At 64.4% G+C, this 110,261-nt stretch carries 116 protein-coding genes, 1 tRNA gene and 1 pseudogene (1 of these 118 running past the window's edge); 57 read left to right on the plus strand and 61 right to left on the minus strand.

Features of this window, described 5'->3' with window-relative positions:
* Positions 1–119 (plus strand): integrase core domain-containing protein (locus EYW42_RS08115; RefSeq protein WP_161972926.1); only part of this gene is annotated, 119 nt, incomplete at its 5' end.
* A 20-nt stretch (positions 120–139) separates the two neighbouring features.
* Positions 140–916: a Cdc6/Cdc18 family protein gene (locus EYW42_RS08120; protein WP_237561309.1), complete on the plus strand. Its 777-nt coding sequence runs from the start codon at positions 140–142 to the stop codon at positions 914–916.
* Positions 917–1,524: 608 nt separating this feature from the next.
* Here EYW42_RS08120 and EYW42_RS08125 read toward each other — a convergent pair.
* Positions 1,525–2,241, minus strand: a complete 717-nt coding sequence (locus EYW42_RS08125; RefSeq protein WP_135534772.1) for an Nmad3 family putative nucleotide modification protein — start codon at positions 2,239–2,241, stop codon at positions 1,525–1,527.
* Between the two features lie 68 nt (positions 2,242–2,309).
* On the minus strand, positions 2,310–2,627 hold the full coding sequence (locus tag EYW42_RS08130) for a DUF7577 domain-containing protein (RefSeq protein ID WP_135534773.1): 318 nt from the start codon (positions 2,625–2,627) through the stop codon (positions 2,310–2,312).
* 81 nt (positions 2,628–2,708) lie between these two features.
* Here EYW42_RS08130 and EYW42_RS08135 point away from each other — a divergent pair, with 81 nt between their 5' ends.
* A complete protein-coding gene (locus EYW42_RS08135) occupies positions 2,709–4,040 on the plus strand; it encodes an aryl-sulfate sulfotransferase (protein ID WP_135534774.1) in 1,332 nt (443 codons plus the stop codon).
* A gap of 152 nt (positions 4,041–4,192) precedes the next feature.
* Here the strand turns inward: EYW42_RS08135 and EYW42_RS08140 are convergent, their stop codons facing one another.
* Complete coding sequence (locus EYW42_RS08140; protein WP_135534775.1) at positions 4,193–5,083, minus strand: acyltransferase; 891 nt, start codon at positions 5,081–5,083, stop codon at positions 4,193–4,195.
* Positions 5,084–5,229: 146 nt separating this feature from the next.
* Between EYW42_RS08140 and EYW42_RS08145 the strand changes: the two genes are divergently transcribed.
* The 3 genes from EYW42_RS08145 (at position 5,230) to EYW42_RS20520 (ending at position 7,661) form a co-directional block, all read left to right on the plus strand.
* Positions 5,230–5,649 (plus strand): hypothetical protein, encoded by a 420-nt coding sequence (locus tag EYW42_RS08145; protein WP_135534776.1) that lies wholly within the window; start codon positions 5,230–5,232, stop codon positions 5,647–5,649.
* 49 nt (positions 5,650–5,698) lie between these two features.
* Positions 5,699–6,757, plus strand: coding sequence for an aldo/keto reductase (locus EYW42_RS08150; RefSeq protein WP_135534777.1), 1,059 nt, complete (start codon positions 5,699–5,701; stop codon positions 6,755–6,757).
* 352 nt (positions 6,758–7,109) lie between these two features.
* On the plus strand, positions 7,110–7,661 hold the full coding sequence (locus tag EYW42_RS20520) for an HVO_2922 family protein (RefSeq protein ID WP_375137125.1): 552 nt from the start codon (positions 7,110–7,112) through the stop codon (positions 7,659–7,661).
* A 62-nt stretch (positions 7,662–7,723) separates the two neighbouring features.
* On the opposite strand, the gene EYW42_RS08160 is transcribed toward EYW42_RS20520, so the two are convergent.
* Positions 7,724–9,505 (minus strand): heme-binding protein, encoded by a 1,782-nt coding sequence (locus EYW42_RS08160; protein ID WP_135534778.1) that lies wholly within the window; start codon positions 9,503–9,505, stop codon positions 7,724–7,726.
* Between the two features lie 152 nt (positions 9,506–9,657).
* Here EYW42_RS08160 and EYW42_RS08165 point away from each other — a divergent pair, with 152 nt between their 5' ends.
* Together EYW42_RS08165 and EYW42_RS08170 are read left to right on the plus strand one after the other, a co-directional pair.
* On the plus strand, positions 9,658–9,939 hold the full coding sequence (locus EYW42_RS08165) for a hypothetical protein (protein WP_135534779.1): 282 nt from the start codon (positions 9,658–9,660) through the stop codon (positions 9,937–9,939).
* Positions 9,940–10,066: 127 nt separating this feature from the next.
* Entirely contained in the window at positions 10,067–10,585 is a 519-nt protein-coding gene (locus EYW42_RS08170) for a PadR family transcriptional regulator (protein WP_135534780.1), read from the plus strand.
* 135 nt (positions 10,586–10,720) lie between these two features.
* Here EYW42_RS08170 and EYW42_RS08175 read toward each other — a convergent pair whose 3' ends face one another.
* Genes EYW42_RS08175 through pyrH form a run of 3 tightly spaced genes read right to left on the minus strand, consistent with a single transcriptional unit; the run spans position 10,721 to position 14,925 of the window.
* Positions 10,721–12,508, minus strand: coding sequence for a site-2 protease family protein (locus EYW42_RS08175; RefSeq protein WP_135534781.1), 1,788 nt, complete (start codon positions 12,506–12,508; stop codon positions 10,721–10,723).
* 54 nt (positions 12,509–12,562) lie between these two features.
* Entirely contained in the window at positions 12,563–14,209 is a 1,647-nt protein-coding gene (gene lysS / locus EYW42_RS08180; protein WP_135534782.1) for a lysine--tRNA ligase, read from the minus strand.
* A complete protein-coding gene (gene pyrH, locus EYW42_RS08185) occupies positions 14,206–14,925 on the minus strand; it encodes a UMP kinase (RefSeq protein ID WP_135534783.1) in 720 nt (239 codons plus the stop codon). The genes lysS and pyrH overlap by 4 nt, the downstream gene beginning before the upstream one ends.
* Before the next feature lie 195 nt (positions 14,926–15,120).
* Here pyrH and EYW42_RS08190 point away from each other — a divergent pair, with 195 nt between their 5' ends.
* From EYW42_RS08190 to EYW42_RS08205, 4 genes are all read left to right on the plus strand, one after another.
* Positions 15,121–16,278, plus strand: coding sequence for a hypothetical protein (locus EYW42_RS08190; protein ID WP_135534784.1), 1,158 nt, complete (start codon positions 15,121–15,123; stop codon positions 16,276–16,278).
* 48 nt (positions 16,279–16,326) lie between these two features.
* Positions 16,327–17,154, plus strand: a complete 828-nt coding sequence (locus EYW42_RS08195; RefSeq protein WP_135534785.1) for a molybdopterin synthase — start codon at positions 16,327–16,329, stop codon at positions 17,152–17,154.
* A gap of 236 nt (positions 17,155–17,390) precedes the next feature.
* Positions 17,391–17,645 carry a DUF7123 family protein gene (locus tag EYW42_RS08200; RefSeq protein ID WP_135534786.1) on the plus strand — a complete coding sequence of 85 codons (255 nt, stop codon included), beginning with the start codon at positions 17,391–17,393 and terminating at the stop codon, positions 17,643–17,645.
* A 73-nt stretch (positions 17,646–17,718) separates the two neighbouring features.
* Positions 17,719–18,819 carry a site-2 protease family protein gene (locus tag EYW42_RS08205; RefSeq protein ID WP_135534787.1) on the plus strand — a complete coding sequence of 367 codons (1,101 nt, stop codon included), beginning with the start codon at positions 17,719–17,721 and terminating at the stop codon, positions 18,817–18,819.
* A 29-nt stretch (positions 18,820–18,848) separates the two neighbouring features.
* Here the strand turns inward: EYW42_RS08205 and thiL are convergent, their stop codons facing one another.
* A complete protein-coding gene (thiL, locus tag EYW42_RS08210; RefSeq protein WP_135534788.1) occupies positions 18,849–19,724 on the minus strand; it encodes a thiamine-phosphate kinase in 876 nt (291 codons plus the stop codon).
* Positions 19,725–19,831: 107 nt separating this feature from the next.
* On the opposite strand from thiL, the gene EYW42_RS08215 reads away from it, so the two are divergent.
* The 3 genes from EYW42_RS08215 (at position 19,832) to EYW42_RS08225 (ending at position 22,169) form a co-directional block, all read left to right on the plus strand.
* The gene (locus EYW42_RS08215) at positions 19,832–20,854 is read left to right on the plus strand and encodes a flippase-like domain-containing protein (protein WP_135534789.1); all 1,023 of its coding nucleotides are present in this window, start codon (positions 19,832–19,834) and stop codon (positions 20,852–20,854) included.
* 65 nt (positions 20,855–20,919) lie between these two features.
* Positions 20,920–21,375 carry a 30S ribosomal protein S19e gene (locus EYW42_RS08220; protein WP_135534790.1) on the plus strand — a complete coding sequence of 152 codons (456 nt, stop codon included), beginning with the start codon at positions 20,920–20,922 and terminating at the stop codon, positions 21,373–21,375.
* 41 nt (positions 21,376–21,416) lie between these two features.
* Positions 21,417–22,169, plus strand: coding sequence for an ABC transporter ATP-binding protein (locus EYW42_RS08225; RefSeq protein ID WP_135534791.1), 753 nt, complete (start codon positions 21,417–21,419; stop codon positions 22,167–22,169).
* 55 nt (positions 22,170–22,224) lie between these two features.
* Here the strand turns inward: EYW42_RS08225 and EYW42_RS08230 are convergent, their stop codons facing one another.
* The 4 genes from EYW42_RS08230 to EYW42_RS08245 all read right to left on the minus strand — a co-directional run bounded on the left by EYW42_RS08230 (position 22,225) and on the right by EYW42_RS08245 (position 28,121).
* Positions 22,225–24,138, minus strand: a complete 1,914-nt coding sequence (locus EYW42_RS08230) for a cation:proton antiporter domain-containing protein (RefSeq protein ID WP_375137126.1) — start codon at positions 24,136–24,138, stop codon at positions 22,225–22,227.
* A gap of 240 nt (positions 24,139–24,378) precedes the next feature.
* Entirely contained in the window at positions 24,379–26,391 is a 2,013-nt protein-coding gene (locus EYW42_RS08235) for an AMP-dependent synthetase/ligase (RefSeq protein ID WP_135534793.1), read from the minus strand.
* An 83-nt stretch (positions 26,392–26,474) separates the two neighbouring features.
* On the minus strand, positions 26,475–27,383 hold the full coding sequence (locus EYW42_RS08240; protein ID WP_135534794.1) for an MBL fold metallo-hydrolase: 909 nt from the start codon (positions 27,381–27,383) through the stop codon (positions 26,475–26,477).
* A 60-nt stretch (positions 27,384–27,443) separates the two neighbouring features.
* Entirely contained in the window at positions 27,444–28,121 is a 678-nt protein-coding gene (locus EYW42_RS08245) for a cupredoxin domain-containing protein (RefSeq protein ID WP_135534795.1), read from the minus strand.
* Positions 28,122–28,234: 113 nt separating this feature from the next.
* Here EYW42_RS08245 and serS point away from each other — a divergent pair, with 113 nt between their 5' ends.
* Positions 28,235–29,617, plus strand: a complete 1,383-nt coding sequence (gene serS, locus EYW42_RS08250) for a serine--tRNA ligase (protein ID WP_135534796.1) — start codon at positions 28,235–28,237, stop codon at positions 29,615–29,617.
* A 197-nt stretch (positions 29,618–29,814) separates the two neighbouring features.
* Complete coding sequence (locus tag EYW42_RS08255) at positions 29,815–30,015, plus strand: hypothetical protein (RefSeq protein ID WP_135534797.1); 201 nt, start codon at positions 29,815–29,817, stop codon at positions 30,013–30,015.
* A gap of 180 nt (positions 30,016–30,195) precedes the next feature.
* On the opposite strand, the gene EYW42_RS08260 is transcribed toward EYW42_RS08255, so the two are convergent.
* From EYW42_RS08260 to EYW42_RS19780, 3 genes are all read right to left on the minus strand, one after another.
* Positions 30,196–30,582 (minus strand): nuclear transport factor 2 family protein, encoded by a 387-nt coding sequence (locus EYW42_RS08260; RefSeq protein WP_135534798.1) that lies wholly within the window; start codon positions 30,580–30,582, stop codon positions 30,196–30,198.
* 61 nt (positions 30,583–30,643) lie between these two features.
* A complete protein-coding gene (locus EYW42_RS08265) occupies positions 30,644–31,537 on the minus strand; it encodes a redoxin domain-containing protein (protein ID WP_237561297.1) in 894 nt (297 codons plus the stop codon).
* Between the two features lie 131 nt (positions 31,538–31,668).
* Positions 31,669–31,815 (minus strand): hypothetical protein, encoded by a 147-nt coding sequence (locus EYW42_RS19780; RefSeq protein WP_202613847.1) that lies wholly within the window; start codon positions 31,813–31,815, stop codon positions 31,669–31,671.
* A gap of 191 nt (positions 31,816–32,006) precedes the next feature.
* Between EYW42_RS19780 and EYW42_RS19475 the strand changes: the two genes are divergently transcribed.
* The 3 genes from EYW42_RS19475 (at position 32,007) to EYW42_RS08275 (ending at position 33,003) form a co-directional block, all read left to right on the plus strand.
* Entirely contained in the window at positions 32,007–32,147 is a 141-nt protein-coding gene (locus EYW42_RS19475) for a hypothetical protein (RefSeq protein WP_161972928.1), read from the plus strand.
* Between the two features lie 81 nt (positions 32,148–32,228).
* Positions 32,229–32,723, plus strand: coding sequence for a DUF367 family protein (locus EYW42_RS08270; protein ID WP_135534800.1), 495 nt, complete (start codon positions 32,229–32,231; stop codon positions 32,721–32,723).
* 130 nt (positions 32,724–32,853) lie between these two features.
* Entirely contained in the window at positions 32,854–33,003 is a 150-nt protein-coding gene (locus tag EYW42_RS08275) for a 50S ribosomal protein L40e (protein WP_135534801.1), read from the plus strand.
* A 30-nt stretch (positions 33,004–33,033) separates the two neighbouring features.
* Here EYW42_RS08275 and EYW42_RS08280 read toward each other — a convergent pair whose 3' ends face one another.
* Positions 33,034–33,645, minus strand: a complete 612-nt coding sequence (locus EYW42_RS08280; protein WP_135534802.1) for an MBL fold metallo-hydrolase — start codon at positions 33,643–33,645, stop codon at positions 33,034–33,036.
* Positions 33,646–33,853: 208 nt separating this feature from the next.
* On the opposite strand from EYW42_RS08280, the gene EYW42_RS08285 reads away from it, so the two are divergent.
* From EYW42_RS08285 to hisH, 5 genes are all read left to right on the plus strand, one after another.
* Positions 33,854–34,039, plus strand: coding sequence for a DUF5786 family protein (locus EYW42_RS08285; RefSeq protein ID WP_135534803.1), 186 nt, complete (start codon positions 33,854–33,856; stop codon positions 34,037–34,039).
* Positions 34,039–34,593, plus strand: coding sequence for an endonuclease dU (locus EYW42_RS08290; protein WP_135534804.1), 555 nt, complete (start codon positions 34,039–34,041; stop codon positions 34,591–34,593). The genes EYW42_RS08285 and EYW42_RS08290 overlap by 1 nt, the downstream gene beginning before the upstream one ends.
* A 23-nt stretch (positions 34,594–34,616) precedes the next feature.
* The gene (locus EYW42_RS08295) at positions 34,617–35,213 is read left to right on the plus strand and encodes a uracil-DNA glycosylase (RefSeq protein WP_135534805.1); all 597 of its coding nucleotides are present in this window, start codon (positions 34,617–34,619) and stop codon (positions 35,211–35,213) included.
* A gap of 357 nt (positions 35,214–35,570) precedes the next feature.
* Entirely contained in the window at positions 35,571–36,254 is a 684-nt protein-coding gene (locus EYW42_RS08300; RefSeq protein WP_135534806.1) for an HAD family hydrolase, read from the plus strand.
* Between the two features lie 35 nt (positions 36,255–36,289).
* The gene (gene hisH / locus EYW42_RS08305) at positions 36,290–37,018 is read left to right on the plus strand and encodes an imidazole glycerol phosphate synthase subunit HisH (protein WP_135534807.1); all 729 of its coding nucleotides are present in this window, start codon (positions 36,290–36,292) and stop codon (positions 37,016–37,018) included.
* 184 nt (positions 37,019–37,202) lie between these two features.
* On the opposite strand, the gene EYW42_RS08310 is transcribed toward hisH, so the two are convergent.
* A complete protein-coding gene (locus EYW42_RS08310; RefSeq protein WP_135534808.1) occupies positions 37,203–37,550 on the minus strand; it encodes a hypothetical protein in 348 nt (115 codons plus the stop codon).
* Between the two features lie 242 nt (positions 37,551–37,792).
* Here EYW42_RS08310 and EYW42_RS08315 point away from each other — a divergent pair, with 242 nt between their 5' ends.
* The 4 genes from EYW42_RS08315 (at position 37,793) to EYW42_RS08330 (ending at position 41,507) form a co-directional block, all read left to right on the plus strand.
* Positions 37,793–38,902, plus strand: coding sequence for a tRNA (guanine(26)-N(2))-dimethyltransferase (locus EYW42_RS08315; protein WP_135534809.1), 1,110 nt, complete (start codon positions 37,793–37,795; stop codon positions 38,900–38,902).
* Positions 38,903–38,943: 41 nt separating this feature from the next.
* Positions 38,944–40,281 (plus strand): YihY/virulence factor BrkB family protein, encoded by a 1,338-nt coding sequence (locus EYW42_RS08320; RefSeq protein ID WP_135534810.1) that lies wholly within the window; start codon positions 38,944–38,946, stop codon positions 40,279–40,281.
* The gene (locus EYW42_RS08325; RefSeq protein WP_135534811.1) at positions 40,278–41,174 is read left to right on the plus strand and encodes a phosphatase PAP2 family protein; all 897 of its coding nucleotides are present in this window, start codon (positions 40,278–40,280) and stop codon (positions 41,172–41,174) included. The genes EYW42_RS08320 and EYW42_RS08325 overlap by 4 nt, the downstream gene beginning before the upstream one ends.
* Positions 41,175–41,285: 111 nt before the next feature.
* The gene (locus EYW42_RS08330; RefSeq protein ID WP_135534812.1) at positions 41,286–41,507 is read left to right on the plus strand and encodes a hypothetical protein; all 222 of its coding nucleotides are present in this window, start codon (positions 41,286–41,288) and stop codon (positions 41,505–41,507) included.
* A 109-nt stretch (positions 41,508–41,616) separates the two neighbouring features.
* On the opposite strand, the gene glnA is transcribed toward EYW42_RS08330, so the two are convergent.
* Positions 41,617–42,984 carry a type I glutamate--ammonia ligase gene (gene glnA, locus EYW42_RS08335; RefSeq protein ID WP_135534813.1) on the minus strand — a complete coding sequence of 456 codons (1,368 nt, stop codon included), beginning with the start codon at positions 42,982–42,984 and terminating at the stop codon, positions 41,617–41,619.
* 126 nt (positions 42,985–43,110) lie between these two features.
* On the opposite strand from glnA, the gene lrp reads away from it, so the two are divergent.
* Positions 43,111–43,569 carry an HTH-type transcriptional regulator Lrp gene (gene lrp / locus EYW42_RS08340; protein WP_135534814.1) on the plus strand — a complete coding sequence of 153 codons (459 nt, stop codon included), beginning with the start codon at positions 43,111–43,113 and terminating at the stop codon, positions 43,567–43,569.
* A 36-nt stretch (positions 43,570–43,605) separates the two neighbouring features.
* Positions 43,606–44,070, plus strand: a complete 465-nt coding sequence (locus tag EYW42_RS08345; protein WP_135534815.1) for a GNAT family N-acetyltransferase — start codon at positions 43,606–43,608, stop codon at positions 44,068–44,070.
* Positions 44,071–44,241: 171 nt separating this feature from the next.
* Here EYW42_RS08345 and thsB read toward each other — a convergent pair whose 3' ends face one another.
* From thsB to EYW42_RS08390, 9 genes are all read right to left on the minus strand, one after another.
* Positions 44,242–45,891 carry a thermosome subunit beta gene (gene thsB / locus EYW42_RS08350; RefSeq protein ID WP_375137127.1) on the minus strand — a complete coding sequence of 550 codons (1,650 nt, stop codon included), beginning with the start codon at positions 45,889–45,891 and terminating at the stop codon, positions 44,242–44,244.
* Between the two features lie 271 nt (positions 45,892–46,162).
* Positions 46,163–46,894: an SOS response-associated peptidase gene (locus EYW42_RS08355; RefSeq protein ID WP_135534816.1), complete on the minus strand. Its 732-nt coding sequence runs from the start codon at positions 46,892–46,894 to the stop codon at positions 46,163–46,165.
* A gap of 534 nt (positions 46,895–47,428) precedes the next feature.
* Positions 47,429–47,510 (minus strand) — tRNA-Ser (locus EYW42_RS08360).
* A 27-nt stretch (positions 47,511–47,537) separates the two neighbouring features.
* Complete coding sequence (locus EYW42_RS08365; protein ID WP_135534817.1) at positions 47,538–47,744, minus strand: hypothetical protein; 207 nt, start codon at positions 47,742–47,744, stop codon at positions 47,538–47,540.
* Positions 47,741–48,121, minus strand: a complete 381-nt coding sequence (locus EYW42_RS08370; protein WP_135534818.1) for a RidA family protein — start codon at positions 48,119–48,121, stop codon at positions 47,741–47,743. The genes EYW42_RS08365 and EYW42_RS08370 overlap by 4 nt, the downstream gene beginning before the upstream one ends.
* Before the next feature lie 32 nt (positions 48,122–48,153).
* Entirely contained in the window at positions 48,154–49,155 is a 1,002-nt protein-coding gene (locus tag EYW42_RS08375; protein ID WP_135534819.1) for a cytochrome d ubiquinol oxidase subunit II, read from the minus strand.
* Entirely contained in the window at positions 49,148–50,545 is a 1,398-nt protein-coding gene (locus EYW42_RS08380; protein WP_135534820.1) for a cytochrome ubiquinol oxidase subunit I, read from the minus strand. Before EYW42_RS08380 ends, EYW42_RS08375 begins: the two co-directional genes overlap by 8 nt.
* Before the next feature lie 116 nt (positions 50,546–50,661).
* Entirely contained in the window at positions 50,662–51,873 is a 1,212-nt protein-coding gene (gene ilvA, locus EYW42_RS08385) for a threonine ammonia-lyase (RefSeq protein ID WP_135534821.1), read from the minus strand.
* A 244-nt stretch (positions 51,874–52,117) separates the two neighbouring features.
* Positions 52,118–52,507: a gamma-glutamylcyclotransferase family protein gene (locus tag EYW42_RS08390; RefSeq protein ID WP_135534822.1), complete on the minus strand. Its 390-nt coding sequence runs from the start codon at positions 52,505–52,507 to the stop codon at positions 52,118–52,120.
* A gap of 97 nt (positions 52,508–52,604) precedes the next feature.
* On the opposite strand from EYW42_RS08390, the gene EYW42_RS08395 reads away from it, so the two are divergent.
* Both EYW42_RS08395 and EYW42_RS08400 read left to right on the plus strand, forming a co-directional pair.
* Complete coding sequence (locus EYW42_RS08395; RefSeq protein WP_135534823.1) at positions 52,605–53,621, plus strand: DUF7490 domain-containing protein; 1,017 nt, start codon at positions 52,605–52,607, stop codon at positions 53,619–53,621.
* On the plus strand, positions 53,618–53,881 hold the full coding sequence (locus EYW42_RS08400) for a hypothetical protein (protein WP_135534824.1): 264 nt from the start codon (positions 53,618–53,620) through the stop codon (positions 53,879–53,881). Before EYW42_RS08395 ends, EYW42_RS08400 begins: the two co-directional genes overlap by 4 nt.
* A gap of 27 nt (positions 53,882–53,908) precedes the next feature.
* Here EYW42_RS08400 and EYW42_RS08405 read toward each other — a convergent pair whose 3' ends face one another.
* The 3 genes from EYW42_RS08405 to EYW42_RS08415 all read right to left on the minus strand — a co-directional run bounded on the left by EYW42_RS08405 (position 53,909) and on the right by EYW42_RS08415 (position 55,871).
* Positions 53,909–54,133, minus strand: coding sequence for a DUF7511 domain-containing protein (locus EYW42_RS08405; protein ID WP_202613848.1), 225 nt, complete (start codon positions 54,131–54,133; stop codon positions 53,909–53,911).
* Between the two features lie 328 nt (positions 54,134–54,461).
* Positions 54,462–55,601, minus strand: a complete 1,140-nt coding sequence (gene citZ, locus EYW42_RS08410; RefSeq protein WP_135534825.1) for a citrate synthase — start codon at positions 55,599–55,601, stop codon at positions 54,462–54,464.
* Positions 55,602–55,676: 75 nt separating this feature from the next.
* Positions 55,677–55,871 (minus strand): hypothetical protein, encoded by a 195-nt coding sequence (locus EYW42_RS08415; protein WP_135534826.1) that lies wholly within the window; start codon positions 55,869–55,871, stop codon positions 55,677–55,679.
* 146 nt (positions 55,872–56,017) lie between these two features.
* Between EYW42_RS08415 and EYW42_RS08420 the strand changes: the two genes are divergently transcribed.
* Positions 56,018–57,217: a potassium channel family protein gene (locus tag EYW42_RS08420; RefSeq protein ID WP_135534827.1), complete on the plus strand. Its 1,200-nt coding sequence runs from the start codon at positions 56,018–56,020 to the stop codon at positions 57,215–57,217.
* A 20-nt stretch (positions 57,218–57,237) separates the two neighbouring features.
* Here EYW42_RS08420 and EYW42_RS08425 read toward each other — a convergent pair whose 3' ends face one another.
* A complete protein-coding gene (locus EYW42_RS08425) occupies positions 57,238–57,519 on the minus strand; it encodes a DUF7536 family protein (protein WP_135534828.1) in 282 nt (93 codons plus the stop codon).
* A 125-nt stretch (positions 57,520–57,644) separates the two neighbouring features.
* On the opposite strand from EYW42_RS08425, the gene EYW42_RS08430 reads away from it, so the two are divergent.
* The 5 genes from EYW42_RS08430 (at position 57,645) to phnE (ending at position 62,924) form a co-directional block, all read left to right on the plus strand.
* Complete coding sequence (locus EYW42_RS08430; RefSeq protein ID WP_135534829.1) at positions 57,645–58,601, plus strand: succinylglutamate desuccinylase/aspartoacylase family protein; 957 nt, start codon at positions 57,645–57,647, stop codon at positions 58,599–58,601.
* Positions 58,602–58,632: 31 nt separating this feature from the next.
* Positions 58,633–59,784: a pyridoxal-phosphate dependent enzyme gene (locus EYW42_RS08435; RefSeq protein WP_135534830.1), complete on the plus strand. Its 1,152-nt coding sequence runs from the start codon at positions 58,633–58,635 to the stop codon at positions 59,782–59,784.
* 337 nt (positions 59,785–60,121) lie between these two features.
* Entirely contained in the window at positions 60,122–61,078 is a 957-nt protein-coding gene (locus EYW42_RS08440) for a substrate-binding domain-containing protein (RefSeq protein ID WP_135534831.1), read from the plus strand.
* A gap of 41 nt (positions 61,079–61,119) precedes the next feature.
* On the plus strand, positions 61,120–61,872 hold the full coding sequence (phnC, locus tag EYW42_RS08445; RefSeq protein WP_135534832.1) for a phosphonate ABC transporter ATP-binding protein: 753 nt from the start codon (positions 61,120–61,122) through the stop codon (positions 61,870–61,872).
* The gene (phnE, locus tag EYW42_RS08450) at positions 61,869–62,924 is read left to right on the plus strand and encodes a phosphonate ABC transporter, permease protein PhnE (RefSeq protein ID WP_135534833.1); all 1,056 of its coding nucleotides are present in this window, start codon (positions 61,869–61,871) and stop codon (positions 62,922–62,924) included. The genes phnC and phnE overlap by 4 nt, the downstream gene beginning before the upstream one ends.
* A 59-nt stretch (positions 62,925–62,983) precedes the next feature.
* On the opposite strand, the gene EYW42_RS08455 is transcribed toward phnE, so the two are convergent.
* Positions 62,984–63,790, minus strand: a complete 807-nt coding sequence (locus EYW42_RS08455) for an inositol monophosphatase family protein (protein WP_135534834.1) — start codon at positions 63,788–63,790, stop codon at positions 62,984–62,986.
* A 146-nt stretch (positions 63,791–63,936) separates the two neighbouring features.
* Here EYW42_RS08455 and EYW42_RS08460 point away from each other — a divergent pair, with 146 nt between their 5' ends.
* Positions 63,937–64,470, plus strand: coding sequence for an NUDIX domain-containing protein (locus EYW42_RS08460; protein ID WP_135534835.1), 534 nt, complete (start codon positions 63,937–63,939; stop codon positions 64,468–64,470).
* Positions 64,471–64,718: 248 nt separating this feature from the next.
* Here the strand turns inward: EYW42_RS08460 and EYW42_RS08465 are convergent, their stop codons facing one another.
* Both EYW42_RS08465 and EYW42_RS08470 read right to left on the minus strand, forming a co-directional pair.
* On the minus strand, positions 64,719–64,988 hold the full coding sequence (locus EYW42_RS08465) for a hypothetical protein (protein WP_135534836.1): 270 nt from the start codon (positions 64,986–64,988) through the stop codon (positions 64,719–64,721).
* Between the two features lie 237 nt (positions 64,989–65,225).
* Positions 65,226–66,497 (minus strand): TiaS agmantine-binding domain-containing protein, encoded by a 1,272-nt coding sequence (locus EYW42_RS08470; RefSeq protein WP_135534837.1) that lies wholly within the window; start codon positions 66,495–66,497, stop codon positions 65,226–65,228.
* Positions 66,498–66,647: 150 nt separating this feature from the next.
* Here EYW42_RS08470 and EYW42_RS08475 point away from each other — a divergent pair, with 150 nt between their 5' ends.
* Positions 66,648–67,613: a transcriptional regulator gene (locus tag EYW42_RS08475; protein WP_135534838.1), complete on the plus strand. Its 966-nt coding sequence runs from the start codon at positions 66,648–66,650 to the stop codon at positions 67,611–67,613.
* 88 nt (positions 67,614–67,701) lie between these two features.
* The gene (locus tag EYW42_RS08480; protein ID WP_135534839.1) at positions 67,702–68,064 is read left to right on the plus strand and encodes a hypothetical protein; all 363 of its coding nucleotides are present in this window, start codon (positions 67,702–67,704) and stop codon (positions 68,062–68,064) included.
* A gap of 91 nt (positions 68,065–68,155) precedes the next feature.
* Here EYW42_RS08480 and EYW42_RS08485 read toward each other — a convergent pair whose 3' ends face one another.
* Positions 68,156–68,413, minus strand: coding sequence for a glutathione S-transferase N-terminal domain-containing protein (locus tag EYW42_RS08485; protein WP_135534840.1), 258 nt, complete (start codon positions 68,411–68,413; stop codon positions 68,156–68,158).
* A gap of 87 nt (positions 68,414–68,500) precedes the next feature.
* Complete coding sequence (locus EYW42_RS08490; RefSeq protein WP_135534841.1) at positions 68,501–69,928, minus strand: NCS2 family permease; 1,428 nt, start codon at positions 69,926–69,928, stop codon at positions 68,501–68,503.
* A 136-nt stretch (positions 69,929–70,064) separates the two neighbouring features.
* Between EYW42_RS08490 and EYW42_RS08495 the strand changes: the two genes are divergently transcribed.
* Positions 70,065–72,071: a DEAD/DEAH box helicase gene (locus EYW42_RS08495; RefSeq protein WP_135534842.1), complete on the plus strand. Its 2,007-nt coding sequence runs from the start codon at positions 70,065–70,067 to the stop codon at positions 72,069–72,071.
* 29 nt (positions 72,072–72,100) lie between these two features.
* Here EYW42_RS08495 and EYW42_RS08500 read toward each other — a convergent pair whose 3' ends face one another.
* Together EYW42_RS08500 and thrS are read right to left on the minus strand one after the other, a co-directional pair.
* Complete coding sequence (locus tag EYW42_RS08500) at positions 72,101–72,811, minus strand: phosphoribosyltransferase family protein (protein ID WP_135534843.1); 711 nt, start codon at positions 72,809–72,811, stop codon at positions 72,101–72,103.
* Positions 72,812–73,011: 200 nt separating this feature from the next.
* Entirely contained in the window at positions 73,012–74,961 is a 1,950-nt protein-coding gene (gene thrS / locus EYW42_RS08505; RefSeq protein WP_135534844.1) for a threonine--tRNA ligase, read from the minus strand.
* A gap of 199 nt (positions 74,962–75,160) precedes the next feature.
* Between thrS and EYW42_RS08510 the strand changes: the two genes are divergently transcribed.
* From EYW42_RS08510 to EYW42_RS08520, 3 genes are all read left to right on the plus strand, one after another.
* Complete coding sequence (locus EYW42_RS08510; RefSeq protein WP_202613849.1) at positions 75,161–75,556, plus strand: plastocyanin/azurin family copper-binding protein; 396 nt, start codon at positions 75,161–75,163, stop codon at positions 75,554–75,556.
* Positions 75,557–75,620: 64 nt separating this feature from the next.
* A complete protein-coding gene (locus EYW42_RS08515; RefSeq protein WP_135534846.1) occupies positions 75,621–75,809 on the plus strand; it encodes a hypothetical protein in 189 nt (62 codons plus the stop codon).
* A gap of 149 nt (positions 75,810–75,958) precedes the next feature.
* A complete protein-coding gene (locus tag EYW42_RS08520) occupies positions 75,959–76,147 on the plus strand; it encodes a hypothetical protein (protein ID WP_135534847.1) in 189 nt (62 codons plus the stop codon).
* Here EYW42_RS08520 and pyrE read toward each other — a convergent pair.
* Together pyrE and EYW42_RS08530 are read right to left on the minus strand one after the other, a co-directional pair.
* Positions 76,144–76,668, minus strand: a complete 525-nt coding sequence (gene pyrE, locus EYW42_RS08525; RefSeq protein WP_135534848.1) for an orotate phosphoribosyltransferase — start codon at positions 76,666–76,668, stop codon at positions 76,144–76,146. The two genes, EYW42_RS08520 and pyrE, sit on opposite strands and share 4 nt — an antisense overlap.
* A 153-nt stretch (positions 76,669–76,821) precedes the next feature.
* The gene (locus EYW42_RS08530; protein WP_135534849.1) at positions 76,822–77,367 is read right to left on the minus strand and encodes a CDP-2,3-bis-(O-geranylgeranyl)-sn-glycerol synthase; all 546 of its coding nucleotides are present in this window, start codon (positions 77,365–77,367) and stop codon (positions 76,822–76,824) included.
* 202 nt (positions 77,368–77,569) lie between these two features.
* Here EYW42_RS08530 and EYW42_RS08535 point away from each other — a divergent pair, with 202 nt between their 5' ends.
* Positions 77,570–78,406 (plus strand): proline dehydrogenase family protein, encoded by an 837-nt coding sequence (locus EYW42_RS08535; protein WP_135534850.1) that lies wholly within the window; start codon positions 77,570–77,572, stop codon positions 78,404–78,406.
* A gap of 117 nt (positions 78,407–78,523) precedes the next feature.
* Complete coding sequence (locus tag EYW42_RS08540; protein ID WP_135534851.1) at positions 78,524–79,174, plus strand: DUF502 domain-containing protein; 651 nt, start codon at positions 78,524–78,526, stop codon at positions 79,172–79,174.
* A gap of 89 nt (positions 79,175–79,263) precedes the next feature.
* Here the strand turns inward: EYW42_RS08540 and EYW42_RS08545 are convergent, their stop codons facing one another.
* The 5 genes from EYW42_RS08545 to twy1 form a co-directional block, all read right to left on the minus strand.
* Complete coding sequence (locus tag EYW42_RS08545) at positions 79,264–80,193, minus strand: branched-chain amino acid transaminase (protein WP_135534852.1); 930 nt, start codon at positions 80,191–80,193, stop codon at positions 79,264–79,266.
* A gap of 382 nt (positions 80,194–80,575) precedes the next feature.
* Complete coding sequence (ribB, locus tag EYW42_RS08550; protein ID WP_135534853.1) at positions 80,576–81,244, minus strand: 3,4-dihydroxy-2-butanone-4-phosphate synthase; 669 nt, start codon at positions 81,242–81,244, stop codon at positions 80,576–80,578.
* Entirely contained in the window at positions 81,241–81,945 is a 705-nt protein-coding gene (locus EYW42_RS08555; RefSeq protein WP_135534854.1) for a DUF120 domain-containing protein, read from the minus strand. The genes ribB and EYW42_RS08555 overlap by 4 nt, the downstream gene beginning before the upstream one ends.
* A gap of 206 nt (positions 81,946–82,151) precedes the next feature.
* A complete protein-coding gene (locus EYW42_RS08560) occupies positions 82,152–82,691 on the minus strand; it encodes an iron transporter (protein WP_135534855.1) in 540 nt (179 codons plus the stop codon).
* A gap of 123 nt (positions 82,692–82,814) precedes the next feature.
* Positions 82,815–83,792, minus strand: a complete 978-nt coding sequence (gene twy1, locus EYW42_RS08565) for a 4-demethylwyosine synthase TYW1 (protein WP_135534856.1) — start codon at positions 83,790–83,792, stop codon at positions 82,815–82,817.
* Between the two features lie 161 nt (positions 83,793–83,953).
* Here twy1 and arcD point away from each other — a divergent pair, with 161 nt between their 5' ends.
* Positions 83,954–85,411, plus strand: coding sequence for an arginine/ornithine antiporter ArcD (arcD, locus tag EYW42_RS08570; protein WP_135534857.1), 1,458 nt, complete (start codon positions 83,954–83,956; stop codon positions 85,409–85,411).
* A gap of 369 nt (positions 85,412–85,780) precedes the next feature.
* On the opposite strand, the gene EYW42_RS08575 is transcribed toward arcD, so the two are convergent.
* Positions 85,781–85,975, minus strand: a complete 195-nt coding sequence (locus tag EYW42_RS08575) for a cold-shock protein (RefSeq protein WP_135534858.1) — start codon at positions 85,973–85,975, stop codon at positions 85,781–85,783.
* 168 nt (positions 85,976–86,143) lie between these two features.
* Between EYW42_RS08575 and argS the strand changes: the two genes are divergently transcribed.
* Entirely contained in the window at positions 86,144–87,913 is a 1,770-nt protein-coding gene (argS, locus tag EYW42_RS08580; protein ID WP_135534859.1) for an arginine--tRNA ligase, read from the plus strand.
* 666 nt (positions 87,914–88,579) lie between these two features.
* Here the strand turns inward: argS and EYW42_RS20525 are convergent.
* Positions 88,580–89,455, minus strand: a pseudogene (locus EYW42_RS20525) (MinD/ParA family ATP-binding protein); the annotation flags it as partial.
* A 296-nt stretch (positions 89,456–89,751) separates the two neighbouring features.
* Between EYW42_RS20525 and prf1 the strand changes: the two are divergent.
* The 3 genes from prf1 to EYW42_RS08605 all read left to right on the plus strand — a co-directional run bounded on the left by prf1 (position 89,752) and on the right by EYW42_RS08605 (position 92,785).
* Positions 89,752–91,005: a peptide chain release factor aRF-1 gene (gene prf1, locus EYW42_RS08595; RefSeq protein WP_135534860.1), complete on the plus strand. Its 1,254-nt coding sequence runs from the start codon at positions 89,752–89,754 to the stop codon at positions 91,003–91,005.
* Positions 91,006–91,151: 146 nt separating this feature from the next.
* A complete protein-coding gene (locus tag EYW42_RS08600) occupies positions 91,152–91,970 on the plus strand; it encodes a helix-turn-helix transcriptional regulator (protein WP_135534861.1) in 819 nt (272 codons plus the stop codon).
* 29 nt (positions 91,971–91,999) lie between these two features.
* A complete protein-coding gene (locus EYW42_RS08605; protein ID WP_135534862.1) occupies positions 92,000–92,785 on the plus strand; it encodes a helix-turn-helix transcriptional regulator in 786 nt (261 codons plus the stop codon).
* On the opposite strand, the gene EYW42_RS08610 is transcribed toward EYW42_RS08605, so the two are convergent.
* From EYW42_RS08610 to ahaH, 10 genes are all read right to left on the minus strand, one after another.
* Positions 92,780–93,166, minus strand: a complete 387-nt coding sequence (locus EYW42_RS08610; RefSeq protein WP_135534863.1) for a DUF6276 family protein — start codon at positions 93,164–93,166, stop codon at positions 92,780–92,782. The genes EYW42_RS08605 and EYW42_RS08610 overlap by 6 nt on opposite strands.
* Positions 93,167–93,206: 40 nt before the next feature.
* Positions 93,207–93,899: a V-type ATP synthase subunit D gene (locus EYW42_RS08615; RefSeq protein ID WP_135534864.1), complete on the minus strand. Its 693-nt coding sequence runs from the start codon at positions 93,897–93,899 to the stop codon at positions 93,207–93,209.
* A gap of 135 nt (positions 93,900–94,034) precedes the next feature.
* Complete coding sequence (locus EYW42_RS08620) at positions 94,035–95,462, minus strand: ATP synthase subunit B (RefSeq protein ID WP_135534865.1); 1,428 nt, start codon at positions 95,460–95,462, stop codon at positions 94,035–94,037.
* Positions 95,462–97,219, minus strand: a complete 1,758-nt coding sequence (locus EYW42_RS08625; protein WP_135534866.1) for an ATP synthase subunit A — start codon at positions 97,217–97,219, stop codon at positions 95,462–95,464. Before EYW42_RS08625 ends, EYW42_RS08620 begins: the two co-directional genes overlap by 1 nt.
* A gap of 7 nt (positions 97,220–97,226) precedes the next feature.
* Positions 97,227–97,550, minus strand: coding sequence for a V-type ATP synthase subunit F (locus EYW42_RS08630; protein WP_135534867.1), 324 nt, complete (start codon positions 97,548–97,550; stop codon positions 97,227–97,229).
* Positions 97,547–98,593: a V-type ATP synthase subunit C gene (locus EYW42_RS08635; RefSeq protein ID WP_135534868.1), complete on the minus strand. Its 1,047-nt coding sequence runs from the start codon at positions 98,591–98,593 to the stop codon at positions 97,547–97,549. Before EYW42_RS08635 ends, EYW42_RS08630 begins: the two co-directional genes overlap by 4 nt.
* Before the next feature lie 55 nt (positions 98,594–98,648).
* The gene (locus EYW42_RS08640) at positions 98,649–99,233 is read right to left on the minus strand and encodes a V-type ATP synthase subunit E (protein ID WP_135534869.1); all 585 of its coding nucleotides are present in this window, start codon (positions 99,231–99,233) and stop codon (positions 98,649–98,651) included.
* 21 nt (positions 99,234–99,254) lie between these two features.
* Positions 99,255–99,542, minus strand: coding sequence for a hypothetical protein (locus EYW42_RS08645; protein WP_135534870.1), 288 nt, complete (start codon positions 99,540–99,542; stop codon positions 99,255–99,257).
* A gap of 267 nt (positions 99,543–99,809) precedes the next feature.
* Positions 99,810–102,032, minus strand: coding sequence for a V-type ATP synthase subunit I (locus tag EYW42_RS08650; RefSeq protein WP_135534871.1), 2,223 nt, complete (start codon positions 102,030–102,032; stop codon positions 99,810–99,812).
* On the minus strand, positions 102,019–102,351 hold the full coding sequence (ahaH, locus tag EYW42_RS08655) for an ATP synthase archaeal subunit H (protein WP_135534872.1): 333 nt from the start codon (positions 102,349–102,351) through the stop codon (positions 102,019–102,021). Before ahaH ends, EYW42_RS08650 begins: the two co-directional genes overlap by 14 nt.
* Positions 102,352–102,471: 120 nt before the next feature.
* Between ahaH and EYW42_RS08660 the strand changes: the two genes are divergently transcribed.
* Complete coding sequence (locus EYW42_RS08660; protein WP_135534873.1) at positions 102,472–103,095, plus strand: methyltransferase domain-containing protein; 624 nt, start codon at positions 102,472–102,474, stop codon at positions 103,093–103,095.
* A gap of 40 nt (positions 103,096–103,135) precedes the next feature.
* Here EYW42_RS08660 and EYW42_RS08665 read toward each other — a convergent pair whose 3' ends face one another.
* Together EYW42_RS08665 and EYW42_RS08670 are read right to left on the minus strand one after the other, a co-directional pair.
* Entirely contained in the window at positions 103,136–103,594 is a 459-nt protein-coding gene (locus EYW42_RS08665) for a type IV pilin N-terminal domain-containing protein (protein WP_202613851.1), read from the minus strand.
* A 33-nt stretch (positions 103,595–103,627) separates the two neighbouring features.
* Positions 103,628–104,860, minus strand: coding sequence for a DUF7096 domain-containing protein (locus tag EYW42_RS08670; RefSeq protein WP_135534874.1), 1,233 nt, complete (start codon positions 104,858–104,860; stop codon positions 103,628–103,630).
* A 191-nt stretch (positions 104,861–105,051) separates the two neighbouring features.
* Between EYW42_RS08670 and EYW42_RS08675 the strand changes: the two genes are divergently transcribed.
* The 3 genes from EYW42_RS08675 to EYW42_RS08685 all read left to right on the plus strand — a co-directional run bounded on the left by EYW42_RS08675 (position 105,052) and on the right by EYW42_RS08685 (position 108,063).
* Complete coding sequence (locus EYW42_RS08675; RefSeq protein WP_202613852.1) at positions 105,052–106,206, plus strand: helix-turn-helix transcriptional regulator; 1,155 nt, start codon at positions 105,052–105,054, stop codon at positions 106,204–106,206.
* Positions 106,207–106,315: 109 nt separating this feature from the next.
* Complete coding sequence (locus tag EYW42_RS08680; protein WP_135534875.1) at positions 106,316–107,107, plus strand: electron transfer flavoprotein subunit beta/FixA family protein; 792 nt, start codon at positions 106,316–106,318, stop codon at positions 107,105–107,107.
* Positions 107,104–108,063, plus strand: a complete 960-nt coding sequence (locus EYW42_RS08685) for an electron transfer flavoprotein subunit alpha/FixB family protein (protein WP_135534876.1) — start codon at positions 107,104–107,106, stop codon at positions 108,061–108,063. The genes EYW42_RS08680 and EYW42_RS08685 overlap by 4 nt, the downstream gene beginning before the upstream one ends.
* Positions 108,064–108,489: 426 nt before the next feature.
* Here the strand turns inward: EYW42_RS08685 and EYW42_RS08690 are convergent, their stop codons facing one another.
* Positions 108,490–109,425, minus strand: coding sequence for a hypothetical protein (locus tag EYW42_RS08690; RefSeq protein WP_135534877.1), 936 nt, complete (start codon positions 109,423–109,425; stop codon positions 108,490–108,492).
* 105 nt (positions 109,426–109,530) lie between these two features.
* A protein-coding gene (locus tag EYW42_RS08695; protein WP_135534878.1) for an FAD-dependent oxidoreductase crosses the window boundary here: on the minus strand, positions 109,531–110,261 show its 3' portion. Its footprint extends 505 nt past the window's final position; the window shows 731 of its 1,236 coding nt (coding positions 506–1,236); the start codon falls outside the window, past its right edge; its stop codon occupies positions 109,531–109,533.

Consider the following 110,261-nt stretch of genomic DNA (forward strand, 5'->3'; position numbering starts at 1 on the left):
CGTGGGTCGGCAGTCGGGCGAGCGTCAGAGAGTGGCTTGAACAGTTCGTACACTATTATAACACGCAGCGACCGCACCAGTCACTCAACGGACAGACGCCAGCAGAGGTGCTAAACTAGACAGTGCCGGTGGTAGCATTATACGCTCAGAGCAACTTCTCAAGGCAGAATCCTCACCTCCAGACGTAGTCGGTCGTGAGGCCGAGATCCACGCTATCCGAGATGCAGTCGATCCGCTCACGGAAAGGAAGTCACCGGAGAACCTGCTAGTGTACGGCCCGCCAGGCAGCGGGAAAACCGTGTGTGTAGGCCACGTCTTCGACACACTGGGAAACAAGAATGGTGTGAAAACCGTCCGGATCAACTGCTGGCAGTACCGAACTCGGTCTTCCCTACTAACGGAGATGCTGATCCAGTTAGGCTATCCTGCTCCCAGAAAGGGGAAACCCGTTGATGAACTTCTCCAGATAATCGGGAACTGGCTCGACAAGAACCGGTGTGTCGCGGTCTTTCTCGACGAATTCGACCGGTTCGAAGACAAAGACGAAATCATCTACGACCTCCATATGTTAAACCAGCAGTCCGAGAACAAACTCGGTCTGGTACTAGTTTCGAACCTGCCACCAGGGGAGTTCTTCCTTGATTCACGGAGCACAAGCAGGTTCAACTGTCGAACAGTCGAATTCAAACCCTATACGGCGGAGGAGCTGAAGCAGATCCTTGAAGACCGGGTCGAGAAAGCGTTCCAGCCAGGAGTCGTGCAACCTGAAGTTGTAGAGAGAATTGCTGAGGGGGTGGCCCAATCGAGTGGTGACTGTCGGGACGCGTTAGAACAGCTTCTGCAAGCAGGCCGCCAAGCATCCAAACAGGGGGTCGACAAGATCACACCCCAGTTTCTGGAAAAGGTCGAAGGGTGATACGATATCGACTGGCCATCGAATGATCCGGTTGAGGAGATTGAGAAATACCTACTTGTCTGTGGTCTTGAAAAAGACCAGGTCGGAATTGTGCTTGAACCTTGTATAAATAAGGAAACATTAGAGCCCTGTTTAGAGGTGAACGTCCGCGTTCTCGAAGGTGAGAAAGAAGGAGAATACGCGATTGACGGAGTCTACCCATACAGCCAGGTCTCACCTGAAAAGTACCTTGAACAGATCTATCCGGACCAAATCACCCGGTTTGAGGAAACGTTCGCGGACGCAGAGCTCCAATATTACCAGCCGGATCGTTTGTAACAGGGGTTAAGCGGTACATTCTATGCGGTTAAGCATCAAGCTCACAGACCGGGTCTTTATAAAATACCGGATAGTAGTACGAGTCGAGGAACTCCGGACCGCCAGCGGGAGAGAATGCAAGACGGAGCGGCGATCTGTCGGTGGTCACGTGTGAAAAGATGCTGGAAGTATGATGATTCACCGGGTGGGTGACATGATTTTTCGCACGTGTGACACGATGGCCTTCCCAAGCTCATAGCCCGGGTTCAATTCCCGGCCGGCGCATCCTTCGACGAACGAACCTGAGAGGGTCAGTTCTCGAAGCACCGCTCTATCTCGCCGGTTTCGACGATATCAACGAGCGCCGAGGTCGCCGGTTCGTCGAACCGGAGCGGTCGCCGCCACCACGGACCCTTACCGGAATCCGCCGAGAGGTCGATCACGATTCGGTTCGGGTCCGCACCGGCGGTCCGACTCGACAGCGGGATCGCGCGGTCGAACAGTCGCGATTCGGCGGGGTCGCCCAACAGCAAGACTTCGGCATCGACCGTCTCGCGCTTGACGTGGGCGTTGTTCGCGAACCGCTCTCGGTCGGCCGGGTCGAGTGACTCGTACGCCGTGACGGGGTCGCGGTCAAGGCGGAACGCGCCAATCAGGTACGCGCCCCACTCCGGTGCCGCCCACGTCGGCGGGTCGCCGGCGGTCGAGAGCGTCGCGTAGAAGAAGGCGTAGTCGCCCGCCGCGAGGTCGGAAAGCGGGCCGGCCTTGACAGCGTAGTCGTCCCCGTAGGTGTAGGCCTCGCACTGGGGATACTCGGCGAACTCGGGATCCAGATGGACCTCGGTGTCGCGGACGTCCGGCGGGACATCCATCTCGACGTTCAGGTCGGCGTACGTCGGGAGAGACACCGCCGCGGGTTCGCGTTCCGGGATCGGAACGTACTCGAAGCGTCCGTCGGGGTGAACCGGCGCGCGGAACCCGGGAAGCGTCGTGTTCGCACCGACGTTGACCGCTACACTCCGTGGCATACTGCGAGCTACGGACGCTCGCCGGAAATATGGTTCGCAGGGACGGGTCCGCGGACCGGAGAGCGAGGTTACATTCCCAGGCGCTTGACGCACTCGTAGCAGTAGGTGTACGTCGGATTGCTCTCGTTTATCGTCCCGCAGTGCGGACACCGGCGTCCGTCCATGTCGTCCTGTTCGGACCACCCGGCGTCGTGGAGGTCCTGTGGCGCGTCGCGCCGGTCGCGCGGAACCGGTTTTCTCGGCGAGTAATCGCCGCCGTTCTCGCCGGAAAAGGAGGGGTTCGCCGAGTCGTCCCTCTGTTCACCCCGGAGATAGTAGTAGTAGATAGCCAGGTGTAGGAGAGCGAACGAGACGACGTAGATCAGAGCCCACTGTGGGATGTCCACGTGTACCACTACGTACTGCAAACACTTGTGTATTCGTGGCGGACCGTCAGAGTTAGGCGACAGCCGTTACCACTCGCCAGTATGGACCGTCGGACGCGCGTCGTTGCCCTCTCTGCTGTCGTACTCGTCCTCACCGCGGTGTTCGGCCTGCAGGTCGTACTCACGGATACGACCCAGCAGGGAACGGCCGTGGCCTCGGGGGCCGGCGAACCGTATCCCGGAAACACGCTCATCAGCGTCCAGAGCTACGGCGACGACTTCGACGGAAAGGCGATGGAAGTGACGCCGGACGGCGATCGAGTGTGGGTGTACGACCCGCCGAACTCGCGCGTCTTCGACTCGGAGATGCTCGACAACGGAAACCTGCTCGTCGCCGTTGCGACGAAAGTAAAGCGGGACAACTGTCCGACCGCCCAGATACTCTATCACTCCCAAGAGTGCGTCCACAATCGGATTCTGGAGATAGACGGCGACACGCTGGCGGGTGACGACGAAGAGATAGTCTGGCGCTACACCTGGTACGACGAGTACGTCCTCAACCACGAAGTGCACGACGTCGACCGCCTCGACAGCGGCGAGACGGCCATTGCGGACATGGGCAACGACCGTGCGTTCACCGTCGCCCGAAACGGAACGGTTACGTGGCAGTGGAACGCGACCGACCATCTCGGCGATGGGACGGAGTTCCACGAGGAGTACGGCGGTCCGGAGGGCGAGGGTTCTGAACGCGACTGGACGCACATGAACGACATCGACCACCTCGACAACGGGAACTTCCAGTTATCCGTCCGGAACTTCGACACGGTTATCGAGGTTGACCCCGAGACGAACGAGATCGTCGGTATGGTCGGCGAACCCGGGGATCACGAGACTATGTACGAACAGCACAACCCCCAGCGCCTCGACGAGTGGGGGACGCTACTCGTCTCGGACAGCGAGAACAACCGAGTCATCGAGTACAGCGTCGACAACGGGACGAGCGTGTGGGCGTACGGTGGGAGCGACCTCCTGTTCTGGCCGCGAGACGCCGACCGCCTCCCGAACGGGAACACGCTGATAGTCGACACGTACAACGACCGCGTGGTGGAGGTCGACAGCAACGGAGCCGTCGTCTGGGAGTACCGCGGCGTCGCGATGCCGTACTCCGCGGACCGACTCTCGGTTCCCGAAGAGGGCGGCGAGACGGTGCCTGGATGGCGACTCGGTAGCCGGACGGCGGAGCAGTCCATGGTCGCGGAAACCGCCGCAAAGGCCGAAGCCTGGGCTCGGTTCGTCTTTCCGAACTGGATCCGGCTGTCCCACCTGCTGACGATCTCTGCAGGTGCGCTCGCGTCGCTGCTTATCGTCCTCGATTTCGCCGTTCTCGGGACACGCCGCCTCTGGACAGTGCTTCGGAACGATAGGAGCCGGTGACACATTGCACACTCGACCGCCTGCTATCGGGCTATCACTGTATGAACCGTTTCACTGGCTACTATCGCTAGACGGTGAGAGACTGTCGTACGTCAGTTCGGTAGTTCGCCGACCTCGCGTCGGCGAAGACCGGAATACAGTTACGACGACTCCTATGAGAGGTCCCGGTCGAACTCGTCGAAGACGTCGAGACCGTCGTCGAGTTCGAACTCGATCCGGCGTTGTTCCTGGCGGTTCTCGTTCGCCTGGTCGATAGCGACGGCGACGTCCTCCCATCCGGGTTTGATCTTCACGCTCTCGGCCGGCATCCCGACGGCGATGTGGTGGTCCGGAATGTCGTTCTGGACGACGCCACGGGCACCGACCAGTGCGTTTCGCCCGACTTTGGTACCGGCACGGACCATCGCGTCGTAGGTGACGCGGGCGTCGTCCTCGATGATAGTGTGATAGTTCTGGACCGCGGTCTGGTCGACTACGTCGTGGTCGTGGCTGTACACGTGGACGCCGTCGCTGATCGAGACGCGGTCGCCGACAGTGATCCGTCCGCGGTCGTCTAGGTGCACGTCGTCGTGGACGACTGCGTTGTCGCCGACAGTGATGTTGTGGCCGTACGTGAACGAGATTCCCTTGAAAAAGCGGCAGTTGTCGCCGCACTCGTCGAACAGGTGTTTGGCGAGCATCCGCCGAAAGCGGAGCGCGAACTCGACGTTGTCGGCCATCGGCGTGGCGTCGAACTGACGCCAGAGCCACTGGAGATGCTTCGAGCGCTGAAACCGTTCCTCGTCTTTTTCGGCGTAGTACTCCGATTCGACTGTCGCGTTGCAGGGGTCGTACCCCTGGAGTCGAACTCGCGTCGCGTTGGAAACGGGCTTGCCGGCCTGCCACCGTTCGAACGCCTCTCGGTCCCCGTACAGGTCGACGAGAACGTCCTGAACGACGGAACAGGTGTCCTCGTCGCCGGACAGCCGACTATCCACCTCCTCGATGAACGCCGTCACACCGTCGTCCGCCTCTTCGGGGAGTGAGACGTGTCGCTTCGTCATTGTCACCCGTAACGCGGGCCGCGTTGAAATGGATTCGGATGACCGAAGATAGCGTTAGAGCGGTGGGTTCGGGGCGCTACGACCGTGCTACTGGCCTCTGTGAAAAGATCCACAATACACATATATTTGTTATATCATGTAGATGTATGGAACTGAAGAGACGGGCTGTACTCGGTACTGCTGGACTAACGCTCGTAGGCTCCGCTGGCTGTATCAGTACGGCTCTGGACGCCGTCTCCGGAACTTCGTTCGACACGCTGACGGTGACCGTCTCCACGACGGCCGCCTTCAGCGGCCAGATCGAGTTCGACGACGGAAACACGACGAACAAGATCCCGGTCTCCGGCCTCGGAGAACAGGAGTTCGTCATCCCGGACGACATGAAAGAGAGCGACCAAGAAGCGGTCGACAACATCGAACCGCCGATTTCGGCGTCCGTGTTTCCGCGGGGCGGAGGGCCTGACGAGGCGGTATCGCTGGATCTGACCGTCGAAGCGGACAGCGAAGAACTCGGCACCGACACGGCGACGGGCGACGAGACGGCGACGGTCAAACACGACCCCTGACGTCGAGCGAACCGGACCCGATAAGTGCGTTGCATCCCAACGCGCACCCATGCAGCACCGCGAACTCGGAAGCTCCGGCGTCGAGGTCAGCGAAGTGGGGTTCGGCGCGTGGGTAGTCGGCACTGACTGGTGGGGCGACCGCGCCGAAAGCCAGGCGGTCGACATGATCCAGCACGCGCTCGACCGGGGAATCACCTTCTTCGACACCGGCGACGTGTACGGCCACGGCGACAGCGAAGAACTGGTCGGCCGCGCCCTCGCTGATGTCCGCGACGAGGTGACGGTGAGTACGAAAGTCGGCTACGACTTCTACAACAACCCACAGGCCGGCCACGGCGAACTGCCAAAGCGGATCGACGGCGAGTGGATCGAGACGGCGGTCGACCGCAGTCTCGACCGACTGGACATGGACTACGTCGACGTGCTGATGCTCCACAACGCGAACGTCGACGAGGTCGACCGCGACGTACTGGAGACGCTCGACGACCTTCGCGAGGCCGGCACCGTCGATGCCGTCGGATGGGCGCTCGGACCCTCCATCGGGTGGCTCGCCGAGGGCGACCGCGCCATCGAGGAAGGGTTCGACGCCGTCCAGGTCGTGTTTAACGTCCTCGAACAGGCACCCGGCGGGCATTTCCTCGACACTATCGAAGAACTCGACGCCGACACTAGCCTCCTTCCCCGAGTCCCACACTCCTCGGGCCTGCTGAACGAACAGGTCACTCCCGACACTGAACTCGACGAGGGCGACCATCGCGCGTACCGCCCCGACGAGTGGTACGAGACGGGGTGGGAGAAGGTCGACGCGCTTCGGTTCCTAGAGCAGGATGGGGAGCGCACAATGGGACAGGCGGCCATCCAGTGGCTGCTCGCCCACGACGCCGTCGCCTCCGTGACGCCGACGTTCCGCACCGCAGCGGACATCGACGAGTGGGCCGTCGCTCCCGACACGCCGCCGCTCAGCGACGAGGAGGTCGACCGCGTTGCGGAGCTTCACGCTGACAACTTCGGCATCGACCGCGACGACGGCATGGACAGCCTCCGCTCGTCGGTCGACGGCGAAGACATCGAATCGGCCGGAATCGAGAAGATGAGTGCGGGAGATTAACCGGGCGAGCGTTTTACCGCGAGTCAGTGATCTCGCGCGCTTTTGTGCGGGCGACTGATCGGGTGAGAACCTCGGCGCGAGATAGCAGTCACCCGCGTTTTTGTGCCGCGGGCCGAGCGGTCGAGCGTTTCACCGGAGACTGCGCTCGGCGGCACGTTTGATCCGGGTCCGAACCCCCTCGCTTCCGCTCGAAACCACTAGACTGCACGGCGGGAGACAGCGGTATTTTTACTTTCACCCTACAGTGGAGGCGACCGGTCGTTGCGCTGTCGGTCGAAGCGTCCGCCGACCAGTAGCGGATACAGTCCGTTCGGGGCCAACCGTTAACCCCTCGCTGGTGGTACGTCGTTCCATGGCAGACGACACCGTCAAGATCACGGCGACGCTGGAGATCGAAGTCGACGAGGACGAACTCGAACTGACCGCCGAGGGGGACGGTCTGATGACGGCGGACCTCGTCGCACCGGGTGTTGACGGTGTCTTGCGGGCAGACGCCATCACGTTCGCGTCCAGCCAGGGCACCGAAATGGATACACAGACGCCGCCGAGTCGCCCGGGAGAGCCGCCCGCGGAGTTAGACGAGGCTGTCGAGCACGCCGACATGGCGGGACACGTCGAACCCGCCGAAACCGGCGAGTCGGTGAGCGAGGCGGAGATCGCCGAGGCGCTCCCGGACGACCCCCTCGGCGACGAACAGCCGACGTTCGAGACGGCTAAGGCGCGGTTCCAGCTGTTCCGCGACAAGGCGGGCGACTGGCGCTGGCGGCTCCGCCACGACAACGGGAACATCATCGCCGACAGCGGCGAGGGCTACTCCTCGAAGCAGAAGGCCGAGCAGGGCCTCCAGAGCGTGAAGGCGAACGCGCCGGGGGCGGAGGTGGAGTTAGCGCCCGGGAAAGAGTAGGAACGGGAGTGCGGTGAGAAGCGGACGCGACAAAGTTCCGAACGACAGCGCGAGAGGTCGCGTTAGGCGAGGAAGACGTGTCGCGGCCGGTCCGCAAGGACCTCCCGCCCGAAGTCGACCGTGTCGGCGAAGGCGTCGCTGCGGAAGAACTCCATGCAGTCGTCCTTCGAGTCCCAGCGGCTAGTGATGAACATGTCCGTGTCGTCTTCGACGTTGGCGTAGAGGTGCGTCTCGCGGTGACCGTCCATGTCCGCGAGGAGGCCGCCGACGGTGTCGAACCGCTCGACGAACTCCTCGCGCGAGTCGGGCTTGACGGTGTAGAACATACCCATCGTGCCGAACGCTGAGGTGCCGTCGTCACCTTCCTGTCGGACGATATCGGGCAGGTCCGAGAGGTAGTCGCTGGCGGTGTCGGCGGCGTCCGCCGTCTCCCAGATGGAGACCACAGCGGGGTTGGAGCCGTCAGCCTCGTAGACGGCCGTCTTGACGTGAGTGTCGTAACGGTCGAACCCGTCGCTCAGGTCGTCGACCTCGTCTCGAAGGACGTCGACGTCCGCTTCGGAGTAAAGCACCAGCGAGAACACGTCCTCGCCGTGTGGCTGGCCGGCGTAGATGCCGAGGTCGTCGAGTTCATCGCGGATGTGCGTCGCGTCGCCGCCGTCGCCGGTATGGTCACCGTCGTCGCCCACAACTGTCGTCTCCCCGCCGCCGAGCGCCCCGGCGTGTGTCTCCGTCACGCCCGGCAGGCCTTCGAGAAAGCCCTGTGCGGTGTCGGCCGCGCTCTCGGTTTCCCAAACGGAGACGATAGCCGTGCCGTCGTCGGTTTCGTGTACCTCCGTCAACACGTGCGTGTCGTAGTGTTCGAAGTTGCCGCGGAGGCCGTCGACCTCCTCGCGGACGGTCTCGACGTCAGCGTCCGAACGGAGAACGAGGCCGTGAGACCCCTCCGGGGCGTCGACATCGACGCCGACCGCGGCGAGTTCGTCGCCGATGTCGGCCGCGTCCGCGGCGGTAGGATCGCTCTCGCCGTCGCCGGCGAGCGCCTCGGCACCCGCGTCAGTCGGCACCTCGTCGCCGGCGAGCAGTGCGTCCAGGTCCTCGGGCGGGAACCGCCGGCCGACGTAGAACTGGCCGAACTCGGCGAACTTCGACGACGAGGGGTCGAAGCGCATCTCGTACAGCAGGTCCTTGATGTCCGTCGGGTCGTCGGCGAACAGCGTGACTCCCCACTCCCAGTCGTCGAAGCCGACGCTGCCGCTGATTATCTGGGACACCTTCCCGGCGTAGTCGCGGCCGATGTCGCCGTGACTCGCCATGTGTTCGGTGCGTTCCTCCATCGGGAGGTCGTACCAGTTGTACTCCGGATCACGGCGCTTGCTCATCGGGTAGAAGCTGACGTACCCGTCGTCGGGTATCTCCGGGTGGAGGCGAGACCGGATGTACTGTGCGAGTCCCGAGTCGTCGGCAACCTCGTCCTCGAAGTACTCGCGGGCCCGCTCGCTGTAGCCCGACGCTTCGGTGACGGAGACGTAGGAACTCGACCGCTCCGTGAACTCGGCGAGGGCGGTCCCCTCGAACTGCCGCTGGAGGGCGTCGAGAGCCGCCATCGTCGGGCGCAGGTGGACGATCATGATGTCGGCCTTGTGACCGACGACGCTGTAGACGGCGGACCCGCCGTCGTCGGGGTCGACGCTCTCGACGTCGCGGAGGTACTCGACGCCGGCCTCGATAGCGTGTTCGCGGTCCCGTTCGGCCGCCGCCCGCCAGGCGTCCCAGTCGACGGTTCGGAGGTCGTGGAGCGCGTACCAGCCTTCTTCCGTCGGCGGGGGATCTCGTCTGTCCATACTCCAACGTTAGGACGGATCGAGTAAGGGCCTTACCGTTTCGTTCGGGGTCGCCGCGGAACTATCGTCTGGCTGTCGGACGCAAAGAACCGACCAGTCGCGAAACGTGGGAGTAATAAGACTGATATCTATCGGCTCTGATCAGTCGCTCGATGCCGCCCTCTCCACCCTTCATCGACTCGGCCACCGGCGAGTTAGACACGGACCGCCTCCTGTACGAGGCGATACCGATCGCGAAGCTGATCGCCGCGGTCGGTGCGATAGCAGTGGTCCCGTTCGGAATCGCGTTCCTGTTCGGCTTCTCGATTTTCGCTGGGCTCCTCGTCCTCGTCGGCCAGTTCGTCGTCGCAGTCGGGACCGGTCTCGTCCTCCTGTACGTCGCTCTCCGGGCGCTGCAACTCGCGAACGCGGACGACGGACAGATCGACGAATAATTACGCACGCCCACGAGGAGCCGCGAACTTCCAGCGGACGCCGGGAACCGGCGGGCGCTCGGCCGGAGTATCACCCGACCGGAGACGACCGAAACCCTTTCACAGTCACCACGGAAAGTGCCTCCCAATGCGGAAGAGCGGCCCACCGAAAGGCCTGATCTCGTACGTCGTGCTCGAACTACTCGACGAGAAACCCCGGTACGGATACGAGATACTCAAGGAGATAGAGGACATCAGTGGCGGTCACTGGGAGCCGTCGTACGGGTCCGTCTACCCCATTCTCTACAAGTTCGAGGAGAAAGGCTGGGCGGAGCGGATCGAACGCGAGGACGAGCCCGACCGGAAGTACTTCGAACTCACCGACGACGGCCGCGACGAACTGGCCGAAAAGCGCGAGGAGAGCGCGGAAAAAGCGAAGGAGTTCGCGGACGTCATCCTCGGGTTCTATCACGTCTACGTCGGCTTCACCACCGACGACCGCTTCGAGTTCCCGACGGTCGAGAACTCCTGGCGGTTTGACGAGGAGTTCAGCGCCTGGATCGTCGAACAGATGATCCGCCACCACGAACACTACTTCGACGAGTTCGACCGGATCGAGGAGACGCCCGAGGAGTTCAACGAGCGCCACGGACTCGACGAGAACTGACTCCAGGCCCCGGGTCGGACCCTGATACTGTCGGACGGAAGCCCGCGAAGACTGTCGACACGCCGGGACGTCGAATCTCGTCACGGCGGTCCGTCCGACGGTATGAACTCCGCCCGGCGACGAACCTGTTTCTCGCTACCCGAGGAGTTGCGGTCCGAACACCAGCAACAGGAAACTCACGAACATCGTCAGGCCGACCGTCGTCGTCACCGTCCGGGTGAGTTCGTGCGTGGTGTCGATCGGGAGCCGCGAAACGACCGCTTCCGTGCTCGTCCGGAGGATCCGTCCGCCGTCGAGCGGGAACGCCGGGATACAGTTGAAGAAGCCGAACTGGACGTTGATCCACCCCGTCCAGAACAGCACGTTCGCGAGGGTGAACACGCCGCCGCCGAGGAACGCGAGCGGGCCGTCGACGACGTAGAAGTTCGTCATCGGGCCGGTGAATCCGGCGAAGGGGAACGCGAATCCCGCGAGCGCTCCGAGCGGGAGAAACAGCGTGATCAGTATCTTGCCGAAGAAAGAGCCGACCGGACCGGGCAGGTCCGGACCGCTTCCCGCGCCGCCGTCTCCGCCGAGCAGCGTGAGATACTGATCGGAGGGGTACGTCTGAATACCGAAGTCGCTGACCGTGAGTCCGGACATCCCCTCCGCCTGCCGCGTGACGCCGATGAAGCCGATGTCGTCCCGCGGATGCTCCCCGAGAGTGACGTTGTACGTCACCCGTTGGCCGTCTTTATAGGCGACCATCGACACGTCGTCGCCGGGCGAGGAGTTGTCGGCCCAGTCGTGGAGGTCCGACAGCGATGTGACCCGACGGTCGTTCATCCGGACGATCACGACGCCGTCGCCCGCGGACGCCTCGGAATCGGAGAGCGGGCCGTCGTCAGCGACGTGGACGTACGCGCCCACTGGGAACGTCGCCTCTCCGGTCGACCCGTTCTTCTGGACGGTCGCCGCTATCACTTCGCGGTCCTCGACGGCGTTTTTGAACGCCTGTTCGGTGTACACTTCAGTACCGTTGACCGCCCTGATAGTAGATCCGCGCTCGACGTTTACCGGACCGTCCGGCGTCACGCCGGTGACGAGTAGCGAGCGGTTGACCGTTTCAGTGTTCTCCCCGTTTATCTCCACTTCCACCTCCCGGTCGTCCTCGCTCTCGAGCAGAGCCGTGAGGTCGTCGTTCGTCTCGACCTCTTGTCCGTTGACCGCGGTGATGCGGTCACCGTAGCCGATCCCGGACTCGTTGGCGGGTGACCCCGGGAGACTCCCGCCGACGGCAGCGCCGGAGGCGAGGCCGATAGAGCCCGCGACGGGGCCGAACAGCAACGCGAACGCGACGACCGTAATCGCGAAGTTGTTGGTGACGCCGGCCGCGAGCATCCGCGTCTTCGCGCCGCGGTCGGCCGCCGCTTGACTCTCCTCGTCGGGTTCGACGAACGCGCCGACCGGGATGATCGTGAAAAAGGCTAGTCCCATCGAATCGATGTCGATCCCCTCGACGCGGGAGAGCAGGCCGTGCCCGCCCTCGTGGACGATGAGGCCGAGCGCGAGGCCGGTAATTATCTCGGGCGCGACCGAAAGCGGGAGGAAATCGTTGACGCCGGGGATGACGAGGACGTTTCGCGGCTGATTGACTGCCGTCGACTCAGTCTGCTGGAGCGCGGCGAACGCGCCGAACAGGAGGAAGACGAACGAGCCGACCATCAGGACGATGGAGATGCCGATGCCGAAGTTCGCCCAGGCGCGCCAGAGGCGTTTCGGGGCCGAGAGCCAGTCCAGGAACTCGCGGCCGCGCTTCGTGTGGAGGGTCATGATCGGCCCCTGGGTGCCGATGTAGTCGGGTAGCAGGCCCTGCCGCCGCAACAGCAAGACTACGAACCAGTAGACGACGATGCCGGCAAGCACCCACATCAGCGTACTCATTGTTTCACCGTGGGGGCGGGCAGGTCAAATGGGTTTGGTTCCGCGGACCGTCTGTCAACGCTCGCGCCGGAGTCGCGCTACGACGAACGTCTCGTCCAGTTTCGCCAAGAACGGACCGAGTTTCGGTCCCTGCTCCTCGTCGAAAAAGAGGCGGTAGCCGACCGAGAAGAAGTCACCGACGGGGATATCGTGGCGCTTCGCCGTCTCGTATATCTCTCCCTGGATAGCCTCGGGATCGTCCTCGCGTTCGACGAAGTCGGCGAGTTCGTCGAGCGCCGCTTCGGTGTTTTCGTCGAGTTCCACGCCGGGCATCTCTCGGCGCTTGAGTTCGTAGTTGAACTCGTTGTCCGTGCGGCGCGCCCACTCGCGGGCGCGTTCGACGCGGGCGAGCGCCTCCTCGACGGCCCAGTCGGGCGCGTCGGCCGGGATGTGGCCCTCGCGCCGGGCGATCTCCTCGCGCAGGTCCTCGTCCTCAGTCATCCCGAGAACGGCGGCGAACGTGTACGGCAGGCGGACGCGCTCCTCGCGGGCCTCCCGTACTGCGATCGGATACGCGCGCTCAGCGAGTTCGCGCTCTCGCTCGTCACCCTCGCGTTCGCCGAAGTACACCGCTTCGAAGTTGTCGAACTCGTCGACTAGCTGGTCTAGCCGGGAGATGTCGAAGTCCCGCGCCCTGCTGGGGTCTTTCGTGAAGAAGTACCGGAGCACCTCGGGTTCGAGCATCTCCAGTACGTCCGAGACGAGAACGACGTTCCCCTCGGAGGACGAAAAGGGCTCGCCGTTCAGCGTGAACCACTCGTACACCATCGGCACCGGCGGGTCGAACTCGAACACGTTGCGCGCGATGTCCTCGCCGCTCGGCCAGGAACCCTCGGCGTGGTCCTTGCCGAACGGCTCGAAGTCGACGCCGAGCGAGCGCCACTGCGCGGGCCACTCGAAGCGCCAGGGGAGTTTGCCCTCGCGCAGAGTAGCGGTGCCCTCGTGGCCGCAGCCTTCGATGGTGCGGTCGCCGGCCTCCATATCGGTACAGACGTAGTCGACGGTGCCGGCCTCGACATCGACGGCTGTCACCGTCTCCGTGATCTTGCCGCAGCTCTCACAGACCGGATTGAACGGGACGTACTCCGCGTCGATCTTGTCCTGGTATTCGGCGAGCACCTCTCGGGCGCGGTCGGCGTTGGTAAGCAGATAGCGGGTCGCGTCCTCGAACTCGCCGCTCTCGTACATCTCGGTGTTCGAGACCACGTCGAGAGAAACGTCCAGTAGGGCCGCGCTCTCGGCGATGAGACTGGAGAAATGTTCGCCGTAAGAGTCACAGCAGCCGAACGGGTCCGGGATGTCGGTGTACGGCTTGCCGAGGTTTCGCCCGAGCGCGCCGGCGTCGACGTCGCCGAGGTCCACGAGGTTCCCGTCGAGGTCCGCGAGTTTCCGCGGGAGTTTTCGGAGCGGGTCGCGGTCGTCAGTGGTGAACACCTGTCGGACTTCGTGACCGCGGTCGCGGAGGCGCTCCGCGACCACGTACCCCCGCATGATCTCGTTGACGTTTCCCAGATGCGGGACGCCGGACGGCGAGATACCGCCCTTGACGACTATCGGCTCGTCGGGGTCCCGGTCGAGGACTCGGTCGGCGACTTCGTCGGCCCAGAAGGCACGGTGTTCGTCGTCCTCTCGCAGCGTGTACGGGTCGCTCTCGGCGGTCATCTCTCGGCCCAGTAGGTCGGTTCGTCACCCGCGGTTTCCGGGATGACGTCGGTTCCGTCGTGTTCGCCGTCGCGAACGGCGTCGGCGATCCGCTGCGGGTTCGTGCCGTCGAGAACGATGGTTCGCACGCCCGAGCGTTCGATGATCTTCGCCGCGAGCAGGTCGACCGGGGCGGAGCTACCGGCGGTCATATCGATGTCGGCGATCACGTCGACGAGTTCGCCCGCGGAGAGGCGGTCGAACGGTTCGGCACCGTCGTCCTCGTTGGGGTCCGCGTTGAACACGCCGGGGACGCTCGTCGCGTAGACGAGCAGGTCGGCGTTGACGTACTCCGCGACCGCCGCGCTGACCGCGTCGGTCGTCTGCGCAGGCGTGACGCCGCCCATCACACAGATGTCGCCGCGGCGCATCGCTTCCCCCGCCTCCTCGTAGTCTTCGGCAGGTGCCGGGACGGCGTCTTCGCCGAGCGCCGCGATGAGCAGGCGCGCGTTCAGGCGCGTCACGTCGATGCCGATCTGGTCCAACTCGATCTCGTTCGCGCCGAGGTCTCGCGCTGTCCCGATGTACTCCCGGGCGACGCCGCCGCCGCCGACAACTGCCCCGACGGAACAGCCGTCGTCAGCGAGTGCCTCGATGACGGCCGCGTGCTCGCTGACCCGCTCCGACCCGAGGTCGGGCGCGAGAACGCTCCCGCCGATAGAAACGACCACTTTCATGCTACCGCCGAGTAACCCTGTCGCGCTCTTAAGGGTTGCCAACTCTCTACCGTTTCGACTGTCGCGCCCGAACGGCCGCGCCGAACGCCGCGGACATCCAATCTCGCGGAGAGGTAAAGGCGCGGTTTCTCCCGCGTAGCTGGGCTTGGGCCCGTCATTACAAACCCCTCAGGGGTGGTCGTTTCCCGTCACCCTATGCGCCGCCCTATCGTACTCGTCTGCCTGTGCGTTCTGCTCGTCTGCGTCGCCGCGGGCAACGCGGCGGCCGCAGGCGCTACCGGCGACGCGGCGACCGTTGTCGACGGCCTCGAGAACGTGCAGGAGGACGACGCGGATCCTGACGACGCCCACGGCGACGACCAAAACGATGCGGATGACGCGGACGACGGCGACGACCGAAACGATGCGGATGACGCGGACGACGGCGACGAGGCGACCGATTCGGACTCCGACGACGACAGCTCTAACGGGGAGGGACGCGCGGTCGAGGTAGCAACAGACGACGGCGACAGAGAAGTCGGGATAGAGTTCGAAACCGACGAGCGCGACGTGGAGATAGCGTTCGAGGGCGAGGAGGGGGTTGTGACGGTCGAAACCGAGGACGGAGAGCGCGAGGTTCCAGTCGAAGACGGGCGGCGGGAGACGCTGTTCGAAGACGGCGAGCGCGAAATCGTGCTCGATACCGAGGGCAGCGAACACGAGATAGTGATCGAAGGCGATGACCCCCGCGAGATACCGCTCGGCACCGCGGACGCCGAACAGCGAGAGAGCAACGCGTCGGGACCGGGTATCGACAGCGACGAGGACAATTCGGATGCGGCTGACGACGGGGCGACAGGCAACGAGAGCGAACGAACTGGAGACACCCTCGCGGCCGGGCAGGAAAACGGCTCACAAGGGAACGAGACGGTGTCGGACGACGGAGCGGAAGACGGAGCGGAAGACGACGGAGCGGAAGACGACGGTCCCCGGACAGTCGGCGTGACGAACGTAACCGCGAACCGCACCGAGGTTTCGACGGGAGAGTCGGTAGCCATCCGGGCGGTAGTCGTCAACGAGGGCGACACCGAGACGACGACGAACGTCACGCTTCGTCTCTTCGACGAGCGGGTCGGAACTGAGACCGTCACCCTGGAACCCGGCGAAACGCAGACCGTCGAATTCGTCCGCGAGATCGAAACAGCGGGAACGTATCAGGCGTCAGTGAACGGCCAGACGGTGACGATCAGGGTCATCGACGGCGAAACCACGATGGCCGAGGAGGAAACGAACGGCGGGGGACTCGACGGGTTCGGGATACCGGCAGCCGTCGCCGCGCTTGCGGTCGGAGCGCTTCGGTGGCAGCGACAGTGACGACACCGCGGGCGAAGGCTACAAGCCCCGGCGAATCGAAGTGGTGATATGAAAGTACTCGGCGTCGTGGGACCGTCGGACAGCGGAAAGACTACCCTCGTCGAGCGGTTCGCCGAGCGGTTCGACGGCCACGGGACCGTGGCGACGGTGAAGCATCTCACGCACGCACCGGCGGTCGATACGGACGGGAAAGACACCGCGCGACACAGGGCCGCAGGCGCGGACCGGACGTACGGTATCACCGACGACGGCGAGTGGTTCGGAACCGGCGACTCCCGAACGCTCTCGGAGACGCTGGACGATCTCTCACCGCAGTACGACTATGCGGTCGTCGAGGGGTTCAGCGGCGCTGACATGCCACAGGTCGTCCTCGGCAACCGTGACCACCGAGGCGAGGCCATCGCGACCGGCGAAACGGCAACGGACATAGACGTGGGCGACGTGGTCGACTCCCTACGAGAGACGGAACCGTACGAAACGCTCGGGTCCCTCGTCGCCCGCGCGAAACGCTCTCCGGCGGCGGAGAAAGCGGGCGCGGTAGCCACGTTCACTGGACGGGTCCGTGCGAAAGACCACGACGATGACGAGGCGACCGAGTTCCTGGAGTTCGAGAAGTACGAAGGCGTCGCCGAGGACCGACTCGACGCCCTTCGTGCGGAACTGGCAGACCGTGACGGTGTGTACGAGGTACTGCTGCACCACCGAACGGGCGTTGTCGAGTACGGCGAGGATATCGTCTTCGTCGTCGTCCTCGCAGGACACAGGAAGGAGGCGTTTCGTACGGTCGAAGACGGGATCGACCGTCTCAAAGAAGACGTGCCGATTTTCAAGAAGGAAGTGACGGTCGAGGACGAGTTCTGGGTTCACGAGCAGTGACGAGATGTAGAAGTTGGAAAACCAACACATACCCGGGATAATAATAAATATCCCGAATACAGAGTTAGATGCGATTATAAAACGTCTCGTCCCCTCTAGTCCGTTTATTAAGGGTAAACTAAATAACATGAAACGGAGTAAAAACCGTAGATTGGGCTAAAAGCGCTCGAAACTGGCCGAAGCATCCTTCCTTTATAACATATCCCCGGTATTACGGGAGAACGAGGCGACAACAAATGAGCGCAACCTCGCAGCCCTCCACTGAAGACCCGACTACAGAGAACAAGGAAGATCGACTCAAGCAGTTCCTCCGGCAGAAAGCGACGGACGGGGAACTGTACTTCAAGAGTAAGTTCATCGCGGACGAAGTCGACCTCTCCCCCAAGGAGATCGGCGCACTGATGGTGAAACTGAGCGATTCCGCGAGCGAGCTAGAAGTCGAGAAGTGGTCGTACACGAGCGCGACGACGTGGCGCGTCGAACCGGCCTGATCCCCCGCAGTCCCCCGCCCCACAACCCCGCTGTCAGTGGGTTTATCACGCTACGCCCGCTAAAAACGCCACGATGGCGAACAGAGATGGCCCCGACGTGGGCCCCCCCGCCGATTCGTTCGCTTCTTCATTTCGAGTGTACGAGGTGCGGACCGACGGTGACCAGTTACTGTACTACGGCGACCCGCTCGTCCCGCCGGAGCAGCTGATGGAACACATCTGGCCGCGCTTTCGTGCCGACGGGTACGAAGTCCGATTGACTCGCCGGACTGGCGAGTACGTCCTCGTCGCAGAACCCGTCGACGTCGGCGTCGACGGGATCCCGTGGACGAACGTTATCCTCGCGGTGGCGACAGTGTTTTCGACGCTGTTTGCCGGGACGGTGTGGTACGGCTACGACCCGATAGCGAATCCGGAGACACTCCTTGGCGCGTGGCCGTTCACCGTCGCGATCATGGGCGTTCTCGGGGTGCACGAACTCGGACACTACGTCATGAGCCGATACCACGGCGTCGACGCCACGCTCCCGTACTTCCTCCCGCTTCCGACGCTGATCGGGACGATGGGCGCGGTGATCAAGATGAAAGGGCAGATGCCGGACCGCAAAGCCCTGTTCGACATCGGTGCGGCCGGTCCGCTCGCTGGGCTGGTCGCTACCGTCGTCGTGACGGCGGTCGGTCTGTCGCTCCCCCCGGTCGACGTGCCGCCGGGAACGCTCCCGTTCGAACTCGGCTACCCACCGCTGCTGGTACTCATTGCGGACCTGACCGGGCAGCAGTTGTACTACCCGCCGGGGGAATCGATCCATCCGGTCGTCGTCGGCGGCTGGGTCGGCATGTTCGTCACCTTTCTGAACCTGCTACCGGTCGGTCAGCTAGACGGCGGCCACATCGTCCGGGCGATGGCCGGCGACCGCCAAGAGACGGTCGCTGCGCTGGTCCCGGCCGTCCTGTTCGGTCTGGCCGGATACCTCCACTACGTCCGGAACGTCGCCGGTAACGCCATCTTCCTCTGGGTTTTCTGGGGACTGTTCGCGTCGGCTATCGCCTTCGCCGGACCGGCGACGCCGGTGTACGACGAATCGCTCGATACCCCGCGGATGGCGCTGGGAGCGCTCACCTTCCTGCTCGGTGCGCTCTGTTTCACGCCGGTGCCTATCGCCTACGGCGGATGAACTGAAGCTGACGGCACCCACCCTCGGCGTCACTCACCGTGCGTGAATCCGCGGTCCGGCAGTGCGTCCCCATCTATCGTCACGCCGCTTTCGGTGACATCGCCGACCACGGTTATCCGCGTCGGCGAGGCGTCCCTGACCGCATCGACGGCGTCTTCGGAAACGGTAAAGACGAGCTCGAAGTCCTCGCCGAAGAACAGCCCCATCTCGCGGTGTTCGTCGGCAGTATCGGCCGCCGAGTCGACGCTGTCGTCGACCGGTACCGCCGCTTCCTCGACGGCGAACCCGCAGCCGCTCGCTTCGGATAGCTGATGGAGCGAGCGCGCGAAACCGTCACTGGAATCCATCATCGCCGTCGCGTGCGGGGCAATAGCTCGCCCCGCTGCGACGCGCGGTTCGAACCGGAAGAGGTCGTTCGCCCGCTCCGTCTTCCCTCGCCGAAACAGCCGTAACGCGGCCGCGCTCCGGCCGAACGTTCCGGTAACGCACAGGCGATCACCGGGCACTGCGCCACGGCGGCGGACGGGGGCTGTCGTCTCTCCCAGCGCCGTCGTCGCGACGGTGAACTCGTCGTGTTCGTCCAGGTCTCCACCGACGTATTCGGCGTCTACGCGCTCACAGACGGCCGTCGCTCCCTCGACGAAGGCGGCGAGTTCCGCCTCGCCGAACGACGGCGCGGCGTACGCGGCGACCGCAGCAGTCGCGTCGGCACCCATCGCAGCGACGTCCGACAGCGACGCGCCGACGGACCGCCAGCCGGCGGTGTACCGGGTCGTCCCGTCCGGGAAGTCCGTCGTCTCGTGGAGCATGTCGGTCGTGAGCACCTGGTCGTCGACGACGGCGGCGTCGTCGCCGGCCGCGCCGACGGACTCGCCCAGCAGCGCCAGGGCAGTCCGTTCGTTCATAGTCGACCATCCCACCGGGGGCCGAAAAACCGACCGGTTAGCCGCCACTGAATCCGGATACCGCAGACCCGGTGGTTTCAACTGCCGGACGGTCGTCAGTACGCCGCATGGTCAACGGGAGCACCCGGGCGAAAATAGCCGGATTCCTCGGGGCGCTGGCGATACTCGCCGGTCTGTTCTGGGTCGCGGGCGTCGACGAGATACTGGCAGCGCTCGGGCGCGCGCGACCCGTCGTCGTCGCTGCCGTCGTCGTGGCGGCGCTCGGGTGGCTTCTCGCGTGGGGGCTCGCGCTCAGGACCGTTCTCGACGCACTGGGAATTTCACTGTCCGTGCCGCGGTCGTTTCTCGTTTTCGCCGGCGCGATGTTCTCGAACAACGTGACGCCGTTCGGCCAGGCCGGCGGGGAGCCGTTTACGGCCCTGCTCATCTCGCGAACGACCGACAGCGAGTACGAGACGTCGCTCGCCGCGATAGCGAGCGTGGACGCGCTGAACTTCGTCCCCTCTATCGGGTTCGCGCTACTCGGCGTCGCCTACATGGCGACCGAAGTGACGTTCAACGCACGTCTGGAATACGCCGCCGCGTCGGTCGGGGCGCTCGCCGTTGCACTCCCGGTTGCCGCGTATCTGGGCTGGCAGCACCGCTATCGAGTCGAGCGATCGGCGGTTCGAGTCGTGACGCCGCTCGTTCGCTGGCTGACGAAGCTCATTCCACGGAAGTCGCCGCCGACCGCCGCCGACATCGAGCACCGCATCGAGGGGTTTTTCCACACCATCGAGCGGGTCGGAACGGACCGACGGACGCTCCTTCTGGCGCTCGGGTTCTCGGCGCTCGGGTGGCTGGGTCAGATGTGTTCGCTGTGGCTCTCCCTGTACGCGCTCGGCCATCCCGTCTCCTTCGGCGCGGTGATGGTCGCGATCCCGCTGGGGAGCGTCGCGGGAGTGACCCCGCTTCCGGGCGGACTCGGCGGAGTCGAAGCGGTTCTCGTCGCCCTGCTGGTACCCACGACGGGCCTGATGCTGTCGACGGCGAGCGCCGCCGTCGTTATCCACCGAACAGCGACGTACTGGCTGTCGACGGGGATCGGCGGCGTCGCAGCGTCGATGTTCGGGGTGACCGATAGCGGGTGATAACGACCGGCGCGGGCCCGTGGGAATACGATGGCCTTAAATGCCGCGCGAGGGAAGGCGATGGTATGACAACGCTGTACGACGTTCCGGCGGACGCGCTCATTGACGCGCTCGCCGACGAACTCGAGGACCAGATCGACGAACCGCAGTGGGCGAAGTTCGCAAAGACCGGTGCCGGTCGCGAGCTACCCCCCGAACAGGAGGATTTCTTCGCCGTCCGCGCCGCGAGTCTGCTTCGCAAGGTCGCGACGAACGGCCCGATCGGGATCGAACGGCTCTCCACCCATTACGGCAGTGCCAAGCGGGGGTCCAACCGCTACCGCGTCGCCCCCGCGAAGCGAAGCGACGGGAGCAAGAACGTCATCCGCACTATCCTTCAGGACCTCGAAGAGGAGGACCTCGTCGAGACCGCCGACGGCGAAGGCCGCCGCATCACCGCTGAGGGCCGCAGCCTGCTCGACGAGACCGCCGGTGACGTTCTCGAAGACCTCGACCGCCCCGAACTCGAACGCTACGCCTAGAGACACCAACTTTCATACTCGCTGTCGCTAAAATAGCATTCATGAGCGACAGCCCCGCGATCCGGACCGACGCCCTCTCCAAACGCTACGACGACACGCTCGCCGTCGACGACCTCTCACTCTCCATCGAACGCGGTACCGTTTACGGGTTTCTCGGGCCGAACGGAGCCGGAAAGACGACGACGATGCGGATACTGGCGACGCTCACCCGCCCGACCTCGGGGACCGCCCACGTCGCCGGAAACGACATCCGCGACCGCGAGTCCGTCACACCACACATCGGCTACCTGCCCGAGGAGCCGCCGCTGTACGACGAACTCACGGGTCGGGAGCAACTGGAGTACATCGCTGGCCTCCGGGACATTCCCGAGCAGGAGGCGACGGAACGGATCGACCGCCTGCTAGAGCGGTTCGACCTGGCCGAGGACGCGGACAAGCGGATCAACGCCTACTCCAAGGGGATGCGACAGAAGACCGGCGTCATCCAGGCTGTCCTCCACCGCCCCGCAGTCGCCTTCCTCGACGAGCCGACGAGCGGTCTCGACCCCCGCGCCGCGCGGACGATGCGCGAGACCATCTCTGATCTGGCCGAGCGGGAGATGACCGTCTTCCTCTCGACGCATATCCTCCCCGTCGTGGACGAACTGGCCGACACGGTCGGCGTGCTTCACGACGGCCGACTCGTCGCCGAGGGACCGCCCGAAGAACTCAAGCGCCAGGCGGAGTCCGGGGGAAGCCGGAGCCTCGAAGACGCCTTCCTCGAAGTGACCGACACGCCGGCGACGGCGGACTGAACGCCCGAGAGGAACCGACAGATCACGTTACGGGCCGGTCGGCTCAGTCGACGGATCAGTCGTACGGGTGACACCGCGCCAGCGCCTCGTGGACGGCGTCTTTCCGACCGAGGAACGTGATGTGGTCGCCCTGCTGGAGCGTGAAGTCGCCCTCGGGGACTTCGTTGTTGCCGTCCCGACCGACCAGCGCGATGAGGACGCCGTTGGGGAGTTCGTCGTCTAAGTCGTCGATCGTCCTGCCGACGAGGTCCTCGGCAGTGACTTCGATCTCCTGAACGTCGCCGGAGCGCCCGAGTTCGGTCATCCAGTTCGACAGCGCCGGACGCTCGATGACGTTGTCGAGCGCCCACGCAGTCGCCATCGAGGCGGAGATGGTCCTGACGCCCAGGTCCTCGAAGGCGTCGACGTTGTCCGGATTGTTCGCCCGGGCGATCACGGTTTCGACGTCGAACTTCGAACTCGCTAGCTGAGCGACGAGCAGGTTGGCGTCGTCGTCTCCGGTCGCGGCGGCGACGATCTTGGCGTTTTCCGCGCCCGCAGAGCGTAACACCTCGGTGTCGGTGCCGTTGCCCTTGTGGACGGTGAATCCCTCGTTCCGAGCGCGTTCGACGATCTCTTCGTCGTGCTCGATGAGGACGACGTTCTCTCCGCGGTCTTCGAGGCGCTCGGCGAGCGAACGGCCCACCTTCCCGCCTCCGACTATTAGTACGCGCATAGGTATCACATCAAGGTACTCCGCTATCTTTCTGGCGAGACCGCCCTCGAACACGACGGTCGCCAGGATGACGAGGAACACGGTGCCGACGAGAATGTTCGCCTGCGTGGCGACGAGTTCCGCCTGTGCGATCTCGCCGGCCGCCCGTAGCTCGTCGGCGTGAGACTGGAGTTCGAGTGCGAACAGCGTCGCAACGGACGCGGGGATGATCCCCCGCGGTCCGACGAAACTGACGAACAGCTTCTCCCCCTTCGTGAACTGTGCGCCGCTCGTCGAGAGGAACACGAGCAACGGGCGCAACACGAGCGCGACAGCCAGCACGACGATTATCCCACCGACGCCGAGTTCGAGCAGGCGGTCGAAGTTCAACAGCGCCGCCAACGCGATGAACACGAACGAGAGGACGATGAGCGTCACGTCGCCTTTGAACTCCTCGATGTTCTCCTCGTACGGCAGATCGGCGTTTCCGAGGATGATCCCGGCGGCAGCGACGGCGGCCACGCCGGACTCGGTCGCGATCGTGTCCGCGGCACCGTAGGCGACGATGGCACCGGCGAGGGTGAGTAGACGGGCGTTCTGTGGCGCATTGCCGGGAGAGAGGTCGACGTTCCCGAGCACGTACCAGATGACCGCCGCGACGACGAGTCCGACGAGGAGGCCGACCCCGAGACGCTGAGCGAACTCGGGGGCAAGCGAGTACGGGTCGGATGCGCCGGGCTGGAGCGCGTCGAAGATGACGACAGCGGCGATCGCGGCAGTCACGTCGTTGACGATCCCCTCCGTCTCCAGCGCGGCGGCGACACGGTCACGGACGGGGACGACACCGAGAATCGGCGTGATAACCGTCGGGCCGGTGGCGACGAGCAGTGCGCCGACGAGCAGGGAGGTTCCCCACGTCGCACCATCTATCGCGAAGCGGACGGCCACGGCAGTGCCGATCAGTGCGATAGCAGCGCCGATAGTGACGAGCCGAAACGCCGCGGAAGGCGCTTCCTTCAGCTTCTCCACTTTCAGGTGGAACGCACCCTCGAAAACGATGATCGCGACGCTCAGACCGACGATCACCGACAGTGAATCGCCGAAGGACTGGCGGGTGACGAACCCGGCACCCTCCGGGCCGACGGCGATACCGGCAATGATGAGAAAGAGGACGCTAGGGACCTGAAAGCGGTCGGCGAGTACCTGCGAAATGACGCCCAAAGCGACGATAAACGCAACCAGCGGTAGGAGGTTGCCCGCGCTCACGCGAGACACCCTCCGCTCGGAAGAAGGGAGAGTTGCCGACTGCTATCCGCGAACCTGAAGCTCACCCGTCGTGTGTCCGCTCTGCGCATGTTACCCGCCATCAGACGGGTCAACGAAGTCCGCCCGTAAAAAACGCCGACCTTTCCTCCCGCGTTGCCGATTGTCGGCTGTGACCCCGTTTAGATACCGTTCCGGGATAGAGAACGCGTTCGACTCGGTACTGTGGAACGCACCCTGTATGCAAGTTGATCATTCGTGCGACTGGGTTGACCGCGAGGTGGACTCGTATATATCGGATATCAGACTTCCGTATCGGTCCAGAATATTGCGGCGCTTTTTCTTCATCGTCGGCGTGAGCAGATCGTTTTCCTCCGTGAACTCGTCGGGAACGAGGCGGAACTGCTTGATCCGCTCGTGGGATTCGAACCGCTCGTTCACCTCGTCTACTTCCGCCCGGACGAACTCGTGGACGCGGTCGTCCTCGTACATCGCCGCGCGGTCGTCGGGGAGGTCGATCCCCGTCTCCGCGGCCCACTCCCGGACCGTGTCGTCGTTCGGAACGATGAGCGCGCCGACGAACTTCTCGCCGTCGCCGACCACCATACACTGTTCGACGACCTCGCTCGACGCGAAAGCGTCCTCGATGGGGCCCGGCGCGACGTTTTTCCCGGTCGACAGGACGAGCAACTGCTTGAGTCGCTCCTCGAACACGATGTAGTCGTCCGGGCGCTGCCGGACGATGTCGCCCGTGCGGAACCAGCGGTCGTCCGCGTCCCCGTCGTCTTCGGCGTTCCCGGCGTTGCTGTCGCCGGGCAGTCGGGAGAACGCCGCCTCGGTCTCGCCCGGCCGGTTCCAGTAGCCGTCGGTGACGTTCGGCCCGCGAACGAGGAGTTCACCGACCTCGCCGTTGGCGTCTTCGAACTCCCCCGGCGGTAGTACGCTGTCGTCGAGATAGACGTCCACGTCGGCGACCGGCGGTCCGATAGTACCGACTTTCGGTTCGTCCGGCGGATTGACCGAGACGACGGGGGAGGTTTCGGTGAGTCCGTACCCCTCGTAGATCGGCAGTCCCATGCCGTGATAGAGCGCACAGAGGTCCGCCGAGAGGCTTCCGCCGCCGCTGATGAGCAGTTCTATCTCGCCGCCGAGCGCGTCCGTCACCTGGTCGAAGACGAGTTTCTCGGCGACGGCCTGTTTCGCTCGCAGCGAGAGCCCCGGCGAGTCCGCCTCGTGGTAGGCCCGCCCCACGTCAGTCGCCCACTCGAAGATGCGTTGTTTCAGGCCTGACTCGCTGGCCTGTTCCCTGATGGCGTCGTATATCTTCTCGTACACCCGGGGGACGCTCGTCGCCGACGTGGGCCGGACGGCCTGGAAGTCCTCCTGGATCGTGTCCGAACTCTCCGCGTACGCGACGCAGGCACCGCAGGCGAACATCACGAAGTGGCCCGCGGTGCGCTCGAAAACGTGGGCAAGCGGAAGGAAAGAGACGGTCCTGGTCTCCTCGTCGATAGTCAGATCGCCGTCGCGGTCCGGTCGGAGAGCTAACCGCTTGCGGATCTGGTTGACGTTCGACCGGAAGTTGCGGTGCGTGAGTTTCACGCCTTTGGGCCGGCCGGTCGTTCCGGACGTGTAGATGAGACTCGCCAGGTCGTCGACGGAGCGGTCGCTCAGCCACTGTTCGTACTCGTCGGGGTCGTACTGTTCCGCTCCGCGTTCGTGGACGGTTGCCAGCGAATACACGTCGTCGCGGTCGGACTCGACGGCGTCCATCGTCACGATACAGTCGAGGTCGAGGTCGTCCTCGACGGCAAGCACCGTGTCGAGTTCGTTCCTTCCCTCGACGACGACGGCGGTCGCGTCAGGGTCGTCGAGCAGGTAGTGCGCTTGCGATTCGGACGACCCCCTGTAGACTGTCGTTACGACGCCGCCCGCCGCGAGCAGGGCGAAATCGCACTGCGCCCACTCAATTCGAGTGCTCGCGTAGAGACCGACCCGGTCGCCGTCCCCGATCCCGAGGTCGCGGAAGCCGGCCGCCAGGCTCCGCACGATGTCGCGCACGTCGGCGTACGACAGCGCCCTGTACTCCCCGTCCGGTGCCGCCTGAACGACGGTCCCGGCGAGCGAGCGGTCGTAGACGCCGCCTTTGTACTGCTGGGCGGGACGGTGCTCGTTTCGCGCCGCGCTGTCTTCGAACATGCGCGGCAGCGTCGTCATCTCGATGACGTCGTCCGTGTACTCGGATTCGGCCTCCCGCCAGGTCATACCGTATGATAACTAACCACGATGGTATAAAAGATGAGGAACGATAGACCCGTGTCAAGCGGTTGTTTCTGCCCATGCGAGTCTCACTCCCCGCGGTCGAGATACGTCAGGACGCCTCTGACGTTCATTGCGGTCTCCCCGCGGGCCTTCCGCTCGCCCCACACGTGCCCCATGTCCGTGTTCTCGACGAAGTGATCGATCACCGCCTCGTCGTCTCCCAGTTCCTCGCGCTTCCGTTCGACCGCCTGCACCCAGTCGGTCAACACGTCCGTGTACTCCGCAAGGACGCCGTCAGCGTCCTTCGGGCCGAAGTGCGCGAACAGGAGCGTCTCCGGGTCCATGGCGACGAGCATCTCGGCGTCGGCGAGCGTCCCCTCCAAGTCGAACTGCGGCGGCGGCGACGTTTCCGTTATCTGGGAGATCGACGGTACCCAGATCCCCGCCGCGTCGGCGGTGAAGACGGCGTCGTTCGCGGGGTCCTCGAACACGACCTGGTGGGGTGCGTGCCCCGGAGCGTGGTGGACGACGAGTTCGTGGTCGCCGAGGTCTATCGTGTCGCCGTCTTCGAGTTCCGTGATCCGAGAGTCGGGGACCGGTTCCGGTTCGGTGTAGAACTCGATCTGGTCGCCGACGGCGCTTTTCGTCCCTTTCCAGAGGCGCGAGGGGTCGGCGAGGTGGCGTGCGCCGCTCTCGTGGACGTACACCTCGGCGTTCGGGCAGGCATCGGCGATGAACCCAGCGCCGCCGGCGTGGTCGAGGTGGACGTGCGTTATCGCGATAACTTCCAGGTCGTCCCGCTCTATCCCCGCCTCGTCCAGCGCGGCCAAGATGCGCTCGTAGTTCGTGCCGATGCCCGTGTCGATGATAGCGGGTCGCTCGGCGTCGAGAACGTAGACCGACCCGTACTCCGCGGTGTCGTACATGCCCGTATCGACGTAGTATAGGTCCGTACACTCGCCCGACGTCACCGTCCGAACGTCTCCGGGTTCCATGTGAAATAACCCGCCCCCCGGCGAGAAAATCCTTGTGCTGCGGATCGGTAGGGCGGTCCGTCAGCGCTGGCGACGCCTGAGACCCAGCGCCCCGAGCAGGCCGGCGGCCGCCGCGAGGACGCCGAATCCGGGTTGCCCGCCGCCGTCACTTCCGTCGTCGGACGCGGTCGTCTGCGGGTCCGTTCCGTCGGTGGCGGCGGTGTCGGCTGTCGTCTCGTCGTCGGTCGATTCCGTGGCCGTTTCATCGTCGATCGTTTCCGTGGCTGTCCCGTCGTCAGTCGTGGGAGTTCCCTGCGTTGTCGTCTCCGTCGGCGGGTCGCCGAAACTGATGTCGCCTTGCATCGACGACGGGTGGATCCCGCAGCGGTAACTCACCAGGTCCTCGCTCGCGGTGAACGATATCGACCGGGTCGCTCCCTCCTCACCTACCGTCTCGGTCCTGGCGACCGACTCGTCGTTCTCGTCGCGGAGGACGAGGTTGTGGCCGACGCCGTCTGCGTTCTCCCAGACCAGTTCGTACTCCTCGCCCGCCGTCAGATACAGGGTCGGATTCTCTTCGCCCTCGATCCGGTCGGGGGAAACGCCTCGCCAGCCCTGGATGTCACTCGCCAGTCGGATGGTCGTCTGCTGGTCGAGGTCGCGACTGCCGCCCGCGGCCGTCACTGCCGGAACGGCGACTGCCGTTGCGGTGGCCGCTGTCAGGAACCGACGCCGGGAGGTGGATGAGGACGGAGCCATGTCAAGTAGCGAGTACCGGCGGCGGATAAATATGGGGGCGGTTGGGCGTGGTGTGAGCCGTTCCCGTAGTTCCGACACGGTTTTGCCTCGGCGCGGGAAACCAGCGGACAGGAATGCTCGACCGGACGTACCTACGCGAGAACCCCGACGAGGTGCGGGACGCCGTCGACCGCAAGGGCGTCGACGGCGTGGACGTCGACGCGATTCTCGCACTCGACGAGGAGTGGCGCGAACTGAAAGCCCGCGGCGACGACCTGCGACACGAGCGCAACGAAGTCTCCAGCCAGATCGGCCAACTGAAACAAGACGGTAAGGAAGAGGAGGCCCAGGAGGCCATCGACCGCTCACAGGAACTCAAAGCGGAACTGGAGGACGTGGAGGAGCGCGCGGACGAACTGGCGGAGCGACTCGAACGCGACCTGCTCCGCCTGCCGAACGTTCCCCACGAGAGCGTCCCGGTCGGAGACGACGAAAGCGACAACGTCGAACGCTACCGCGAAGGGTTCGACGACCTGCGGGAGATGCCCGACGACGTGACTCCCCACTACGACCTGGGCGAGGAACTCGACGTCCTCGACTTCGAGCGGGGCGCGAAGGTCAGCGGTGGCGGCTTCCAGTTCGTCAAAGGCGGCGGGGCTCGCCTCGAACACGCGCTCGTCCAGTTCATGCTCGACGTCCACCGGGAACAGGAGTACGTCGACGTTCTGCCGCCGATCCCGGTCAACAGCGAATCGATGGAGGGAACCGGCCAACTGCCGAAGTTCGCCGAGGACGCGTATCGCGTCGGCGCGCGGCAGGACGACGAGTACGAAGACGACGACCTCTGGCTGCTGCCGACCGCGGAGGTGCCCGTCACCAACATGTACCGCGACGAGATCCTGCTTGACGACGACCTCCCCGTCAAACATCAGGCGTTTTCGCCGAACTTCCGCCGCGAGGCCGGCGAGCACGGCACGGAGACGCGAGGCTACGTCCGCGTCCACCAGTTCCACAAGGTCGAACTCGTCAACTTCGTCCGACCGGAGGAGAGCTACGACCGGTTAGAGGGCCTGTTAGACGAGGCCGAGGAAGTCCTGCGCCGCCTCGAACTCCCCTACCGCGTGCTTGACATGTGTACCGGCGACATGGGCTTTACCCAGGCCAAGAAGTACGACATCGAGGTGTGGGCCCCCGGCGACGACATGGAGGACGGCCCCGCGGAAGGCGGCCGCTGGCTCGAAGTCTCCAGCGTGTCGAACTTCGAGGACTTCCAGGCCCGCCGCGCCGGCCTGCGCTACCGGCCGGAGCGCCACGAGGGCGCGGAGTACCTCCACACGCTGAACGGGTCGGGCGTCGCCGTTCCGCGCGTGATGGTCGCCATTATGGAGTACTACCAGAACGAGGACGGCACCGTCACCGTCCCCGAAGCGCTCCGCCCGTACATGGGCGGTCAGGAAGTCATCGAGGGCCACGACCGGGTCGGCGAGAGCGCGCTGGGTGCCGGCGAACGCGACTGACGGAAGCAGGTCGGGCGCGCCAGTCGAACTCGACGAACGCGCAGCCACCGAACCAGTGAGTGACCCCTTCCAGTCTCACGCCGCCCCCGCACGAACCGCGAGAACTGTTCTGACTGCGAATACCCGTCCACACGAGCGCGTGTAGACCGGTCTCTCCCGCAACCGGGCGGCCGTCCGGAAAGCGGACGACACTGACGGTGAGAACGACGGGTAGCGCTACCAGTCCGTGGAAACCCGCGAGCGTCTCGCCGGGGCCCGAATTCACGTATCCCAGCGTACCGCTGGCGGCGATCCCCGCACCGAGCGCCGCGGACAGCGCGTCGGCGTCCGGAAGCGGCGGGACGGAACCACGCCAGAAATCGAATAATGATCCCGGAGACGAAGACGGCGAGCGATAGCCGGAGGTGCGCTGCGGAACGGGGAGAGAGCGATCGACGGTTCCCAGCGGACATATTCTCAAGAACTCACAAGGGGAAAAAGCCACTTGAGGCCGATCTGGACCAATAGTCCGCCGCCGGAGGCGGCCTATCGCCGCCGCTCGTGAGACAGGGCTCTCACGCAGACGAGACCGGGCGATATCACTGCGTGAACGTGTCGAGTCGTTCGATCCGTCCGTCGTCGGCGAAACGGTGAACGTCGACGAACTGAAAGAGCACTTCGGTGTCGGCGTCCTGTCGAGTCTGCGAAGCGGGGTTCGATGCACTCCGCTCGGCCGCAGTTTCGAGGCGGCCGCGCGCGGCCACTTCCCGCTCGCCGTCCGCGACGAAGACGGTTCGGAGTTCGTGGACGGTGTCGGTCATCGGGCGGTCGTCGCGCATGAACGAGACGAACGCGTCTCGGCCCTCGAAGGTGCGGTCGGGGCGGCGCTGGACGAACTCGGGGGAAAGCAGGGCTTCGAGGTCGTCGTACGCGCCGTCGTCGAGGGCGGCGTAGAACGAGCGGACCGTCTCCTCGGCGTCTGTCATGCCCGTAGGTGCGCGGGCCGCGGCCGAAAAGCCACCGGTCACTGCGCCCGTCGCCGCGCGCTTACTCCGAAAGCGGGTAGAGGTCCGAAATATCCCCGTCGTCCGGGGAGGAGTGCAGCGCTTCGATGGCGTCGTCTCGGTATTCGTCGCCCCATTCCGGAGCGTCGTCGGCGTAGTACTCGGCCGACTCGGCGTACCACTTCGCTGCTCGACGGTACGCGTCCGCCGTCTCGGCGGCCGACGCTGCGCGGTGGGCAACCGGGTCCGAGCCGAACCGTCTGGCGGACTCGAAGGCGGCCGCCGCCTCGTCGAAGTAGCCGAGGGCTTCCCCGAACGTGGCGTCGGCAGTCGACCAGTCTTCGCGCTCGAACGCCGTTCGAGCGGTTTCGAACTCCGACCGTCCGAACCGAAAGTGGTTGCACGCGGTGCGATAGCGTTCGATCGCCGTTCCGTCGTCCTGAACCGCTTCGACGGCGTCGCGGACGGCTTCGAGGTCCGGGAGGTCGACCGGCGACTCCCCGCACCAGGCGTACTCGACGGTCAGGTTCGCGTCCAGAACGAACACCGACCGCTTCGGGACGCGCTCGTGGCCCTCGAACTCCGACTGGAGGACGCCGTACTGCTCCGCGACGTTGCCGACGCTGTCGGAGAGTAACGGGAACCCTAGGTTGTACTCCGTTGCGAACGCGCGGTGACTGTACACGCTGTCGGGTGAGATGCCGAAGATCGTCACGTCCCGTTGCATGGCGAAGAGCTCGAGGTCCTGTAACGCGCACAACTCGTCCGTACAGGCAGGACTGAAATCAGCGGGGTAGAATGCGAGAACGACGATCGATTCGCCGTCGTAATCGTCGAGGGCATACTCGCCGATCTCTCCGTCGTCCACGCCGGGCAACTGGAACGACGGGGCGTCCGAACCGACAGCTATCATGAGCGACACGTACACCTCCGCCACCTTAGTTCCTCTCACATAACGGACAGTACTTCGTCGCCGTTCCGCGCGCCGCTCCGAGGGTGACGCGGGAACCCGGAGCTACCGCTGCCGCGGTACACGCGCGGCGGGACCACCGCGGTACACGCCCTCTATCACTCCCTCGGGCGCATCTCGAAGCTCTCGCGCTCGACGAGTTCGTGCGATCCACACTCCGGACACGCGGTCGGGTCACCGTCCACTTTCGCCCCGCAGTCAGCGCATTCCAGCCTGACTCCTTTCTCCGTGCGCGGCACGAGCATGTCCTTTAGTTTATCCACGATGCTCATAAGCGTCGATCCGGCCCGGAAACCGAAGTGTGTTAGCATCCACCAATATCGAGAGGAATCAGTAGCAGTGGCATCCGAGAGTTCCGTTGAACGAGGCTGTCGTTCGCCCGAGCGGTATGAAAGGTGTAAATTCTTATCTCTGGAACGTTCAGAATCGACAACACATGTTCGACATGAAATCAAAGGCGGTGTTTCTGACCACCCTGCTCATCATAAACATCGTGTCGTTTCTCTTCGGTGGAGTGCTCGGCTTCGTCGTTTTCGTCCCGTCTATCGGGTTCGCGCTCCACGTCCTGCGGCGATAACGACGTGTCGTCGGCTCCGTGCAGTCCCGCCGATAACGACAGTCCGAGCGCTTTTTGCCGGATCCGAACCTACGTATCTGCGTGGAACTGCACGTCCGGTACGAGGGCGACGACGACCCGAAGAAATGTACCGCCCGGAAACTCGAACGGTTTGACCTGGCGGCACTGCATCGCTCGGCGAGAGCAACGCCGTACGGCGTCGTGTTGAACCCCCACGCCGAGCAAGCGCTTTCGCCGGCAGATGCGGACGCTAACAGACTCGTCGCGCTGGACTGCTCGTGGGAGACGGCCGGCGAGGCGATGTTCGACCTCCCGGGCGAACACCGGGCGCTCCCCTTTCTCGTCGCCGCGAACCCCGTCAACTACGGGCGGCCATTCCGCCTGACGACGGTCGAGGCACTCGCCGCCGGGCTTGTCATTCTGGGCGAGCGCGACCACGCCGAGCGGATCCTCGCGAAGTTCACCTGGGGCGAAACGTTTCTCGAACTCAACGCGGAACCGCTCAGGCGCTACGCCGACTGCGAGGACTCGACCGAGATCGTCGCCGTTCAGGACGAATACCTCGCCGAGGAGTGATAGGGTCGGGTGTGCGTCATTTCGGCATTTCGCTGACGCGGGGTCGGCGACTACCGGTACACAGTTACAACCAACCCGATGACGCGTCCACTCGGAAACCCTTTTATTCGGTGGCGGGCAACTGGGGGGTATGGCTACGTTCGACAAAGCGGAGGGACGCATCCTCGACAAGATGATCTGCATGCGCTGTAACGCCCGCAACCCCAAACGCGCCGACAACTGCCGCAAATGCGGCTACAAGAACCTTCGACCGAAGGCAAAGGAATCCCGCAGCGCCTGATCCATCGCTCGTTTTTGCAACTGACAGACGCTACTCGCCGGGGTATTTCGGTTCTCGCTGTTTCGCCCGCGATAGCGCAGTCTCGATCACGTCGGTCACTTCCCCGTGGAACTCTCCGCCGTGACCGGCGTACATGTGTTCGACGGAGTCCGGCATTCGCGATAGGATCCGCTCGATGCTCTCGATGAGTTCCTCGCGGGACCGGCCGGGTCGGTCCGTCCGACCGAAACTGCCGTAGTCGAACGCGCCGTCGTCGTGGACGACGACATCGCCACAGAATATCGTCGATCCGCTGACCAGAGCGACGTGGTCGTCCGCGTGGCCGGGCGAATACACCACCTCGAACGTCTCGTCGCCGACAGTCACCTCGTCGCCGTCGTCGACCGCCGTAGTTCGGTTCGGATGATCGCCGTAAGCGTACACGTCCGGGTCGAACGCGTCGATCACGGCGTCGAGTTCGGCGACGTGGTCGCCGTGCTGGTGCGTAAGTACGACGGCGTCCAGTTCGTCCGTCTCCTCCCGTATTCGGTCGACGATACCGGGCCACGCACCCGCGTCGACCAGAGTCGGTCGGCCGTCCAGTGCGAGGTAGGCGTTGCAGGTGAAGGTGTCCGCGTCGGCGGTGACGTTGATGACGTCCATACGCTCACTGGACCGCACGGCGGCAAAACAGTGGTGGGCTAAGCGCGAGCGCCGGGAGTAAAGCGGCGGGCGAGAAACGGACAGTGCATAGCGGCGGACTTCCAGCGTGTACGGTCTGAGAAACGGCAACGCATCGGCGACGCCCAGCGAACCGCGGCGCTCCGCCCGGGAAATTTTTTAGGAATAAATCACTATTTTCAGTCGTAGCATGGGTTTCGGGAGCTACGACGAGTCGGAACAAGATACTCAGAACATCGATGCTGATATCGACGCAGACGACGGCGTCACCACCGACGAAACCGACCACGACGGCGATATCGAGTACGAGATCGGGGCATCGAACGACGAACTGATCGACCGCCTACAGGACATCAAAGACGGCGAAGCGAACTGATGAAACCCGGGACACGGGCGCTCGGCGTCGCCGAGTCGTTCCGCGACGAGACGAGCACGCTCGCCGGCGTCGTCACTCGTGCGTCCCGGACCGTCGACGGCTTCGCTTTCTCTTCGTGTACGGTCGGTGGCGACGACGCGACCGACGCTATCATCGACCTCTACCGGCAACTGGACCGCGAGGACGTCCGGTACGTTGTCGTCGGTGGGGTCGCGCTCGCCTGGTACAACATCTTGGACCTGAACCGGGTTCACCGGGCGACGGACCGACCGATTTTATCTGTCACGTTCGAGGAGAGCGAGGGCCTCGAACCGTCGCTCCGTGCCGAATTCGACGGCGACGCGCTGGACTGGCGACTCGATGCCTACGAGGCGCTGCCGCCGCGGCGTCCGGTCGGCGTCGGCGACGAAACGGTGTTCGTCCGGAACGTCGGCATCGCCGACGCCGAGGCGGACCGCGTCATCGGGGCGTTTACGCCCGAGGGCGGGCGGCCCGAACCGGTCCGCGTCGCGCGGCTGGCGGCGCGGGCGTGCGACGAGATCCGAAGAGAGTAGTACGAGCCGACGAACGGGGGCGTATGGACGAGATGGAGGGACTCGCCGTCACCGACTGCGAGCGCTGTCCCGCCCTCTGCGAGTCGCGAAACCGAATCGTCAACGGCGTCGGGCCGGCCGACGCTGACGTGCAGTTTATCGGCGAGGCCCCCGGTGCCAACGAGGACGAACGGGGAGAGCCGTTCGTGGGCCGGAGCGGCGACGTGCTGGACGACGCCCTGCTCGCCGCCGGACTCGAACGTGAGGCGATCCGGATCAGCAACTGCGTGCGCTGTCGGCCGCCGGACAACCGCGACCCGACGACGGAGGAACTAGCGAACTGCCGCGGCTATCTGGAGTCGGAGATAGCGGCGGTCGACGCGGAGGTCATCGTCACCCTCGGCAAAGTCCCGAGCGAACACCTGCTCGAACGGGACGTCGCCGTCACGAACGAGGCCGGGTCGTTAGTCGACGTGCGCATCGGCGGCGAGCCGCGGCGCGTGCTGATCTGCGTCCACCCCGCCGCGACGCTGTACGACCGGAGCCAGGAGGAGACGTTCGAGGAGACGCTGGCGACGGCGGCCGACCTCGCCGGCGTCGAGACCGGGAGTGGTGGGCAGTCCAGGCTCGGCGAGTTCTAAGAAAGCCCTTGCAGCGGCCTGATGGCCGGTACTACGCCCTTTCACTGTCTACCGGAGTGGCTTCGGGAACGGCTTCCCGGTCCGAGTCGTCGCTCGCTCTGCTCGTGGACGGCACCGGATGTCGCGACCGCTTCGAGTGCCTGCCCGTCCCCGTCCGCTGACCGCGATCTCCGCTCGCGCCGGTCAGCGCGGCCGCAGTGTTGTCGTCCTCCTGTCCGGACCCGTTGGCGAGCGCAAGCGCAGGATTAGTAGTGTCAGCTGTAATTCCTTGAGGAATATCGGACCCCGGGGGTCCGACTATCCTTCCGAAGTTACAGCCAACAGTATAACTCGGTGGGGTCGTTAGAGTTCGACAAGATGGACAAGGCGTCCCTTCGGTACGACGCGGTGCTTTTCGACAACGACGGCGTGATCGTCGAGCGGACGAGCAACGGTGTGATGGAACCCGCAGTCCGCGGGGCCTTTCGGGAACTGGGCGTCGACGAACCCGACCCCCACCACGTCGAATACCTGATCCGGGGTCCGATGGACGAACTGGGTGATATCTGCAGAGCGTACGGCATCGACCCCGAACGACTCTGGGACGAGCGCGAGGCGCGCGCCGCCGCGGGCCAGAAAGAATCGATCCGGAACGGCGGGAAGCCGCTGTACGACGACGTTGCCGTCGTCGCCGACCTGTCGCTCCCGCTCGGCATCGTCAGCAACAACCAGTCCGAGACGATCGACTTCGTCGTCGACCACTACGACCTCGACTGGTTGGACTTCGCCAGCGGTCGCGAGATGAGCCTGGCGGGCGTCGACCGGAAGAAGCCCGAACCGTTCTACCTCGAACGCGCGCTCGACGCACTCGGCGCGGAGTCGGCGCTGTACGTCGGCGACAGCGCGGTCGACGTGGCCGCCGCGGACGCCGCCGGCATCGACTCCGCGTTCGTCCGCCGTCCCCACCGCGCCGACTACGACCTGCCCCACGAACCCACCTACGAGATAGACGGCCTCGACGAGATACCCGACCTGGTTCGCGGCGCGACGGTTCCGGAGTAGTAAGGAACTTGACCGCGACGCTCCTACGGTTTCGCATGAGCCAACAGACCGCGGCGGCGACCGAAAGCGACGGGGCGACGGCCTCGGTCGTCGTCGTCGACTACGGCCTCGGGAACCTCCGCAGCGTCACGCGCGGTCTCGAACGCGCGGGCGCAGAAGTGACGGTGACCGACGACGTCTCTACGTTTCCTGACGCCGACGGCATCGTCCTCCCCGGGGTCGGCGCGTTCCGCGAAGGGATGGAAAACGCCGGTCCGTACCGCGACGCCTTACTCGACGCCGCCGAGCGCGGCCAGCCAGTCTTCGGCATCTGTCTCGGGATGCAGATGCTCCTGACCAGCAGCGAAGAGGCCGAGCGCGCTGGTCAGGGCGACGTGCAGGGTCTCGACCTGATCCCCGGCCGCAACGTCCGCTTCGCGCAGGGCCAGAAGGTGCCGCACATGGGCTGGAACGAACTGAACGTCGAGCGCGACCACCCGTTAGTCGACGGCGTCGACACCGTTGCGTCGGAGACGCAACGAGCAAACGGATCCGCCGACGGCGGATCCGTTGACGGGGAGTACGCCTACTTCGTCCACTCCTACTACGCCGAACCGGACAGCGACGACGCCGTGGTCACCACGACCGACTACGAGGTCGAGTTCCCCAGCATCGTCGCGAACGAGGCGGGCACCGTCTTCGGCACGCAGTTCCACCCCGAGAAAAGCGGCGAGACGGGACTGCAGATCCTGCGGAACTTCGTCGACATCTGCGCCGAGGAATAGGACGCCGGCGTTTTCTCAGCGTTTCCGGATCGAACGTATCAGTCGAGCACAGGTGTGCGAGCGGGAGCGAGCGCGTTGCGGCGTCTTGCCGAACGAAGTGAGGCAAGGCTCGGAGGATGCTCCGCGTCCTCCGGCGGACAGTGAAAGGGCGCAGCGCGCCGCGCCAGCGGCGCGCAAGGGCTTTCTATAGGAACTCCTTGACTTCCGAGTACCACATGTCGTGATGGTCCACGGCGTCGATTCGCTGGGCGATGTCGACGGCGAGCGAGTGCCAACAGCGCTCCGTCGGGTCCTCGGGGTCCAGGTTGTACTCGCTGTCCTTGCAGGTACAGCCGCCGTCCTCGACGACGTACTCCTCGCGGTGGCCGACGACGACGATGAAATCACGGTACTCTTTCACACGGCCTTCGGAGACGGACTCGATTGCGCGTGCCCCCCGGTCGCCGTGGACCGACGTGATCCGATCGACAGCGTCGGGTGTGAGTTCGCCGGCGTCTTCCAGCGCGGCTTTCCACTCTTCGACCCGCGTCACGGGTGCCACCCCGTTCGCACGGCGTCGGTCCTGATCACTGTCATCCAGTAAACAGTCCCCCGACAAAACAGGTTCGGTGTGTAGGGTGCGTGAACGTTAGTGTGCGACCCGAGAACGTGGGTACAGCATTCGTTATCGGTGACGACTTCGAAACTGTTGCAGCGCCGGTAGATACATCGTCAGGAACCCCAGACCCCGCCTCCGATCCACACGCTTACGGCGTCCCGGGGGCGAAAACGGGTATGCACGTCCGGGAAGGTGGGGTCGAAATCGAGGTACCCGAACAGGAAAGCGAGGGTATCGACGACGCCGTGTTCTTCAATCCCGTCCAGGAGTTGAATCGCGACCTCACCGTCGCCGTCCTCCGCGCGTTCGGCGACCGGGAGGAGCGAGCGGAGACGTACCTCGACGCGATGGCCGCAAGCGGCATCCGCGGCGTCCGCGCGGCGGCCGAGGGGTGGGACGCAACGCTGTGTGACGTCGACGCGGACGCTATCGACCTGTGCGAGCAGAACCTGGCGGCGAACGACCTAGACGGCACTGTCGTCCAGCGCGGCGCGAACGCACTGATGCACGACGACGTGTTCGACGTGGTCGACATCGACCCGTTCGGGACGCCGATGCCGTTCGCGGACGCCGCGTTCGCCAACACGCGTGACCTGGTTTGTGTGACGGCGACCGACACCGCGCCGCTGTGTGGCGCGCACTTCGACAGCGGCGTCAGGAGCTACAGCGCCGTCCCGCGAAACACCGAGTACCACGCCGAGATGGGGCTCCGAGTGTTGCTGTCGGCGCTCACCCGGACCGCCGCGCGGTACGACACGGGTGTCGTGCCGCTTTTTTCCCACGCGACGAATCACTACGTTCGGACGTACCTCGAACTGGAACACCGCGCGACGGACGCAAACGCCGCTATCGACGAACTCGGCCACGTCTACCACTGCGAGGACTGCCTCTACCGCGAGACCGAGCGCGGCCTGATCGCGGACCCGCTGGACGACTGTCCGAACTGCGGGGGCGAGCGCGTCGTCACCGCGGGACCGATCTGGCTCGGCAGCGTTCGGGACCGTGAGTTCGTCGCGGATGTCCGCAACGCGGTCAGCGGCGACATGGGCACCGCCGAGAACGCGCGCGACCTGCTGGAGACGGTCGAACACGAACTCGACCAACCCACACACTACGACCAGCATCGCCTCTGCAAGGAGTGGGGTCGCCCGGCGGCGGCGATGGACGACTTCCTCGGGAAACTCCGGACTGCCGGCTACGAGGCGTCCCGTGCCCACTACAGCGGGACGGCGTTCAAGACGGATGCGGACGTGGCGGCCGTCCGAGAAGTCACCGAACACGAGTAGTTTCAGCAAACAGTTAGTGTTTCCGCGCCGAAGAATCGGACGTGCGCCAGCGACTCCAGCGGTCGGTCGGGTTCGGAAAGAGCGTGGCCGCCGTCGTCCAGAACCGGCAGGTCACCTTTCTGGCGGCCGGCATCGCGTACTACGCGTTCGTCTCGCTCGTCCCTCTCTTGTTGCTGGCGCTCGTCGTCGCGAGCGTGTTCGGGGGCGAGGCGCTCGCCGAGCGGGTCGTGCGCGCCGCCGGCGAGATACTCACCCCATCGGGTGCCGACCTGGTCCGCGATGCGCTGACGAGCGAGAGCGGCCGGGGCGGCGCGACCGTCGTCGGTATCGCCGGCCTGCTCTGGGGCGGTCTGAAAGTGTTCCGCGGTCTCGACTACGCGTTCTCGGCGGTGTACGGCACGACCGGTGAGGAGTCGCTTCTCGGAAGTGTGCGCGACGGCCTGATCGTTCTGTCGGCCATCGGCCTCGGCGTCGTCGTCGTCGCCCTCATCAACGCGCTGGTCGGAACGTTCGCCGGCCCGCTAGCCGGCGAAATCGCGTCGGTCCTTTCGCTGGTCACCCTCTCAGTCGTGTTTTTCCCGCTGTACTACGTGTTCCCGAACGTCGCGCTCGGCGCCCGCGGGGCGCTCCCCGGCACCGTGTTCGCCGCCACCGGCTGGACGGCCCTCAGCGCCGTGTTCCGGGTCTACGCCGCGAATGCGGACGCCTACGCGGCGTACGGCGTTCTCGGCGGCGTCCTGTTGCTCGTCACCTGGCTGTACGTCGGCGCGATGGTCGTCATGCTGGGTGCCGTCGTCAACGCGGTACTCGCCGGCTACGCGGAGGACCGGCAGTTACAACACGACAGACATAGACAGACACGAGCAACGCGAGCGATGACCGACGATATAGCCACTGACGGGGACGCTGGGTCGGACGAAGACGACGGACTCACCGCCGACGATTTCGAGGCAGACGGGACCACGGACGAGCGGCACTCGTCGAGCCCACACTCATCAGGCGGCGAGGACCCCGACAGAGCCGACCTCGAAGCAGAGATAGAGCGCCTCCGCGAGGAAGTCGAGGACTTCGAGGAGGAGATCGAACAGCGGACGGTCCACCGGGACGACATCGAGAGCGACCTCAAACGCTACGTCCGCAAGCGCGTCAGGCGGGGCCACGCTCGGGGGTGGGGACCGTACCTCGTCCTCCTGTACGGTACCGCGATGACCATCGGCGCGTTCTACCTCCTCAACGGCGGATGGGCGATACTCGCGATGATCGTCGTCTGGCTGTCGACGCTCGGCCTGTACGTGCTGATGGTACTGTTCGGTGCCGGCCTGTCCCTGCTCGGCGCGCCCGGGCGGATACGTGACGCTATCGGTTCCTGGCGCTCATGAGCCGCGGGGTCGGAGCCGTCGAGATACTCCGTGACATCTTTCCCGAACCGGTCACGGCCGCGTTCGCCTTGCTGACACAACTCGGCGACGTCTGGTTGTACGTCGTCATCCTGACGCTCCTGTACTGGTACGGGAACCGAGAGCGCGCGATGCGAATCGTCGGCGTTGCGATCGGTGCTATCGCGCTGACGCTCGCGCTGAAGTACGCGTTCGCCCTCCCTCGCCCGCCCGCCGACCCGCCGGCGCTCCCCGGGAGCGTTCCGGCCGTGCTGGAACCGCTGTACGAGGAAACCGTCAGCGCTGACGGATACGGGTTCCCCAGCGGGCACGCCGTTGGGAGCGCTGCCGTCTGGGGCGCGCTCGCGCTTTGGACCGACATCGGCACCCGCCGACAGCGGTTCCTCGCGGCGGCGGCGCTCGTGGCCGTCATCTCAGTGTCTCGTCTCGTCCTAGGAGTTCACTATCTCGTCGACGTGGTGGCGGGCGTCGCGGTCGGCGGTGCGTACCTCGCCGCAGTGGCCGTCGCCGTCTCGCGGGCAACGGACGGACCCACGGTCGCGCTCGGGGCCGCGGCCGCCGTTGCGGCGCTCGGTATCGCCGTGAGCGGTGCGAATCAGGAACTCCTCGCAGCGTTCGGGGCCGCCGTCGGTGCGCTGGTCGCCTGGCGACTCGCCGACGTACCGGCCGAACCGTGGCCACGGACGACCGTCGGCCTGGGGTACGCGCTGGGATGTGTCATCGCGCTTGAACTGCTCGTACTCGCCTGGCTGCTCGTTCCTCTCCCCGACTCGGCGGTCGTCGTACTGTCGTCGCTATCGCTCGGTAGCGTCGTCGCCGCACCGGCCGGGGTGCGCCGCGTGAAAGAACGAAACGCGAGGACGGCACAACAGTAGGTGGTAAGACAGTCTGTTTATTTGTTTGAGTGTTTGGAACTTATCCGAGTGGTTCGGTAGGTAAGTTTGATCCCGGAACAGGTTTGTCGGGAAAAACAGTACAGTGAGACGATGGCTACTGTAAAACGTCTCTACAACCGCAGTGACGAGTGGCTGAAGGGCCTCTCTCGTGGACCGTATGCCGTCTTCTTGGGGATATCGGGAGGTGTTGGCGTCCTCATAGCCGGACTACTGGTAAGTAAGGATCTTCTCCTCGTTCAGGCGCTCACGATAGCGCTCGTCATGTTCAGCTTGGAGTACGCGTTTGGTCTCCACCAGACGACTGACGAGTGACTGGAACGACTACCGGCCTATTTCCACATCACGCACTCTCACTGACGGAACAAACTGCCGGAGCAGTCTGATACGGGTCAGGTGACCCGTGAGACTCCCGCTTTCCTCGTTAGAACTTCTCCAGATACTTCTCTTCCTCCCAGCTGCTGACGTGAGTCTTGTAATCGGCGTAATCGGCGTTTTTCGCCTGAGCGAACTTCTCGCCGACGTGTTCGCCGAGCGCCTCGGTGACTACCTCGTCGTCCTGGAGCGCGTCGACGGCAGCGCCGAGGTTCGGCGGAAGCGTCTCGATGCCGTACTCTTCGCGTTTCTCGTCGTCGAACTCGTAGATGTCCTCGCGGACCGGTTCGCCGGGGTCGGCGTCGTTCTCGATGCCGTGCAGACCGGCGGCGATGACGCTCGCAAGCGCGAGGTAGGGATTGCACGACGGGTCTGGACTGCGGATCTCGAAGCGGGCGCTTGCGCCGGCCGCGTCGGGGACGCGGATGAGCGCCGAGCGGTTGACGCCCGACCACGCGATGTACACCGGCGCTTCGTAGCCGGGGACCAGGCGTTTGTAGGAGTTCACGGTCGGGTTCGTGATAGCCGTAAACGCCTCGGCGTGGTTCAGGACGCCGCCCATGAAGCTGTAGGCGGTGTCGGAGAGATTGAACTCGTCGCTTTCGTCGGCGAAGGCGTTCCCGTCCTCGTCGAACAGCGAGATGTGGCTGTGCATGCCGGAGCCGTTGATCTCACCGATCGGCTTCGGCATGAACGTCGCGTGGAGGTCGTTCTGTTCGGCGACGGCGCGGACGACCGCGCGGAAAGTCGCGATGTTGTCGGCCGCAGTGAGCGCGTCGTCGTACTTGAAGTTGATCTCGTGTTGCCCCTCGGCGACCTCGTGGTGACTGGCCTCGACCTCGAAGCCCATGTCCTCCAGCGTGAAGATGATCTCCCGGCGCACGTCGCTCGCGAGGTCCTTGGGCGCGAGGTCGAAGTAGCCGCCGTTGTCGTGTGGGTTCGTCGTCGCGTTGCCGTTTTCGTCCTTCTCGAAGAGGAAGAACTCCGGCTCCGGACCGATAGAGACCTGGTAGCCCATGTTCTCGGCGCGGTCGAGAACCCGTCTGAGAACCTGGCGCGGGCCGCCGGCGAACGGCGTGCCGTCAGTGTTAGCAACGTCACAGATCAGGCGAGCGCTCGCCGCATCGCCGTTGGAGCGCCACGGGAGGATGGCGAACGTCTCGGGGTCGGGTTCGAGGCGCATGTCGGACTCCTGGATCCGAACGAACCCCTCGATAGACGACCCGTCGAACCAGATCCCCTCGTCGAACGCTTTCTCGACCTGTCCCGCGGGTATGGAAACGTTCTTGACCGTCCCGGTGATGTCGGTGAACTGTAGCCGGACGAATTTGACGTTCTCTTCCTCGATTTTCTCCAGTACTGCTTCCTCCTCCTGGGTGAGGCCCTCAGCCTCGTCTGCAAGATTTCCGGTTGTCATTTTTCTCGTCAGTGCATACGAACATCCCAACCACTAAAACGCTATCCTTCTGCGCAAATCTTCCGACTGCGGCCATAAATTGGATATTCGTAAAATTATAATGTGTGGGGTGAGTGAGTACCTATAATGACGTACGAAAATCTCGACGCAGAACTAGTAAATGCACTTCTGAACGACGGTCGCGCCAGCCTGCGAAGCCTGGGCGAGGAACTGGACGTATCCGTGACGACCGTCTCGAACCACCTCTCCGACCTCGAAGAGAACGGCGTCATCGACGGCTACACCCCCGTCGTCGACTACGGGGCGCTCGGCTACGACGTGACCGCGATCATCCAGCTCAAAGTCGAAGGGAACGCGCTGCCCGATATCACGGACCGACTCGAAGGCCACAATCAGATGATCAGCGTGTACGAGGTGACCGGCAACTACGACATCATCGCCATCGGGAAGTTCATGGACACGGACGGGATGAACGAGCAGATCAAGACGCTGCTGACCGACCCCGACATCAACGAGAGCAACACGAGCGTCGTGCTGGACGCCGCCAGCGAGAACGACCAGTTCACCCTGGACATCGAGGAGTAACGTTTTACCCGCGTCCGTTCGACCGATCGTCGTCCGATGACTGAGAGGCTCTCTATCAGACGGTACGACTCAGACGACCAGCAGCGCGTCCGCGAACTCCACGAAGCGGCCCTGCGAAGCGTCGACTCGTACGTCGAGGGAGTTCCGGATCCGGACATCGACGATATCTCCGGGACGTACCTCACAGACTGCGGCGAGTTTCTCGTCGGTGAAATCGACGACCGGATAGTGGCGATGGGCGCGCTCCGCCGCGAAGACGAGGCCACGGCGGAGGTGACGCGGATGCGCGTCGACCCCGACTACCACCGACAGGGGTTCGGCACCGCGATGCTCGCGGCACTGGAAGACCGTGCCGCGGAACTCGGCTACGAGACGCTCGCCCTCGACACGCTCGACCGACAGACGGGGGCGAAGCGACTGTACGAATCGTTCGGCTACGAACGGACGGGACGGGAACCGCGGGGCGAATACGTGCGACTGTTCTACCGAAAAAACGTATAACGACGGCCGGGTAAGCGGTGAGGCCCTCGTTCGGGCCGAATCGCCCGCCACGCGGACGGGCCGTCTAGAGTGGAGTGAGGCCGCAAGCGCCGTCAGGCGCGAGCGACGTGTTTGGCTGGATCTGTCCGGCGAGCGGTCCGCAAAGCGGAGTAGAGATAAACAGTGGCCTGTCTACATCGCGCCGCCCATGCCACCCATGCCGCCCATGCCGCCAGCACCGCCGGGGCCGCCTTCGTCGCCGCCCTTGTCGGTCGACAGGTCGCCGGCGGAGATGATGTCGTCGATCTTCAGCACGAGGTTCGCGGCCTCGGTAGCGCTGGAGAGCGCCTGCTCCTTGGAGTGTGCGGGTTCGACGACGCCGGCGTCGAACGTGTCCTCGACGCTGGAGGAGAACACGTTCAGGCCGGCGCGGACGTCGCCCGCTTCGTGGTCGGCGCGGAGGTCCACGAGCGTGTCGATGGAGTCGAGACCGGCGTTCTCGGCGAGAACGCGGGGGACGAGCTCCAGCGAGTCGGCGAAGGCTTCGACTGCGAGCTGCTCGCGGCCCTCGACGCTGTCGGCGAAGTCGCGCAGACGGCTGGCGACCTCGACCTCGATAGCGCCGCCGCCCGCGACGACGCGGCCGTCGGAGACGGTCTGGGAGACGACGTCGAGGGCGTCCGTGAGGCCGCGTTCGAGTTCGTCGACGACGTGGTCGGTCGACCCGCGCAGGATGAGGGTCACGCCGTGGTTGTCGTCGCCGGTGACGTAGAACATCTCGTCCTCGTCGTCGCGGGTAACGTCGCCGTAGCCGAGGTTGTCGGCGGTGACGCTGGAGAGGTCGGAGACGATGTCGGCGCCGACGACTTCGCGGAGGAACTCGATGTCGGACTTCTTGGCGCGGCGGACGGCGAGGATGCCTTCCTTCGCGAGGTAGTGCTGCGCCAGGTCGTCGATACCTTTCTGACAGAAGACGACGTCAGCACCGCTGTCGGCGATCTGCTGGACCTTCTGTTTGAGCTGTTCTTCCTCCTGGTCGAGGAACTGCTGAAGCTGGTCCGGGTCCGTGACGGAAACCTCGGTGTCGACGTTGGTTTCCTCGACTTCGACAGCCTGGTCGAGGAGCAGGATGTTCGCGTCCTCGACGCTCTTGGGCATGTCGTCGTGGACTGGGTCCTTGTCGACGGTGCCGCCGTTGATCAGTTCGGACTCGCCCGCGGAGCGGCCGGTCTGCGTCTCGATGTTGAGGAATTCGAGGTCGACCGTCCCGTCGACCGTGACGGCGCTGACGGCGTCGATGATGAGCTGGGAGAGGTGCTCCTTGTTCAGCTCCGCGCCCTTGCCGGTCATGGATGTCTCGGCGACCGAACGGAGGAGGTCCTCGTCGTCGGCCTCGACTTCCTCGGCGACGTTGCCGATCTCGTCGCGGGCCTGCTCGCTGGCGAGGTGGAAGCCACGGATGATCGCCGTCGGGTGGATGTCCTGTTCGAGGAGGTCCTCGGCGTTCTTGAGGAGTTCACCGGCGATTGCGACGGCCGTCGTGGTACCGTCTCCGGCCTCGTCCTCCTGCGTTTCGGCGACCTCGATGATCATCTCGGCCGTCGGGTTGTCGATGTCCATCTCCTTGAGGATGGTCACGCCGTCGTTCGTGATGGTAACGTCGCCCATCGAATCGACGAGCATCTTGTCCATCCCTTTCGGGCCGAGTGTCGAGCGAACGGCCTCTGAGACCGCACGCGCAGCGGAAATATTGTAGTTCTGCGCGTCCTGGTCTTTGACTCGCTGAGACTCCTCGCTCATTACGATCATCGGCTGACCGCCCTGTTGCATTCGCTGGCTCATAGTCAACTGAAGGTATGAATGTGATTCTATATAAAGGTTTATTATTTGTACGAGGGCGGCGCAGTCGAGTTCGCGCAGTGTGTCGCCCGAAACCCCCATACTGCGGTGGTATTGGCGTCATATCATGCCAAATGATACCACGATTAAAGGAGGGGTGAGAGAGGTGTGATCTCCCCGTTTATATGCATTCCAGTGCGGTCAGTCGGAGCCGACTCCGCACAGTCCGGCAGACCTCTCCGCACGAGGAGTACGCGGCAGGCGGCGAGTGTTGCTACGGCTCCGAGTCGAGCGGTTCGGCGACGGCCGGCGCATCGTTCGTCGGGTCGTTGACCGCCGGGGAGACGGGATAGGCCCGCATCTCGTCCGCTGGATACGGGTCGAGCAGTTCCCCGGCGTCGGCAGGGTCTGCCGTCAGCCACTCTCGCTGTTCGGCCTCGTCTAAAATGACCGCCATCCGGTGGTGCAGATCCGCGATCAGGTCGTTCGGTTCCGTCGTGACGACGGTGAACGTCAGCATGCGTCTCGTTTCAGTCGACGCCGCACCGTCGGCGAACGCGTCGAGACCGACCTGTTCGATTTCGGTCTCCCAGGTCGACCAGAGGCCCGCCATCGCGAACGGGCGGTCGTCCGACCGCGTGACGCGGTACGGTTGCGTCCCCCCGCTCTCGTCGACCCACTCGTAGAAGCCGTCAGCGGGGACTAAACATCGCCCCGCCTGCGGCCCGCCGGTTTCGTGGGACTGCTCGAACGCGTCGCGGAAACTCGGCTTCTCGGCGACCGTCTCCGCACGCGCGTTGATCAGACCGTCGCTATCGTCGTCGGCCCAGTGGGGAACGAGTCCCCAGTTGTGGAACTCGATCCGGTCGGAAGCCGCGTCCCGGACGACGGGCAACTCCTCGCCCGGTGCCATGTTGTACCGCGGTTCGAGATCCCTCTCCGGGGTAGCATCTAACAGGTCGATTACGGCGTCCTGAGGCGCGAACAGACTGTACCGGCCACACATTGTCGGCTCTACGTTCCCCGGTACCAAAACGCCGCTGACTCCGACGATGACCAGTAGTCACCGCCTTCGGCCGCGAAACGGCCGTTATTCGGCGTGTACTGAAGGGGGAATCGGTCGAAGCTGTTCGTAGGTGACGGGCCAGGTCACCTGGTGGGTATGAACGACAACTGTGAAGCCGTCGTTTGTGAAAGCGGGTGGTACGAGATCCGTGATCCGGGTCGGGTAGGCCACTGGATCGCGGTCGAGAATCCGGTCGAAGTCCGTCCGTGAGACGGGGACTTGCTCGGGACCCGTCCCGGTCGCGACTCTCGCGGCGCGTACTGACGACCGTCAGTATCAGAAGCTGAATCGCCTCTACTCCGTCTTCACCGCCGCTCCGGCCTCGACGACGCCGTCGCCCGCTCCGTTCCCTGGACCCGGCCCGTCGCCGCTCGGCCTGTCACCGCAGACCGGCAACCGCCGGACGCTCCATTTTTTTGCAGAGAGCAGTCGTAGAGAGCGCCGATGCTCCTCGCGAGTGGAAGTGCATGAAAACGCCAGGACAGGGATTTGAACCCTGAATCCCGAAAGGGAACACGCTTTCCAGGCGTGCGCCTTGCCATTCGGCCATCCTGGCTCACTCGGGAGTAGTCGGGTGTTCCGTTTAAACCCTTTTGTTCCGTCTCGCCAGCCAGCCCTCACCGAGATACGAGAGGGCGGTCGCACCGATCCCGACCGCGACCGCGATGCCGACCACTGCCGGTACCGGGACGCCTGCTCCGCCGGCGAGCAGATACCCCTGGTACAGGACCAGGAACGCGAGCACGCCGACGACCCCCCAGAGGAGGCTGGACCTGACGCGAGACCTCACTCCGACGAAGCGACGGCCTCTATCTCGACGCCGGCACCTTTCGGCAGCTCGGACACCTCGACGGCGCTTCGCGCCGGTGGGTTGTCGAGGAAGTACTCCTTGTAAGCCTCGTTCATCTCGTCGAAGCTGTCGATGTCGTCGAGGTAGACGGTGACTTTCAGGACGTCTTCCGTGTTCAGGCCCTCCTCTTCGAGTATGGCCGAGACGTTTTCGAGAGATTGGCGCGTCTGGACGGTGATCGACTCGTCGTCTAACAGTTCACCGTCGGCCGTCATGGGGAGTTGACCGGCGGTGAACACGATCGAGCCGTCAGTCGTCGCCTGGCTGTACGCCCCGACGGCGGCGGGGGCGTCCGGAGTGTCGATAATGTGTTTCACGCCCGAACTGTCGGGAGCGGGGGACTTAAAACTCAGTAGCTCTCTCCCGCCTCGACCGGCCCCGCAAAAGCGGAGTACAGCACGGCGAAGTAGGTGATCACCAGCGGGATCAACAGAGCGGACGCTATCGTCATCAGGTTCAGCGCGAGCGTCGAGACGGCCGCGTCTGCGACCGAGAGTTCCGAGGACGGATCGATAGACGGGTACAGGAGAACGGCCACCAGCGCGACGAAGCCGTACGTGAGCGCGCCGGCGACGCCGAGCGCGAGATGGTACCGTTCCTCGCGCATCGCGCGGACGTATCCACCGACAAGCGCGACCGATAGCGCGACGAGCGCCGCCGGTACGGGAGCCAGGAGACCGCCGCCCACGTTCGGCGCGGTAAGCGCGAGCGTTACGAGCGACGCGACGACGAGCGCTAGGTAGCCGGTCACTGCCCGGACGCCGTACGCGGTCGTCTCTGACTGTACGACTCCGCGAGTTTTGATCCCCAGGAACGCGGCACCCGAAACGACGGTGAGAGCAACGAGCGCTAGACCGACGAGCGGACCTGCGAGGGTGAGACTTCCCTCGGAGCCGGTTAGCCACGCCGTCGCAAACATCCCGAGCAAGAACGGTGCGCTGACGCTGCCCACGACGAAGGCAACACCCCAGATCCGCCGCCACCGCTCGTCGTGGCGCTGCTCGTAGAACTCCGGAGCCAACCCGCGGAGGATGAGTGCGGCGAGGAACGCGAACAACAGGATGTAGTGACGGCTGAACAGCCCCGCGTACGCGGCCGGGAACGCCGCGAACAGCGCCCCGCCGAACACGACGAGCCACACCTCGTTTCCGTCCCAGAACGGCCCGATAGCAGCCAGGAGCTGTTCCTGCTCCGACTCGTCGTCGCGGGTGGCAAACAGCGCACCGACGCCGAAGTCGAACCCATCGAGAAAGAGGAAGGTCCCCAGAAACGCGAAGACAATCCCGAACCACAGTTCCGGCAGGGAGAGACCGAGTACCGGCCCGCTCGACAGCGACAGGGGGTCAGTCATCGACTGTCACCTCCTCGGGCGGTGCGGGCGCTTCCGAAGTCGTCACGTCTGCCGCGTCCGGCGGCCCACTCCGGAGCAGTCGAAAGATGACTCCCGAGTAAAGCGCCAACAGGAGCGCGTATCCGCCGGCGAACCCGACGAGCGTCACAGTTGCCTCCGTGCCAGTCAACCCGGGCGAGACGCCGTCGGTAGTCCGCATGACGCCCTGTATCACCCACGGCTGACGGCCGACTTCGGTGACGATCCAGCCGAGTTCGACCGTGAGTATTCCGAGTAGTGACGACCAAGTGAGCGCCCGGAGCAGGCGCTCGCTCTCGAACAGTCGCCCCTGATACCATCGGTACCCTCCCCAGAGCGCGAGGCCGATGAACCAGAAGCCGAAACCGACCATCGCGCGGAACGACCAGAAGACGAAAGCGACGGGAGGAGAGCCGTCGAACTCGTTTAGACCGTCGACGACCGCGGACGGGTCGCCACCGCTGGCGAGCGCCGAGGCGAGACTGGGAATGCTCACCGTGAACAGGGTTTCAGCGCGTGGGTCGGTGAACCCGTCGAGGCTGGTGGGAACGGCGAGGAGGTGGAGGTCGGCGTGAGGACCGGTCTCGTACTGCGCCTCCATCGCGGCGAACTTCTGGGGCTGAGTCTCGGCGACGTGGCGGGCGTAGCTGTCGCCGTGAAGCACCTGAAACGGCGCGGTGACGAGCAGGGCGACCAGCGCCACCTTCAGCGTCATACGCCAGAAGCGGTCGTCGCCGCCCGTTCGGACGTAGTAGGCCGCCACACCGGCGAGAAACAGCGCGACCGACAGCACGGCAGCGCTCTGCATGTGGACGAACATCCACGGGAACCGCGGGTTCGCGTACGCGGCGACGGGGTCGACGAGCGTCACGACCGGCTGACCCCCCTCCCGGGCGAGTTCGAACCCGCGAGGCGTCTGCATCCAGGAGTTGGCCACGAGTATCCACACTGCTGAGAGCCACGTTCCGAGACCGACGAAGACGCTCGACAGGAAGTAGAGGCGGTCGGACACCCGGTCGCGGCCGAAGACGAACACGCCGAGAAACGTCGCTTCGAGGAAAAACGCCATCATCCCCTCGACGGCTAACGGCCCCCCGAACAGTTCGCCGGCCGTGGTCGCAAAGGCCGCGAAGTTCGTCCCGAACTCGAACTCCAAGACGATACCGGTGACGGTGCCGACGACGAACGAGATGGCGAACACCGACGTCCAGAACGACCGGAGTCGCGGGTACACGGGGTCGTCCGTGCGAACCTCCTTCCACGTGAAATAGACGAGGAACGGAGCCAGCCCCATGCTCATCACGGGGAAGATGATGTGAACGATCGTGGTGAGGGCGAACTGAAGTCTACTGGCGAGGACTGGGTCGATCATGGCTGGGCGAGGGTAACAGCCGAGAGTTAAACGAAGAGGCGAATAGATTCGCCGTCGATAGCCACTCGCCGGGAACGGGAGAAAAGAATAGGTGACTCCGGTAGAAACGTCTACAGTTACACTAACACGTCCACTTCGTAGCCGCGGTCCCGAAGTTCCGCCAGCAGTCGGTCGACGTGGTCGTGGCCGCGCGTTTCGAGATCCAGTTCGACTTCGGTGTCGCTCATGCCGATGTCCCGCGACGTGCGGTCGTGCTGGATGGCGTAGATGTTCGCGCGCATGTCGGCGATCACTTTCAGCAGGTCTTCGAGAGCACCGGGCCGGTCTTTGAGAACCGTTCGGACCTTCAGGTATCGGCCGGTTTCGACCAGTCCGCGCATCACGACGGTCGTGAGCATGTTGAGGTCGATGTTCCCGCCACACAGCGCCGGAACGATGACCTCTTCCTCCTCGTAGTCGAGGTGTCCCTCCAACAGCGCGGCAAGGGGAACGGCACCCGCACCCTCGACCATCGTTTTCGACCGTTCCAGCAGGTTCGTGATGGCCATGGCGATGTCCGCGTCGGGGACGGTTACGACCTCGTCGACCCGTTTCTGGATCACCTCGAACGGGAGTTCGCCGACGCTACGGGTCGCGATACCGTCCGCTATCGTGTCGACGCCGTCGAGTTCGTGTATCTCACCTTTCTGCAGGGAGGTCGCGACTGAGGAGGCCCCCTCCGCCTGGACACCCACGACGCGCGTCTCAGGGTCGTGGGCTTTGACCGCCGTTGCGATGCCGCTTATCAGACCGCCGCCGCCGATAGGGACGACGACGGTGTCGAGTTCGGGGAGTTCCTCGACGATCTCCAGACCGATCGTCCCCTGTCCGGCCATCACCATCTCGTCGTCGAAGGCGTGGACGTACGTGCGGTTCTCCTCGCGTTCGATCTCGTGGGCGCGTTCGGCGGCATCGTTGTAGTCGTCGCCGTGGAGGACGACCTCGGCCCCGTAGTTCCGGGTTGCCCCGACTTTCGAGATGGGGGCGTTCGTCGGCATGACTATCTTCGAATCGACGCCGACCCGCGAGGCGGCGAGCGCCACGCCCTGTGCGTGGTTGCCGGCGCTCGCGGTGACGACACCCGCGTTTTTCTCGGCTTCCGAGAGGGTTTTGATGCGGTTGGTCGCCCCGCGGATCTTGAACGACCCGGTCCGCTGGAAGTTCTCCAGTTTCAGGTACACCTCCGCGCCGGTCATCTTGGAGTAGGTGTGCGAGTAGTCCAGTGGCGTGTGTCGGGCGGTTGCTGAGACCCGTTCTCGCGCCTCGCGTACGTCCGCGAGTTCGATCATGGATCAACATACTCTGCCACCTTGGTAATGATTTATGATGTTCCGACTGCCGTCGACCTGAGAAGGGATACGGGTAGTACCCGAAAGGGGATGCGGGTACTACCCAAAGGGGAATGCACGGTGCGTGTGTCGTGCGTCTTTCCGTGGCGGGTCCGATAGTATAAACCCCACGCGTGCGGGGTGAAAGTGGAACCGCCCGAATGCGCCGCCGTGAAAAGAACGTCGCACGGCCGTCAGACAACTGTCATTCGTCACTGTGTACCACGATGTTATCGCGGTCCAGATACGTTCGGACTCGGCTCTCGAAGGGGCCGAATCCCGGCCATTCGACGGACGAATCGACACCGAGACGGGCGGGCGTTCCCACGTACGTGGCGACACTGTCGCCGTCCGCGGTCGGCACCGTCACTCGGACGTACAGACCGTCGTCGACGTTTTCGTAGGCGTCCAGCGAGCCAACGTCGCCCGTTTGCAGGATCCGTCCGTCCGCCGTCCCGCCGGGCGCAAGCGTCGGATACTCTCCGTCCACTTGATGGAGGCCGTCCAGACGCGCCGCCCCGTGATACGAGTACTCGTCGAGTACCGCGTCGGCCCGGGCCTCGTCGGTCAGCGTCCCGTAGACGAACACGTCCATAGTTGTGTCTCCGTTGCATCTCGCTCGCTGTCTGCGTTGCGGTTCGTGTCTTATTCCATCACACAAAGAATTTAATTACTCACCATATGCATTTAGTGTGAAACGGGAACAGATACTGATAGGTGCCACAGTCGCCGTCGTGGCGACCGCGGTGCTTCTCGCCGCCCTGTCTCCCGCGGCCCTCGCCCCACCGGACGAGGAACTGCAGACCGAGGGAGACAGTCGGTTAGGCATCGAAGAGGTTCGGATCGCTCCCGGCGACGTATCGAGCGGCACCGCGACGCTTACCGTCGAGACGCGACTGCGACACCGCGGGTCGGCGGCGGAGAACGTCACCGTCCTGTTGCGGGCGGTCGACACCGAGAGAGGCATCGTGAAGACGACCCGGGAATTCGACGTCGGCACGGTTTCCGGCGACCGGGAAACCGCAATCGAGGGCGGCGTTACCGTGCCCCGGAGCGGTAACTACCGTATCGAGACGGTCGTCTTCGCTGACGGTCAGCGCGTCTCCGAGGGACACACGGACGTCGGGGGCGTGGGGTCACTCCATCCGGTCGTATTCCAGGAATTCGACGACGCCGGAATGGCAGCCCTGCCGTCGGTCGAGTACTCGGTCAGCGACGCCGGCGAGAACCGGACATCGCTCGATGTCGCGGCCTACGTGACGAACTCCGACACCGAACGGGCAGAGAGCGTCGACGTGGTTCTGGTCGCTCGACAGGCGGAATCGAACATCGTCGCCGACAGGGAAACGGTCAAGGTTGGGTCCATCGCCTCCGGCCGCACCGTGACGCCGAACGCGTCCCTGACGGTTCCCGACGGCTACAACTACTACCTCGACGCGATGATCTTCCGCGACGATGTCCTCATCACGTCGACGCGAGCGCCGGCGACGCTCGCACCCGGGCAGAACTTCTCCGCCCCCATCGACGAGGGCGGTGACGAACTCGAAGTCGGGGAGTTCGAAGCGGACGACGGAACGACAACGGAAGAGACGACCCCTCACGACGGCGACTCGCCGAGGTCAGGGGGTGACGGCCAACCGGGATTCGGCGTTGCGGCCGCGTTGGTCGCGGTCGTCTGTGCGGCACTGCTGATACGGAGAGAACGATGACGAAGGAGACAACCGCTACGGAACCGAGGCGAACCGACGGTCCCGACAGAGACACCATCCGGCAGTATCTCCAGTGGGGCGTACTCGTCGCGTTACTGTTGCTTGCGGCGGTGTCGCTCCTCGGGTTTTACACAAATGCGACGGATGCGATAGCGCTGTGGGTGGCAGCCAAGTACGAACCACTGTTTCTGGCCGGGTTCAACCTCGCCGTTCTGCTGACCTCGGCTGTCGGCGTTTCATACGTCCTGCGGTCGCTGTAGCGACGGCGGCGTCCCCTATCGCCGCCGTCACCGCACCGTGCGAAGGTCGACGAACGTGCGTTCGGTCGCCGTGATCCAGGCTGACATCCGTTCGAACCCGGACGCCCCCCGCGGATAGAGGGTACACTCGTCCGGTTCGCCGTCCCGTTCGACAGTGACGGCGTGCAGTTCCGCGTCGGGTGTCACTGAATCGTCTGCCGATGTGTTGCCGTACATGGTGTGTGGCGTTCGCGACCCGGAATCCTTCCCCATCTCCCCATGTCACCCAAGTCACGTCACAGACTTGGTTATACGCCGGCTAGCGACGCCGAAGTGTGCACTCGGTGAAAGCCGAGTTCCAGGGACCAGCCGGAGACGTTCTGAGAAGTCGAGTAAACGGCTTTTACGCCGATAACTGGCGGTACAGAGGCATGTGACGGGTTCTAAAAAAAGCAGTAGTGAGTGTGTAAACCGCGGATATTAGCACCAGAACGGGCGGTCGTATTGTTTTGTTGAGGATATTCGCCGCGGTCCGATTCGCTCGCGGTTGACGAGGCTCACTCGACTCGAAAGGCGGTGCGGTCGGGTCGCCGCTGCTCCCTCACCGTTCGTCGATAGGGACGAACTCCTCGTCCTTGGAACCGACGTACCGGGCGCGCGGCCGGATGAGGCGGTTGTCCTCGAACTGTTCGAGGACGTGGGCGATCCATCCGCCGGCGCGGCTCATGGCGAAGATGGGCGTGTAGATGTCGATGGGGATACCCATCTGATAGTACGTCGACGCGGAGTAGAAGTCGACGTTCGGCGCGATGCCTTTGTTCTCGGCCATGTACTCCTCGATGGCGACGCTCATCTCGTACCAGCGCGTGTCGCCGGCCGCCTCGCCGAGCGCCTCCGACTTCTCGCCTAAGATCTTCGCGCGGGGGTCTTTGACGTTGTAGACGCGGTGACCGAACCCGGGCACGCGACGGCCTTCTTCGAGAGCGTTCTCGACCCAGCCGACGGGGTCGCGGTCGCTCTCGTCGACCTCCTCTAGCATCCGCATGACGTTCTGGTTCGCGCCGCCGTGGAGACCGCCCGACAGCGTGCCGATAGCGGACGTGACTGCGCTGTGGAGGTCGGCGAGGGTGCTAGAGGTAACCATCGCCGAGAACGTCGAGGCGTTCAGTCCGTGGTCGGCGTGTAGCACCAGCGCCATGTCGAACGTCTCGGCGAGTACCTCGTCCGGTTCCTCGTCGTTGAGCATGTAGAGGAAGTTCGCCGCGTGGCTCAGGTCCTCGCGGGGTTCGACGACTTCCTGTCCGTTTCGGAGGCGGTTGTACGCGGCGAGAACGGTCGGTATCTTGGCCGTGATCCGGCGGCCCTTCCGGAGATTGGCCTCGCGGTCGTCCGGTTCGTGCTCGGAGTCGTCGGGGTCGTACGCCGACAGCATGGAGACGGCGCTCCGGAGCGCGGCCATGGGGTTTTCGTCCTGGTCCGCGAGTTCGGCGACTGCATCCATCACGCCGTCGTCCACGTCCCGCTCGGCCACCATCTCCGCGGTGAACTCGTCGAGTTCCGCCCGGTCCGGCAGGTGACCGTGCCAGAGCAGGTACAGCACTTCCTCGTAACTGGCTTCCCTGGCAAGGTCTTCGATGGTGTACCCCCGGTAGATGAGACGACCCTCGTCGCCGTCGATGTGGCTCAGACCGGATTCCGCGACAAGCACACCCTCGAGCCCTTTCTTCAACTCGTCAGACATACCGTGCCAATTGCTTACCTGCCGGGAAAAGCATTATCGTTTGCCCGTAAACGGGAAGAACCGGTATACAAACGATCACTTCAGAAACGCTCGTACCGCCTCGGTGTAGGCATCCGTCCGATCCTTGGAGATCCAATGATACGCGTTTTCCAGCGCCTCGACCGCTGGTGCCGGGCTATCCCCGTCCGGTCGATCCGCGTAGTTGGGCGGCTGGAAGTCGTCGGTCACGCCCTTCAGCAGGCGCGTCCCGTCGGACCAGGGGATCTTCATTCACGCGTCGGCGAGTGTCTTCGTCGCCGCTCGGACATCGGCGAACACGCCCGGACCGTAACACGTTCGATAGTTTCGCTCGGCCTCACCGCCGCGAGACGGCCGGAGCGGCAACGTTTTTCTCGGGAGGCGTACAACTCGAAACCATGGACGCGCCCGTAGAGGTCGAGTACGAACCCGCGAGCGTCAAGGAACTGCTCGCGGAGATGAAAGACACCGCAGAGTTGCTCATCGACCTCTCGTACTCGGCCGTCCTTCTCGGCAGCGACGAGGTAGCCGAGGAGGTGCTGGCGCTCGAAGAGCGGATGGACGTGTTGCAGCTCCGGGCAAGAATGAGTCTGTTGATGGCCTCCAGAAGTACCGACGACGCCGAACAGCTCGCACCCGTCCTCGGCGTCGTCGGCGCGGCGGAGAAGATAAGCGACGCCGCCGGCGACATCGCGAAGGTCGTCATCGAGGAGATCGGTCTCCCGGACGCGATGCGGACGGCGCTGCCCGACGCCGTCGAAACGCTGGTCCGCGCGACCGTCCACGACGACAGCGAGTACGTCGACCGGACGCTGGGAGACATCAACCTCGAAACGGAGACCGGAGTCCGGATCATCGCGATCCGACGCGGCGGCGACTGGCTGATGAACCCCGACCGAGAGACTCGGATCCGCGCTGACGACGTGCTCCTCTTGCGCGGGCCGAACGACGGCATCTCCACCGTCTACGCGACGGCCACCCGCGAAGCGTACGACCGGACGGAACCGGTAGAGGCCGGCATCGACGACCTCGAACGCGCCGTCGACTCCATCGTCCTGATGAAAAACATGAGCGAACTCGCCGTCGACCTGGCGTACGGGTCGGTGCTGTTCGACAGCGAAGACGTCGCCGCCGAAGTGGCCGAACTCGAAGCGGAGGTCGACGCGCTGCAGTCGCGGTTCGAGGCGTGGACGCTCCGCGCCGCCGCCCGTGTCGACGACCCGGTCTCGTTGCGGGGTCTGGTACAACTCGGCGCGAGCACGGAGGAGATAAGCGACGCCGCCCTCGAGATATCGGAGGGCGTGCTCCGCGGCCTCGGCACCCACCCGGTCGTCGCGGAGGCGGTTCTGGAGAGCGACGAGGTGATAGTCAGGTTCACCGTCGAACCGAACAGCGAACTCGACGGCGTCAGCCTCGGCGCGCGGGAAGTCAAAACCGAGACCGGCATGCGCGTCATCGCCGTCCGGAGACCGAGCGGAGAGACGGGCGACGACTGGGTCATCTCGCCCGGCCCCGAGACGGAACTCCGCGGCGGCGACGTGATCCTCGCGAAGGGGACTCGGACCGGGGCGGAACGGCTAGAAGCGCTCGTGAGTTAGTAGACCGGCGGCGATTGCCGTTACTCTCGCATAGCGAGTCTGACCGCCGACACCACCGTCAGTGCGGTCGTGAGCAACATCGCCGACGTGACGGCGGCAACGAACGCGAGTGCGAGATACAGGAACGGCGAGCGGCCGCGGAACGTCGCGCCGGGGAGGACAGCCGGGACGACGACAAAAAACCCGTAGAGGACGACGGCGAACCCGACGCCAGCGGCGGCGCTCACTTTCGCGTGGCGGGGCACGTTCAGCGCCCGCATGAACTGGACCATCGGCGGCCGGTCGGGGGCGTCCTCGGACACGTCCGAGCGTGTGAACTCTACGACCAAAGCCGCATCGTTCCGCCGCGAACGGATACGAAACCGACCGTCGGGTCGAACGACCGGAAGTCCGAACCCCTAAGGCGTATCACATCCACGATCCGTCAATGACGACGCTGGGCACAGCGAGCGCGGGCCCCGGAGAGATGGACACGGGGCGACTTCGTGTCGGCGAGACCCGTGACGGGAGTCCGGCGGAACTGCCGGTCGCGGTGATAAACGGGGCCGAACCCGGTCGGACGCTGTACGTTCAGGCCGCGAGCGACGGCGACGAACTCAACGGCGTCGGCGTGATCCAGCGGTTCGTCCCGCAGGTCGACCCCGGGGAACTGGCCGGCGAGATACTCATCGTCGGGATCGTGAACTACCACGCCTTCCAGGTCGCGGAACACCGGAACCCGATCGACGACACGAAGATGAACCGGGCGTATCCGGGCGACGAAAACGGCACGTCGAGCGAGCGGATCGCCGCGGCGACGTTCGAGACCGCGACGCGCGCGGACCTGATCCTCGACCTCCACCAGGGGTCGACGAGTCAGATGTTGAACGAAGTGCGGGTTCGCTGCGGAAGCCGTCACCGCCTGCACTCGAAGTGCCTGGAACTGGCGAAGGCGTTCGGCTGCGGCTACGTCCTCGACCAGAAGGGTCCGGACGGTCAGCTAGCGCGTGCCGCCCCCGACGAGGGGGTCCCGACCATCGACCCGGAACTCGGCGGGTCGGTCGGCTGGGACGAGGAGAGCATCTCGATAGGCGTCGAGGGAGTGTTCAACGTACTCAGACACTACGACTTTCTCGACGGCGACGCGGCGCTTAACAACCAGACCCGCGCCGGCGGGTTCGATCAGTTCGGGTCGCCGGTCGGCGGACTCGTCCGGTTCCGGCGCGAACTCGGCGACCGCGTGTCCCGCGGGGACACCATCTTCGAAGTGACCGACGCGTTCGGACAGGAGAAGGCCACGGTGACCGCGGACGGGAGCGGGATATTCTGGCGGGCCCGCCGCCTTCCCCAGGTCGCGACCGGGGAGTACGTCTGTTCGGTCGCCACCGATATCGACGAGTACTGACGCGGACGACCACCGAAACCGACTACGACAGATGCCCACTGACCTTCATTGCCGCGCTTGCGGCAACGAGTACGACGCCGGACCGGACGAACCGTGGCGCTGTGACTGCGGTCACGCGCTCGATTTCGCGAACGAACCGCTCCCCGAGGGGAGCCCGCCCCCGTTCGAGAAACTAGATACCCGCCGGGGGCTCTGGACGTTCTTCGAGTTCCTGCCCGTGAGTCAGCAGGTGAGTCTCGGCGAGGGGTTCACCCCGCTCGTCGACGCCCCGGACTGGGACGCCCAGTTCAAACTGGAGTACGTGTTCCCGTCCGGGAGCTTCAAGGACCGCGGGGCGACGGTGACGCTCTCGCGGGCGGTCGAACTCGGCGTCGACACCGTCATCGAGGACTCCTCGGGCAACGCCGGGGCCGCCATCGCGACCTATGCCGCCCGGGCCGGTCTCGACGCCGAGATATACGTTCCGGCGGACATCAAGCAGTCCAAGCTCGTCGCCATCCAGCGCGCCGGTGCGCGGCCTGTCCGCGTCGAAGGCGGGCGCGAGGCTGTCACCGAAGCGTGTCTCGACGCAGTGCGCACCGGTGACGGCTGGTACGCCAGCCACGCCTGGAACCCCGCGTTCTACGCCGGGACGATGACGTTCGCCCTCGAAGTCGCCGCCCAGCGCGAGTGGACGGTGCCGGACGCCGTCGTCCTGCCGCTCGGCCACGGAACCCTCTTTCTTGGCGCTTACCGCGGCTTCAGGGCACTTCGGGAGGCCGGCATCACCGACGACGTTCCCCGCCTGCTGGGCGCACAGGGGACCGGCTACGCGCCGTTCGCGGCGGAGCTACAGGACAACCGCCCCGAGCGCGAAGAGCCGGGCGCGGAACTGACCGCCGCTCTGGACCGGGACGACGAACCGGAGGCGATAAACGAGATAGTCGACGGCATCCACATCCGCGACCCGGCGCGGAGAGAGCAGGTCGAAGACGCCATCCGGGAGACGGACGGGGACGCCATCGCACTGGGCGCAGACGCCGTCGAAGGGACGCTCGACCGCCTCCATCGTGCCGGGTTTTACGTCGAACCCACGAGCGCCGTCGCGCCGGCGGCGCTCGGCGAGTACCGCCGCGAAGGTGTTCTGGACGAGGACGACGACGTCGTCGTCCCGCTGACCGGAAGCGGGATGAAGACGTTATAGCCGTACTACTCATAAATGATACCTATAGAGAAGTTGCCAATACGGATCAAACTAGCCTCGATCGTATAATTTAGAGGTCATAACAAGTTCGCGCGCTCTACAGAATCGGGAGAATCCGGGATATCTTCGTGACGGAGTCTGACAGCCGTCAATGTGTACAGAGACACTATTGAATCAGACCGCGTGATTGTTAATTAACGAATGATCAACTGGGGGCTTATATAGTCGTACTTTGCCAAATATGCCCGCAATAGTATGTTGGTATACTGTATAATTAATAAGTATATCTAGCTATAGCAAGACTTAAGTTCTGATCGTCGGACCCTCGTATGTTCCCATGAAAGACCGCCGAAGCTTTCTCAAGAGTGTGGGCGCAGCGGGCGGCGTAGCATTCACAGCGGGATGTATCGGACAGTTCGGAAGCCAGCCGTACGGTGACGGTACACTTACGTTCGTCATGTCGCCGACGGAACCGCAGGAGTTTATGGAGTCGCAGTACGCGCCGGTACGGGACTATCTGGACGAGGAGACCGAGGACGACGTCGAGGTCGAACTCCAGTATGCGAACAACTACTCGGCGGTGCTTCGTGCGCTCGGCGAGGGTAACGCCGAAATCGCCGAGACCGGGCCGTTCGCCGCCGCGCTCGGCGTTCGCGGCGATCAGTGTGACGTGGTCCTCCAGCGGTACGCATACGGTTCGTGGGACTACCACTCCGTACTTATCACCAACGAGGACAGCGACATCGAGGAACCCGCCGACCTCGAAGGACGCGACATCGGCTTCGCCGCCACGACCAGCGCCAGCGGATCGCTGTACCCGCTGTACATGCTCAAGCAGGCGGGTCTGGACATCGGCGACGCCCCGATGAGCGACGACGGCGCGGACTTCAACGCCTCCTGGTCCGGTCACGCGCAGGCGTTCGAGGCGCTCCAGAGCGGACAGATCGACGCGGCAGGCGTCGGTCGATTCATCACCTGGGACTACGGAAACGAGGACTACGTCGAGGGCATCCGCGAGGTCGACAGCGTCTCCGGCATCCCGCGTGCGCCCATCATCGTTAGCCCCGAACTCGACGACGAGAAAAAGGAGAAGTTCACCGACGCCTTCCTCGACGCACCCGAGGATATCTACCTGGGCGAGGACGGCGAGGAGGACGCGGAAGACGAGGAGAACCCGGACGACCTCTGGTTCAGCGACGTACGCGAGGCCGACGTCGACACGTACCAGCCGGTCGTCGATGTCGCTAACGAGCTTGGCATCGAGTCCGACCTCCTCGACGAAGGTACCGAGTAACCGTCACAGAGTCATAATTTCTTCAAGTGGAATCTACTCCAATGCCCGCTGTCTCCGTTCAGGACCTTACCAAGACGTACGGCGAGGGCACGACGGCCCTCGAAGACGTATCTTTCGAGATAGAGAAAGGCGAGTTCGTCGTCGTCCTCGGCCCCTCCGGCGCGGGGAAATCGACGCTGCTGCGCATCCTCAACGGTCTGACGACGCCTACGGACGGGTCCGTCGTCATCAACGGCGAGGAAGTCCAGGGCCGTCGAAGCGACGTGGCGATGGTGTTCCAGTTGCACTACGTCATCGAGAGCATGAGCGCGTATCGCAACGCGCTGACGGGCGCGCTCTCGCGGACGGGCCTCCTCAGTAGCATCTTCACGTGGTACGACGACGAGGACAAACAGGCCGCGCTCGACGCGCTAGACACCGTCGGCCTCCTCGACGAGGCCGAACAGCGCGCGGGGTCGATGTCCGGCGGCCAGCAACAGCGCGTCGGCATCGCCCGAGCGCTCGTCCAGAACCCGGCCCTACTTTTGGCCGACGAACCCGTCGCCAGTCTCGACCCGAAGGCGGCAACCGAGGTGATGGGGTACATGCGCTCGGCCGCCAAGGAGCGGAACCTCACCACTATCGCATCGCTCCACCAGGTGAACATCGCCCGCGAGTTCGGCGACCGGTTCATCGGCATCCGCGACGGCGAAGTGGTGTTCGACGGCGGCGAGGACGCACTGACGATGGAGGCCGTCGATGACATCTACTACGGGGAGGGCGGCGACGACCCGATGGAGGTGCTCGGCCAATGAGCGACGACACGAGCAGTGATTCGCCCGGCGACGTGGTCGAAGACGGCGGAACGCCCGAAGACCGTACGCGAACCCTCGACGAGACGCTCGCGCGGATCGAGCGGAACCAGCGCATCCGCCGCTTCGCACTCGGCGTCGGGCTGGTCGTCCTCGGCGGCATCACTGCTGCGGGCCTCATCTTCATCGGTTTCAACCTCGCCGACCTGACGCGGACGTTCCCCGGCTTCCTCGAGTCGCTGTTGGACTTCATGCCGCCAGACTTCGTCGACTTCACGACCTACACGTCCGAGAACGACATCCGCGGCCCGCAAGCGGTGTACGAGAGCCTGATTCGGCCCGGAACGCTCGTCGAGAGCCTCGCCGAGCAGGACGGCCTCGTCGGCCTGTCGGTCATCACCATCGCTATCGGGTTCTGCGGGACAGTGCTCGGGTTCCCGCTCGCACTGACGTTCGGCGTACTCGGCAGCGAACGCGTGGTCCCGTTCCCGTTCAACTTCATCTTCCGCGGAACGATGTCGACCATCCGGGCTATCCCGGCGCTCGTGTGGGTGCTCATCTACATCCCGCTGGCCGGACTCGGACCGGTCGGCGCGCTACTGGCCGTGGCGACCGACACCGTCGGAAACCTCGGCCGCCTGTTCACGGACGAACTCGAGGAGATCGACGACGGCCCGATCGAGGCTATCGGCTCCACCGGGGCGTCCGACTCCCAGCGCGTCGCCTTCGGTATGCTCAGCCAGGTGTTCACGTCGTTCATCGCCTGGACGCTGTACATCTTCGAGATCAACGTCCGAGTCGCCGTCTCGCTCGGCGTCGTGGGCGCGGGCGGCATCGGGATGTACATCCAGCAGCGGTTCTTCGGCTTCCTTGAGTTCGGAAAAGGGATGGCCGCGATCATCATGGTTATCGCCATCGTCCTCTCCGTCGAGATGATCTCCTCCCGTCTGCGCGCACGGCTGCGGCCGAGCGAACACGAGAGCAAGAGCTTCCTCGACGCGCTCGGCGAACTCTCCGACTCCGACAAGTGGCTCGGCAGCCGGTCGAAGGAGTAAACCGACCGGTTCCGGCCGTCGAATCGCACACCACGTTTCTCCCGCGGTCCGTTGAGGGGTCAGCCGCGCTGCGCTTCCGCGTCCCGCGCCGTCGAAAGCACCGCGTCGTGGACCGCGCCGTTCGAGACGACGAGGCCCCTGCTGTCGTGGTGCCAGCGGTTTCCTTCTAGATCCGTTGCCTCACCCCCCGCACACCGGACGAGGTGAACGCCGGCGACGGTGTCCCAGGGGTTCCCGCGGAGGTTCGAAAACACGCCGTCCAGCGCGCCCATCGCGACGTATCCCAGGGATATCTGTGCGGACCCGTACCGCCGGAGATCCGCGAACCGCTCGACGATGCCCTCCGCGGCGGCCGCGTACTCGTCTCGACTGTCGAAGTCCCACCAGAGCGTCGGCGAGACCGTCGCCGTCTCCGGGCCGTCTCGCCGGCTGACCGACAGTTCGTCGCCGTTCAGCCGCGCCGTCGTATCGTCCGCGAGGAACTCGTCGCCGACAGCAGGCGCGACCGTCGCGGCCGCGACCGGTTCGCCGTCGGCGACGGCGGCGACGCTCGTACACCAGAACGGGACGCCGCGAACGAAGTTGTTCGTCCCGTCGATAGGGTCGACGACGAAGGCCGACCCCTCGTCGGGCACCGTCGTCGGCGCGTCGTTCTCCTCGCCGACGATCGTGACGTCCGGGTAGTCCGCCCGGATCGTCTCGATGACGCGCTCCTGAGCCTCTCGGTCGGCCCGCGTCACCACGTCCGTGTCGCCGTCTTTCGTCTCGACGGCGAGGTCCGTCCTGAAGTAGTCCGCGGCGACGGCCGCCCCCTCGCGGGCGGCGCGGGTCGTGACGGCCGCTCGCTCGCTCTCGCTGTCTGCCATGTCGTGATTCGCGCCGGCGAGAAGGATATGGGCACCGGTTTCGCGGCCGCCGGTTGATGCGCAAAGCGTTAGTTCGGGCCGGAAACATCACGGAGTATGCGATACCCGGGAGAGAGACAAGTGCTTTCGGCGGCTGAGGTGTCCTGATGGTCCAGCGCGTGCCGAACTACTGTCCGCAGTGCGGGACTGCGGTCGAATCGCGGACGTTCGAGGGACGGGAGCGCCGCTACTGTCCCTCGTGCGAACGGTTCGTCTTCCGGAACGCCGCGCCCTGCGGCGGCGTCGCCGTGGTCGACGGCCACACCGACGCGGTTCTGCTCGTCGAACGGGCGGTTCCACCCGGCAAAGGTGAGTGGACGTTCCCCGGCGGCCACCTCGAAGCTGACGAACCGCCGGCGGCCGGCGCGGCCAGGGAACTCGAAGAAGAAACCGGCATCACCGTCGACCCGGATGACCTGCTGCTCGCGGACGTCCGCCAACTCGATCCGTTCGACGGGAAGTACGTCGTCTCGATCCGCTACGCCGTCGCGCGGTCGGCGACAACGGGCGTACCCGAGGCCGGGTCGGACGCGGAAACTGCCGAGTTCGTCCCGGTCGAGGAGACACGGGACGAAGCGCGACCGTTACGCCCCCACGTTCGACCGCAGTTAGACGATGTACTCGACGCGCTGGGCGACTGATAGGGGCTTTGTAACTGTGTTCCGCTATTCACCGACCCAGTGTCGGCAAAATGCCGAACTGGCTTGTGACAGTCCCTATGAATGGCTCTCGCAGTTGGCTGTCGGATGTCATCGAATTGTTCGGACATTCCCGTCGTCGTTCGGCAACTGCTCAGTACAGGCGAAAACGTTACCGGAGCCGCTATCCACCTCTCCGGTAGCTGTCAGAGATGGCGTGTTAACCGCAGAAAACGAGCGTCGCAAATGCACTACGGTTTCAGCGGGAGACTCGTCCTACCGTTCGACCGCATGACTTCTCTGTTGCGGTCGGGCCACGCCAGTAACCGATCACGTAACAACTCCCCGTCGACGGTCTTCGGATCATAGCCAACGGTTTTGGCAGTGATCGTCAAAACAATCCAGCCACCGTATCCCAGAATAACCGTCACGCCAGTCAGTACGACTACTGAGACGCATACCCTCACAAGACGCTTTCCGAACCGCACGTCTGCGTTATTCGATTCTTCTAATTCTGTCATACATACAACCACTATATATGGTGTCAAAAAGATAGTGGCACTTCTCTTGCTTACACAGTGTTGCGTTTGCGCCTGTATTCAGCACGACTTGCCGGACAACATCTAAAACCGGTAAGTGCCTCAACGGTCAGTTCGCAAACCACCACACCGACTGGTTCGCCAGAACACGGGAGAAAGTACCTCCCGAGAGTATCCCGATACCACCTGTACCCGGTGCGGAGAACCAGCCTGCTAGGCTCATTTCTCAGGATGCGTCGGCGCGTCGAACCCGCCCCGAACTAGCGGTTTCGCAATATGGCGGCGCGCGCAGGGCGGAACCTCGTACCACCCGCGTTCCAACTCGCGGTCGACGGGACGGTCGACCTTCCCCGCCGCGGCGGTTCCGCAGTCCCGACAGCGGTAGCCCTGGTTCCGGCCCGCGCTCTTCATCGAGCGCCCGCACTCGGGACAGTCGGGCGTGACCAGTTCCGTCCCGTTCAGGTCGCGGACGGCGAACTTCTCCAGTTTGAGCGTGCCGTCGGCGACCTCGCCGCAGGCGGTGATCCGGTCGCCGGCGCGGAGCGCGCGGACGCGGTCGCGGAACCGCTTTGTGGGTTCGAAGGCGGCGCAGTCGAGGGCGGCGTCGCCGTCTTTGAGCGTCAGGAAGACGTGGCCGCCCTCGCGGGTCTCGGGCGGGTCGGCGACCGTCGCGTCGACGCGGTAGGAGCGGCCGTCGCGCGCGTCGGCGAGGGCGGCGTCGCGGAGGTGCGCGTCGGTGCCCTGGTTCGTCCGGAACAGGGCGGTCGATTCGACTGGCTCGCTCTCGATGCGCTCGGCGACTTCGCGGACCGTCTCGGGGTCGTCGCCGCGGATGCCGTGGAGGATCGGGCCGGGCGTGCGCGGGACGCAGACGGCCTGTCCCTCGCCGCGGTCGACGGTGTCCCAGGCGGCGGGGTAGGCCTCGTCGGCGGCCGCGAACACCGAGTCGTAGTCCACGTCGCGGGGCGTCCCGCGGGCGTCGGGGTAGCGGTAGGAGATGTATTCGTAGGTCCACTCCGGGACGGCGCGCCAGGCACCGACGGCGGCCAGCGCGCCGATCGTTCCGCGAGCGTTCTTCCATCCGGCGCGGTGGTAGCCGTGCGCGTCTGCGAGTTCGGTCGCATCGTCGATGGCGTGGTGGTCCCGCATCGCGTCGCGGGCGAAGGCGGCGACGTCGTCCGGCGCGTCCTCGGGCGCGTGGGGCGCGACGACCAGTCCCGGATTCGTGTTCTCGTCGTCGGTTTCGGCCGCCGCGGCGAGGACATCGTGAGCCACGTCGAACGCGGCTTCGGGATCGATATCCGCGTGGACCGCGAGCGCGGCGTTCCCCCGTGTTTTGTAGGGAACTGCGGGGTTCAGGCGAACGAGTAGCAGTCGCTCAACCTCCCCGCCCGCGTCGCGGATCCCGTCGGCGACGGTGCGAGCAACGTAGGTCGTACACATCCCGCGTTCGCGGGAATCGGTGTCGTCGATCCCGAGGACTACCGGCATCGTCGTCCCGTAGACGCCGCGTCGGTGTAACCCCTTTCGTCTCACCTGACTGTATAAGAAAGTACCGCTGTCTAGCAGGTAAAACCGCCTGACGCCGTTCGGACACCGGCGACACAACGCATATATGCGATGAAAGGCTTACCTATGGGTATGACTCGGTCTGCACTGGTCGGCAACGTCACCGCGATGCTCGAAGACGCGGGCTTTACGGTGAGCGACCGGTGTGCGATCAGGCCCAAAAGCTTCGACATCGCGGCCCGCCGCGGCGACGAACTCGTGTTACTGAAGATCCTGGCGAACATCGACGCCTTCGACGGCGAAACGGGTGCCGAAATGCGCCGTCTCGGCACCTATCTTGACGGGACGCCGATGGTGATCGGGCTTCGCACCCGGGACGAGGAACTCAAGCCCGACGTGGTGTACTTCCGGCACGGCGTCCCCGTATTAAGTCCGGACACGGCGATGAACCTCTTCGTCGAGGAAGTGCCGCCGCTCATCTACGCCGCGCCGGGCGGTCTCTACGTCAACATCGACGGCGACATTCTGGCCGACAAGCGCGAGGAGAAGGGGTGGAGTCTCGGTCAACTCGCCTCCGAACTCGGCGTTTCCCGGCGCACCGTCTCGAAGTACGAGGACGGGATGAACGCCTCCGTCGAAGTGGCACAGGACCTAGAGAACATGTTCGAAGCGCCGCTGACGAGCCCTGTCGACGTGTTAGACGGAACGGAAGAGGTCCACGACGCGGACCCCACGCCGGAAGACCCCGAGGCGGACCCCGACGACGAGCGTATCGTCGCCGTCATGACGCGAGCCGGGTTCGACGTCCATCCCACGCTCCGGTCGCCGTTCAAGGCGGTCAGCGAGGACGGTGAATCCGGTGAAGGGACGGTGCTGACGGGCCACTCCAAGTTCACCCGAACCGCCGAGAAGCGCGCCCGCATCATGGGCTCTATCGGACGCGTCACCCACACCCACTCCGTCTACTTCGTCGACAGCGCCAAGCGCGACTCCGTCGAGGGGACCGCCATCATCGAGCGAGAGGAGGCCGAATCGGCCCACGACGCCGAAGAACTCCGCGACCTGATCCGTGAACGCAGCGATGGGGAGCCCGCCTGAACGTTCGCGCCGTTGCGGCGGTCGACGAACAGGAATCCGTAGCCGCGGCTCCTGAAAGCATTTACCGGAGTCGCCGGAAGCTTCCGCCATGCGCCGCCGCAGCTACGTCCTCGCGCTCGCCGGTCTCGCCGGTTGTGGAACCCCTGATAGCCGCGAAGGCACGACAGCACAGTACACCGCCAGCGTATCGGTCCGCGCCTCGGACGCGGTCACCGCTCGCGTCGTCGTTGCCGACGACGACACTGGCGACTGGGTGTACGACGAGCGACACGACCTCGAACCGCTGGACCGGTTAGACCTCTCTGACGCGTTCGACCCGGGGCGCGGCTACGTGGTTCGCGTCCTGATCGACGGCGAGGTCGAATTCGAACGGACGGTGTACGCGTACGAGGAGTACGTTCTCCGGATCGCGAACGGCGACGTGACCGTCGAAGCGCACGGCGAACGCTGACCGCTGGGCCGTTAAGAATTGTCGTAACTGCGTCCCGGCGTTCGCCGACCCCGCGTCAGTGAATCACCGAACTGACTGACAACAGCCCCTATCAGGCCGCGCCGTCGCCGTACGTCTTTTCGAGGTACTCGACGATGTCGTCGCTCTCGGGCATCCCGTCGACGCCGTGTTCCTCGTCGACGAGGACGGGGACCCCGGTCTGGCCGCTGACTTCCTCGACCTCCGTGCGCTCGCTGTGTGAACTCGGGACCATGTGAGACTCGTACTCTAAGCCCAGCTCTTCGAGTTTGTTGACGACTTTCGCGCAGTACGGACAGCCTTCGAGTTCGTACAGTTCCAGATTCGCCATGTCGCTTCGTAGTCCTCCCGGACAAAAAAGAGGACCGAAGGTGTGTGCTCCGCACGCATTTCCCCGAAAGCGAAAGCGGACGCCGGCCTACAGCTGACCGGTGAGGATGCCGCTCGTTCGGACGAAGAAGTAGACGACGAACGCGCCGGCCAGCGCCCACTGCCCGATGGAGACGTCTCTCGCCTCGCCGGTCGCTGCCTTGACCACGGGATAGCTGATGATCCCGGCGGCGATACCGTAGGCGATGGAGAACGTCAGCGGCATGATGATGATAGTCATCCCGGCGGGTACCGCGTGCGTGACATCCTCCCACTGGATGTCGGTGACGTTACCGAGCATGATGATGGCGACGACGACCAGTGCGATGTGCGAGGCGTACTGTGGAATGGCCGCGGCCAGCGGCACGACGGCCAGTGAAAGCAGGAAGAGGACGCCGATGACCAGCGCGGTCATGCCGGTCCGGCCGCCCTCCTCGACGCCGGTCGCGGATTCGATGTACGTCGTCACTGTGGACGTGCCGAGCATACCGCCGACGGTGGTGCCGACAGCGTCGGCCATCAGCGGCTTGTCGATGTCGGGGAGGTTCCCGCGCTCGTCGAGGAAGTCGCCCGCCTGACCGACGCCGACCAGCGTCCCCGCCGTATCGAAGAAGTCGACGAAGAAGAACGTGAACACGACGAGCGCGAAGCTGAACGCCTCCACGTTCTGGAAGCCTTCGATGAACGCCCCCGCCAGAGGCGTGATGTCGTACTGGGCGTCAGGGAGTTGCGCCGGCGCGAGAACGCCCTCGCCGACGACACCGCCGAGCGTCAGCCCCCATCCCGCGACCGCCGTCAGGAGGATGCCGAGGATGATCGACCCACGAATGCCGTTGGCGTACAGCGCCAGCGTCAAGAACAGGCCGACGACGGACAGCACGGCGACGGGGTCGGACGCGAGGTCGCCGAGCGCGAGGATGGTTCCGGCCTGGTCTGCTCCGACGACCACCTGCATCGCTTCCAGCCCGATCAACGCCAGGAAGAGGCCAATACCGGTCCCGACCGCGAACTTCACGGGTTCCGGGAAGAGTTTGATGACGTACTCCCGGGCACCGATCGCCGTCAGGACGATGAACAGCACACCTTCGGTGACGACGGCGGCGAGCGCCGTCTGCCAGGGAATGCCCATCGCGCCGACGACGGTAAACGCGAAAAACGCGTTGAGCCCCAGACCCGGAGCCTGACCGAACGGGCGGTTCGCGTAGAACGCCATGACCAAAATCGCCGCCGCGGAGGCGAGTATCGTCACGACGGCAAGCATCTGGATCACCTCGACATCGCTGTATCCGTCGATGGCGATGCCCGGCGACGTTATCTCTCCCGCCTCGTTCGTGGTCTGGGCCATGATCACGGGATTGACGACGATGATGTACGACATCGTGAGAAACGTCGTGACCCCCGCCAGTATTTCGGTCCCCAGATCCGTCCCGTGCCCCTCGAAGTCGAAGTAGTCTGCTAGTGTGTCACTGATCGCCATATCTCACTATCTATAAACAAGTCAATCCTACTTAATGATTACCGTGATCCGGCCCGTTACGCCGCAGAGACGTGACACCGCGCCTTCGTCAGACCGCGCGCAAGTTTAAATACGACGGCGGCGGATCCGTAGACGAATGCACGTGGGGGACCTCCCCCTGCCCCCGGAGTTCGTCGACCACTTCCGGGAGGAAGGGATCGAGTCGCTGTATCCGCCACAGGTCGCCGCCGTCGAGGCCGGCGTCCTCGCGAGCGGAGCGAGTGATAGCTCGTCGGAGGGTTCCGACGGCATAGCTACCGACGAGTCCGTCGTCGCCGCGATTCCGACAGCCAGCGGCAAGACGTTCGTCGCGGAACTCGCGATGCTGACCAGCGAGGGTCCCTCGCTGTTTATCGTGCCGCTACGGGCGCTCGCGACCGAGAAGTACGAGACGTTTCAGGAGTTACCGGGCGTGAGCGTCGGTATCGCGACGGGCGATTTCGACGCCAGCGACGAGGAACTCGGCGACCACGACATCGTCGTCGCGACGAGCGAGAAAGTCGACTCCGCCATCCGCAACGGCGCGGGGTGGGTCGAAGACATCGGGTGCGCCGTCGTCGACGAGATCCACCTGCTCGACTCGCGGAGTCGCGGGCCGACGCTGGAGGTCACCATCGCGAACCTGCAGCGTCTCACGCCGGACCTGCAGATAGTCGGCCTGAGCGCCACCGTCGACAACGCCGACGAGGTGGCCGACTGGCTTGACGCCGAACTCGTTACCGCGGAGTGGCGGCCGGTCGACCTCCGGACCGGCGTGTACGCCGACGGCGCGATCACGTTCGAGGGCGGCGACACCCGCGCCGTGCCCGCGGACGGTGACGCCCCGACGGAGGCGCTCGTCCGCGACGCCGTCGCCGAGGGCGGCCAGTGCCTGGTGTTCGTCAACTCCCGCGGGGCGGCCCACGACCTCGCACGAGATCTAGCTGACGAGGGCGTCGTCAGCGACGCCACGAGTGAGGGAGAAACGGCGGCCAACGGCGGCGTTCGGGGCGACCCTGCCGCCGTCGCCGAGGAGATACGGTCGACGGCGACCACCGGCACCGGGACTGCACTCGCCGAGTACGCCGAAACGGGCGTCGCGTTCCACCACGCCGGCCTGCGATCGGAACACAGGTCGAACGTCGAGGCGGCGTTTCGCGACCGTGTGCTCTCCGTCATCTGTGCGACGCCGACGCTCGCCGCCGGGGTGAACGTCCCCGCGCGGCGGGTGGTCGTCCGCGACCACCACCGCTACACGGACGACGGCGTCGAATCGCTCCCCGTGCTGGAGGTCCACCAGATGTTCGGCCGCGCCGGGCGGCCCGGACTGGACCCGTACGGCGAAGCGGTACTTGTCGGCGACGGAGACGACGCCGCCGACCTCCGCGAGCGGTACATCGGCGCTGACCCCGAAGCCGTCACGTCGAAACTCGCAAACGACGACGCCCTCCGCACGCACGTCCTCGCCACCGTCGCGAGCGGGTTCGCCGACTCCCGCGAGGACCTACTGGAGGTGTTCGGGTCGACGTTCTACGCCCATCAGGACCCGGATGCCGACCTCACCGGCATCACGGACGATGCCATCGCCTACCTCGAAGAGGCCGGGATGATCGCCGACGGTGGCGACCTCTCCGCGACGGAACTGGGCGAACTCGTCTCGCAGGTGTACGTCGACCCGCTGACGGGCGCAGACGTGTTGGCGGCGCTCGACCGTGCCACCGAACTCGACCGCGTCGAATCGCTGACCGTTCTCGAACTGGTCTGTGACACGCCGGACATGCGCGGGTCATACGTCCGCAACAGCGAGGCAGGCCGTCTCACGCAGTTCGCGATGAACAACGAGGCCGTTCTCGCGAAGTCCGTCAGCGATTTCGACGGCGACTTCCAGGCGTGGCTGGAGTCGCTGAAAACCGCTCGCCTGTTGGACGACTGGATCCACGGCGAGGACGCCGCGGCACTGGCGGAGCGGTACGGCGTCGGTCCGGGCGACATTCGCCGGACGGCCGAGCGCGCGGAGTGGCTTCTCAACGCGACGGAGTCGCTCGCCGAACAGGTCGAAAACGAGGGCGGTATCACGGAGACGATCCGGGAGACGCGGGAGGCACTGGGGCGGCGACAGCCCTGACGCGCCGGATAGCCGTCATCCCGGGAAAGTCAGAACTGCGTCAGCGATCCGACCGGGGCGTCGGTCCGCTCTCTGGCGCGGGCGACTCCTTCGTCGCCGACCGCGATGAGCGCGAACACGCCCGCCACCGTGGCGTCGGCGTGCTGTGCGATGTCGAGCAGGAGTTCCTGCGTCTCGCCCGAGCGGATGAGGTCGTCGACGACCAGCACGGTTTCGCCGCTCCCTATCGCCGACGACGGCAGGTAATACGTGAGTTCGATGCCCGACTGGAGGCGCTGGCGGGACTCGATGAACTCCTCGACGGCGGTCTCCTTGGACTTCTTCGCGTAGGCAGAGCGAGCGCCGAAGTAACTCGCCATCGCCGCCGCGAGCGTGATGCCGTCGGTCGCCGCGGTCAACACGACGTCCGGTCGCTCGAAGTCGAACGCGCCGGCGGCGACGGGCGCAATGAGGTCGAGAAACGACTGGTCGAAGACGACGTTGGAGTTGTCGACGTACCCCTCGTCATCGACCTGAACGCGCTCTTCGAGTTCCCGCCCGAGCGCCTCTCGGCCGACGCCGTCGACGACCTGACGGGCGCGGTCTGTGCTCGGGAGAACGTGCCCGTTGACGTACCGGTTGAGATCGCCCGCGGGGAGGTCCGTCAACTCGGCGAGTTCGTCGTACGTACGCGTCTCCTTCAACATCCGCAACACTCGGACGGACCGTAGCTGGAGTGCGGCTTTCTCGGCGCGGTTCATAGCATGTATGCATTATTCCGCAAGTATGAATACGTCGATGAGTGACAGACGCTGAGTCGACACAGTCGTGGATAGATAGGCCTCGTCCGTAGTGGAGCCATACGAAACGAATCCCTCAGAGCTAGGGGGATGGAGACGTGAAAGTGCGGAGAGTCGTTGAAGCGGTTCCGGGGGCCGGGAGAGATCAGGTCGGGGCAGTTCTACTTCAGAAAGGTCGGCGCACTCCGCCGCTGGTCGACCTCGGTTCGAAGGTGGTCGCGGAACTCGTCTATCTCGACGCCGTGTTCCTGGCTCTCCGAACGGTCCCGCACCGATATGTCGCCGTCCTCCTCCTCGTTGTCGCCGACAATGATCTGGTAGGGGACGCGGTCGTCATGGGCCGCGCGGATCTTGCGTTCGAGCGTGGAGTCGCGGTCGTCCACCTCGGCGCGGAACTCGTCGAACTCGTTTCGGACCCGGTACGCATAGCCCTTGTTCTCGTCGCTGATAGGCAGGATCCGGACCTGTTCGGGGGCGAGCCACGGCGGGAAGTTCCCCTCGAAGTGCTCGATGAGCACCATGAAAAAGCGCTCGTAACTGCCGTACAGCGCGCGGTGGATCATGACCGGCTGATGTTCCTCGTTGTCCTTGCCGACGTAGGACAGGTCGAACCGCTCGGGCATGTTGAAGTCTAGCTGGACCGTCGGGCCGTCCCACCGACGACCGATGGCGTCCTCGAAGGCGAAGTCGATCTTCGGGCCGTAGAACGCGCCGTCGCCCGGTTCGATGTCGTACTCCTCGTCGCGAGCGTCGAGAACGGATTCGAGTTGGGACTCCGCTTTCTCCCAGATCTCGTCGCTACCGACGCTTTTCTCGGGTCGGGTCGCGAGCGCCACGTCGTAGTCTAGGTTGAACGTCGACAACACCTCGTCGATCATGTCCATGATCTGTTCGACTTCGGATTTGATCCCCTCGGGTCGGACGAACAGGTGGCCGTCGTCAATGGTGAACGCCCAGACGCGCGAGAGGCCGGAGAGTTCGCCGCGCTGTTCTTTCCTGTACACCTTCCCGTTCTCGGCGTATCGGATCGGCAGGTCGCGGTACGACCACGAACTGTCGTCGAAGATGGTCGCGTGGCCCGGGCAGTTCATCGGCTTGAGGCCGTACTCGTCGTCGCCGACGTCGAAGATGAACATGTCGTCCTGGTAGTTCTCGTAGTGGCCGCTCTCCTGCCAGAGATCGGTCTTGAACACGTGCGGCGTCTCGACGTACTCGTAGCCTGCGTCGAGGTTGAGGTCCTCGACGAACGACTCCAGTTCCCGAAGTATGGTCTTGCCCGGCGGGTGGTACAGCGGCAGGCCCGGGCCGGTGACGTCCTGAATCGAGAACAAGTTCATCTCGTTGCCGATCTTCCGGTGGTCGCGCTTCTCGGCCTCGCGCTTGCGTTCGAGATACTCCTCCAGGTCGCTCTCGTCCTCGAAGGCCGTCCCGTAGACGCGGGTCTGCATCGGGTTCGCCTCGTCGCCGCGCCAGTAGGCGGCCGCGATCTCTTCGAGTTTTACCGCGCCGATCTCGCCGGTGGACTCGACGTGCGGGCCGGCACAGAGGTCCTCCCACTCGTCCTGGCTGTAGAACGTGACGGTCTCGCCGTTCTCGGCGAACTCCTCCAGCAGTTCGAGTTTGTACTCCTGGTCGGCCAGGCGCTCGCGGGCCTCGTCGACGGAGACTTCCTCGCGTTCGATGTCGTAATCCGCCTCGATGATAGCCTCCATCTCGGCCTCGATCTCGCCGAGGTCGCTCTCGTCGATATCCAAGTCGTCGAAGTCGTAGTAGAATCCCTCGTCCGTCGGCGGGCCGATAGCCAACTGGACGTCGTCGTACAACCGTTCGACCGCCTGTGCGAGACAGTGCGCCGCGGAGTGGCGCATCACTTCGAGATAGTCGTCGGCCCCGTCGGTGACGATCTCGATCCTGGCACCGTCCTCCGTGACGGGTTGTTCCTTGGCAACGAGTTCGCCGTCGATCCGACCCGCGACGGTGTCGCTACCGAGTCCGGGACCGATCTCGTAGGCGACGTCCTCGACGGTCGATCCTCGTTCTACATGGAGTTCTGAACCGTCTGGTAGTACTACCGCGATGTCGTCGTGTTCTGAGTTTGCGTCCTGTGACATAGTTACACATCTTGCTGGGCGGGTTCGGCCAGCGAGAGAATCGACAGGTGTCGTAGTACGGGGTTAGAAGCGGGCGAAGGCCCGACCTGTAAAGTAGACACCTGCCATCGTAGTTCCACCTTAGCGGGGGGAGTGAAAAAGCGTTGCGATGCACCCGAGTGAAAAGCGGTTAGTTTCCGCAGCGGAAACGACCGTAGCGATGCCCAGACGAAGAGCGTTCCTTTCGGCGGCGGTGGTCGGCGTCACCGGTTTCTCAGGATGTACCGGTCTGCTGGGAACGGGAGACAGCAGCGAGCCAGACGGAAACGTCGTTGAACTCACGGGGACCAACGAGTTCAATCCCGACGAGATGACGGTTCAGACGGGGACGACGGTGACGTGGGAGTGGACCTCCCCCAACCACAACATCGTCGTCGACTCTCAGCCCGACGACGCCGACTGGGACGGACACGAACAGATAGAGAGCAGCGGGCACACGTACGAACACACCTTCACCGTCGCCGGGCAGTACGACTACTACTGCAAGCCGCACCAATCAACGGGAATGACCGGAACTATCCACGTCGAGGAGGGAGAGGAGGAACAAGAAGAGTAGCGGGCGTTTTCTCGTTCAGTGGTTCGCCAGATGATTTTTACAGATGCCGGGCGAAACTACATCTATGCCAGGGAGTCCCTCGAACAGCAGACCACTGCAGACGGTCGGCGTGATCGCCGCTCTCATCGGCGTTGTCGGATTCACCGTCTTCGGCTGGCGCTGGGGAGAGACGAGTTCCCTCACGCCGACAGTCATCGGGGTCGCGTTCGCCGCGATAGCCGTGGCGTGGACCGTGTATGCCCGGGTCCGGTGACCACTGTCAGCCAACCGCGCCGCCGACATGCACCATAGCGGAAGTACAGCGAACTTACACCCTATTTCCGTGAGTGAACTCGGTCGAAAGATCGCCTTATCGGCGGAACCGAGTCGTGATCTTTTCCCGCTACAGTGCATGCGGAGCGTATGTCGAGTCGACACACGGAAGAACAGACGCTCCAGGTCGTCGGCGCCGCCGCCGTCGTCGTCGGACTCGTCGGACTGGCCGTCTTCGGTCTGGAGTTCGGCCCTACCGGGGCCCGCGTGCTGACCGTACTCGGCGTCGCCATCGCCGCTGTCGCCGTGGTGGTGGCCGTCCTGTTGCGGGTCGATTAATCCTGTTCTGCCAGCAGTTCCTCGGCGGTGACGAGCGACTCCAGTTCGACGCCGGCGTCAGTGAGGTTCTCCCGGCCGCCCTCCTGACGGTCGACGACGACCAGGGCGCGGTTCACCGTCGCGCCCGCGTCGCGGAGCGCCTCGACCGCGTCGACGGCGCTTTGCCCCGTCGTGGCGATGTCCTCTATCACGACGACTTCCTCGCCCTCCGTCAGGTCGCCCTCGACGAGGTTGGCCGTGCCGTACTCCTTCTGTTGCTTCCGCGCGATGACGTAGGGGGTGCCGGATTTGACCGCCGTCACGGCGACCAGCGGGACGCCGCCAAGCGCCACGCCGCCTAGCTTCGCGGCGTCGACCCGCTCGGCGAACGCCTCCGCGATCAGTTCGAGACAGCGCGGGTCCGTCTCGAAGAGGTACTTGTCGACGTAGTAGTCGCTCGTCCCGCCGTGAGAGAGTTCGAACTCGCCGAACTTCACGGCGTCCGCGTCCCGCAGCGCCTCGATGAGTTCCGCGTTGGCCATACGCGAGCAAGCGCGGCGACGGGGCTTAAGCGCCGTGGAACGGAGCGAGAACGATCAGCGGACAAATGGCCGTGCTATCGTTCGCGAGCGACGCGAGGCGACGAAGTCTCCTCGGAACAGCCGAACGGGCGGCATTTTTTGGCAGAAAGTCGTTTACCACGGCTCGTTTTTCAGCCCCAACCAGTATGCAGCGACGTTCGTCGTCACGTGCAGTATCGGCGTGAGAACCAGAACGACGGCCAACACGGGAAGCGTGAAGGTGTCCATCGCCCAGTCGAACGCGCCGAGAAACGTCAACAGGAGCGCGCCGACGGCGAAATCAAGCTGGTCGAGACCGGGGAATGCGGCCCCGCGCTGGCGGCCGGTGCGGCGCTTGAGGAACGAGGCACCGATGTCGCCGAGCATGGCCCCGAGCGGCAACGCGACGACCGCTGCCGGCGGGAACGTGGGGAGGGAAACGTCAAGCGTCGTTCCGACTTCGCCGGCGGATGCCGAGAGGACGAGCGCCAGGACGGCACCGACAAGCGTCCCGAAGAGGGTACCGCGCCAGGTTTTCCCGTCGCCGAGGATCCGGCGACCGTCCCACGTACGCCCGCCGTCTATCGGTTTCCCGCCGCCGGCGAGCACCGCGACGTTGTTCGGGACGTACGCCGGGAGCATGACCCAGAACGCCACGATAACACTCTCGAATATGTCCATACGCGCCGACAGGATTCCGCGGGTCTTAATGCACCGTGGTTTCCGTAGAAGTGAACCGACAGCGGATTCGATGTGGAGGCTCGTCGGGTGACAGGATGAGAAACGACACAGCCACCGGACTCGGCGTCACCGTCTGCGATTGACGTTGGGTCGGATGGAGCATTTGTAATAAATTAAAAGGGTCGGTGACTTACCCTCGACCATGATCCCGCCGATAGCGAGCAAGTTTGTCGCGGGCGAGACGCCCGCGGCGGCTCTCGACCACTCCCGTCGCCTGAACGACAGAGATGTCGGAGCCATCCTGAACCTGCTCGGCGAACATTACGACGAACCGGAAGCGGCGGCAAGCGACCGGGACGCGTATCTCGATCTGATAGACGACATCGCCCGCATCGACGGCGATATCTGTATCTCGGTCAAGCCGTCGCAGATCGGTCTGGACATCGGCGAAACGACGTTCAGGGAGAACCTCGAAGCTATCGTCGAACGCGCAGACGACCGAGGGGTGTTCGTCTGGGTCGACATGGAAGACCACACGACGACGGACACGACGCTCGACGCCTTCGAGGACTTCGCGCGCGAGTACGACGGAGGCGTCGGAGTGTGCCTCCAGGCGAATCTCAAACGAACGCTGGACGACGTCAAACGTCTTGCGGACGTTCCCGGGAAGGTCCGTCTCGTCAAAGGTGCGTACGACGAACCGGAAACGGTCGCCTACACTGAGAAATCCCGGGTGAACGAAGCGTACCAAGACCTGTTGGAGTACGCGTTCGAACACTACGACGGCGGTATCGCCGTCGGGAGCCACGACCCGGAAATGATAGACTACGCGCGCGACCTGCACGCGGAACACGGCACGGAGTTCGAAGTACAGATGCTAATGGGCGTCCGCGAGGACGCTCAGGACGACCTCGCCGAGGAGTACGAGGTCTGGCAGTACGTTCCGTACGGCGACAAGTGGATGTCCTACTTCTACCGTCGGGTGATGGAACGCAAGGAGAACCTCCTGTTCGCGCTTCGAGCGGTCGTCAGCGGGTGAAATCTACTATTGTAACTATTTAGCACGATAACCGTGCTACGGCACCGCTTCGTTACGCGACGGCACGGCTAGCAGGAAACGAAAGGCCTGATAGTCCCCCGTGAGAATCCGAGAGATATGACCTCCTGGAAGCGTGACTTCGCAAGTGGACTCATCGTCCTCGTCCCCGTTCTCATCTCGGCGTACGTCATACGGTGGGTCTACGGTCTCGTGGCCTCCGTCACGCCCGAAGCGATCATCAAAGAGCAGATGCTGGCGGACTACGGCATCAGTACCGCATACGCCGAACTGATCAGGGTGTTCGTCACCCTCCTCGTGTTCGTCGTCCTCGTGTTCGCTATCGGCTATCTGATGCGGACGGCCATCGGCGGCTTCTTCGAAGCGGCGGTCGACGACATGGCGAACCGCGTCCCCGGCCTCCGGGTGGTGTACAACGCGTCGAAGATGGCCGCCGAGACTGCACTCGGCGGTACCGAGGCGCTCCAGACGCCGGTGAAACTCGAACCGGTGCCGGGAATCCGGATGACGGCGTTCAAAACCGGCCGCGTGACCGACGACGGTCGCGAGATCATCTTCCTGCCCACGTCACCGAACATCACGACCGGATACGTCATCGAGATAGAGCCGGAGAACCTCACGGAGACCGACGAGCGCGTCGAGGAGGCGCTCACACGGATCCTGAGCGCCGGGTTCGGGGATTCCGACCAGAACAACAGCCGCGGCATCCCGATAGACGTCATCGAGCGGTCGGTGGACGACGACGACTAGAAACGACCTGTCCCGCCTCGGGCGCACCGAAGGCACACCCGAGGCGAAAGAAGGTCGGCGTTAGCAGGCACCCGGCGATGCAACAGCCGTTAGACGTAGTCGAACCACTCGTCGTACTTGTCGGTGCGGCGCTCGACGATGTCGAAGAACTCCTGTTGGATCTCTTCGGTGACGGGGCCGCGGGTTCCGGATCCGATCTCGACGTTGTCGACCTTCCGGATCGGCGTGACCTCCGCCGCGGTCCCGGTGAAGAATAGTTCGTCGGCGGTGTTGAGTTCGCCGCGCGAGATCGTCGCGTCGTCGTGGACGGTGTAGCCCAGATCCTCCGCGATGTCGATGACAGTCTGGCGCGTGATGCCGTCGAGGATGCTCTCCGAGAGTCCGGGCGTGTACAGTTCGTCGTCGCGAACCAAAAACAGGTTCTCGCCCGGGCCTTCGGCGACATCGCCCTCCTTGTTCAGAACGATAGCTTCGACGAAGCCGTTGCGGCGGGCCTCCTCGCCGGCCAGCATGCTGTTTACGTACAGTCCGGTGGTCTTGGCATTGGTCGGGATCTGGCTGGAGGCGTGTTTCCGCCACGAAGAGACCATCACCTCGACGCCGTTTTCCAGGGCGTCCTCGCCGAGATACGTCCCCCACGGCCAGCACGCGATGGCGACCTCGGTCGGACAGTCGCCCGGGCTAACGCCGAGGCTGTCGTACCCGTAGAACGCGATAGGCCGGATATAACAGGAGTCAAGATTCTGCTCCCGGATCAGCGTTTCGGTCGCCTCGGTTAACTCCTCGCGAGAGAAACCGATCTCCATGTCGTACGGTTTCGCGGACTCGTAGAAGCGGTCCAGATGTTCTTCCCAGCGGAAGATGGCGGGGCCGTTCTCCGTATCGTAACACCGGACGCCTTCGAAGATGCCCGTACCGTAGTGAAGCCCGTGCGTCAGGACGTGAATCTGGGCGTCGTCCCAGTCGACGAACTCGCCGTCCATCCAGATCGTGTCGACGTCGCCGAACGCGTCGCTCATCGACGGTCACCTCTCTTCGGTGCCGTGTTTCCAGTTCGAAATTGCTGTCCACGGGTGGCGCTCACGTCCCTGTGTGCCGAGTACATACCGGAGTCAAGGAAGCCATCCCTAAAGAGTGTTGACGGTCCGCGGTTCCGAGTCCGCTGTAGGTTACGTGTACAGTGTTCTCCGCTCGGATAGGGGATAGAGAGCGGTCTGAAAAGCGGGGTGAGCAGGGCATCTCGGAGTACAAAGTGAGTATCGTGCGCAGCGTCGCGGGGAGCCCCTGCACCCGTCAAGGTGTGTCCCAACCGAACGGGGATCAATATCCGCGGCTGAGGACACCAGAAGTCCGAGAACGACGACGAGTGCGTACCGTCGAGAGAGAACGATAAACGGCGAATCAGACGGAGGACCTGTGCAGTTGCTCGGCCAGTCGCTCCCCCTCGACGAACGGCGTTTCGGTCCGTCGGCCGTAGCCGCGGGCGTCCTCGGGGCTGAGCGCGTCGCCGGTTTCGTCGTCTAACATCTCGCAGACGACCGCCGCCGGCGTGCGGTCAGCGGCGAGCGCCAGCGCGACCGCGTATTCGGTGTGGCCGCGGCGGTCGGCCAGGAGGTCGGGAGCGGCCCGCAGCAGGTGAACGTGGCCGGGCGAGCGGAACGTCTCGGCGAAATCGACGCGTTCGGGGTCGGCGGCCGCCGCCGCGAGTTCGGTGATAGTCAGCGCGCGGTCGTTGTCCGTGATGCCCGTGTAGGTGTCGCGGTGGTTCACGGTCAGCGAGAACGACGACCGATCGTCGTAGCCGAGTTCGTGGTCGGCCGCGACGGGATGATCGACTGCGGATGCGAAAAAGGGGAGGTCGAACGCTCGCGCGATGTCGTCGGACAGCGCGACGCAGACGAGACCACCGGCGTCGTTTCGCATGCGAGCCACCGCCTCGGACGTGACGGCGTCGGCCGGGTAAACGATGTCCGTCTCCCCCTCGCGGTCGGCGGCGTCGTGGATCAGAACGGGGTCGCCGGTTCGAAACGCTTCCACGGCGTTGTCGACTGCACTCTGGCGGCGACTCATGGTTCGGTCACGCTGATCGTCAGGTGGTCGTCGTCGTCCAGTCCGAGTTCGTCGCGCAACTTGATCGGCGCGATCAGTTCGATCTGGTCCTCGTCGTGATGGGTTCGCTCCGGGGTGATGATGTGACACTCCTCGTACCGCGTTCCGTCGGTGGTCTCGATGGCGGCGGGGTAACAGATCGCCGGCCCGTACGTGCGTTCTTCGTCTTCCCACCCTTCGATCGGAATGGGGTCGAGCGACGCCATCGCGGACCGACGCCGCACGCTCGCCTCGGTCAGGTCCACGTTGAGCGTCCCGGCGAACGGTTCATAGCCGAGGCGGTCGACGAACTGCTCCATGTACCCCGGCAGCGAGATGTAGTGACGGCCTTCGCCCATCCCGCCCGTGACTGTTCCGGCGAGTTCGACCCCCGCGTCGGCCTCGAAGATGCGTCGGTACTCCTCGTACTCGCCGCGGAGCGCGCGCTGTCCGGCGTCGGTGATAGCGACCCACTGCCCGTCAGAAACCGTGTCGCGTTCGACGTAGTTCTCGTCTTCGAGTCGCTGGAGACGCCGGGACGCGGTCTGGTTCGACGCGTCGAGGCGGTCCGCGAGCCCCGAACAGGACGTCTTGACCTCGCCGGCGAGTCCGCCGTCCAGTGCGAGAAGCTTCAGCACTGCGAGTTCGTCGTGTCCGACCGCCGCCGACGCTGCATCTGACATACGAGAACATACTTAGCCGTCGGTGATAAGCATATCGGAAGTGGAACGCATCCCAAATTTGGAACAGTGTACAACGGGACCGGAGTTGACCAGTTCGCGACGGGAACCGAATAGTCTCTGCCGCAACTGAGTCGAAGTCGTCTAGTCACCAGCGGGGGAACTCCCTAAACGCACCGATCCAGTCCGGTGACCCCGCTAGCAGCGGTTTACTCCTGACCGGTTTCGATTTCGACGTTCTCGAACGTCACTTCGACCGGTTCGGCGTATCTATCGCCGTTTTCTTGGTCATGGCGCATGTACGCCGGCGGGTCGACCTCGACGGTGATGTCGTACTCGCCGTCACCGGGCACCTCGACGTTTTTCCCGTAGTGATGGAGGCCGGGATGCCAGACGAACGGGACTTCGAACGGTCCGACCGTCTCGCCGTCGTCCGGGTCGAGCGTCGCCCGGACGGTCAGTTCCGGGACGAACCGGCCGTCTGCGGCGTCCGTGACGGCGACCTCGAGGTGACAGTTCTCTTCCTCCGGTTCCGTCCACTCCAGGTCGCCGTCGTCACCGGGGACGTACATCCCCTCGGCCTCCTCCTGGGCGAACCCGACGACGTAGTCGTCAACGGTCCGCAGACCGCCGGTTTCTGCGACCTCGTCTATCATGTAATCTAGCGCCCGGGTGTACGCCTCGCCCTCCGCTTTCGCTAATTCGAGTTGCCGTTCGTCGACCTCGTCGCTCGTGGTTTTCTCGCTCATTGAACTCCGGTCGCCGTACCACGCCAGGCGGTAAAACGGTACGCGTCATAGACTGCTGTCACTGTTTCCCGGTGTTTGCCGACCTGGCCGCCGAAATACCGAACTGACGTACAGCAGTCCCTCTCAGTCGCCGACGACGGGGTCGCGCTCCCAGAAATCGCTCCCCTTCTGGAGTTTGGGGACCCAGGTGTCCTCGTCGCGAGCCAACAGCGCGACGCGCGACTGCGGGACGCCGCGGATCTCGTCGTGGTCCGGCATGTGGGCCGCGACGTCCTCGGCGAACGCCATCACGTCCTCGTGGTCCGGCATCGAATCGCGGTCGAGACGGCCCTGCGAGTGGCCGACGTGCATGTACGCTTTCAGTTCGACGAAGTCGGGGTCAGCGCGCCGATAGAACCCGGCGTACCAGTCCGGGTCCTTCATGTTCTGACCGTTGACGAGCGTCGTCCGGAGGACGGTTCGGGTGTCCTCTTTCTCGGCGAGGACGTCCATCGTGTCGACGAGACGCTCCCAGGCGTCGTCATCGACGGGCTTGACCACGTCGTCGAACGTGTGTCGCTCCGCGGCGTCGACGCTGACGTACAGCTGAGTCGGGTCACACCGGTCCAGCATCTCGGGTTTCGTCCCGTTGCTCACGAGGAACGTAGTGATGTCGCGGTCGTGGAACTCCTCGATGAGTTCCGGGAGGTACGGGTACAGCGATGGTTCGCCGTCCAGGCTGATAGCGACGTGACGTGGCTCCATCGCCTGCTCGAACACCTCGCGGGGCACCTCGTCGTTGCCGCCGAACCCGGAGAGCAGTTTCTTCTGGAGTTCGACGCTTGCGTCCGCGACGGCGGCGGGGTCGTCCCACTCGACGTCGCCGAGTTCGTACGCGTGCCCCGCGTGGTCCCGCCAGCAGAACACGCAGCGTTCGTTGCATTTGACGACCGGCGTCATCTGGATACAGCGGTGGGACTCGATGCCGTAGAACGCGTACTTGTAGCATTTCCCCTCGCCGCGCAGGGCGTTCGCCGTCCACCCGCAGGTCTGTGCCGCGGTGTGGTTCTCGCTGTGGTAGTCGGGATTCCCGACCTGTTTGGGCCCGTCCGAATCGCTCATTGGAGAAACGAATGCGGTCGGACCTGAAACATCCTTTCCTCCCGCGGGACGCCCCGGAACGTTCTCCCCGCTCGAAAAATGAGACACGACACCAGATATCATGCTCTATGGGAATAAAATCCTGTTCTTTAATTCACTCCAGTTATTAGCAGGAGACACACGTGCCTTCGCTGAACCACGATCCGCTCACGTACGAGGACATCACACCGGAACGCCGTCCGAGTCTCCGGCAGGCGCTCGTGCCTGTACTCGGCGTTGTCCTGTTCCTCGGCGTGGGCTCCGGCTATCTGAAGCTCGCTCCCCACGGGCCGTTGCTGTGGAGTATCGTTCTGACCGGGGCCGTCGGTAAGTACTGGCTCGGGTTCACCTGGGACGACCTCTATGAGGGAATCGCCGACAGCCTCCTAATGGGGCTCCAGGCGATCCTTATCCTGTTCGTCATCTACGCGCTCATCGCCACGTGGGTCAGTGCGGGGACCATCCCCGGGCTGATGTACTACGGCCTCGCGGTGCTGACGCCGGACGTGTTTCTCCCTGTGACTGCGGTGCTTGCGGCCGTGGTCGCGTTCTCCATCGGGTCGTCGTGGACCACGGCGGGGACGCTCGGCGTCGCATTCATCGGGATCGGCTCCGGCCTCGGCATCCCGGAACCGATGACCGCCGGCGCGATCCTCACCGGCGCGTACGCCGGCGACAAGCAGTCGCCGCTGTCGGACACGACGAACCTCGCGGCGGCGGTGACTAACACCGACCTCTACGACCACATCCGCGGGATGCGGAACGGCACGGCCGTTGCGTTCGGCCTGTCGGTCCTGCTCTATGCCGTCCTCGGCCTCCGCGCGGGTGGCGCTATCCCCGCCGGTCGAGTCACGGAGATACAGGGCGCGCTGGCCGGCACCTACGACCTCTCGGTGCTGGTGTTTCTGCCCCTGGTCGTCACGTTCGGCCTGGCGCTGTACGGCTACCCGGCGCTTCCGACACTCGTCGCGGGCGTCTTCGCCGGGACCTCCGTTACGACCCTCGTACAGGGCAGGTCGTTCACCGACGCCTGGGCGGTCTTTCTCTCGGGGACGGAACCCGAGACCGGCGTGAGCCTCGTGAACGAGTTGCTTGCGAGCGGCGGACTCTCCGGGTCGGCGTGGACCGTCTCAGTAGTGGTCGCCGCGCTCTCGCTCGGCGGACTGCTCGAACGGACCGGCGTGCTGGCGGTGCTCGCTCAGTATCTCGCCAGCGCTATCCGGGACACGACCGGTCTCGTAGCCGGGACGGGAGCCGCCGCCATCGCGGTGAACGTGTTTTCGGCCCAGCAGTACATGAGCATCGTCGTGCCTGGCATGACGCTCCGGAACCTCTACGACGAGTACGGCCTCGACAGTGCCGACCTCTCCCGGGCGATCGAGTCCGCGGGGACACCCACCGGCGCACTCATCCCGTGGCACGCCGGCGGCGTGTTCATGGCCAGCGTCTTCGGCGTGAGTACGCTCTCGTACGCTCCGTACTACTTCTTCGCCTACCTCTCGCCGCTGGTGCTTTTCGCCACCGCCCTGACCGGGCGCGGCTTCGTTACTGACGATCCGGAAGCGCCCCGGTCCGACGCGCCCGCCGTCGCCGACGACTGAGAGATTGTTGTCACGGTTCCCAGGTATTCGCCCGCGCGAGGTCGACAAAGTGCGACCCGAAGTACGACAGTCCCTATGAGGCCCTGGAGACAGGTCTTTGCCCTCCTGCTGACTTGCTCTCGGATTTCGACCCGAACGGGACGCGTTCGGATTCCTCGTCTTCTATGTCGGTATCGTCGCCCGCACCACGTCCGTGTATCTAGTCCCGCCCGTCGTCTCGGCTGGCGACGGAGCGACTGACAGCGACGAGGTGAGACCTCTCCCCGTCTGTATTCTGTTTCGTTCACTGCCGCCGAGCGGTCGAACGCGGTCGCTCTCCGGTACGTTGCTGCTCAGAAAATACAGTAGTCTACGCGCTGAAGAGACGAATTACTGCCGAACGACGTTCGTCGCGCGCGGTCCCTTGTCTGCCTGTTCTATATCGAACTCTACGTCAGTACCTTCCTCGAGATCGGGGCCGCCGACGTCTTCCATGTGGAAGAACACGTCCTCGTCCTCGTCCTCAGTTTCGATAAAGCCGTAACCGCCTGTGTCGTTGAAGAAGTCAACCGTTCCGTTTGCCATTGCTTCTAAAGAGAGAGGCCCTCCACGGATAACCCTTCCGAGAGTCGCGTTACCACAGGTCGGGCCTGGCAGGAGTACTCGTCCGTTCCTCTTCGCGCACGCTCGCCGACCCCAGAGACGCCACACCAACCCGTTACCCCTTTACTCGCCGGCCGAAAACAGGGGCGTATGTTCATAGCCGTTCGAGAGGAAGTCGAAGCCGCGGTCGAGGACGCCCTGACCGCGCTCGACCTCCCGACTGACGACCTCGGTATCGAGGAGCCGCCGGAAGACGTCGAGGCCGTGCTGGCGTCGAGCGTCGCCTACCGGCTGGCCGGCGAGGTCGGTGCGCCGCCGCCCGAGGTCGCCGCCGACATCGCAGCCGAGATTGACGCGAGCGACTACGGGTACGTCGCCGAGGCCGTCCCGCAGGGCGCGTACGTCAACTTCCTGCCGAGCGACCGCTTCTTCGCGGACACGCTCGGTGAGGCACAGAACGACGGCTACGGCCGTCTGGAGCCGAAAGACACCTCCGTCGTCGTCGAACACACCAGCGCCAACCCGACCGGTCCGGTTCACGTCGGCCGCGCGCGAAACCCGATCGTCGGCGACGCCGTCGCCAACGTTATCGACTACGCCGGGTACGACGTCTCTCGGCACTACTACGTCAACGACGCGGGCCGACAGATGGCCGTGTTCACGTGGGCGTACGAGACGTTCGACGAGGCGGACCTGGAGGAAGCCCCGGAGCGCGACCGCATCGAGTACGACCTCGTACGCTACTACCGCAAGGGCAACACGTTCTTAGAGGAAGGCGACACCGACGAGGTCGAAGCGGCCGAGGCCGAGATCGAATCGATCATGCAGGGCCTCGAAGCGGGCGACGAGGAGACGTACGAGCGCGTCAGCGAGGTCGTCGACCAGGTGCTCGGCGGGATGCGCGAGTGTCTCGGACGCCTCCCAGCCGAGTTCGACCGGTTCGTCAAGGAGACGAAGTTCATGTTCGACGGTTCGACCGACGACGTGGTCGACCGTCTGCAGGACCTGGACGAAGCCGTCTACGAGGAGGACGCCTGGCAACTCGACCTGGAGGTACACGGCATCGACAAGAACCTCGTGTTCCTCCGCTCGGACGGCACCAGCCTCTACCCTACCCGCGACCTCGCCCACCACGAATGGAAGTTCGAGAACTACGACCGCGCGGTGACCGTCCTCGGCGAGGACCACAACCTCCAGGCCGAACAGCTCCGGACGACGCTCGACCTCCTTGGCAACGACACAGACCAGCTAGAGCAGGTGCTGTACTCGTACGTGAACCTCCCCGAGGGGAAGATGAGCACCCGAGAGGGAACCGGCGTCGACCTGGACGACCTCCTCGACGAAGCCGTCGCCCGCGCGCGTAAGGAAGTCGAGACGCGCCTCGACGACCGCATCCGCGACGACGAACTGGACGAGGACGACGTCGAGCGGATCGCACGACAGGTCGGCATCGGCGCGGTTCGCTACGACATCGTCTCGAAACAACCGAGCAAGGCGATCACCTTCGAGTGGGACCGCGCGCTGGACTTCGAGGCGCAGTCCGCGCCATACGTGCAGTACGTCCACGCACGGTGTTGCGGGATCCTGAGCGAGGCGGCGCGGGACGACGAAGCCGACGGCCTCTCCGACGTCGACGCCGACCGCCTCGACACGGAGTACGAACGCGACCTGCTCCGGGCAGTCGCGCGATTCCCCGCCGTCATCGAGGAGGCCGCTGACGACCTGAAGCCCCACGTCGTCGCAACCTACACCCGGACGCTCGCCGAGCGGTTCAACGCGTTCTACCGCGAGTGCCCAGTGCTTTCCGACGACGTGGATCCGGAGCTACGGGACGCTCGTCTCGCGTTAGTGACGGCGGCCAAACATTCGGTCGGGAACGCCCTCGACGTCCTCGGAGTCGAAGCGCCCGACTCGATGTGATCAGAACACGCTGCCGCCGACGAAGGAGATAGCGGCGATCGCCGAACCGATAACTAACAGGACGAACAACAGTATCCAACCGAGCGGAACGGAGTTATCCCTATCTGCCATACCCGAAGTTGTCGGAACTCCCTGTTCAACCTTCCCGTTTCAGCCGAGGAGACGACCGAAGAACCCGCCGTCCTCGTCCTCGTCGTCCTCGTCGTTCGCGTCTCCGTCGCCGTTCTCGGGGTCCGGCTTCGGCGGTTCGCGGTCGCTGAACGGGATCGCGTCCTCGTCGATGTCGTCGCTCTCCTGGCTCTCCTCGTCTCCCTCCGCGAAGGTAACGCCCTCGGATCCGTCCGCGGTCTCGGTGTCGGTGTCTGACTCCGCGTCGGGGATAGTGACACCGTCGTCCCCCGCGTCGGCGGTTTCGTCCGTCTCCGCTTCGGCCTCCGAGCCGTCGGGGGTTTCCCCCTCGGCGGGTGCGTCGCCGTCGACGGTATCCTCGCCGGCCGTCTCGCTGTCGACCGAGTTATCGTCAGCAACGACGTCGTCGGCCGCGTCGTCCGCGGGTGACTTCGGCGGACTGTCGGACGTCTCTGCCGATACCGACGCGTCGCGGTCCGCGGACGCGTCCGTCTCAGCCGTACCCGTATCGGCGGCGTCCGACGGTTCGGTTCCGGCGGCGTCAGCCGTCTCGTTTCCCGTGTTACCGCCGCTCTCGTCGGTTCCTTCGTCTGAAGTCGTACCCTCGGTAGAAGAGGCGGCGTCCGCTTCGGCTCCCGACTCCACGGGGTCGGTCGCGTCGGCACCGTCGCCCGCAGGAGCGCCGTCTGCCGGCACGGCGTCTCCGGTGCCGTCGATCCGGTCGGCGAGGCCGCGGTACGCGACCCCTGCGGGGCTTTCGGGCGCGTCGACGACGACCGGTGTCCCGGAGTAGATGGCCTCGTGAACCGCGTCGTCTTCCGGGATGGTTCCGAGCAGGGGGACGCCGAGTTTCGACGCGATGGCCTCGAAGTCGATGCCCCGGTCGTCCCGCGCCCGGGTCAAAACGAGACCGGCGACGTGTCCGTCGGCGCGGTCGGTCAGGTCTACCGTCTTCTCCGCGTCGCGAACGGCGGCCGGGTCGGGCGTCGAAACGAGGAAAACGGCGTCCGCAAGGCCCAGGGGAAGCACCGTCTCGTGGCTCACTCCCGCGCCGACGTCTAACAGGACGTAGTCGAACTCCTCACGGAGGCGGTCGACGACAGCACCGAGTTCGGTCGCGTCGACGCCCGCGTAACTCTCTAGGTCGCCGCCGCTCGGGACCGCAGCGATGTTGTCGGCGAGTTCGTACGTCGCTTCTTCGACGGACGCCTCGCCGGCGAGTACCTCGTGCAGCGTCGTCGAGTCCGGAGAGAGACTGACGAATCCGGCGAGGTTCGCCATCCCCAGGTCCGCGTCGACCACGGCGACGGTGTGGCCGGCGCCGGCCAGTGCCGTACCCAGGTTCACGGTCGTCGTCGTTTTCCCGACACCCCCCTTCCCGCTCGCGATAGCGTAAACCGTCTTGTGAGACATATTAGTCAATATCCCGAATGTGTAGCGGGAGCTTTATAAATCGTAACCTCCGGAAACGAGACCGGCGAAAATGTCAACCCTATCTCATTTCAGCGGGAAACGTCACTCGCCCGCAGCGGCTTTCGGCCTTCTGGCCTGGGAACGCTCTCCCTCGGTCCGCCACCCGGCCGAGAGGTTGCGGAGCGGACGGTCCCATGGGCTCGCAGCAGTCCACGGCGGCCGACCCGCCGGCCGTCCGACCTATCGCCCCTGGGAAGACAAAGGATACTTAGCCACTCCGGGCCGTAAAATGGACAATGAGCCAGCAGGAGAGCGAGCAGTCCGACCGGAAGAAATACGAGTTCCGGAAGGTCATCGAGGACCTGAAGGAGTACGAGGGGTCGGGGACGCAACTCGTCACCATCTACATCCCGGACGACAAGCAGATCAGTTCCGTCGTCGCGCACGTCACGCAGGAACACAGCGAAGCAAGCAACATCAAGTCCAAGCAGACCCGGACGAACGTCCAGGACGCCCTCTCTTCGATCAAGTCGCGTCTCCGCTACTTCGACACCTTTCCGCCCGAAAACGGTATCGTCATCTTCTCCGGGGCGGTCGACTCCGGCGGCGGCCAGACCGACATGATCACGAAGGTGCTGGAGAGTCCGCCGATGGAGATCGAGTCCTTCCGCTACCACTGTGACTCGGAGTTCCTGACCGAACCGTTAGAGGACATGCTCGCGGACAAGGGCCTCTACGGCCTCATCGTCCTCGACCGCCGCGAGGCGAACGTCGGGTGGCTCCGGGGCAAGCGCGTCGAACCCGTCAAGTCCGCCTCCTCGCTCGTGCCGGGCAAACAGCGCAAAGGTGGCCAGTCCGCCCAGCGATTCGCCCGCCTCCGCCTCGAAGCCATCGACAACTTCTATCAGGAAGTCGCCGGGATGGCGAACGACCTGTTCGTCGAAAAGCGCCACGAACTCGATGGCATCCTCGTCGGCGGTCCCTCGCCGACCAAAGACGAGTTCCTAGACGGCGACTATCTCCACCACGAACTCGGGGACTCGGTACTCGGGAAGTTCGACGTCTCCTACACCGACGAGTCCGGGCTCTACGACCTGGTCGACGCCGCGGAGGAAGCGCTCGCCGACGCCGAGGTGATGAAGGACAAGAACCTGATGCAGGATTTCTTCAAGGAACTCCACGCCGGCGACGAGGCCACCTACGGCTTCGATCAGACCCGGCAGAACCTCATCATGGGGTCCGTCGAGACGCTCCTCATCAGTGAAGACCTTCGGGAGGACGTCGTTACCTACGAGTGCCCTAACGGTCACGAGGAACGGACAGTCATCGACCGCCGCAAGGACACGCCCAACCACACCTGCTCGGAGTGCGGCGAGGAAGTCCCCGCCGAGGATGGCGAACGCGAGGACGCGATCGACCACCTCATCGACATCGCCGAACAGCGCGGCACCGAGACGAAGTTCATCTCGACCGACTTCGAGAAAGGCGAACAGCTATACGACGCCTTCGGTGGCGTCGCCGGCCTGCTGAGGTACTCTACCGGCGTCTAATCGGTCTGTCCTCTCTCGCTGTACTCTCCGGATCGAAGTTCCCGTTATCGCTCCCTCCGCTGAGAGTGCAACTGCTACGTCGAGTGATACGTTCTGACAAGGCCCGGAGTATATATACGTAAAGCGAGAACAACCGGATAGATCAGATGACCGAGATGGACACGATGGAGGGCGTCGTCGATCTCGTTACGCGGCGTATCGACGTGTTACAGTACCTCGACGGGACGACCGCCGGAAAAGAGACGCTCGTCGAGGAACTCGATATCTCCCGGTCGACGGTAAACCGCTCGCTTCGGGAACTCGAAAGCGCGGGTTTCGTCACGCGTTCCGAGGGTGGGTTCACCGCGTCGGCGACCGGTCGTACGGTCGCTGAGCTGTACCGCGAGTTCCGGACGACGCTAACCGAGGCGGTTGGCGCTCAGCCGCTGCTTTCGGCACTTCCGCCGTCGGCGACAGTGAGCCACGCTATGATCCGTGGCAGTGATATCCACGTCTCGGAACCGCCGACTCCGTACAGACCTATCGAACGTGTCACCGATCTCGTCACCGCCGCCGAGACGTTCCGGAGCCTCTCGACGGCGGTGGCCCGACCGGAGAGCTTCGACCGTATCACGAAAGCGGTGGTCGACGACGGCCTCGACGCCGAAATCGTGTTCGAGGTGTCGGTGGCCGAGCAGATCCGTACGTCGCGTGCGGATCCGATCCGGGAAGCGATGGAGAGCGATCAGTTCGCGATGTACGCGACTGCAGAGCTCCCGTACAGCCTCGGTATCGTCCGCGACTCCGGGACCTCACACGCCTTTCTCGTCGTGTCCGGCCCGGAGTCGGAGCTCCGCGGCGTCGTTATCAACGATTCGGCTGCGGCCATCGCGTGGGCCGAGAAGGTGTACCGAAACCACCGAGCGGCGGCGACTGAGCTCCCTCCGCCCGAAACACGCGACGACGCCGACGGCCACTACACATAACAACCCCCTGTGAGTACCAGTACTGGTATATGAACCGTGACGATATTTCTGGGGTCGTACAGACCCTGTGTACCCGTCACGAGTTCCTCGTCTCGCTGCGGGCCGGACCTCGCGAGAAGCGCGCCCTCGTCGAGACGCTGGACGTCTCCCGGTCGACTGTCGACCGAGCGATCCGCGAACTCCAGTCCGAGGGGCTGGTCGAGCGCGAACCGCGAGGGTTCCGGTTGTCCGCCGCCGGGAACCTCGCGGTGTCGCTCACCGAGGCGATACTGTCGGTAACCGCCGACCTTCGTGCCGCTGCCGAGGTGCTCAAACCCGTGCCCGCGAGCGCGCCGATAGACGGGCGCGTCGTTCGCGACGCCGCCGTCGCAGAAGCGACGCAGGCAACGCGGTATCGGCCGCTTTCCGCGGTCGACGAGCTATTGGCCGAGGCCACGCAGATATACGGATTCGCGCCGCTTGTCACCCGACGGGGCTCGATGGACCGTCTGGCGGAGGCCGTCACCGACCGCGGTGCCGACGCGGAGATCGTTTTCGGCGACTCCCTCGCCGTGCAGTTGCTTCCGTCGGTGGGCGAGGAGGTTCGGACGATGGTTCGGAACGGGTTCACCCCGCTTTCGACGGGCGACCTCCCGTTCGGCATGGTCCTCGGAGAGACGCCCGAAGGCTGGCGAGTTCGCGTGATCACGTACGGCGACGACGGCACTCTCTGCGGCGTGCTCAGTAACGATACGCCCGAGGCGGCGACGTGGGCGTGGGACGTGTATCAGACCTACCGCCGCGACGCTGTCGACCTCTCGCCCGCGTTCTCATAGGGTCTGTTCTAACTGCCGCCGTCGGCGCTCGATGTCGACGGCGGGATCGATATCCGGGGCTGCCGCCAGGCGGTCGAGCACGAGCAGCGGGTCGGTGCCGGCGGCTTCGACGCGCCCGACGAGCGTCGCTATCTCCTCGCTGTAGAGTGCGAGCGACGAGAGCAGTCCGACGAGTAGCGCCATCGGCACTGCGGCGTTTCCCTGGGGAAACCCGTCGCTTACCGAGCCGAAGTCGGGATCGGAGTCGGGGTCTTCGGCCGGGTGAAGTCGCAGACAGCCCGTACACAGCGCCGCGGCAGTTGCGCTCTCGGGGACACACTCACGCAGGTCCGGCGGGACGGCGAACGAGACGGCCGGCGCTCCGCAGTCGGGACAGTCCATATGGGAAAGAGACGAGAGAAAGCGTAAAAACTACGCCGGGTTAGTCGTCGGCTGTGAGACGGTCTTGTTCGGCCTCGGCCTCCTCGGCGGCGCGGTCCTCCGCCTCCTCTTCCTCTTTTTTCGCCTTGATCTTCTTCATGCGGAAGATCTCTTCGCGTTCCTGCTCTTCGAGTTTCTGTTCGATGTACTCCTGGTTGGTGTACAGTTCGGGCAGTAGCTTGAACTCCAGAGCGTTGACGCGGCGCTTCGTCTTCTCGATCTCGTCTAACATCTTCTTCATCGCGGTCTCGACCTCGGCCGCGAGGATGATCGAGTCGAGGAGTTCCTCGTACGCCTCGGCGGCCTCGTCGATCCGGGCGCTGGTGCCGACGACGCCGTACCCGCGCTCGTCGAGGCTCTTCTGGACCTTGCTCGATTCGATCTGCGGGACGACGACGCCCATGATGTTGTGCGATTCCGTCGTGATCTCAGGGTGTTCTTTCAGCGCCGCGGCGGCACCGCGAACCGAGACGTCGCCCTCCATGGCGCGAGCCATGTCGATCTTCTTCTGGGCCGTCTCGTAGTTCCCCTCGACGTTCTCCCGGACGTCCTGGGCCTGGTCCAGGATATCCATGAACTCCATGATGAGGCCGTCGCGCTTTTGCTCCAGCGTGTCGTGGCCCCGCTCGGAGAGTTCGATGCGGTCCTCGATCTGCATCAACTCCTTGCGAGTGGGTTTGACGTCCTTGGCCATCTTGGGTTTGGTTTGCGCGCCCGCACGGATAACTGTTTACAGTCTCGCCGATAACGCACCGGCACTTCGGCGACAGAAATATAGTGTCATCCCGGTCTCCCTGTTCCCGACAGCGAAAAACGGCCGACTGGAACGTTACTCCGCCTCGACTTGGGCGGTTTCTGCGTCTTCCGCTTCGCGGTAGTTCTCCTCGATGAGCTCCTCGTCGATGCGGTTGAGTTCCGTCTTCGGGAGCGTCGAGAGCAGGTCCCAACCGATCTCCAGCGTGTCGTCGATACTGCGGTTCGTGTCGTACCCCTGTTGGATGAACTCCTCCTCGAAGCGGTCGGCGAAGTCGAGGTACTTGTTGTCGCGCTCGGACAGCGCCTCGCGGCCGACGATGTTCACCAGGTCGCGCAGGTCCTCGCCCTCCGCGTACGCGGCGTACATCTGGTCGGAGACGTCGCCGTGGTCGGCGCGGGTGAGGCCCTCGCCGATACCGTCGTCCATCAGGCGCGACAGGCTCGGCAGGACGTTGATCGGCGGCTGGACGCCCTGGCTGTTCAGGTCGCGGTCCATCATGATCTGCCCCTCCGTGATGTACCCGGTCAGGTCCGGGATCGGGTGCGTGTCGTCGTCGCCGGGCATCGTCAGGATCGGGATCTGCGTGACGGAGCCCTCGCGGCCCTTGATGCGGCCGGCCCGTTCGTACAGCTGGGCAAGGTCAGTGTACATGTACCCGGGGTAGCCACGTCGGCCCGGGACCTCCTCGCGCGCCGCACCGATCTCGCGCAGCGCCTCGCAGTAGTTGGTCATGTCGGTCAGGATGACCAGCACGTGATACCCCTTGTCGAACGCGAGGTACTCGGCGGTGGTCAGGGCCAGTCGCGGCGTGACCGTCCGCTCGACTGCGGGGTCGTCCGCGAGGTTCATGAAGACGACGGAGCGCTCCAGCGCGCCGGTGCGCTCGAAGTCGTCCATGAACTCGTTGGCCTCCTCGGCGGTGATACCCATCGCGCCGAAGATGACCGCGAACTCGCTTCCTTCCTCGTCGTCCTCGGCTTCCTCGTCTTCTTCCGGCACGGTCGCCTGACGGGCGATCTGGAGTGCAAGCTCGTTGTGCGGCAGGCCAGACCCGGAGAAGATCGGGAGCTTCTGGCCGCGGACGAGCGTGTTCATGCCGTCGATTCCGGAGACGCCCGTCTGGATGAACTCCTCGGGATACTCGCGGGCGTACGGGTTGATCGCCGCGCCGACGATGTCGCGGCGCTCGTCCGGAACGATGTCCGGACCGCCGTCGATGGGGTTACCGGAGCCGTCGAGGACGCGACCCAGCAGGTCCTCCGTGACGGGCATCTTCATCGTCTCGTCGAGGAAGCGAACCGAGGACTTGCGGTCGATACCCTCGGTCCCCTCGAACACCTGAATGGAGACGATGCCTTCGCTGGATTCGAGCACCTGACCGCGCTTGATGTCGCCGTTCGGCGTTTCGATCTCGACGATCTCGTCGTATCCGATGGGTTCGTCCACCTCGGCGAAGACCAGCGGTCCGCTGATCTCGGTGATTGTCTTGTATTCTTTCATTAGTAGAGTTCCCGTAGTTCGTCGGTCATGTCTGCTTCTATCTCATCGATGAACGACTCGTACTCCTCGGTCGTTCCGATGCGGTTCAGACGTGGAGCGGCCTCGATGGCCGTGATCTCGTCGACGGGCACGCCGGCGTCGAGCGCCTCGAACGCCTCGTCGTTGAACGTCTTGATCGCCTGGAGGATCTGGTAGGACTTGTCCGGGGAGCAGAACGTGTCCACGTCGTGCAGCGCGTTCTGCTGGAGGAACGACTCGCGGATGTAGCGAGCGACCTCCAGGGTGAGCTGCTGGTCCTCGGGCAGGGCGTCCTTGCCGACGAGTTGGACGATCTCTTCGAGTTCGGACTCTTCGTCCAGCACGTCGACCGCCCACTGGCGCACCTCGGGCCAGTCCTGAGCGACGTTCTCCCGGAACCAGGGGTCGAGTTGCTCCTTGTACAGCGAGTAGGAGTCGTTCCAGTTTATCGCCGGGAAGTGACGCCGTTCCGCGAGGTCGGCGTCGAGCGCCCAGAACGTCTTCACGATACGGAGCGTGTTCTGTGTGACCGGCTCCGAGAAGTCGCCGCCGGGCGGGGAAACCGCTCCGACGACGGAGACGGACCCCTCCGTCCCGTTCAGGTTCTCGAACAGGCCGGCGCGCTCGTAGAACTCCGAGAGCCGCGCGGCCAGATACGCCGGGTAGCCCTCTTCGCCGGGCATCTCCTCCAGTCGCGAGGAGATCTCGCGCATGGCCTCGGCCCACCGCGAGGTGGAGTCGGCCATCAGCGCGACGTCGTAGCCCATGTCGCGGTAGAACTCCGCGATGGTGATCCCGGTGTACACACAGGATTCGCGGGCCGCGACGGGCATGTTCGACGTATTAGCGATGAGACAGGTTCGGGACATCAGCGGCTTCCCGGTCTTGGGGTCTTCCAGTTCCGGGAAGTCGTCGATGACCTCGGTCATCTCGTTACCGCGCTCGCCGCAGCCAATGTAGACGACGATGTCGGCGTCGGACCACTTGGCAAGTTGCTGCTGGGTGACGGTCTTCCCGGACCCGAACGGACCCGGAATCGCCGCCGTCCCGCCTTTCGCGAGCGGGAACAGGCCGTCCTGGACGCGCTGGCCCGTCACCAGCGGCTTGGTCGGCGACTGCTTGTCGACGGAGGGGCGGGCCTCGCGGACCGGCCACTCCTGGTGCATCTGGATCTCCTCGCCTGAATCGAGTTCGACGACCGTCTCCTCGACGGTGAAGTTCCCCGAGTCGGCGGCGACGACTTCGCCGCCCTCGTAATCCGGCGGAACCATGACCTTGTGCTCGATGCTCTCGGTCTCCGGCACGGTGCCGACGATGTCGCCGGCGCTTACCTCGTCACCCTCCGCGACGGTGGGTTCGAACTCCCAGGTCCGCTCCAGGTCGATACCGGGCGCGTCGACGCCGCGGTCCAGGAACGCACCCATCTTGTCTTCCAGGACTGCGAGCGGGCGCTGGACGCCGTCGTAGATAGAGTCCAGCATCCCCGGGCCGAGGTCGACCGAGAGCGGTTCTCCCGTGTTCTCGACGGGTTCGCCCGGGGAAACCCCGGACGTCTCCTCGTACACCTGGATGGTCGTTACGTTGCCTTCGATCTCGATGACCTCTCCCATCAGCCCTTCCGAACCGACGTACACCACGTCGTTCATCCGAGCGTCGAGGTCCGCGGCGGTCACGACGGGACCGCTCACGCTGTCGATGACGCCGTCCTCGCTGACGTCTGTGTCTGTTGCTTGACTCATGATTGTGTTAGTCTTCCTCCATCAGGTCGATACCGATCGCACGCTTGATCTTGTCGCGCAGTCCGCCACTCCCGGCACCGCCGCCGAGCATCACGACGGTCGGTTCGACGCTCGTCTCTACGTCGTTGCGGACGCCCCGCGAGAGATACTCGATGTCGTCGTTGTGCATCACGACGATACCGATGTTCTCGTCGGTCAGGACGCGCTCGACTGCCTCGTCCAGTTCCTCTGCCTTCCGGTCGTCCGGGACGTTCTCGAACTCACGGACGCCGGCGAGCCGGAAGCCGGTCGTGAACTCGGGACTGCCGACGACTGCGATCTCCTGGCTCATACGATCACCAGCTCCTCGTTTATCTCCTCCTCGGAGAGTCCCGCCTCCTTCCCTCGTGCCACGGCGCGGATGTTCTCGACTTCGCGCTCTTTCGCGAGAACGTATCCGAGCACCGGGCAGATCGAGATCGGGAAGCGACTCGATAGCCCTCGGGAGTACTCTAGCAACGCACGATCAAGAGCGTGCTCGAACCCGATGAGGCTGTCGGCGGTTTCCAGTTCGTCTAAGGCGTTCGATAGCTCGTCGCCGTACTTGCTGTCGCGGATGTGAGTGACGAGTTGGTCGCGGTTGCCGACCAGCCGAACGAGTTCGTTCGGGGTGAACAGCTCTCCACCCTCGATGTAGTACTCCGAAGGGTCCATGTCGGCCCCGCTCCGGGCGAGTCGGAGCGCGTTCCGCGCGTTCCGGAAGTCTATCTCGGCCTGCAGGAACTCGACGTACAGCTTCGTCGGCTCGTCCGAGCCGCTGACGCCGCCGAGCAGGTTCTCGTAGAACGCGCGGTCGACCGCGTTTTCGAGCGGCACCAGCACGCCGGTCTCCTCGTACTCCTCGAAGGCCGCCGGCAGCGATTCACCGAACAGCGTCCCGTCGAGCAGTTCGACGGCGTCCTCGATGGTTCCGGCGTTCGCCAGGCGTTCGAGAAAGCGGTCGTCGAACTCCCCGGCACGGATGTAGTCCGTCTCTATCTCCTCGGCGCTCGCGCCGGAGTAGAGTCCGCGGAACGTCGTCTTCGCGTTCCAGGCGTCGAACTTCCGGAGGTAACTCGCGATCCGGTCGTACATCTCGCCGCCCGACCAGCGAAGCAGGTCGTCGAAGTGCTTCGCCATGTTTCGGGTCAGTGCGTACTCGATGAGGTCGACGCCGCTGTGGCGCGAACCCAGGGCGTTGACCTCCGACTCGTACTCGGTTTCCTCCATGAACCGAGCGATCTCGCTCGGCCCCATGCGGACCAGCTTTCGGTAGTCCTCGTCGTCAAACAGCTTCGCCCGGCGGGCCCGGACGCGGGAGTTCACGTACTCGGGGTTCGACCCGGTGGCGCTCACGCGAACCACCCCACGACGGACGGGAGTCCGGCGATACGAGTTGCGATGACTTCGGTCATTGCTCCTCGAACAGGCGGGAACTGATTTCCTTCAGATTGTCCTCCCACACGTCCTCCAGCACAGAATCGAACGTGTTGTTGACGCGAACTCTGCTCTCGTCGCTCTCGACGACGACGCCGCCGAGGCAGTCGACCTCGCCGGCGTACTCGTAGCCGTCGTAGTCCTCAAGCACGTCGCTCAGCAGCGCCTCGTCTTCGGGTCGAGCGTAGACGAGCACGTCGTCGCCCTCGTCGAACTCGACCGACGCAGCGGAAAGCAGGTTTCGCGTCAGTTCTTCGCGCTCGTCGCCGTCGAGGGCCGCGAGCTCCGCCTCGACCGCCTCGCGGACCTCTTCGAGGAGGTCCCGACGCGCTTCGAGCCGCTGCTGTTTGGCCTCGAGTTTCGCGCTGGAGAGTTGCTGCTCGCGCTCTTGGGCGATCTCGGTTTCGACCGCCTCCTCGGCTTCGGCGAGCGTCTCCTCGGCGTCTTCCTCCGCCTCGGATAGTATCTCCGCAGCGCGCTCTTCACCCTGTGCGCGAATTTCCTCCGCACGCGCGCGGGCTTCGTCTCGGATGTCCTCAACGACTGTGTCCAAACTCATTGTGAGAAAATGGGACTGCGGTTAGACGAAGAGTGCGACCAGCGCGAAGATGACCAGTGTCTCCGGCAGGACCGTCATGACGATCCCGATACCGGTAGAGATCGAGTCCTCGGCGAGGGCACCAACGGCCGCGGCACCGATACCGCGCTCCGCGTATCCTGCACCGATGGCAGCCAGACCGATGCCGATCGCGGTGGCACCGTCCGTGGTAATACCGGGCTTTGCGTTGCCCTGAAGGCCTCCTTCCTGCAGGATTATGTTGCTGAATTGTTCCGCTGCAAGTGCGACGTCAAGGGAGTTCTCAATCATGTTTGCGTATACCTCGTAGTTGCGACCGAACAAGCCGTACTTCACCCGCCAGTGTTCATAAAACTTCCCAAACGAAACCGGCAGATACGGCGGTCTCAACCCCCCAGCGAGGGGTTTTCCAGAGACATTATAGTTTCGATTTTTGGCTCCCGGTGTGGATGACCGTTCCAACAGTTTAGACGATACCGTTCCAGTAGAAAACGTGCGGCATCAGCGTGGTGAATAAAAACCGAGACGTCAGGGATTCCCCGACTGAGGACGCGGCTGTCAGTCCTCGGCGGTGTGTTCGCGGTCGTACCCGAACGGTTTGAACACGCGACCGCCGCCATCGTAGAACTTGTCGAAGAACTCGACGTACTCGAGACGAATCCCCTGCAGGCCGGCGCTCGTCACGCCGAGCAGTAGGACGACGATGTGACCGAGGACGAAGATGAGCACGCCGGCGATCACCGACCCTACGCCGCCGTGGAGCAGACCCCCGAACATGACTTCGCTCACTTCGTGACCGTGGTATCCGTGTTCGACGTAGTACTGCGGCGCGTGACTCGTCGCGAAGTGCCACTCGCCGTCGACGACGTACACGCCGAAGAAGAGGAGGTTGACGACGAACGCCATCCCCGCCTTCGCCAGGATAACCGCGCCGATCCGGAGATACGATAGCACGTCACCGAGCACGCTGAAGCTCTCGAGGAAGCCGACGAGACTACCGATGGCAACCCCGAAGTGCTTGATTTCGCCGTACACCATCGTCAGGAAGCCGACCGCGGCGATCGGCAATCCGACGGAAAGGCCGATCTCGGCGGGCAACCCGTTGAAACCAAGCGCGTACGCGGCCTGATCGCCCTCGTTGAGCACCTCGAACAGGAAGTCCGGTTTCGGACCGCGAGCGTGCCGGCTAAAGATCCAGACCCATACGCCGATCATCAGCGTCGCCCAGGATCCTTTCTCCAGGTAAGCGTCGACGAATCCGTGGTCGAGGTCGTTGACGAACCCGAACACGTACCCCAGAGTCAGGTGGAGCAAGCCGAGCAGGACGCTCACGAGCAGCCAGGCACGGCCGTAGGCGGCGAAGTGCGGCTGGAGCCCCTTATGCATCGGCGGATGACCGTTGAACAGGATCTCGCCGAGTACGTGTAGTCCGAACACCTCACCGTAGAGGACGCCGAACAACATTGTGAACCCGCCGAGCCACATTCCGATAGCGCCGAGACTGCGGAAGACGGCCTCGTCTAAGCGGCTGTACAACAGATAGCCGACGCCGAGATAGAGCAGTCCGTACCCGAGGTCCCCGATCATGAACCCGAAGAACGCCGGGAACGTCAGAAACAAGACGATCGTGGGGTCGAGTTCCGTGTACTTCGGCCGGTTTATCATCTTGAGGAGGAACTCGAAGGGCTCTGCGGCCTTGTTGTTCTTCTGGATGACCGGCGGTTCGTCGTTGACGGTAACGGCGCTGCCGCCGTCCGTCACGGCCTGTGCGCCGTCGCCCGGCTGAGCCTCGTCGCCGGGCTCCGAAACGGGTTCGGAGTGGGTCGGACGACCCTCATCGTATTTGGCGCGTTCTAGCTCCTCGACCTCGACGCGGTCGCCGACGGCCGTTTCGAGTGCGCCTTCCAAGTCGTCGTAGCGCTCAGTCGGGATCCATCCCTCGGCGATGAAGCTGTTCGCGGTCGTGGCGAACTGTAGCGGCGCTTCCGACTTCTGGACCTCGATAGTGAGTTTCTCCTCGGCGGCGAGCAGAAAGCCCGCCGCGTCGATCCGGAGTTCCTCGAGTTCGTCCTCGACGGTGTTGCGCTGGGACTCCAGTTGTTGCCGTTCGTGGCGGAGTTCGTCGACGTACTCCTCGGGACTGCCTTCGGCGTCCGGCACTTCGACGTACGCGAAGTCGACGCCAACCAGCGCATCGTCGAGAACGTCGTCCGACTCCGCCGAGTTCCGCTCGCTCGGATACGCGAAGACGGCGACGACGGAATCGCCGGTGAACGTCTCGTAAGCGTCGATCCCCTCGGCGGCGGAGAGCGCTTCCTCGATCTGCGCTCTGTCACCCTCGCCGACCGCGACCTCGAGGGTGTCGTAGCCCGTGAGGAGATCCAGGTCGATACCCAGATCGACGAACGGTTCGACCGACGCTATCTCCTCTTCGACGGTTCGGAGTTCGGCGTCGATGTCGTCGAGGCGGTCGTCGAGGTCGTTCGCCTCGCTGCGGATGTCCTCGAGTTCCGAGTCGAGCGCCTCGTCGGTGACGATCCGGCTCGGCCCGGCGTCGGCCTCGTCGACGCCGAGAATGCTTTCGAGCGAACGGACCGTGATCAGCTTCTCGGAGGCCTCGTCGGCACCCTCGATCGGGTCGCCGTTGTCGAAGCCCTCCCAGGAGCCGTCGTAGTCGCTCAAGTCGAGGAGGTTCAGGTCGAACGTCGCCTCGATGACTTCGTCCATGACGGCCTTCGACCCCGTCACGGACACCTTGCTCATTCGTTCAGGTCTGAGCATGCACCGCCTCCTTGAACGTATCGACGATATGTTCTATCACCTCGTCCTTTCTGAATTCGGCGCGTTCGACGAGCTCATCGCGCTCTGTAGCGCCTTCTTCGAGGATCTGCTCCCGCTTCGCTTCGTTCTCCTCGCGGGCTTCCTCGAGTCGCTGTTCGCGTAGCTCACGCGCCTCGGCCTCTGCTTCCTGACGGATCTCCTCTGCTTCCTCGCGCGCCTCGGCGACGCGCTCCTCGCGCTCTTCCTCGGCCAGCGCGACGATTTCGTCCGCCTCCTGTTCGACGTCCTGTATTCGTTCGAGAACCTCTGGCCTCGGCATACTATTAGCAGGCGTGACTTGCAGAAGCGTCTATAAGGTAGTTGCGAAAGGGACCCGAGAACTGGACCGCGTCCGGCCGGAACAGCAGAATTATTTGCGCCGCGACCAAACGTCAGAACGATGGGTATCCTCGAGAACAAGGCTCGCGCGCGATTATTCTACAAATACCTCTCGAAGGTGTACGACCCGGTGAACACGTTCATCTGGAACGAAGAGATGCGCACGGAAGCGCTCGGGATGCTCGACCTCGACCCTGACGACCGCGTCCTCGACGTGGGCTGTGGAACCGGGTTCGGAACCGCAGGATTACTCGACCACGTCGACGAAGTCCATGGGTTAGACCAGAGCGTCCACCAGATGGAGAAAGCGTGGGCGAAGTTCGGCAAAACCGACGGTCCGGTGCGGTTCTACCGCGGCGACGCCGAGCGTCTACCGTTCAAGACGGACAGCTTCGACGTGATCTGGTCGTCGGGATCCATCGAGTACTGGCCACACCCCGTGCGGGCGCTTCGGGAGTTCCGCCGCGTCGTAAAACCCGGCGGGCAGGTGCTCGTCGTCGGGCCGAACTCGCCGGACAGCAGCATCATGCAACGGATCGCCGACAGCATCATGCTCTTTTACGACGCCGAGGAGGCCGACCGGATGTTCCACGAGGCCGGATTCGAATCCGTCGAACACCGACTGATGGGTCCGAGCTACGACCCCGACGTTGCTATCACGACCGCGGCACGCGCTCCCGAGTAAGTTCCGCGGCTACGGATCGCACTGTTTCCACGGCTACGGCTCACGCTGTCGCCGTCGCCGACCCGACCAGTCCGCCGTTCGCATACACTTCCACGCGGACCCGGTCGCCGTCGTCGATACCGGGTGCGTTCGTACTCGCAACTCGGAACGCCGCCGCATCGCCCGCGCTCCAGGTAGTGCCTCCTTTTGGGTTGAACGGTCCGGTCGGCCCGCCGCGGAACCCGTCCGCCGCGAAAAACGGGACCGGCGGCTGCTCGTCGAGCGGCGTGCCGTCGACAGTGACTCGGAGTCGGATCTCGCTGACGTCGAGTACGTCGCCGCCGTGGTGTTCGAGTACGATCCGGTCGTCCGCCGCGTCAGCGCCGACGGAAATCGACGCGGTCGGCGTGGGGTCGGCCGGCGCGCCGATAGCCAGCAGGGCAACTGTGCTTCCGAGAACGACGGTAATCGCAAGGAGAGACGCAGTAGCGAGGACTGGGGCGATGGCACGGTCGGTCACAGCGAGTCGTCGCCGCGGCTTCGCTGAAAAACGCTACGAACTGACGGTCGCGTTTATCGTCGTCGTCTCCGTGGAGACGCTGACGAGGTAGTACGAGCGTGGCTGTAGCGTCCACAACACCCCATCAGTGCCGGTCCGGCCGACCTTCTTCCCGTTTATTTCAACGACGCCGTTGACCGGGTCACCATCAGTAGTGGTGAGGTTGAACCGCATCGGACCGTTGTTCGGCGTTTTGTTTATCGTCAGGTTCAGGCCGTCTTTGGTCGTCGTCAAGGACCCAGAGTGCGGGAGTTCCACGAGTCGGAGGCGCTGTGATTCGCGGAACACCTCGCGCGTGTTGCCGTCGATGTAGGCCGAGACAGTCCCCTGTGAGTGTCCGATCGAGAGTCGGTACCGGCTTTCACTGATGCCACCGAAACTGATAGACGGGTTGTTAGAGAACGACCACGGGTAGAGTTCGGTCTGCGTGTACTCGTGTAGCGCGGACGTGTCGCCATCGAAGGTGTCGGACGTGTTTGCGTTGGTGTTGTCGAAGCGAACGGCCTCGCGCAGGTACTCGCCGTCTGCGATAGATTCGACGACGACGCCGTTCGAAGAGGCGACGACGTACGTTACGGTACTCCGCTGGTCCGCGGACCCGTCGTACACCTGGTTGAGTCGCTGTCTGACGGGAGAGCGGAGCATTTCGAGTTCGTCAGCGATGGTGGACCGACGGTCGCTCTCGGAGTAGTCCAAAAGCGACGACTCCAGTTGCTCGTGGTTGGTCAGTGTGTCGTCGAGCGTCTGAGAGCGGGCGTGGACGCTAGCCAGCGTCCGGAGCAGGTCGCTCTCGGATATCGAACCGTTGACGTATGCTCGAACCGCGCTGCGTTCTTCCGACTTCAGCTGTTCAGTCCGCCGTTCGATATCGTCGAGCATCGCACTGGCGACTGCGGACCGGCTAGCTGCCGAACTCGCCTTCGAGAACTGTCTTTGGAACGTTCTGTTTCGGAATCGCAACTCCATCCGGTTGTCCGCCTCTGTTAGCACCTGTGACATGTCAGTCCCGGAGGAAACGTGCGACGAGACGACGTTTCCGGTGGGACTCAATCTACTCGTTGTGTTGCCAGCCTCGTTTTCGTCCTGAGACAGCGTCTCGACTGCCGGTCGATCATCGGGACCAACTACCTGTTCTCCTGGGGGCGCGGTGTCGGTGGGAGGAACACCGGCAACCTGTCCCGGGACGGCGAGGAGGAGGACCAGGGCGACGGTCGTCAATCGCTTCATCGAGGGCACCTACATGCTACTGATACAAAAACCGGTCGGCGTTCGGAGAAAGATCCAGTTGTCCCGATTCGGGGGGTGTTGTTAAGCCGCTTAACGACACTATGAGCGCGCCGGAAACCATTCAAAGCCGCGTCTGACGTTTTATCGACCGATAGAAAACATTTTGCCTCCAGAGATACCACCGGGGATGTATGCGGTTACGCGCCGCCGTTTCATACGCCCTCCTCATCTCTTTGATCCTCGCTCCCGTCGGTACGGGGGTAGCCGTTGCTGTGTCTGGCGGGACCGGTGGGTCCCCTTCTCCCACCGGGTCCGACATCCAACCGGCTACCCACGCCGCCGAACCGGGGCAAGTGATCCGGATCAACGTCACGGACTCCGGTGACGCCCGCTGGTCCGTCGAGTTCCGACAGCACCTCCACGACGAAAACGAGACTGAAGCGTTCCGCGATACGATCGACGCCGTCGTTTCCGGTGAGGAACGCCCGCCTATCAGGGAGCGTGAGTTCCAGCGCTTCGTCAACGAGTCAGAAGATGCAACGGGCCGCGAGATGGCCATCCGAGACACCGAGTACACGGGACGGATCGACAACGAAACCGGGATCATCACCATCCACTTCACCTGGACCAACTTCGCGGAGGTCGAGAACGACGGTGACCGACTGGTCGTCGGAGACGCCTTCAACGGGACATCGGGGCGGTGGCTTCCCTCACTCACCGAGAGGCAGCGGCTTATAATCGATGCGCCGGACGGGTACTACGCCTCGACGGCCCCGCGAGCGCACGAGAGCGGTACCTTCCAGTGGGACGGCCCCCACGATTTCACACCGGACGACACGCCTATCGTCTACTCCGCCCAGAACGATCCCGGCACCTCGACTCCGCTCGGCGAAGAAAACGACCCGCTCCCGATGACGCTCATCGGCGTCGGTATCTTCACTCTCGTCATCGCAGTCGGCACCGGCGGCTACCTCCTCGCACGCCGACAAACCGCTGACAGCAGTGGCGGGGCCATCTCCAGAACGACCGTGGCCCCGCCCGACCAGTCCGACGAGTCGACCGAACCGTCGACAGCACCGACAGACGACACGGGGACAGACGACGCCGAGAACGACGACGAAATAGACGAGTCTCTCCTCTCCGACGAGGAGCGAGTCACCCGCCTGCTGGAAGCGAACGGGGGACGGATGAAACAGGCCAATATCGTCAAGGAGACGGGATGGTCCAACGCGAAAGTGTCCCAACTGCTCTCGTCGATGGACGAGGACGACCAGGTAGACAAACTGCGGATCGGCCGCGAGAACCTCATTACGCTCCCGGACGAGGACATCGGCGACCTGAACTGACAGAACGAGTGAGTCGCCGACCTTGTCAGGCACTCGTTCCAGAAACACCGTCTTCGTACTCTTGCGTTTCGAAAACGTTTATCTCACAGAGGGTAGAACCACTCCGACGATGAAGGTTCTCGTAACGGTAAAGGAGGTCGCCGAGGTTCAGGACGACTTCGAGATCGAGGGGACCGAGATCGGATCGCAGTACCTCGACTACGATTTGAACGAGTGGGACGACTACGCGATCGAAGAGGGCGTCCAGATAAGCGAAAACGTAGACGACGTGGAGGTGGTGACCGTCACCATCGGCCCCGAGCGCAGCGACGAGACGATCCGCATGGCGCTTGCGAAAGGCGCGGACCGTGCCGTCCGCGTCTGGGACGAGGCACTCGCAGAGGCGGACCTGCTGGACGTGGGCGCGAAAGTACAACTCCTGCGCGCCGTCGTCGAGGAGGAGGACCCCGACCTGATCCTCTCCGGCGTTCAGGCTGGCGACGACGCCTTCGGCGCGACGGGCGTAGCGCTCGCGGACGCCATCGACTTCGAGTGGGCCGCAGTCGTCAACCACCTCGACTTCGACGCGGACGAGAGCGTCGCGCACGTTCACCGCGAACTCGAAGGCGGCGTCGACGAGGTGACTGACGTGGAAACCCCCGCGGTACTGACGATCCAGACTGGTATCAACGAACCGCGGTACGCCAGCCTGCGCGGCATCCGGCAGGCCCAGAGCAAGGAGATCGCCCCGATGGACCTCGACGACCTCGGCCTGTCCCCGGCCGACGTCGAGAGCGACCTGGCGTTGACCGGGATGTACGAACCGGAGACCGAAAGCGACGCGACGTACTTCGAGGGAAGTCCCGAGGAGGAGGCCGCACAACTCGGTGACGTTCTCCGCGAGAAGGGGGTGAGCCAATGACGAACGTTCTCGCCGTCGCGGAACACCGCCGCGGCGACCTGCGCGACGTGAGCTACGAGGCGATCACGGCCGGCCGCGAACTCGCCGACGAAGCCGGCGGAGAGCTTCACGTCGCCGTGATAAGCGGCGATACCGACGAGTTCGCGGAGCGTCTGAACCGCGAGGGCGTCGACCGGGTCCACACGGTCGACTACGGGGAGGAGTTCAACCACGACGTGTACCACCAGGCAGTCACGCAACTGTTCGACGCCGTCGACGCCGGCTATCTCCTCACACCGAACAGCGTCAACGCCCTGGACTACGTCCCCGCCGCGGCGAACGCGCTCGACCTTCCGGTCGTGACGGACGTCATCGATCTGGACGGCGGCGACGAGAGCCTCGTCGCCACCCGGGAGATGTACGGCTCGAAAGTCGAGACGACGACGGAACTGGACACCGGCCGGGCCGCGGTCACCATCCGCGGCGGCGAGTGGCCCGCGACCGAGGACGGCGGCGACGCCGCAGTCGAATCTTTCGACGCCGACATCGACGAATCCGCGGTGCGGTCGACCGTGACTGGCTTCGAGGAGGCCGGCGGCGGCGACGTCGACATCAGCGACGCGGACGTTCTCGTCAGCGTCGGCCGCGGTATCGAGGAGGAGGAGAACCTCGACCTCATCTTCGACCTCGCCGACGCGCTGGACGCCACTGTCTCCTCGTCGCGACCGATCGTCGACAACGACTGGCTGCCGGCGAACCGGCAGGTCGGCCAGTCCGGGAAGGTCGTTACTCCCGATGTGTACATCGCCATCGGTATCTCGGGCGCCGTCCAGCACGTCGCCGGAATGAAAGGGAGCGACACCATCATCGCAATCAACACGGACCCCAACGCGCCTATCTTCGACCTGGCGGACTACGGCGTCGTCGATGACCTGTTCGACGTGGTGCCGGCGCTGATCGAGGAGTTCGGCGGGTAAGTCCGCGGAGAAGCGATGGGACCGAGCGGCTCTCTTCGCTATCAACTCGTCGGGAACTCGACCCGGTAGTGTTTTTAGCCGGGTTTTCCCCGTCTAGTTTCCCCGTTCAGTTCACTCACTACAGAAACCTACTGTTAAAAACGGCAGTCGCGCACGGAGCCGGCGCTAACCGGGGAATTCAACGGACAGCGGCGCGACGAAACGACGCATTCCGTCCGTCTCGTTGAACCGCGGTCTCGAAACTCGTCGAACAGTGTCCGGAGTAACGGGACGCTACCGATAGCATTCTACCCATTTTACTGGAAAGGGTTATCTACCGCGGGCGTTTGACCAAACTCTGGCCTATTCGTTCGCGTTACTGTTCACGCAATCGTGATACTTTCAGTTGGAACAACGGTGAACGACCGTCCCGGTTAATCCGGGAACCTACCGTCGACCACGACTGCTATGGCACGACAAAACCAGGGTCGACAGCGAGGCGGCCGACACTCCGCAGAGAAACAGCAGCGAGACGAGCAGGGACAGTTCCAAGGGACACAGAGTGGTTCCCAGCAGGGCCGCCAGAGCCAGCGTGGCGGACAGCAACACGGTCAACAGGGCAGTCAGCACCAGCAGGGCGGGCAGCACCAGCGCGGTCAACAGAGCCAGCGGAGAAGCCAGATGGGCCAGGGACGCCAGCACGACCAACAGCGAGGACAGCAGCACCAGCAGGGTGGCGGCCGAACGAGTCAGCGACAGGGGCGACAGAGCCAGCAGCATCAACAGAGCGGCGGCCGGCAACGCGGTAGCCAGCAGGGCCAGGCCGGTCATCAGCGCGGACAGCAGGGCCAGCGGCGTCAGCAAGGTGGCCAGCATCAGCAGGGTCAGCGAGGACAGATGGGCCAAGGCCGGCAGGGCCAGCAGCACGGCCAACACCAGCAGGGCGGTCGCCAGCGCGGCGGTCAGCAAGGTCGGCGCAGTCAGACTGGCCAACAGAGTCAGCAGCGACGCGGCGGACAGCAGCACGGACAGCGCCAGCAGAGTCAGCGCGGACAGATGGGGCAGCAGCACGGACAACAGCACCAGCAGGGCGGCCAACAACATCGTGGCGCTCAGCAGGGCGGACGAATGGGACAGCGACAGGGACGCCAGAGCGGTCAGCAGCGCCGCGGCGGACAGCAGCACGAACAGCGCCAGCAGGGACAGCGACAGGGACGCCAGAGCGGTCAGCAGCGCCGCGGCGGACAGCAGCACGAACAGCGCCAGCAGGGACAGCGAGGTAGTCAGCAGCAGGGCCAGCAGAGTCACCAGAGCGGTCAGACCCACAAGCGAAGACAGCAGCAGGGCCGACGGAGTCAGCAGGGCCAACACGGCGGCCAGCACCAGTACTGACGCGTCGTAACTGTCGCCGACCTGGTTCGGTCAAGTGAACGTCGGGTCGACCAGCCACCACGGCCGGTGACCGTCGAAAGCGCTTTTTTCAGTCGATCAGTGGCTCGACGACCGCTGTGCGTCCTCGTCAGCCGGTGAGAGCGCGTGGAATTCGCGGATCGCGTCCTGAACTGCACCGGGATCCCCAGCGCCGTACAGCGGTTCGTCCGGGGTACGACACGGTACGTCGACACCGAACCGACCGCAGACGTGGTCCGCCACGGCCTCGGCCATGAGGCGGTGAGTCGTGAGTTTACCGCCGACGACCGTGGTGAGCCCGTCCAGACCGTCGCGGTCGGCGTGGTCGAGGACGAAAAACCCCCGAGAGATGCCGCGTTCGCCCTCGCGTTCGTCCTCGTCCGGGCCGTACAGCGGTCTGACCCCCCAGTACGTCCGTTCGACGGCGGCGTCGGCAACCGGCGGGAGCATCCGGGCGCACTCCTCGATACAGCGCTCTACCTCCCAGCGCTCCTCGTCGAACTCGTCGGGGTCGTCCACGGCGACGCTCGTCGTGCCGAGGACGACCTCGCCCTCGTGGGGGACCACGATGTCGCCGTCGGCGGGCGGACGACAGCGGTTCAGGACGACCGGTAGGTCCGGGTAGTCGACGGCGACCATCACGCCCTTCGCCGGGCGCATCGATACGTCGACGGCCGCCATGTCAGCGATCTCTCCGGCCCACGCGCCGGCGGCGTTGACGACGTGGTCCGCGCGGATCGTCTCCTCGCCGTCGTCAGTCTCGACGCGCGCTCCGACGACGGCGTCGTTTTCGACCAGTAGATCCCGCA

Source organism: Halostella pelagica (genome assembly GCF_004762015.1).
Lineage (GTDB): Archaea > Halobacteriota > Halobacteria > Halobacteriales > Natronoarchaeaceae > Halostella > Halostella pelagica.

Excerpts from the sequence above, each read along its gene's own strand:
- EYW42_RS08670 (WP_135534874.1), bottom strand. The coding sequence starts at position 104,860 with ATGAAGCGATTGACGACCGTCGCCCTGGTCCTCCTCCTCGCCGTCCCG.
- EYW42_RS08295 (WP_135534805.1), top strand. The coding sequence starts at position 34,617 with ATGGACGAGATGGAGGGACTCGCCGTCACCGACTGCGAGCGCTGTCCC.
- EYW42_RS08490 (WP_135534841.1), bottom strand. The coding sequence starts at position 69,928 with ATGGCGATCAGTGACACACTAGCAGACTACTTCGACTTCGAGGGGCAC.
- thrS (WP_135534844.1), bottom strand. The coding sequence starts at position 74,961 with ATGTCACAGGACGCAAACTCAGAACACGACGACATCGCGGTAGTACTA.
- EYW42_RS08510 (WP_202613849.1), top strand. The coding sequence starts at position 75,161 with ATGCCCAGACGAAGAGCGTTCCTTTCGGCGGCGGTGGTCGGCGTCACC.
- EYW42_RS08145 (WP_135534776.1), top strand. The coding sequence starts at position 5,230 with ATGGAACTGAAGAGACGGGCTGTACTCGGTACTGCTGGACTAACGCTC.
- EYW42_RS08495 (WP_135534842.1), top strand. The coding sequence starts at position 70,065 with ATGCACGTGGGGGACCTCCCCCTGCCCCCGGAGTTCGTCGACCACTTC.
- EYW42_RS08245 (WP_135534795.1), bottom strand. The coding sequence starts at position 28,121 with ATGGCTCCGTCCTCATCCACCTCCCGGCGTCGGTTCCTGACAGCGGCC.
- argS (WP_135534859.1), top strand. The coding sequence starts at position 86,144 with ATGTTCATAGCCGTTCGAGAGGAAGTCGAAGCCGCGGTCGAGGACGCC.
- EYW42_RS08400 (WP_135534824.1), top strand. The coding sequence starts at position 53,618 with ATGACGAAGGAGACAACCGCTACGGAACCGAGGCGAACCGACGGTCCC.
- phnE (WP_135534833.1), top strand. The coding sequence starts at position 61,869 with ATGAGCGACGACACGAGCAGTGATTCGCCCGGCGACGTGGTCGAAGAC.
- EYW42_RS08125 (WP_135534772.1), bottom strand. The coding sequence starts at position 2,241 with ATGCCACGGAGTGTAGCGGTCAACGTCGGTGCGAACACGACGCTTCCC.
- EYW42_RS08330 (WP_135534812.1), top strand. The coding sequence starts at position 41,286 with ATGGCTACTGTAAAACGTCTCTACAACCGCAGTGACGAGTGGCTGAAG.
- phnC (WP_135534832.1), top strand. The coding sequence starts at position 61,120 with ATGCCCGCTGTCTCCGTTCAGGACCTTACCAAGACGTACGGCGAGGGC.
- EYW42_RS08235 (WP_135534793.1), bottom strand. The coding sequence starts at position 26,391 with ATGACCTGGCGGGAGGCCGAATCCGAGTACACGGACGACGTCATCGAG.
- EYW42_RS08240 (WP_135534794.1), bottom strand. The coding sequence starts at position 27,383 with ATGGAACCCGGAGACGTTCGGACGGTGACGTCGGGCGAGTGTACGGAC.
- EYW42_RS08285 (WP_135534803.1), top strand. The coding sequence starts at position 33,854 with ATGGGTTTCGGGAGCTACGACGAGTCGGAACAAGATACTCAGAACATC.
- EYW42_RS08630 (WP_135534867.1), bottom strand. The coding sequence starts at position 97,550 with ATGAGCCAGGAGATCGCAGTCGTCGGCAGTCCCGAGTTCACGACCGGC.
- EYW42_RS08355 (WP_135534816.1), bottom strand. The coding sequence starts at position 46,894 with ATGTGTGGCCGGTACAGTCTGTTCGCGCCTCAGGACGCCGTAATCGAC.
- pyrE (WP_135534848.1), bottom strand. The coding sequence starts at position 76,668 with ATGGCCAACGCGGAACTCATCGAGGCGCTGCGGGACGCGGACGCCGTG.
- EYW42_RS08685 (WP_135534876.1), top strand. The coding sequence starts at position 107,104 with ATGACGAACGTTCTCGCCGTCGCGGAACACCGCCGCGGCGACCTGCGC.
- EYW42_RS08475 (WP_135534838.1), top strand. The coding sequence starts at position 66,648 with ATGACTCGGTCTGCACTGGTCGGCAACGTCACCGCGATGCTCGAAGAC.
- EYW42_RS08375 (WP_135534819.1), bottom strand. The coding sequence starts at position 49,155 with ATGACTGACCCCCTGTCGCTGTCGAGCGGGCCGGTACTCGGTCTCTCC.
- EYW42_RS08625 (WP_135534866.1), bottom strand. The coding sequence starts at position 97,219 with ATGAGTCAAGCAACAGACACAGACGTCAGCGAGGACGGCGTCATCGAC.
- thiL (WP_135534788.1), bottom strand. The coding sequence starts at position 19,724 with ATGAACGAACGGACTGCCCTGGCGCTGCTGGGCGAGTCCGTCGGCGCG.
- EYW42_RS08345 (WP_135534815.1), top strand. The coding sequence starts at position 43,606 with ATGACTGAGAGGCTCTCTATCAGACGGTACGACTCAGACGACCAGCAG.
- EYW42_RS19780 (WP_202613847.1), bottom strand. The coding sequence starts at position 31,815 with ATGCTCGTGCCGCGCACGGAGAAAGGAGTCAGGCTGGAATGCGCTGAC.
- EYW42_RS08460 (WP_135534835.1), top strand. The coding sequence starts at position 63,937 with ATGGTCCAGCGCGTGCCGAACTACTGTCCGCAGTGCGGGACTGCGGTC.
- EYW42_RS08280 (WP_135534802.1), bottom strand. The coding sequence starts at position 33,645 with ATGGACGTCATCAACGTCACCGCCGACGCGGACACCTTCACCTGCAAC.
- EYW42_RS08260 (WP_135534798.1), bottom strand. The coding sequence starts at position 30,582 with ATGACAGACGCCGAGGAGACGGTCCGCTCGTTCTACGCCGCCCTCGAC.
- EYW42_RS08640 (WP_135534869.1), bottom strand. The coding sequence starts at position 99,233 with ATGAGTTTGGACACAGTCGTTGAGGACATCCGAGACGAAGCCCGCGCG.
- EYW42_RS08500 (WP_135534843.1), bottom strand. The coding sequence starts at position 72,811 with ATGAACCGCGCCGAGAAAGCCGCACTCCAGCTACGGTCCGTCCGAGTG.
- ribB (WP_135534853.1), bottom strand. The coding sequence starts at position 81,244 with ATGAGTCGCCGCCAGAGTGCAGTCGACAACGCCGTGGAAGCGTTTCGA.
- EYW42_RS08610 (WP_135534863.1), bottom strand. The coding sequence starts at position 93,166 with ATGGACTGTCCCGACTGCGGAGCGCCGGCCGTCTCGTTCGCCGTCCCG.
- citZ (WP_135534825.1), bottom strand. The coding sequence starts at position 55,601 with ATGTCTGACGAGTTGAAGAAAGGGCTCGAGGGTGTGCTTGTCGCGGAA.
- EYW42_RS08455 (WP_135534834.1), bottom strand. The coding sequence starts at position 63,790 with ATGGCAGACAGCGAGAGCGAGCGAGCGGCCGTCACGACCCGCGCCGCC.
- EYW42_RS08380 (WP_135534820.1), bottom strand. The coding sequence starts at position 50,545 with ATGATCGACCCAGTCCTCGCCAGTAGACTTCAGTTCGCCCTCACCACG.
- prf1 (WP_135534860.1), top strand. The coding sequence starts at position 89,752 with ATGAGCCAGCAGGAGAGCGAGCAGTCCGACCGGAAGAAATACGAGTTC.
- EYW42_RS08535 (WP_135534850.1), top strand. The coding sequence starts at position 77,570 with ATGATCCCGCCGATAGCGAGCAAGTTTGTCGCGGGCGAGACGCCCGCG.
- EYW42_RS08675 (WP_202613852.1), top strand. The coding sequence starts at position 105,052 with ATGCGGTTACGCGCCGCCGTTTCATACGCCCTCCTCATCTCTTTGATC.
- EYW42_RS08540 (WP_135534851.1), top strand. The coding sequence starts at position 78,524 with ATGACCTCCTGGAAGCGTGACTTCGCAAGTGGACTCATCGTCCTCGTC.
- EYW42_RS08415 (WP_135534826.1), bottom strand. The coding sequence starts at position 55,871 with ATGAAGATCCCCTGGTCCGACGGGACGCGCCTGCTGAAGGGCGTGACC.
- EYW42_RS08420 (WP_135534827.1), top strand. The coding sequence starts at position 56,018 with ATGGACGCGCCCGTAGAGGTCGAGTACGAACCCGCGAGCGTCAAGGAA.
- EYW42_RS20520 (WP_375137125.1), top strand. The coding sequence starts at position 7,110 with ATGGCAGACGACACCGTCAAGATCACGGCGACGCTGGAGATCGAAGTC.
- EYW42_RS08200 (WP_135534786.1), top strand. The coding sequence starts at position 17,391 with ATGAGCGCAACCTCGCAGCCCTCCACTGAAGACCCGACTACAGAGAAC.
- ahaH (WP_135534872.1), bottom strand. The coding sequence starts at position 102,351 with ATGCCGAGGCCAGAGGTTCTCGAACGAATACAGGACGTCGAACAGGAG.
- EYW42_RS08480 (WP_135534839.1), top strand. The coding sequence starts at position 67,702 with ATGCGCCGCCGCAGCTACGTCCTCGCGCTCGCCGGTCTCGCCGGTTGT.
- EYW42_RS08325 (WP_135534811.1), top strand. The coding sequence starts at position 40,278 with ATGAGCCGCGGGGTCGGAGCCGTCGAGATACTCCGTGACATCTTTCCC.
- hisH (WP_135534807.1), top strand. The coding sequence starts at position 36,290 with ATGAGCCAACAGACCGCGGCGGCGACCGAAAGCGACGGGGCGACGGCC.
- EYW42_RS08560 (WP_135534855.1), bottom strand. The coding sequence starts at position 82,691 with ATGAGCGAGAAAACCACGAGCGACGAGGTCGACGAACGGCAACTCGAA.
- lysS (WP_135534782.1), bottom strand. The coding sequence starts at position 14,209 with ATGACCGCCGAGAGCGACCCGTACACGCTGCGAGAGGACGACGAACAC.
- EYW42_RS19475 (WP_161972928.1), top strand. The coding sequence starts at position 32,007 with ATGTTCGACATGAAATCAAAGGCGGTGTTTCTGACCACCCTGCTCATC.
- EYW42_RS08515 (WP_135534846.1), top strand. The coding sequence starts at position 75,621 with ATGCCAGGGAGTCCCTCGAACAGCAGACCACTGCAGACGGTCGGCGTG.
- lrp (WP_135534814.1), top strand. The coding sequence starts at position 43,111 with ATGACGTACGAAAATCTCGACGCAGAACTAGTAAATGCACTTCTGAAC.
- EYW42_RS08205 (WP_135534787.1), top strand. The coding sequence starts at position 17,719 with ATGGCGAACAGAGATGGCCCCGACGTGGGCCCCCCCGCCGATTCGTTC.
- EYW42_RS08620 (WP_135534865.1), bottom strand. The coding sequence starts at position 95,462 with ATGAAAGAATACAAGACAATCACCGAGATCAGCGGACCGCTGGTCTTC.
- EYW42_RS08575 (WP_135534858.1), bottom strand. The coding sequence starts at position 85,975 with ATGGCAAACGGAACGGTTGACTTCTTCAACGACACAGGCGGTTACGGC.
- EYW42_RS08485 (WP_135534840.1), bottom strand. The coding sequence starts at position 68,413 with ATGGCGAATCTGGAACTGTACGAACTCGAAGGCTGTCCGTACTGCGCG.
- EYW42_RS08190 (WP_135534784.1), top strand. The coding sequence starts at position 15,121 with ATGCGCCGCCCTATCGTACTCGTCTGCCTGTGCGTTCTGCTCGTCTGC.
- EYW42_RS08600 (WP_135534861.1), top strand. The coding sequence starts at position 91,152 with ATGACCGAGATGGACACGATGGAGGGCGTCGTCGATCTCGTTACGCGG.
- twy1 (WP_135534856.1), bottom strand. The coding sequence starts at position 83,792 with ATGAGCGATTCGGACGGGCCCAAACAGGTCGGGAATCCCGACTACCAC.
- EYW42_RS08300 (WP_135534806.1), top strand. The coding sequence starts at position 35,571 with ATGGACAAGGCGTCCCTTCGGTACGACGCGGTGCTTTTCGACAACGAC.
- EYW42_RS08650 (WP_135534871.1), bottom strand. The coding sequence starts at position 102,032 with ATGCTCAGACCTGAACGAATGAGCAAGGTGTCCGTGACGGGGTCGAAG.
- EYW42_RS08165 (WP_135534779.1), top strand. The coding sequence starts at position 9,658 with ATGCCGCCCTCTCCACCCTTCATCGACTCGGCCACCGGCGAGTTAGAC.
- EYW42_RS08405 (WP_202613848.1), bottom strand. The coding sequence starts at position 54,133 with ATGGGGAAGGATTCCGGGTCGCGAACGCCACACACCATGTACGGCAAC.
- EYW42_RS08195 (WP_135534785.1), top strand. The coding sequence starts at position 16,327 with ATGAAAGTACTCGGCGTCGTGGGACCGTCGGACAGCGGAAAGACTACC.
- EYW42_RS08605 (WP_135534862.1), top strand. The coding sequence starts at position 92,000 with ATGAACCGTGACGATATTTCTGGGGTCGTACAGACCCTGTGTACCCGT.
- EYW42_RS08150 (WP_135534777.1), top strand. The coding sequence starts at position 5,699 with ATGCAGCACCGCGAACTCGGAAGCTCCGGCGTCGAGGTCAGCGAAGTG.
- EYW42_RS08645 (WP_135534870.1), bottom strand. The coding sequence starts at position 99,542 with ATGATTGAGAACTCCCTTGACGTCGCACTTGCAGCGGAACAATTCAGC.
- serS (WP_135534796.1), top strand. The coding sequence starts at position 28,235 with ATGCTCGACCGGACGTACCTACGCGAGAACCCCGACGAGGTGCGGGAC.
- pyrH (WP_135534783.1), bottom strand. The coding sequence starts at position 14,925 with ATGAAAGTGGTCGTTTCTATCGGCGGGAGCGTTCTCGCGCCCGACCTC.
- EYW42_RS08680 (WP_135534875.1), top strand. The coding sequence starts at position 106,316 with ATGAAGGTTCTCGTAACGGTAAAGGAGGTCGCCGAGGTTCAGGACGAC.
- EYW42_RS08390 (WP_135534822.1), bottom strand. The coding sequence starts at position 52,507 with ATGGACGTGTTCGTCTACGGGACGCTGACCGACGAGGCCCGGGCCGAC.
- EYW42_RS08440 (WP_135534831.1), top strand. The coding sequence starts at position 60,122 with ATGAAAGACCGCCGAAGCTTTCTCAAGAGTGTGGGCGCAGCGGGCGGC.
- EYW42_RS08160 (WP_135534778.1), bottom strand. The coding sequence starts at position 9,505 with ATGGACAGACGAGATCCCCCGCCGACGGAAGAAGGCTGGTACGCGCTC.
- EYW42_RS08520 (WP_135534847.1), top strand. The coding sequence starts at position 75,959 with ATGTCGAGTCGACACACGGAAGAACAGACGCTCCAGGTCGTCGGCGCC.
- glnA (WP_135534813.1), bottom strand. The coding sequence starts at position 42,984 with ATGACAACCGGAAATCTTGCAGACGAGGCTGAGGGCCTCACCCAGGAG.
- EYW42_RS08465 (WP_135534836.1), bottom strand. The coding sequence starts at position 64,988 with ATGACAGAATTAGAAGAATCGAATAACGCAGACGTGCGGTTCGGAAAG.
- EYW42_RS08315 (WP_135534809.1), top strand. The coding sequence starts at position 37,793 with ATGCACGTCCGGGAAGGTGGGGTCGAAATCGAGGTACCCGAACAGGAA.
- EYW42_RS08660 (WP_135534873.1), top strand. The coding sequence starts at position 102,472 with ATGGGTATCCTCGAGAACAAGGCTCGCGCGCGATTATTCTACAAATAC.
- thsB (WP_375137127.1), bottom strand. The coding sequence starts at position 45,891 with ATGAGCCAGCGAATGCAACAGGGCGGTCAGCCGATGATCGTAATGAGC.
- EYW42_RS08470 (WP_135534837.1), bottom strand. The coding sequence starts at position 66,497 with ATGCCGGTAGTCCTCGGGATCGACGACACCGATTCCCGCGAACGCGGG.
- EYW42_RS08140 (WP_135534775.1), bottom strand. The coding sequence starts at position 5,083 with ATGACGAAGCGACACGTCTCACTCCCCGAAGAGGCGGACGACGGTGTG.
- EYW42_RS08225 (WP_135534791.1), top strand. The coding sequence starts at position 21,417 with ATGAGCGACAGCCCCGCGATCCGGACCGACGCCCTCTCCAAACGCTAC.
- EYW42_RS08170 (WP_135534780.1), top strand. The coding sequence starts at position 10,067 with ATGCGGAAGAGCGGCCCACCGAAAGGCCTGATCTCGTACGTCGTGCTC.
- EYW42_RS08175 (WP_135534781.1), bottom strand. The coding sequence starts at position 12,508 with ATGAGTACGCTGATGTGGGTGCTTGCCGGCATCGTCGTCTACTGGTTC.
- EYW42_RS08275 (WP_135534801.1), top strand. The coding sequence starts at position 32,854 with ATGGCTACGTTCGACAAAGCGGAGGGACGCATCCTCGACAAGATGATC.
- EYW42_RS08430 (WP_135534829.1), top strand. The coding sequence starts at position 57,645 with ATGACGACGCTGGGCACAGCGAGCGCGGGCCCCGGAGAGATGGACACG.
- ilvA (WP_135534821.1), bottom strand. The coding sequence starts at position 51,873 with ATGATCGAACTCGCGGACGTACGCGAGGCGCGAGAACGGGTCTCAGCA.
- EYW42_RS08135 (WP_135534774.1), top strand. The coding sequence starts at position 2,709 with ATGGACCGTCGGACGCGCGTCGTTGCCCTCTCTGCTGTCGTACTCGTC.
- EYW42_RS08290 (WP_135534804.1), top strand. The coding sequence starts at position 34,039 with ATGAAACCCGGGACACGGGCGCTCGGCGTCGCCGAGTCGTTCCGCGAC.
- EYW42_RS08555 (WP_135534854.1), bottom strand. The coding sequence starts at position 81,945 with ATGTCAGATGCAGCGTCGGCGGCGGTCGGACACGACGAACTCGCAGTG.
- EYW42_RS08615 (WP_135534864.1), bottom strand. The coding sequence starts at position 93,899 with ATGGCCAAGGACGTCAAACCCACTCGCAAGGAGTTGATGCAGATCGAG.
- EYW42_RS08530 (WP_135534849.1), bottom strand. The coding sequence starts at position 77,367 with ATGGACATATTCGAGAGTGTTATCGTGGCGTTCTGGGTCATGCTCCCG.
- EYW42_RS08435 (WP_135534830.1), top strand. The coding sequence starts at position 58,633 with ATGCCCACTGACCTTCATTGCCGCGCTTGCGGCAACGAGTACGACGCC.
- EYW42_RS08220 (WP_135534790.1), top strand. The coding sequence starts at position 20,920 with ATGACAACGCTGTACGACGTTCCGGCGGACGCGCTCATTGACGCGCTC.
- EYW42_RS08215 (WP_135534789.1), top strand. The coding sequence starts at position 19,832 with ATGGTCAACGGGAGCACCCGGGCGAAAATAGCCGGATTCCTCGGGGCG.
- EYW42_RS08545 (WP_135534852.1), bottom strand. The coding sequence starts at position 80,193 with ATGAGCGACGCGTTCGGCGACGTCGACACGATCTGGATGGACGGCGAG.